84 protein-coding genes and 1 riboswitch (2 of these 85 running past the window's edge) are annotated in these 115,343 nt (G+C 50.1%); of the genes, 57 read left to right on the forward strand and 27 right to left on the reverse strand.

Going from position 1 to position 115,343, the window contains the following annotated elements:
• The 8 genes from HHL17_RS14470 to HHL17_RS14505 form a co-directional block, all read left to right on the forward strand.
• Positions 1–4,316 carry the 3' portion of an RHS repeat domain-containing protein gene (locus tag HHL17_RS14470; protein ID WP_169225406.1) on the forward strand. 4,039 nt of this gene lie to the left of the window's left edge, so only the last 4,316 of its 8,355 coding nucleotides appear in the window; the start codon falls outside the window, past its left edge; the stop codon is at positions 4,314–4,316.
• Positions 4,313–4,693 (forward strand): hypothetical protein, encoded by a 381-nt coding sequence (locus tag HHL17_RS14475; RefSeq protein ID WP_169225407.1) that lies wholly within the window; start codon positions 4,313–4,315, stop codon positions 4,691–4,693. The genes HHL17_RS14470 and HHL17_RS14475 overlap by 4 nt, the downstream gene beginning before the upstream one ends.
• 528 nt (positions 4,694–5,221) lie before the next feature.
• Complete coding sequence (locus tag HHL17_RS14480; RefSeq protein WP_169225408.1) at positions 5,222–5,791, forward strand: hypothetical protein; 570 nt, start codon at positions 5,222–5,224, stop codon at positions 5,789–5,791.
• A gap of 117 nt (positions 5,792–5,908) precedes the next feature.
• The gene (locus HHL17_RS14485) at positions 5,909–7,144 is read left to right on the forward strand and encodes a tail fiber domain-containing protein (protein WP_169225409.1); all 1,236 of its coding nucleotides are present in this window, start codon (positions 5,909–5,911) and stop codon (positions 7,142–7,144) included.
• A 716-nt stretch (positions 7,145–7,860) separates the two neighbouring features.
• Complete coding sequence (locus HHL17_RS14490; protein ID WP_169225410.1) at positions 7,861–9,459, forward strand: tail fiber domain-containing protein; 1,599 nt, start codon at positions 7,861–7,863, stop codon at positions 9,457–9,459.
• A gap of 23 nt (positions 9,460–9,482) precedes the next feature.
• On the forward strand, positions 9,483–11,228 hold the full coding sequence (locus tag HHL17_RS14495) for a tail fiber domain-containing protein (RefSeq protein WP_169225411.1): 1,746 nt from the start codon (positions 9,483–9,485) through the stop codon (positions 11,226–11,228).
• A gap of 22 nt (positions 11,229–11,250) precedes the next feature.
• Entirely contained in the window at positions 11,251–12,504 is a 1,254-nt protein-coding gene (locus HHL17_RS14500; protein ID WP_169225412.1) for a hypothetical protein, read from the forward strand.
• Entirely contained in the window at positions 12,470–14,188 is a 1,719-nt protein-coding gene (locus HHL17_RS14505; protein WP_169225413.1) for a tail fiber domain-containing protein, read from the forward strand. The genes HHL17_RS14500 and HHL17_RS14505 overlap by 35 nt, the downstream gene beginning before the upstream one ends.
• 39 nt (positions 14,189–14,227) lie before the next feature.
• Here HHL17_RS14505 and HHL17_RS14510 read toward each other — a convergent pair whose 3' ends face one another.
• On the reverse strand, positions 14,228–14,704 hold the full coding sequence (locus HHL17_RS14510) for a group II truncated hemoglobin (RefSeq protein ID WP_169225414.1): 477 nt from the start codon (positions 14,702–14,704) through the stop codon (positions 14,228–14,230).
• Between the two features lie 81 nt (positions 14,705–14,785).
• Here HHL17_RS14510 and HHL17_RS14515 point away from each other — a divergent pair, with 81 nt between their 5' ends.
• A complete protein-coding gene (locus HHL17_RS14515; RefSeq protein WP_169225415.1) occupies positions 14,786–15,151 on the forward strand; it encodes a winged helix-turn-helix transcriptional regulator in 366 nt (121 codons plus the stop codon).
• 4 nt (positions 15,152–15,155) lie between these two features.
• Here the strand turns inward: HHL17_RS14515 and HHL17_RS14520 are convergent, their stop codons facing one another.
• Positions 15,156–15,761, reverse strand: coding sequence for a hypothetical protein (locus HHL17_RS14520; protein WP_169225416.1), 606 nt, complete (start codon positions 15,759–15,761; stop codon positions 15,156–15,158).
• 147 nt (positions 15,762–15,908) lie between these two features.
• On the opposite strand from HHL17_RS14520, the gene HHL17_RS14525 reads away from it, so the two are divergent.
• Positions 15,909–18,671: a glycoside hydrolase family 78 protein gene (locus HHL17_RS14525; protein ID WP_169225417.1), complete on the forward strand. Its 2,763-nt coding sequence runs from the start codon at positions 15,909–15,911 to the stop codon at positions 18,669–18,671.
• Positions 18,672–18,789: 118 nt separating this feature from the next.
• On the opposite strand, the gene HHL17_RS14530 is transcribed toward HHL17_RS14525, so the two are convergent.
• Entirely contained in the window at positions 18,790–19,563 is a 774-nt protein-coding gene (locus HHL17_RS14530) for a DUF3658 domain-containing protein (RefSeq protein WP_169225418.1), read from the reverse strand.
• 98 nt (positions 19,564–19,661) lie between these two features.
• Here HHL17_RS14530 and HHL17_RS14535 point away from each other — a divergent pair, with 98 nt between their 5' ends.
• The 13 genes from HHL17_RS14535 (at position 19,662) to HHL17_RS14595 (ending at position 34,978) form a co-directional block, all read left to right on the forward strand.
• A complete protein-coding gene (locus HHL17_RS14535) occupies positions 19,662–19,994 on the forward strand; it encodes an ArsR/SmtB family transcription factor (protein ID WP_169225419.1) in 333 nt (110 codons plus the stop codon).
• Between the two features lie 20 nt (positions 19,995–20,014).
• Positions 20,015–20,476: an SRPBCC family protein gene (locus HHL17_RS14540; RefSeq protein ID WP_169225420.1), complete on the forward strand. Its 462-nt coding sequence runs from the start codon at positions 20,015–20,017 to the stop codon at positions 20,474–20,476.
• Between the two features lie 55 nt (positions 20,477–20,531).
• Positions 20,532–21,128 (forward strand): hypothetical protein, encoded by a 597-nt coding sequence (locus tag HHL17_RS14545; protein ID WP_169225421.1) that lies wholly within the window; start codon positions 20,532–20,534, stop codon positions 21,126–21,128.
• 67 nt (positions 21,129–21,195) lie between these two features.
• A complete protein-coding gene (locus HHL17_RS14550) occupies positions 21,196–21,774 on the forward strand; it encodes a TlpA family protein disulfide reductase (protein ID WP_169225422.1) in 579 nt (192 codons plus the stop codon).
• A 94-nt stretch (positions 21,775–21,868) separates the two neighbouring features.
• On the forward strand, positions 21,869–22,507 hold the full coding sequence (locus tag HHL17_RS14555) for a GntR family transcriptional regulator (protein WP_169225423.1): 639 nt from the start codon (positions 21,869–21,871) through the stop codon (positions 22,505–22,507).
• A 373-nt stretch (positions 22,508–22,880) separates the two neighbouring features.
• Positions 22,881–25,955, forward strand: a complete 3,075-nt coding sequence (locus HHL17_RS14560) for a SusC/RagA family TonB-linked outer membrane protein (RefSeq protein WP_169225424.1) — start codon at positions 22,881–22,883, stop codon at positions 25,953–25,955.
• A gap of 18 nt (positions 25,956–25,973) precedes the next feature.
• A complete protein-coding gene (locus HHL17_RS14565; RefSeq protein ID WP_169225425.1) occupies positions 25,974–27,440 on the forward strand; it encodes a RagB/SusD family nutrient uptake outer membrane protein in 1,467 nt (488 codons plus the stop codon).
• An 82-nt stretch (positions 27,441–27,522) separates the two neighbouring features.
• Positions 27,523–28,728, forward strand: a complete 1,206-nt coding sequence (locus HHL17_RS14570) for a glycosyl hydrolase family 28-related protein (protein WP_169225426.1) — start codon at positions 27,523–27,525, stop codon at positions 28,726–28,728.
• 37 nt (positions 28,729–28,765) lie between these two features.
• Entirely contained in the window at positions 28,766–30,088 is a 1,323-nt protein-coding gene (locus tag HHL17_RS14575) for an aspartate aminotransferase family protein (RefSeq protein ID WP_169225427.1), read from the forward strand.
• Positions 30,085–31,263 (forward strand): galactonate dehydratase, encoded by a 1,179-nt coding sequence (gene dgoD, locus HHL17_RS14580; RefSeq protein ID WP_169225428.1) that lies wholly within the window; start codon positions 30,085–30,087, stop codon positions 31,261–31,263. Before HHL17_RS14575 ends, dgoD begins: the two co-directional genes overlap by 4 nt.
• Positions 31,264–31,274: 11 nt before the next feature.
• Positions 31,275–32,039, forward strand: coding sequence for an SDR family NAD(P)-dependent oxidoreductase (locus HHL17_RS14585; RefSeq protein ID WP_169225429.1), 765 nt, complete (start codon positions 31,275–31,277; stop codon positions 32,037–32,039).
• A 12-nt stretch (positions 32,040–32,051) separates the two neighbouring features.
• Positions 32,052–33,410, forward strand: coding sequence for a hypothetical protein (locus tag HHL17_RS14590; protein ID WP_169225430.1), 1,359 nt, complete (start codon positions 32,052–32,054; stop codon positions 33,408–33,410).
• Positions 33,407–34,978 (forward strand): SLC5 family protein, encoded by a 1,572-nt coding sequence (locus HHL17_RS14595; RefSeq protein WP_240975288.1) that lies wholly within the window; start codon positions 33,407–33,409, stop codon positions 34,976–34,978. The genes HHL17_RS14590 and HHL17_RS14595 overlap by 4 nt, the downstream gene beginning before the upstream one ends.
• Before the next feature lie 120 nt (positions 34,979–35,098).
• Here the strand turns inward: HHL17_RS14595 and HHL17_RS14600 are convergent, their stop codons facing one another.
• From HHL17_RS14600 to HHL17_RS14615, 4 genes are read right to left on the reverse strand one after another with little or no spacing between them, the layout of a single operon-like run.
• The gene (locus HHL17_RS14600; RefSeq protein ID WP_169225431.1) at positions 35,099–36,184 is read right to left on the reverse strand and encodes a LacI family DNA-binding transcriptional regulator; all 1,086 of its coding nucleotides are present in this window, start codon (positions 36,182–36,184) and stop codon (positions 35,099–35,101) included.
• A 44-nt stretch (positions 36,185–36,228) separates the two neighbouring features.
• The gene (locus HHL17_RS14605; protein ID WP_169225432.1) at positions 36,229–37,593 is read right to left on the reverse strand and encodes a putative oxidoreductase C-terminal domain-containing protein; all 1,365 of its coding nucleotides are present in this window, start codon (positions 37,591–37,593) and stop codon (positions 36,229–36,231) included.
• A gap of 4 nt (positions 37,594–37,597) precedes the next feature.
• Positions 37,598–39,148 (reverse strand): PQQ-dependent sugar dehydrogenase, encoded by a 1,551-nt coding sequence (locus HHL17_RS14610; RefSeq protein WP_169225433.1) that lies wholly within the window; start codon positions 39,146–39,148, stop codon positions 37,598–37,600.
• A gap of 21 nt (positions 39,149–39,169) precedes the next feature.
• Positions 39,170–40,435 (reverse strand): Nramp family divalent metal transporter, encoded by a 1,266-nt coding sequence (locus HHL17_RS14615; RefSeq protein WP_240975296.1) that lies wholly within the window; start codon positions 40,433–40,435, stop codon positions 39,170–39,172.
• Between the two features lie 326 nt (positions 40,436–40,761).
• Here HHL17_RS14615 and HHL17_RS14620 point away from each other — a divergent pair, with 326 nt between their 5' ends.
• The 9 genes from HHL17_RS14620 to HHL17_RS14660 all read left to right on the forward strand — a co-directional run bounded on the left by HHL17_RS14620 (position 40,762) and on the right by HHL17_RS14660 (position 51,159).
• Entirely contained in the window at positions 40,762–41,388 is a 627-nt protein-coding gene (locus tag HHL17_RS14620) for a hypothetical protein (protein WP_169225434.1), read from the forward strand.
• A gap of 730 nt (positions 41,389–42,118) precedes the next feature.
• The gene (locus HHL17_RS14625) at positions 42,119–43,132 is read left to right on the forward strand and encodes a Gfo/Idh/MocA family protein (RefSeq protein ID WP_169225435.1); all 1,014 of its coding nucleotides are present in this window, start codon (positions 42,119–42,121) and stop codon (positions 43,130–43,132) included.
• A gap of 34 nt (positions 43,133–43,166) precedes the next feature.
• Positions 43,167–44,507 carry a Gfo/Idh/MocA family oxidoreductase gene (locus HHL17_RS14630; RefSeq protein WP_169225436.1) on the forward strand — a complete coding sequence of 447 codons (1,341 nt, stop codon included), beginning with the start codon at positions 43,167–43,169 and terminating at the stop codon, positions 44,505–44,507.
• A gap of 17 nt (positions 44,508–44,524) precedes the next feature.
• A complete protein-coding gene (locus HHL17_RS14635) occupies positions 44,525–45,901 on the forward strand; it encodes a sugar MFS transporter (RefSeq protein ID WP_169225437.1) in 1,377 nt (458 codons plus the stop codon).
• The gene (gene nagA, locus HHL17_RS14640) at positions 45,882–47,063 is read left to right on the forward strand and encodes an N-acetylglucosamine-6-phosphate deacetylase (protein WP_169225438.1); all 1,182 of its coding nucleotides are present in this window, start codon (positions 45,882–45,884) and stop codon (positions 47,061–47,063) included. Before HHL17_RS14635 ends, nagA begins: the two co-directional genes overlap by 20 nt.
• A gap of 21 nt (positions 47,064–47,084) precedes the next feature.
• Positions 47,085–47,879, forward strand: a complete 795-nt coding sequence (locus tag HHL17_RS14645; protein WP_169225439.1) for a glucosamine-6-phosphate deaminase — start codon at positions 47,085–47,087, stop codon at positions 47,877–47,879.
• The gene (locus HHL17_RS14650) at positions 47,876–48,895 is read left to right on the forward strand and encodes an NAD-dependent epimerase/dehydratase family protein (protein ID WP_169225440.1); all 1,020 of its coding nucleotides are present in this window, start codon (positions 47,876–47,878) and stop codon (positions 48,893–48,895) included. Before HHL17_RS14645 ends, HHL17_RS14650 begins: the two co-directional genes overlap by 4 nt.
• Before the next feature lie 28 nt (positions 48,896–48,923).
• A complete protein-coding gene (locus HHL17_RS14655; protein WP_169225441.1) occupies positions 48,924–49,979 on the forward strand; it encodes a dihydrodipicolinate synthase family protein in 1,056 nt (351 codons plus the stop codon).
• Positions 49,972–51,159 (forward strand): M20 metallopeptidase family protein, encoded by a 1,188-nt coding sequence (locus HHL17_RS14660; protein ID WP_169225442.1) that lies wholly within the window; start codon positions 49,972–49,974, stop codon positions 51,157–51,159. Before HHL17_RS14655 ends, HHL17_RS14660 begins: the two co-directional genes overlap by 8 nt.
• A gap of 4 nt (positions 51,160–51,163) precedes the next feature.
• Here the strand turns inward: HHL17_RS14660 and HHL17_RS14665 are convergent, their stop codons facing one another.
• Entirely contained in the window at positions 51,164–52,756 is a 1,593-nt protein-coding gene (locus HHL17_RS14665) for an ABC-F family ATP-binding cassette domain-containing protein (protein ID WP_169225443.1), read from the reverse strand.
• A 236-nt stretch (positions 52,757–52,992) separates the two neighbouring features.
• A complete protein-coding gene (locus HHL17_RS14670) occupies positions 52,993–54,192 on the reverse strand; it encodes a sensor histidine kinase (RefSeq protein WP_169225444.1) in 1,200 nt (399 codons plus the stop codon).
• Positions 54,193–54,463: 271 nt separating this feature from the next.
• Here HHL17_RS14670 and HHL17_RS14675 point away from each other — a divergent pair, with 271 nt between their 5' ends.
• The 3 genes from HHL17_RS14675 (at position 54,464) to HHL17_RS14685 (ending at position 60,516) form a co-directional block, all read left to right on the forward strand.
• On the forward strand, positions 54,464–55,675 hold the full coding sequence (locus tag HHL17_RS14675) for an MDR family MFS transporter (protein WP_169225445.1): 1,212 nt from the start codon (positions 54,464–54,466) through the stop codon (positions 55,673–55,675).
• 72 nt (positions 55,676–55,747) lie between these two features.
• The gene (locus HHL17_RS14680; RefSeq protein WP_169225446.1) at positions 55,748–59,944 is read left to right on the forward strand and encodes a PAS domain S-box protein; all 4,197 of its coding nucleotides are present in this window, start codon (positions 55,748–55,750) and stop codon (positions 59,942–59,944) included.
• A gap of 98 nt (positions 59,945–60,042) precedes the next feature.
• Complete coding sequence (locus HHL17_RS14685; RefSeq protein WP_169225447.1) at positions 60,043–60,516, forward strand: inorganic diphosphatase; 474 nt, start codon at positions 60,043–60,045, stop codon at positions 60,514–60,516.
• A 132-nt stretch (positions 60,517–60,648) separates the two neighbouring features.
• Here the strand turns inward: HHL17_RS14685 and HHL17_RS14690 are convergent, their stop codons facing one another.
• The 7 genes from HHL17_RS14690 to HHL17_RS14720 all read right to left on the reverse strand — a co-directional run bounded on the left by HHL17_RS14690 (position 60,649) and on the right by HHL17_RS14720 (position 72,625).
• The gene (locus HHL17_RS14690) at positions 60,649–61,056 is read right to left on the reverse strand and encodes a response regulator (RefSeq protein ID WP_169225448.1); all 408 of its coding nucleotides are present in this window, start codon (positions 61,054–61,056) and stop codon (positions 60,649–60,651) included.
• Positions 61,057–61,331: 275 nt separating this feature from the next.
• On the reverse strand, positions 61,332–63,545 hold the full coding sequence (locus HHL17_RS14695) for a glycosyl hydrolase family 8 (protein ID WP_169225449.1): 2,214 nt from the start codon (positions 63,543–63,545) through the stop codon (positions 61,332–61,334).
• Between the two features lie 702 nt (positions 63,546–64,247).
• The gene (locus tag HHL17_RS14700) at positions 64,248–65,195 is read right to left on the reverse strand and encodes an endo-beta-N-acetylglucosaminidase H (RefSeq protein ID WP_206155990.1); all 948 of its coding nucleotides are present in this window, start codon (positions 65,193–65,195) and stop codon (positions 64,248–64,250) included.
• A 239-nt stretch (positions 65,196–65,434) separates the two neighbouring features.
• Entirely contained in the window at positions 65,435–67,072 is a 1,638-nt protein-coding gene (locus HHL17_RS14705; protein ID WP_169225450.1) for a SusD/RagB family nutrient-binding outer membrane lipoprotein, read from the reverse strand.
• Between the two features lie 28 nt (positions 67,073–67,100).
• Positions 67,101–70,379 carry a SusC/RagA family TonB-linked outer membrane protein gene (locus tag HHL17_RS14710; RefSeq protein ID WP_169225451.1) on the reverse strand — a complete coding sequence of 1,093 codons (3,279 nt, stop codon included), beginning with the start codon at positions 70,377–70,379 and terminating at the stop codon, positions 67,101–67,103.
• Positions 70,380–70,716: 337 nt separating this feature from the next.
• Positions 70,717–71,913, reverse strand: coding sequence for a FecR family protein (locus HHL17_RS14715; protein WP_169225452.1), 1,197 nt, complete (start codon positions 71,911–71,913; stop codon positions 70,717–70,719).
• A gap of 142 nt (positions 71,914–72,055) precedes the next feature.
• Entirely contained in the window at positions 72,056–72,625 is a 570-nt protein-coding gene (locus HHL17_RS14720; RefSeq protein WP_169225453.1) for an RNA polymerase sigma factor, read from the reverse strand.
• Between the two features lie 146 nt (positions 72,626–72,771).
• Between HHL17_RS14720 and HHL17_RS14725 the strand changes: the two genes are divergently transcribed.
• The 4 genes from HHL17_RS14725 to HHL17_RS14740 all read left to right on the forward strand — a co-directional run bounded on the left by HHL17_RS14725 (position 72,772) and on the right by HHL17_RS14740 (position 75,559).
• Positions 72,772–73,317, forward strand: coding sequence for a hypothetical protein (locus HHL17_RS14725; protein ID WP_169225454.1), 546 nt, complete (start codon positions 72,772–72,774; stop codon positions 73,315–73,317).
• A complete protein-coding gene (locus tag HHL17_RS14730) occupies positions 73,314–74,315 on the forward strand; it encodes an HAD family hydrolase (protein ID WP_169225455.1) in 1,002 nt (333 codons plus the stop codon). The genes HHL17_RS14725 and HHL17_RS14730 overlap by 4 nt, the downstream gene beginning before the upstream one ends.
• Before the next feature lie 82 nt (positions 74,316–74,397).
• On the forward strand, positions 74,398–75,192 hold the full coding sequence (locus tag HHL17_RS14735; protein WP_169225456.1) for a HipA family kinase: 795 nt from the start codon (positions 74,398–74,400) through the stop codon (positions 75,190–75,192).
• Complete coding sequence (locus HHL17_RS14740) at positions 75,170–75,559, forward strand: DUF3037 domain-containing protein (protein WP_169225457.1); 390 nt, start codon at positions 75,170–75,172, stop codon at positions 75,557–75,559. Before HHL17_RS14735 ends, HHL17_RS14740 begins: the two co-directional genes overlap by 23 nt.
• A gap of 57 nt (positions 75,560–75,616) precedes the next feature.
• Here HHL17_RS14740 and HHL17_RS33380 read toward each other — a convergent pair whose 3' ends face one another.
• The 6 genes from HHL17_RS33380 to HHL17_RS14770 all read right to left on the reverse strand — a co-directional run bounded on the left by HHL17_RS33380 (position 75,617) and on the right by HHL17_RS14770 (position 85,758).
• Positions 75,617–77,431 carry a TlpA disulfide reductase family protein gene (locus tag HHL17_RS33380; protein WP_206155991.1) on the reverse strand — a complete coding sequence of 605 codons (1,815 nt, stop codon included), beginning with the start codon at positions 77,429–77,431 and terminating at the stop codon, positions 75,617–75,619.
• Entirely contained in the window at positions 77,431–78,819 is a 1,389-nt protein-coding gene (locus HHL17_RS14750) for a RagB/SusD family nutrient uptake outer membrane protein (RefSeq protein WP_169225458.1), read from the reverse strand. Before HHL17_RS14750 ends, HHL17_RS33380 begins: the two co-directional genes overlap by 1 nt.
• 14 nt (positions 78,820–78,833) lie before the next feature.
• On the reverse strand, positions 78,834–82,028 hold the full coding sequence (locus HHL17_RS14755; protein ID WP_169225459.1) for a TonB-dependent receptor: 3,195 nt from the start codon (positions 82,026–82,028) through the stop codon (positions 78,834–78,836).
• 265 nt (positions 82,029–82,293) lie between these two features.
• Entirely contained in the window at positions 82,294–83,490 is a 1,197-nt protein-coding gene (locus tag HHL17_RS14760; protein ID WP_169225460.1) for a FecR family protein, read from the reverse strand.
• A gap of 109 nt (positions 83,491–83,599) precedes the next feature.
• Entirely contained in the window at positions 83,600–85,126 is a 1,527-nt protein-coding gene (locus HHL17_RS14765) for a DUF6630 family protein (RefSeq protein ID WP_169225461.1), read from the reverse strand.
• Positions 85,127–85,131: 5 nt separating this feature from the next.
• Positions 85,132–85,758 carry an RNA polymerase sigma factor gene (locus HHL17_RS14770; protein ID WP_169225462.1) on the reverse strand — a complete coding sequence of 209 codons (627 nt, stop codon included), beginning with the start codon at positions 85,756–85,758 and terminating at the stop codon, positions 85,132–85,134.
• Between the two features lie 116 nt (positions 85,759–85,874).
• Between HHL17_RS14770 and HHL17_RS14775 the strand changes: the two genes are divergently transcribed.
• The 11 genes from HHL17_RS14775 to HHL17_RS14820 all read left to right on the forward strand — a co-directional run bounded on the left by HHL17_RS14775 (position 85,875) and on the right by HHL17_RS14820 (position 104,440).
• Complete coding sequence (locus HHL17_RS14775; RefSeq protein WP_169225463.1) at positions 85,875–86,591, forward strand: SGNH/GDSL hydrolase family protein; 717 nt, start codon at positions 85,875–85,877, stop codon at positions 86,589–86,591.
• A 275-nt stretch (positions 86,592–86,866) separates the two neighbouring features.
• Positions 86,867–86,992 carry a hypothetical protein gene (locus tag HHL17_RS33725; RefSeq protein WP_262889050.1) on the forward strand — a complete coding sequence of 42 codons (126 nt, stop codon included), beginning with the start codon at positions 86,867–86,869 and terminating at the stop codon, positions 86,990–86,992.
• An 83-nt stretch (positions 86,993–87,075) separates the two neighbouring features.
• Positions 87,076–90,156, forward strand: coding sequence for a SusC/RagA family TonB-linked outer membrane protein (locus tag HHL17_RS14780; protein ID WP_169225464.1), 3,081 nt, complete (start codon positions 87,076–87,078; stop codon positions 90,154–90,156).
• Between the two features lie 3 nt (positions 90,157–90,159).
• Positions 90,160–91,854 carry a RagB/SusD family nutrient uptake outer membrane protein gene (locus HHL17_RS14785; RefSeq protein ID WP_169225465.1) on the forward strand — a complete coding sequence of 565 codons (1,695 nt, stop codon included), beginning with the start codon at positions 90,160–90,162 and terminating at the stop codon, positions 91,852–91,854.
• A 155-nt stretch (positions 91,855–92,009) separates the two neighbouring features.
• Complete coding sequence (locus HHL17_RS14790; RefSeq protein ID WP_169225466.1) at positions 92,010–93,731, forward strand: FAD-dependent oxidoreductase; 1,722 nt, start codon at positions 92,010–92,012, stop codon at positions 93,729–93,731.
• A 185-nt stretch (positions 93,732–93,916) separates the two neighbouring features.
• Positions 93,917–94,510, forward strand: coding sequence for an RNA polymerase sigma factor (locus HHL17_RS14795; protein WP_169225467.1), 594 nt, complete (start codon positions 93,917–93,919; stop codon positions 94,508–94,510).
• A gap of 69 nt (positions 94,511–94,579) precedes the next feature.
• Positions 94,580–95,743: a FecR family protein gene (locus HHL17_RS33575; RefSeq protein ID WP_169225468.1), complete on the forward strand. Its 1,164-nt coding sequence runs from the start codon at positions 94,580–94,582 to the stop codon at positions 95,741–95,743.
• A gap of 313 nt (positions 95,744–96,056) precedes the next feature.
• Positions 96,057–99,314: a TonB-dependent receptor gene (locus HHL17_RS14805; protein WP_169225469.1), complete on the forward strand. Its 3,258-nt coding sequence runs from the start codon at positions 96,057–96,059 to the stop codon at positions 99,312–99,314.
• An 18-nt stretch (positions 99,315–99,332) separates the two neighbouring features.
• Positions 99,333–100,919: a RagB/SusD family nutrient uptake outer membrane protein gene (locus tag HHL17_RS14810; protein ID WP_169225470.1), complete on the forward strand. Its 1,587-nt coding sequence runs from the start codon at positions 99,333–99,335 to the stop codon at positions 100,917–100,919.
• 5 nt (positions 100,920–100,924) lie between these two features.
• Complete coding sequence (locus tag HHL17_RS14815) at positions 100,925–102,985, forward strand: glycoside hydrolase family 2 protein (protein WP_240975299.1); 2,061 nt, start codon at positions 100,925–100,927, stop codon at positions 102,983–102,985.
• Between the two features lie 12 nt (positions 102,986–102,997).
• The gene (locus HHL17_RS14820) at positions 102,998–104,440 is read left to right on the forward strand and encodes an alpha-L-fucosidase (protein ID WP_169225471.1); all 1,443 of its coding nucleotides are present in this window, start codon (positions 102,998–103,000) and stop codon (positions 104,438–104,440) included.
• Positions 104,441–104,591: 151 nt separating this feature from the next.
• Here HHL17_RS14820 and HHL17_RS14825 read toward each other — a convergent pair whose 3' ends face one another.
• The 3 genes from HHL17_RS14825 to HHL17_RS14835 form a co-directional block, all read right to left on the reverse strand.
• Positions 104,592–105,587, reverse strand: coding sequence for a S1C family serine protease (locus HHL17_RS14825; RefSeq protein ID WP_169225996.1), 996 nt, complete (start codon positions 105,585–105,587; stop codon positions 104,592–104,594).
• 100 nt (positions 105,588–105,687) lie between these two features.
• Positions 105,688–106,092: a VOC family protein gene (locus tag HHL17_RS14830; protein ID WP_169225472.1), complete on the reverse strand. Its 405-nt coding sequence runs from the start codon at positions 106,090–106,092 to the stop codon at positions 105,688–105,690.
• Between the two features lie 363 nt (positions 106,093–106,455).
• Complete coding sequence (locus HHL17_RS14835; protein ID WP_169225473.1) at positions 106,456–107,112, reverse strand: NAD(P)-dependent oxidoreductase; 657 nt, start codon at positions 107,110–107,112, stop codon at positions 106,456–106,458.
• A 164-nt stretch (positions 107,113–107,276) separates the two neighbouring features.
• On the opposite strand from HHL17_RS14835, the gene HHL17_RS14840 reads away from it, so the two are divergent.
• Positions 107,277–107,912, forward strand: a complete 636-nt coding sequence (locus HHL17_RS14840; RefSeq protein ID WP_169225474.1) for a 4'-phosphopantetheinyl transferase family protein — start codon at positions 107,277–107,279, stop codon at positions 107,910–107,912.
• 46 nt (positions 107,913–107,958) lie between these two features.
• Here the strand turns inward: HHL17_RS14840 and HHL17_RS33730 are convergent, their stop codons facing one another.
• Both HHL17_RS33730 and HHL17_RS14845 read right to left on the reverse strand, forming a co-directional pair.
• Entirely contained in the window at positions 107,959–108,087 is a 129-nt protein-coding gene (locus HHL17_RS33730) for a hypothetical protein (protein WP_262889051.1), read from the reverse strand.
• Entirely contained in the window at positions 108,071–111,214 is a 3,144-nt protein-coding gene (locus HHL17_RS14845; protein ID WP_169225475.1) for a lantibiotic dehydratase, read from the reverse strand. The genes HHL17_RS33730 and HHL17_RS14845 overlap by 17 nt, the downstream gene beginning before the upstream one ends.
• Before the next feature lie 281 nt (positions 111,215–111,495).
• Between HHL17_RS14845 and HHL17_RS14850 the strand changes: the two genes are divergently transcribed.
• The 6 genes from HHL17_RS14850 to HHL17_RS14875 form a co-directional block, all read left to right on the forward strand.
• On the forward strand, positions 111,496–111,651 hold the full coding sequence (locus HHL17_RS14850) for a class I lanthipeptide (protein ID WP_169225476.1): 156 nt from the start codon (positions 111,496–111,498) through the stop codon (positions 111,649–111,651).
• A gap of 18 nt (positions 111,652–111,669) precedes the next feature.
• The gene (locus HHL17_RS14855; protein WP_169225477.1) at positions 111,670–111,843 is read left to right on the forward strand and encodes a hypothetical protein; all 174 of its coding nucleotides are present in this window, start codon (positions 111,670–111,672) and stop codon (positions 111,841–111,843) included.
• A 30-nt stretch (positions 111,844–111,873) separates the two neighbouring features.
• Positions 111,874–112,032, forward strand: coding sequence for a hypothetical protein (locus HHL17_RS14860; RefSeq protein WP_169225478.1), 159 nt, complete (start codon positions 111,874–111,876; stop codon positions 112,030–112,032).
• Between the two features lie 132 nt (positions 112,033–112,164).
• Positions 112,165–113,385, forward strand: coding sequence for a lanthionine synthetase C family protein (locus tag HHL17_RS14865; protein ID WP_169225479.1), 1,221 nt, complete (start codon positions 112,165–112,167; stop codon positions 113,383–113,385).
• A 127-nt stretch (positions 113,386–113,512) separates the two neighbouring features.
• Positions 113,513–114,145, forward strand: a complete 633-nt coding sequence (locus tag HHL17_RS14870; RefSeq protein WP_169225480.1) for a response regulator — start codon at positions 113,513–113,515, stop codon at positions 114,143–114,145.
• Positions 114,146–114,162: 17 nt separating this feature from the next.
• Positions 114,163–114,366, forward strand: a riboswitch (cobalamin riboswitch).
• Between the two features lie 126 nt (positions 114,367–114,492).
• Positions 114,493–115,343, forward strand: partial view of a TonB-dependent receptor gene (locus HHL17_RS14875; RefSeq protein ID WP_169225481.1) — the 5' end (the start) only. The gene runs 1,165 nt beyond the window's last position; the window shows 851 of its 2,016 coding nt (coding positions 1–851); the start codon lies at positions 114,493–114,495; the stop codon falls past the right edge of the window.

The following is a 115,343-nucleotide window of genomic DNA, read 5'->3' on the forward strand; positions in this document are numbered from 1 at the left end:
GTTATGATAATGGTGCGATGCTGGTGGTAAAAGTAGATGGCAGCGGTGATGTACTGTGGAATAAGGTTATAGACTTTGGTGTGAATCATGGTAGTGAGGGTAAGGACGTGCTGGAGACAACAGAAGGCCATTACGCCTTAGCTGGTCTTCGTCGTACCGGTACCGCAGCCACCGACTGGGTGACCGGCGTGCTGACCAATACCGGAGAGCTGCGCTGGATGAAACAGACCGGTTCTACGCAAGCGCGTAAGAATATCAGTCTGACTGAAAAGAATAATACCCTGATTGCGGCCAGTTCCATCATGGAAGGCGCCGATTATGATGCGGTAATATTAAAGATCAATAAAGAAGATGGCCAGCTGATAGGCTCCCAACAATATGACATTGAAGGCAAAGCCAATACCACCGGTAACATCCTGAAAACGGTTGATGGCTATAAAGTAGCCGTGATGAATGGTTCCAACAGCGTACTGATGGACATCGCGGAAAATGGTAGTGTGACTGCTGCGAAGCAGTTACCGGTACCGGCGACTGGTCAGACAGATGCCGATTCCTGGACGATCGCTGCTACCACCGATGGTGGTGTGGTGGCAGCGCATGCCAATACAGATGCTTACTGGTATAAGTTTGGCGCCGGCAATAACCTGGAATGGAACCGCCGCAGTGTGATCAACGGACAAACTGAACAGGTGCGTCGCGTGGTGCAACATCCAGACGGAACCTATGCTGCTGCCGGCGAATCACAGGCTGCTAAAAATCATGGTCTGTTGATGCGTGCTAATAAAGACGGTCGCACCGGTTGTAATGATGCTACTGATAATATTACGATCACCGATGTAAAAGGATCTGCTGTCGTTAAAACGCCGGCAGCGCAAACAACGGTGAGTATCAATACGAGCTATATCAGCACGGTAGCGTTGAGAGGTTTATTGACTACTCCGATCATAACAGCACAGGGTTGTCCTGGCATCGATAGCTGTTTTGTTGTCTACGACGGTCCGATGCTTTGTGGCAATGCTACCGGTGGTTATGAAGAAGTGGAGGTACCTGAAATCACGGCCTGCTCTGACAGCACGATTATCTCGGAGACCAAAGGCATGGAGTTGTATTTTATTTATCGTGATTCCATCCGTAATGATTTTGATACATCTTATATCAGTACCGTGCTGGCGGCTGACAAGCTGGAACAGTTCTCCGTGACGCATGTCTCTTCGGAATATCAGCATACACTGTATTACTACGACCAGGCAGGTAATCTGGTAAAAACCGTGCCTCCTGCGGGGGCAAGGGTTAGCCGTTCTAAAAGCTGGACAGACAGCGTAGCAGTAGCCAGAAGAAATGGCGAGTCACTGACCCCGAAACATGAACTGGCTACCGAATACCGATACAATACATTAAATCAGGTAGTGTCCCAACATAGTCCTGATGGAGGAACCAGTCACTTCTGGTATGACCGTCTGGGCAGGCTGGCAGTCTCTCAGAACCAGCAACAGGCGCTTACTAACTCATACAGCTACACGCTTTATGACGGTTTGGGCCGTATTACAGAAGTAGGAGAGCTGCGCAGCAGCACGCCGATGAATGACGTCACCAGCAGGAATACTGTGGATCTGGCACAATGGGTACTGGGTGCCGGTAGTAACCGCTCACAGATCACCCGTACGGTGTATGATCAGGCTTATGCCGGTGATGGACCTATCTTACAGGCTACCAACTTACGCAACCGCGTATCCTGGAGTGCCGTATATAACAGTATCAATGATACCTTGCCGGCTGGACAGGCTTCTGCCGGCTTCTACAGTTACGATATTCACGGCAACGTACGTACGCTGGTGCAGGAATACAACAGTGGTGCTGGTAATGACGGTAATCGCTTCAAACGGATTGATTACGGTTATGACCTGATCAGCGGTAAGGTAAATACTGTCAGCTACCAGCGTGGTATGCCGGATGCCTTCTACCATCGTTACTCCTATGATGCAGAAAATCGTCTGACCGATGTAGAGACCAGCCGTGACAGTGTGTATTGGGAAAAAGATGCGAGATATCAATATTATAAACATGGGCCACTGGCAAGGACAGTAATCGGCCAACAGCAGGTGCAGGGGCTGGATTATGCCTATACGCTGCAGGGGTGGCTGAAAGGTGTGAACAGCACTGCGCTGACCTCCATCTTCGATATGGGGCATGATGGAGCCACAAACGGTATCACAGCCCGGGATGCTTTTGGATTCTCTCTGCATTATTTCGGCGATAGTGATTATAAGCCACTGGATGCCGGCGTAAAACCATTCGCTTCTGCCGGTAGCGGCCTTCCGGGCTTATATAATGGTAATATCGCAGGTATGAGCGTGAACCTGCCTAAAGCAGGAGTGCCGTTGTTCTATACTTATAGCTACGATGTACTGAACCGCCTGAAAGAAATGAAGGCGGCACATAATCTGGATGCAGCTACCAATACATGGTCACCGATAGCTGTGGATGACTTCGGAGAGAAAATTACCTACGACCCCAACGGTAATATACTTACGTATAACCGTAATGGTAATAAGACCTGGGCAGGTAAGCCGCTGGATATGGACAAGTTGACCTATGCCTACAAGCCGGGTACAAACCGTCTGCGGCATATTAAAGATGCGGTGGGTAAAGATCAGTATGATATCGATATTGATGATCAGAGGGATGACAACTATGCTTATGATAGTATAGGGAATTTGGTCCGTGACAATCAGGCTGGGATCTCTGTTAAGTGGAATGTTTACGGTAAAATCAGCGAAATTACGAAGGATGACGGTATAAATATCTATTACACCTACGATGTAAAGGGTAATCGTATCAGTAAGAGGGTGGGAGACCGTCTTATCCGATATATTCGGGATGCCACTGGGAATGTGATGAGTGTGTATGAATCTGGTAATCCGGCGGTGAATAATGGCCGTCTGACTCAGATAGAGGCACATTTGTATGGCAGTAGCCGTTTGGGTATCAGTGACTTTGCTACACTGGTAGATAACCCGGAAGCCCCAACGTTAGTTCGGTTAGGTACACTGGGATCAGGAACTTTTACTACATTTATGAGAGGTAACAAGTTCTTTGAGTTGGGTAACCATCTGGGTAACGTACTGGCTACTGTTGGTGACGGAAAACAGCCTATTGCAGGTTCTGAAGGACTGATCGATCATTATGAGGCAAACCTGGTCTCTGCGCAAGATTACTATCCGTTTGGAATGATGATGAGTGGGAGAAAATGGAGTGCAGGAGGAGGCTATCGTTATGGATTTAATGGTCAGGAAAAGTCTGATGAGATTAAAGGAGAAGGAAATAGCTATACTGCTGAATTTTGGGAGTATGATCCGAGATCAGGACGAAGATGGAATACAGATGCTGTCTACAAGCATAGTCCATATGAAGCCTTTGGCGCTAACCCTATAGTTAATTCGGATCCCTCCGGCTTGGATACAATTAATTTTAATAGGAATGTAACTACTTATTATCCAAGTGATGGTGGTAGTCCAAAGGGTTCTTCTGCATTTAATATTTCTATTACACCTGGTTCCGGGAAAGACGTATTTCGGTATAATCTAACGAATACTGTTATTAGTGGGAAAAGCAGTTCGACAACGACAAAAAGTACAATCCTTCACCCCGAAAATAGTGAGAGTGCAGCAGGTGCAACTCGGGGCAGGAATTTGTATTTTGATGGATTGATGACAACCGACAGGAAGAATTACGATTGGGAGACTGTGGGGAAAATTATGTATGCAAGCACTGAGTTTGCAGCGTATATGAGAAAGAGAAATCCCCAGGCAAGTGACTGGCTGGCTAAATCGTCTGGCATTGAGGTAATGGAAGGAGTGCTTCCTGTGTTAGTGCAGAGTGGGATGGGAAGTTGGATTGGGTTTCGATATGCTCCTATATCAGAAACTAATCCCGGTTGGATGGAAGGTGCTCACACTTTTGGGGCAGATGAGATTACCAAAAGGAATGCCGCTAATTTGGTGCCAGAGCCTGGGCTTACCCAAGTCTTGTTACATGGATTTCCTCTTGGTTTTGAGAGTGCGGAAATCCCCAATGCGAAAGAGTTAGCAAGGACACTTTTGTCATTGGGTGTTCCGAGGGGAACGAAGATTCGACTCATTTCGTGCTGGACTGGATTCTTGGATGAAGGGGCGGCATATCAATTGTCCAGGTATATGAAATCTCCGGTTTTAGCACCCGAGAATAGGGTACTGGTGTTACCAGGGGGAGGGTATCTTATAGATCAAGGAGGCGCTTGGCGCATGTTTTTTAACAAAACAGTTGAAACGATAAAATGAAATTAGTCGGATTTATTAAAGAAATTGATTTTTTCCCGTGGGCGAAGCCCTTAGAGGAATATATGATGGACATTAACCCATCGGAGTTGATTGATCAGATAACTGTTTATCTGGAAAAAGGAAAGTTAGTAATTGGATGGATGGGTTACTATATTGATTTGGAAACGAAAGAACATATAGCTCCTCATGCCTATTATACTGATGGGATTTGGGTCTGGCCGTCATATTATCCTTACTATATAAGGAAGTATTCGAGGTTTGCGATAGATAAAGAGTTTTTAAAGTATTTGCAAGATAGAAAGTTTGAAGAATCTGTAATGGATTTTAATGAACTTGAGCTGCAAAAGGAATTCATCGAAAAAATTAAATCGCGGTAACTCAGGAATATTATATCTACGGCTAAAGAGAAAGTTGTAAGGCTCTGTTATTTTTATCTGTTTTTCTATGAGGAAGAGCTGGATTCTGGTGTTTGTTCGTCATGCGGAGAACCGCGGATCCTCAAAAATCCATTGGTGAACGTATATTTTGAATGTAATACTTACACGGATCATTTTCTGGAGTATAGCTACTATGCTTTGATGTAAATTTGATGAATGGCTGGCGACCTATAAAGAGATATTAATGAAACCTATTTTTCTGTTTGTCTCAGCGATACTAACCACTTGCTCGTTATTCGCGCAGAAGAGCTATAATGTAGCGGATACGCTGAGTCAGATAAAGCTCCTGCATGCGGACGCCGTGGTGGCGTATGATTTCATCGCCGGATCAAAAGCAACATTTAGTACGAAACAAACACTACAATGTTTCTTTCTATGATTACGGAAGTAAACATTTGACAAGAATGATTAAAAAATTAGGACTTAAAATAGACGATGGCATCTAATGCCAATAACATTACTTATACCATGAAAACTTTATTTTTCTCTATTACCATTGTTTTGTTTTCATTCTTTGCCTCCGCGCAGCAGATCTATCAAATCCGCGCTGACAGCGTCCGCATTTACAACATCTGCGATACGGCTGAACTGATCATCGAAAACCGTACGCAGGGAACACAAGGTTTCCTGTACAACAAAGGCGCGGGCCGGACGGAGTTCCGTCGGGTACGACTAGAGAAAATCGGCGATTCAAAAATTGCTATCACCGGACAAGATACCATCGATCTGCGTACTTTGTCGGGGATCGGTGGTATTGAGAGCATCTTCCGTCAGGGAGATGATATTATCTACGTTAAAAACGGGCAGCAGTTCAACGTGTATGCGCCGGTACCGGGGTTCGTTAATGTGCCGAACGCCGGTGCCTCCGGACCAGCTGAATTTGTCAATGGCCGTGTAGTGGGATTTGATGCGTATGATTCTCCCGATATGCCGCTGATATCTGATCAGGTGCTGACGAATCCGACGACGGAAAGAAAATACTACTCCGGTCACACCGTGTTACTCAATGGGCGAGGATATCAGATGGCGGTGAACTGAGATGGCGAGGAAACCGGCGCCAAGGGGGTATTTATCAGAAATAAAGATGATACCACACCCGGATGGGGTGCCTGGAGGGAATTGTTGTTTAAGGACTATGCTGATCGTAAATATGCCATGAAGAATGAGGTGGCGGATAGCTATATCAAAAATGGCAGTGCGCTTCAGCCGGCGACTTTCAATATCCAGGGCAAGGGTAATATTGCCAATGATTATGTTTTTGATAATAGTGCGTATGCTGCCGGTAACCTTGAATTGAGATCCGTCAATAACCCGGGGATAGGCTTTCACCGGCCAGGCGTATGGGGATGGTCGTTGTATTCTGATGGAGGAATGAACCTTAGAGGGCGTAATAGTGACGGCCGGGATGTTACCTTCTGGAATTCGGCAAATGCGCCGCGACCATTAGCACAGCGCGATTTTCGCCTGTATAAGGATGATGGAACCAGCGCGGATGTTTTTGGACAGGGAACTACGTTTTGTTATGCTGCCGGCTCTCCATATAATGGTCCCCTGTTATCTTTTGGAGGGTTGGATGGAGGATATGATTGCCAGATCAACGCGGAATATTACGATGGTAAGACCATAGCTTTCCGCGTGCGGAATGGAGATAAACAAACCTGGAATCCGTGGTTGCGGTTGATACATGAAGGAAATGTCGCCACCAAAGGAAGTGATGTGGTGCTTAAAACTGAAGCCAATGGTTATCTGGGCGTAGAAAACTGGGTACGGGTAGGGCAACAAACAGGTTTATATACCGCACAGGGCAGCCATTTTTTTCCCAATACAGCGTTTAGCTGGGCCATTCGTCCCGAGCATGGTGCCACGAGTATCTGGCTGGAATTACAAAACGAGGCCGGGAATAATATAGGTGGATTTTACGGCGACATGTATGGTAACATGGGAATTGTCAACGCGGGCGCCAACGGATGGCGCATTAAAACGGACGTGTCAGGCAATGCCTATGTAACCGGTCAGGTGCAGGCAACCTCCTTTTTTCAGACCTCACTGAGAAGTCTGAAAAAAGACATGCAGCCGTTACCGTATGCCGCACTGCCGGTGCTGATGAAAGCACAGGTACGGTCCTTTAAATTCAAAGCCGACAGCACGGGAAAAACGAATGTTGGTTTTATCGCGGATGAAGTACCAGATGAAATATCTATACCAGGCAGAGGAGGAGTGGATCAGGCCAGTACGGTAGGGTTGTTGGTGAAGTCAACGCAGGAACTGAATACAGCACAAACAGATCTGAAACTACAGGTGAAGGAATTGCAACAACAACTGCAGGACATGCAACAACAACTGAAACAACAGCAGGTATTAATCGAACAATTACTACAAAAGAAATCCTGATAAATATTGTATTTTGTTATTGTTGTTACTCGTCTTCCTGGTACATGATCACGATGCTCGTGGATAGCTAGAGGCCGCCAGCATAGCGGTCATGCCGGATATTCAGCAGGTTTGTCAAATCCCGGCCGACAGTTTCCGTGTCTATAATACCTACGACACCGAGGAAATGATGCTGGACAGGTAAAAAAATATTGATTTTAAATCGTCAAATGCCAGCTTACCACCGGGATAGGTAAAGGATTCCTAAAGGATAGGTAAAGGATACTACAATGATCTCTCTGCGGCAACCTGTGGATCAATCAGTTATAGAGATATGAAAATAGGTAATATGTCCAATTCCGATGGTATTTTCACTCACTTTTTAATACCGAAAAGAGTTGGCTACGCACACGGATCAACACTTCATATACCAGGTCTCCAGAGGAATAAGCTGAAACAGTAGTCGGCATTCATTAACCAATTTAATATAAATGAAACCCCAATTATCATTTGTTTTTGATATATTGTGGCGAATTACCTATGAAACGCATTGTGTTATGATTGTTGTTACCCGTCCTCTCATGCAATATGCCTATGGACACCTACGAGCCGCCGGTATGGCGACTAATCAGATATTCATAAAGTATTTGCTGTGATAAACAAAATTACCAGGAGTGACGGTTCCGGTATAACCTATACGTACATTGTCCCGGACTATTAATGAAAGTACCTATACCATGAGAGTGTTTTTGTCATTTTTTGTTGCCATTGTATTATTAACCACTGCGGGTCATGCGCAGCAAATTTATCAGATTCGGGCCGATAGTGTCCGTATCTACAATGTGTGCGATACCGCGGAGTTGATCATCGAGAACCGTACGCAGGGCACACAGGGTTTTCTGTTTAACAAGGGCGCCGGTAGAACAGAGTTTCGCAGGATACGACTGGAAAAAATCGGTGATTCACGGATTGCCGTTACCGGGCAGGATACACTGGACCTGAGTACTTTGCCTGGTATCGGTGGCGTAGAGTCTATCTTCCGCAACGGAGATAGCATCATCTATATAAAAAAAGGCCAACAGTATAGCATATACGCTCCATTGTCGAATGAAACGCTACGCAGCATAACAGACAGAGGTTCTTCTCTCATTAGGAATATTGAGTTTCAATCGCTGCGGAGTGATTCTACCAATGGTTTATACTGGGGTTATAACTCTGACCTTTGGAAAATATTTGTTGAATCATTCGGTGATGCTCCTGCAGGGAACCTGATTTTTGAATCCGGAGATAATATGGATGAAGGGTGGATATTTCGCTGCTGGGATTATAAAACGCCTCTTCAAAAAACAGATGTGTTATCATTGGCCAGCAACCGTTTCAACTATCTGGGCAAACCAGTTTGGCACGGTGGGAATCTCAACCGGCCGATGGGGCAGCATTATTATAGCCTTCCAACATCTGATGGAATGAATGCCGATTATTTTGCTCAGGGAACAACGTTTGCTTATGGTGGCAGCGCTCCATATAATGGCCCTTTGCTGTCTTTTGGTGGCTTAAACGGAGGGTATGATTGTCAAATCAACGCGGATTATGGTATGGGTGAAGCGATTTCCTTCCGTGTGCGAAATGGGGATAAACATGTCTGGAGTGCGTGGAGACGGTTCATTCATGATGGGGAGGTGGCTACCAAGGGCGCAAACACCATTATTAAAACAGAACCCAGTGGTTATCTCGGCGTCGAAAACTGGATACGCGTGGCAGACAACACTGGTCTTTACACACCCACTAAAAGGTACCTGTACAATGGTGGACCCAACAATTGGGTTGTCCGTGCGGCGGAAGGCACGTCGGATGCTGTATGGCTTGCTTTGCAGACGGGAGACGGTGCTGAGCGGGGAAGCTTTTATGCAAACAGCAGCAACGAAATTGGTTTTACTAATGCGGGTACCGGTACCTGGCGCCTGAGGACTGACGCTGCTGGTAATACCTATGCCACCGGTCAAGTACAAGCAACCTCCTTCTTTCAAACTTCATTAAGAAGCCTCAAAAAAGACATACAGCCGTTGCCGTATGCTGCACTGCCGGTAATTAAAAAAATGCAAGTGCGGTCTTTTCGTTTTAAGGCAGATAGTACTGGTAAAGTAAATGTTGGTTTTATCGCTGATGAGGTGCCTGAAGAAATATCCATTCCGGGTAAAGGCGCTGTGGATCAGGCAAGCACAATTGGACTGCTGGTGAAATCCGTTCAGGAGCTGAGTGCGCAGAATGAAGCATTACAACAAAAAGTGGCCCGACTGGAGGCTTTGGTCCAACAATTACTGAACGAAAAGAAATAGTTGAATATCCCTAATCTGTGTCTATGAAGAGGTTATTATTGTTTTGCCTGTTATCGGTGGGAAGTACGGCAGCGCTCCATGCGCAACAGATTTACCAGATACGGGCCGACAGTGTCCGCATCTATAATGTATGCGATACCGCAGAACTGATCATCGAGAACCGCACCCAACATACGAATGGCTTCCTGTATAATAAAGGTAACGGGCGTACGGAATTCAGGAAAGTGCGGCTGGAAAAGATTGGCGATACACAGATCGCTATAACGGGACAGGATACACTGGACCTGAATACACTGCCGGGGATTGCCGGTGTTGATACTATTTACCGGGAAGGGGACAATATTGTCTACCGGAAGCGGGGAAAGCTGACTTCGGTGTATGCACCGGTCTCCTACTTTTATTCTATTCCCCAAGATGGCGTCTATGGACCTGACGCCTTCAGTTCCTGGAAAGTAGTGGGCTTCGGTGCCTATGATTCGCCGGATATGCCTTTGACGTCGGAGCAGTCAACCGGTACCGGGCCATCTACACGAAATTATTATGTGGGTCATGTCGTGTTGCAGGGTGCTCAGGGCTACCAGATGGCGGTCAACTGGGATGCTGAAGATCTGGGCGTCAGAGGAGCTTTTATCCGAGGAAAAGATGATAACCGGCAGATATGGAGTCCCTGGCGGGAACTGGTTTTTAAAGATTATGTAGATAATAACAATAAATACATCAAAAACCAACGCAGTGTTGGCCAATCAGGCGGGTTTTGGGTGGCGGATTATGGATTGGTAGGTGCCACTAATGGTGTTGGGTCGGTGGCGTTATTTCCGGGGCTCAGCTCCGAAGCTGGTTATATCTCTTTCTATTCACCCGCTGCGAAACGAGTAGGATATGTGGGTGGAAAGCCGGATAGAATGTACTACAACGCAGAAATCGGCATGCATAACTTTGCCCAGCAAATTGAATGTGACCAAATAGGGCGCTTTAAAGGCTGGTTTAACACCGGTGGTGGTAAGGCTACGGAGATAGGTGTCTATGGAGACGGGTCATATATACAGGGATATGATCGCACGGCGCAGACCTACATCCCTACCTATCTTTTGGGTAGCGAGATTAGGCTGGGGACCAGGTCTGCTCAGGAACAAAAACTGGTCGAGTTTAGATCAAACAACAACTATTTTAATTACGGAAGCTGGATCGTAGATGGACAGGTTAATCAGTGGTCTGGCTTGAATTTTTCTTATGCTCCCAAAGTACCGTCTCTGCTGTTTGACAATGGAAATCACGGAGGATTTTATCAGCAGACTACCCAAAAATGGATCTTGTTATGGAATGATAATACTGAAACCTGGACGACTAATGGTAATGCTTTATGGCATGCAGGTAATCTCAATCCTCAGGTCACAGCTGTCGCTAACAGCGCCGCCTTGCGCGATGCCAACGGCAACCTCACCGCCACAGGCTTTTTCCAAAGCTCTAAAGCTGCGCTGAAGAAAGATATCCGCCCCTTCACGGAAAACGCCCTGTCTCTGTTGAATAAGGTAACCATTCAGCAGTTTGTGTATAAAGATGATAAAGAGGAAAATGTGCGGATAGGCATCATCGCAGACAGCACCGACTGGCATTTCTCGACAAAAAAACATGATCGTTTCGATACCAACAGTTCATTGGCGGTTACTATGAAAGCTGTCCAGGAGCTGAGTGAACAAAATAAAGCATTACAGCAGGAGGTGACCGAACTGAAAGCGTTGGTTAAACAACTACTGGAAGAAAAAAAATAATTTAATACCCAAAAAGATATCTATGAAAAAACTATGGTTGTTACTATTACTGTCAACAGGATACATGACTACTTTGCATGCGCAGCAAGTTTATCAAATCCGGGCGGACAGTGTCCGTATCTATAATGTCTGTGATACAGCGGAATTAATTCTCGAAAACCGTACCCAGGACACATTAGGTTTTTTGTTCAACAAGGGTAAGGGGCGCACCGAATTCCGGCGGCTACGGTTTAATGATGTAGGTAATGGAAAAATATCTTTCGGTAATCAGGATACGCTGGATTTTCGCTTTTTCTTGGGGGGTAATTTTATACAAAATCAGTATGGCACTGCCCAAAATGCAGGTTATTGGGTAAAAGGACCGGGGCGCGTTGACAGCACTTTTATGGTGAGCAGATATAAGAACAATATATCAGAAGATAGCTTACTGAGTACCAATACACAGGGAGAATTAAAGCTGGTCCATAAAAATACGCTTACTAATATTTATAACTCAAACGGGACATTAACGGGGCAGCGGATAGTTAATCTGGCAGGTAACTACCTTAGTTTTTTAGGTGGCGGAGGTCTTGTGATAGGGAATAGTTCCAGCGATTGGGCAATTGCAGGGTACAATTATAAGCTTATCACTACGGGACCCGTGTCGGTAAAAAATACTGTTGCTGTAAGGAGCACTTCCGATGATAATGCTCTTTTTGGTGTATCCTATCTTGGAACAAATGTATCACTTAGCCCGTTTTCTGGAAATAGCCCGACAAGCATGAGTTTCGGATACGCAAACCAGGGAATAATGATGACGCAGAACGGTAGTACCTGGGTAGGTGATTTTGGCAATTATTACCCCAACAGTACGCTATCCCTGGGAGGTAAAGTATTAGTGCTAAATTTAAGAAATTCAGTAAATGATGATAGTGTAGTTACTACTAACACTGGGGGATTATTGAAAATGAGATACATGCCAATAAAAGGCCCTGGCGTTTCCTTTAACACTAACATCATTACAGGTAATTATACGGTGTCAAATAATGATTACACGGTTATTAACCGGGCCACTTCCGGGAATCCGGCGGTTACCCTGCCCAGCGCTTCACAAAACAAGGGACGGACTTTGATCTTGTTCGATGATTCGGCCAACCGAATGACATGGAGCCCGGCCGTTTATTCCTATACAGGCGGCACCGGTTATACAAGTTTTAATGATGCCGCTTTGTCTGCATACAGAAAAATAACTATACAGAGTGATGGCTCCAACTGGTTTATTATGTCAGCATTTTAAGCTGCCGGTAAGCATTGGTTGGGCAATTGCCGGAAGAGAAGAAATAATTGAATATCCCCAATATCTATCTATGAAAAGATTATGGTTGTTGTTATTATTATTTGCAGGATGGACTACCACACTCCGCGCGCAGCAGACTTACCAGATCCGGGCCGATAGTGTACGTATATACAGTGCCTGCGATACCGCTGAATTGATTATTGAAAACCACACGCAGCGTGTTCCGGGTTTTTTGTTTAATAAAGGAAACGGTCGTACGGAGTTCAGAAAACTGCAACTAAAAACGCTTGGGGCCAACTTATTGTCCATCATCGGACAGGATACGGTGGATTTGAGCCCATGGGGAGATACCCGTTATGATCTGGCGAATACCAATTATTGGAAGATTCCGGATAGAGTGACAGCACCATTTGAGCAATGGCCTATGCATAAAGTGATAGGATACGACCAATATGCTGGCGTAGATATGCCTTATTTATCCAATCAGGCGTTTCAGTCTATCGGTGCAAATACCTACTATAACGGCTTGGTAGTCCGTACCGGTTCCACCGGCTTTGATATGGCAGTCAACTGGGACGGAGAACTGATGGGACCCAACGGTGTCTTCTTTCGGGTAAAAGATGATACCAAGCCGCATTGGAGCAATTGGAGGGAAGTGTTATTCAAAGACTATGCGGACACATTCTTTATCCGCAATCAGAAAACAGCCCCACAAGTTGCGCATTTATGGATAAATGGCGCTGCTAAAATCGGAGATAGTATCGTATTGGCTAAATACAAAAATAATGCGGCAGGTGATAGCGTATTGACAACGGATGCCGCCGGGAATTTAAAGTTGAAACTGGCAGGCAGTGGTAGTGACATTTACACGGCAGATGGTGCATTGACAGCCGATAGAACGGTAAATACGGGCGTGCGTTCTTTGCTTTTTAAGGGAGTCAATGGGACTACTGACTCCTCTTATCTGTTTTTTCGTTCAAATGTGGTGAAATTGGGCTCATTAAACGACCCTACAGCTGGGGGAGGGATTTCTGAACTGGGAACAGATAAGTATAGTGGTGTTGGGATGAGATGGTTAAGAGAAGATACAATCGCTTACACGCTGGCGAACAAATATGGCGTAGGGACTTATTTTGTGAAAGGTATGTATGCCTTCATTAATAATGTAACTGCCAATGCAGTTTACCTTGGCTTTTCGAAGGTAAGGGACGATACCAATGGACCAGCAATAAATTTAAGTTTGGTGCTTGATAGCTCCAGAATTGCATATGTGACGTCAAATTCAAGCACAAGGGTTACATACGATACGCTCTTTTATGTAACCAAATATGGCGATGCCAAAATAAACGGAACCTTAGAAGTCACCGGCCTTTACCAGTCTTCCCAACGCAAGCTGAAAAAAGACATTGAGCCATTTAATAGATCCGCGCTGGATATCATTAATAAAGCCTCGGTACAGACATTTAAATACAAAGCGGATAAAAACGGCGTAACCCATATCGGCTTCATCGCAGAAGACGCACCGGAAGAGATGGTGGCTCCTCAGCGTATCGGGGTAGATCAGGCCAATACGATGGCCCTATTGGTAAAAGCCGTGCAGGAGATGAACCAGAAAGTAGAAAGTCTGCAGCAGGAAGTAACAACCTTGAAGAAAGAGTTAGCTGATCTGAAGAAAGGAAAATAAAAAAAAGAAACGGGCTATATGGCCCGTTTCTCAGTTATATCAAGGTATATATGGTCCACCTGGTTCACCCCATCCCCATTTTGGCATAGGCTGTTCCTTATCCATTTCCAGCTTGTCCTCCTGTGAATTGATCACCGCGATGCGCGTGCCCCATTCGAGGTAACCTACAAAGGCGGATCGGAATTCCGGATCTGCTGGCAGATTCAGCTCATCAGCTGTTTCCAGCAACAGTGCTACCCATCTTTTACGGTGTTGTTCGGTCAGGTGTTTGCCCAAGTGTTTGTGTACCATGTGATAATGAGAACCTTCGCTATCGCTGTAAGTTTTCGGGCCGCCAAATACCTCGGCGATAAAATGAGCCACATGTTGCTGGTGTTCCGGGCTCATGTGTTTGAAAATAGGCTCCAGTAAAGGGTCTTTCAGCACTTTTTTGTAGAAGGTGTCTGTCAGTTTTTCAAACACGGGCATGCCACCGGCCCATTCGTATAAGGTGGGAATTTTTTTATCGTTTGTCATCTTGTTAATTTAGTGAAAATTGCTTTCAAATGTATGCAAGCTGGGTATCCGGAGCAATAACTTACCAAAAAGTAGGGAACAATGATAACACTCAACGATAAAACATATACCTGTCCGGTGGACGTCACACTTGGATTCATCGGTGGCAAATGGAAATTGCTGATATTGTCACATCTGCACTGGCAGGAGCAAAGCAGCTATACCAAATTGCGGGAGAACCTGCCTGGGGTATCGGAAAAAATGCTCAGTCAACAACTGAAAGAGCTGGAAAGGGATTTACTGGTGACTAAAAACATTACGTCCCGGAAGCCTTACCGTGTTCATTATACCTTGTCCGAAGAAGGGAAATCACTTGCACCGCTATACGAATTTATGAGTGGATGGGGCGTGGGGTACCTGAAGAAACATGGCGTAGATTATATTCAGGACCAGCATTTGTATAAATAACTGTTTAACCTTCAATGATGCCTTTCACCAGACCGCTCCATTGAGCTTTCGACAAGCCCAGGATAGCACTTATGCCGGTGAATAGATTCCTGATTTTATCCAGCAGTCTCCGTACCCCGGTATTGGGAATTTCATTCCTGCCATATACACTGGCTTTTACCTCTAATCCGTTTTTCTCTACAATAAAGGAACTGGTGGCGTAACGTTTAAAGAAGTGTGCTGTTTCCCTGTCTGCGGAATGAGGCAACGGTAACGGGCGTACGCGTATACCGGTATATGCATCTTCCTGACTGCGGATCTGTTCTATTTGTACCCAGTCGAAACCCTGTCCGGTATGAGTGCCAGGTCCGGGGAGACTGATACGGATATAATCTCCCTGATGGGCGAAACGGTCCACTGCTTCCCCGTTTGTATTAACAAGCTGAAACCGGGCGCGGAGTGGCCTGTTGAACAGTTGCCACTGATTTACGTCGAGCAACCTGCGCCGTGATGCTTCATACAAGGCAATGGACGCTTCATTATTGGCTGCACGCTTGCCATAGCTGGTATTGGACTGCCCTCCCCAATGCTGCTCCGGAATGAGACCGCTTGTTGCTAATGATGGATGCATAATTCTACAGATTGTAACCAGGGAAAAGTCCCCAACAATTGTGCCCCTGTATGTTGTTTTTAGCCGTCTCAGCATGGGACAGGATAGTTGCCCGGGGTATTTGCCCTAATTTACCTACCGTATTATTGCATGATAAAATTCCGCGTTATGCCAGAGAAGCTATTGATCGTATTGTTATTGTTTATTACGGTGGCCTGTACCGCACAAACCGGCCAAACGACGTTAGACCGTCTGCGTTGTGAATACCGTGAAAACCCGTTAGGCATTGATGCCACCGCGCCCCGTCTGAGCTGGGAGATCACCAGTAACAAACGCAACCTGATGCAACAGGCCTATCAGATTATGGTGGCTTCCTCCCTGGCCGACCTGAAAGCAGGTAAAGCAGACCTCTGGAATTCCGGTAAAATCAGTTCAGACCAGTCCCTTGGCGTGGTATACGCCGGTAAACCGCCGGGCACCGGTGATGCCTGTTTCTGGAAAGTGAAAGTATGGACCAGTGACGGAAAGGAATCTGCCTGGAGCACGCCGGCATCGTGGTCAATGGGGCTGCTGCGGCCGTCTGACTGGCAGGCGGTATGGATAGGCATGGACAGTGCTTTCGCCGGAGACCGGCCCACGGATACCTTTACCCGTTTGTCGGCAAGGTACCTGAGAAAAGATTTCCGTCTCCCTAAAAAAGTAAAAAAAGCAACCGCCTATATTAGTGGGGTAGGATTGTATGAGCTGTATCTCAATGGTACTAAAACCGGTAAAGACGTGTTAGCTCCCGGTCCTACAGAATATAATAAACGTACATTTTACAACACTTACGATGTCACTTCACAACTGCAACAGGGGGATAACGCTATCGGCGCTATCCTCGGCAATGGACGTTATTTCTCCATGAGAGGCAATGGTTCAGGGTTACCACCGATTACTAATTTCGGTTATCCTAAAATGATCTGTCAGGTGAATGTGATTTATGAAGATGGCTCTACAGAGAAAATTGTTACGGATAACAGTTGGAAAGTAACTGCCGCCGGCCCGGTAGGCACCAATAATGAATATGACGGTGAAGAATATGATGCCACCAAAGAAATGCCGGGATGGAGCAAACCTGGTTTCAATGCTGCTTCCTGGCTGCCGGTCCAATTGGTCTCAAGGCCGGGTGAGCTGCTGGTGGCGCAGATGAACAACAATATTCGTGTAATGGACACCGTGAGGGCGCTGCATGTAAAAGAGGTGAAGCCTGGTGTGTTTATCTACGATATGGGCCAGAACTTCGTGGGGTGGGTACGGTTGAAAGTGAAAGGTCCGCGTGGAACACAGGTCGTGTTGCGGTTTGCAGAAAGGTTGAAGGACGACGGTACCTTGTATATGGCGAACCTGCGCTCCGCGAAGGTAACGGACAAGTATACACTGAATGGAAAAGGTACAGAAGATTGGGAACCTCGTTTTACGTACCATGGTTTCCGTTATGTGGAGGTGACCGGTTATCCCGGAAAGCCCGACCTTGGGGCTGTTGAGGGCAGGGTGGTGTATGATGACATGGCCACCACCGGTCATTTTGAAACGTCCAATGATGTGATCAATCAGATTTACAAAAATGCTTACCGGGGAATCCGGGGCAACTATCGCGGTATGCCTACTGATTGCCCGCAACGTGATGAGCGCATGGGATGGCTGGGTGACCGTGCCGTTGGCGCCAGAGGGGAGAGCTTTATTTTTGGCAATCACCTGTTGTACGCCAAATGGTTGCAGGATATCGAAGATGCGCAAACACCCGAAGGCAGCGTGCCTGACGTAGCGCCATCCTACTGGCGCATGTACTCCGATAACATGACCTGGCCTGCCGCTTACCTGATCATCGCCAACCTAATGTATGAACAATATGGTGACGATCAACCTATTCGCCGTCACTACGCCTCCATGAAAAAGTGGATGGCCTACATGAAGGACAAATACATGAAGGATGATATCCTGACCAAAGATACTTACGGCGACTGGTGTATGCCGCCTGAATCCCCTGAGCTGATCCATTCCAAAGACCCGGCCCGCAAGACGGCAGGAGATTTCCTCGGAACGTCCTTCTATTATCATCTGTTGACCCTGATGGAAAGTTTTGCCAGCATTACCGGTAACACTGCGGATGTGACAACATTCAAAAACCTCGAAGAAAAAGTGAAGACAGCTTTTAACAAGAAGTTTTTGAATGAAGAAGGTGGTTATTATGCCAACAATACACCCACTGCCAATATCTTCTCGCTGGCTTATCAGCTGGCCCCGGAAGACCGGCGCAAACAGGTGTTCCAGCATATTGCGGATAAAACGCTCAACGATTACAAAGGTCATATCAGCACTGGTCTGGTAGGCGCGGAATGGCTTATGCGCACACTCACCAGCTATGGCAGAGGTGATATTGCCTACAAACTGGCGACAAATACGACCTATCCCAGTTGGGGATATATGGCGAAAGAAGGCGCCACCACCATCTGGGAGCTGTGGAATGGTAACACGGCCGATCCTGCCATGAACTCCGGTAATCATGTGATGCTATTGGGCGATCTGGTGGTGTGGTATTATCAAAATCTCGGCGCTATCCAGCCAAACCCTGCAGCCCCGGGATTTAAAAATATCATTATGAAACCATTGGTAGTGGGTGATCTGAAAAAGGTAGATGCTTCCTATCATTCAGGTTACGGTTTGATACGCAGCAACTGGGAGAAAATAGACCAATCTTTTAAATGGCGTGTAAGCATTCCCGTTAATACCAGGGCTACTGTTTATGTGCCGTCAAAAGAGGCTAAAAATATCAAGGAAGGAGGTAAGCCCATCGGAGACAACAAGGATGTGAAATTCTTAAGGATGGAAGATGGTTATGCCGTGTATGAAATTCCTTCGGGGAACTATGATATACAAGATGATTTCTGATGCTCCTGATGCGAGGAGATAAGAGCGGTGAATGTTGTCCCCATTGGTTTGTTGCCAGTGGGGCATTTTTTATTATGGGTTAATGCGTAATGCGTCTTCCCATTTTAGTCTGCCGCGCTTACTTTTTGGCAAGTTTTACCCGAAAGTCTCTCATGGAAGTGCGTGGCGCATCTGCTACTACCTGCCCGGTGACGATCAGGTGCTCCAGCCTGGAGCTGATGAATGCATCATCGAGGTTATTACGCCGATCACTAAATCCCATTACTTGTCCGATTACTCTGGCAGCAGGCTTCCAGCGGTTGCTGCATCGCGCCAGGACCTCGTGGTCATGTGCCGAAAGGTCCAAAAACTGTAGCATGCCGTGTTCGTCGCATTCCCTGAGCTGTTCCGGGCGTGATACGATGTTTTCATATTCACGGGCCAGTGTGTTGCGTTCTGCGATGCTCAGCGATACTGCCTGGTTAATCAGCGGCGCCAGTTGATCGGCGGAATAAAAGATAAGGCTGTACAAGTCATGTATGGGCGGGACTTTCACCAGTATAACGTTAACGGGTACATTTTCCAGCCAGTGGCAGGCCATTCTGGTGAAAACATAGTCATCTCCATCGCCGGCGGCCCATATGATCAGCCTGTCTACCGGTTTATCAAGTAAGCGGGCCTTTAACTGCAGCCAGGGCGCAAATGCATCAGGTCCACCATCTGACCAGTTGGTACCTTTCTTTACGTAGTTGAGGCTCCGCAGAAATTCTTTTCTTATCAAGCCGTCGTTCAGGGGGCCGGTGCCGGGAATATCGTTGATAGCGTAAGTTTCGCCGGTCAGCAGCTGTTCCTTTATGGCTTGATAAAGCGTGCCGGCAGCGGGGAGGGATGCGGTAAGATGTAAGTCTGACATAAAATGAATATAAGTAAATCTGTCTGTCGCATTTTTTTATTTTTTTGTAACCAATCGGTTACTTATATTTGTAACTGAACGGTTACAAATTAAATTTTATGCGCAGAGATGTTTTTCAGGCGATAGCAGACCCTACGAGAAGGGAGATTATTCATCTGTTGGCTGACAGGTCGTTGAGCCTGAACATGGTGGCTGATCATTTTGATATCAGCCGTCCGGCGATTTCCAAACATGTTAAGATATTGACAGAGTGCGGGCTTATTATTATCCAGCAGCAGGGGAGGGAGCGTCATTGCAAGGCTAATCTGCATCAACTGAAAGAGGTATCGGAATGGGTGGAGAATTACCGCCGGTTCTGGAACAGGAAACTGGATGCACTGGAAGCTTTCCTGGAAGAAGATGGTAAGAAGAAAAAGAAAAAAAATAAATAATCACCCATAAATCATGTTTTATGAAAAATCAACCGCTGGTCGTTGAACGGTTACTGAATGCACCTGTTAATCAGGTTTGGGAAGCATTGACAGTGAAAGAAAAGATGAAAGTATGGTACTTTGAGGTATCAGATTTTAAACCGGAAGTAGGGTTTGCGTTTAGTTTTGTTGCTGCGGACCAGGGTGTTAAGTACATCCATCATTGTGTGGTGACAGCTGTGGTGCCGGACAGAAAACTGTCATACTCCTGGAAGTATGAAGATTACGAAGGCGAATCCTTGCTGACATTTGAATTGGAGCCGGAAGGAGATAAGACGAGGCTGATATTAACACACGAAGGACTGGAGACTTTCCCGCAGCATCTGAAATCCTTTACCAGGGAAAGCTTCACCGGTGGCTGGAATTACTTTATCAACAATGCGCTGCCGAAGTACCTGGACCCGGAGTTTGTACCGGAGCCTGCGAGTGAAACACGGTGCTAGGATGGAAGTTCCCTGCTACGAACAGTTTTCGGGCTGAAGGACTTACATTTGAAGTATGAAGCAACAAATTTTAGATAAGATAGAAAAGCTGGGTGGCAACATTCAACGGGCGAATGGTGCCACCCTTCCGGAAATATGGCAGGGAATCACTTTCAGTCATCCGCTTTGGACTAAAGACTGGGAAGGATATGGACTTGATAAATTTTATGAGGAACATCAGGCCTTGTACACAACCAGCCAGGATACTTTCTATGACAACCTGCTGGCGCATTATTTCTCTGACCATGAAATACCTTACGGACAGGATTTCTTCCGTTCCTGGCTGTTTACCCCGTTTAAAGTTGGCTCCCACGATGATGGCGAGTTAGACGGGCTCGTTGAAGAAGAGGAAATCAGGGAAGTTGTCAAAGGCGCTGAGCTGGACTTCATGTGTATTTTCTCTTCCTACGGTTTTCCCGATCACTATTTTGTATGTTTGACCGATCCCAACCCGGAGAATCCGATTGTTTATAGTACAGATCACGAAGTCTATTTTCAGGAGATCGATAACCGCGGAACGCTGGAAGATTTCCTGGAAAGATATATGACCAAAGACGAGTTTTTGCAGGTGGCCAAAAAGCATATCGAATCCAGTTTAAGCTCCCTCTCATAAACCACCTTTATCCGATACCTTAACCCTGGGGAATCGGGATGCCCGGGATTTTATTATCTTGCCCCTTATGGGTCGATTTTCTTTATCCAATATTATTTACACCCTGCTGTTAGCTGGGCTACTGGCAATTCTGTTCATCCCTGGAGGGAAGGTATGGTTCATGCAGCAGCTGATGAAAGTGGGTTTGTTGCAGCCGTCAGTACCAAAAACAAATGAAGATGCCTGGCCAGCGCCGGAGATGCTTTTCCGCGATGCTGCGGGTGCGCCGGTGGCATTGTCTTCCCTGAAGGGCAAAGTGGTGTTTATCAATTTCTGGGCTACCTGGTGCCCGCCGTGCAGGGCGGAGATGCCTTCCGTGGACCGCTTGTACCGCCAATGGAAAGATAACCCTGGTGCCATGTTCCTGATCGTGGATGCCGACAGTCAGCCGGATAAGGCTGCTGCCTTTATGCGTGATAATGGTTATCAGTTGCCCGTAGCCTTTCTGGCCGGAAATGTACCCCAAAATGTATACAACGGCACGCTGCCTACCACACTCATCATCGATAAGGCGGGCCGGATCGTGTTCCGGGAAACCGGCGCGGCAGATTATAGCAGCCGCCGCATGGAACAATATATTCAACAGTTACTGGCTGAAAAGCAATAGTTTTTGTAAATTTTGGGTATGGTAACCGCTGAAACGGTATAGCTATCCCAAAATTGTTTACTTTTGAATAAATATTTCGTTTACAATATTTACTATGAAAACAGATTCATTAGCCAATAAAGTGTATGTAGAGCTGCGTCGTAAGATTCTTTCCAATCAGCTGGTACCAGGTATGCGCCTGAAAGAAGACGTATGGGCCAAGAAGACAGAGGTGAGCCGTATGGCCGTGCGGGAAGCGCTGACAAGGCTGCTGGGCGAGAACCTGGTGGTATTCGGAGAGAAGGGTGGTTACTTTGTGAAGTCCATGACGGCCGAAGATATCCGCCAGATCCGGGAGCTGCGCGAGCTGCTGGAGCTGGGCGCCATCCGGATGGCCATCCACAAGATAGGCAAGGCTGATATTACAGCACTGGAAAAGATCTGTGACGACTTTACCAATATGGTGAAAAACGGCTACATGGGCGGCGCCTGTGAAGCAGACATGAAATTCCACGAAACCCTGATCTCCCTTGCAGGTAACACCAAGCTGATGGAAATATACCAGTCCAGCAATATCCCCCTGTTTCATATGAAGCTGGGCAAAATGCTGGTGCAGATGGATGACTATGAACAGACGGACGAAGAGCACCGCGCTATCCTCCATGCCCTGAAAAATAAGGACGTTAAAAAGGCGGAAGATGCACTGGTAAAGCATTTGCTGCGTGGAGAAGTGACCACCCTGGAAGTAGAATAACCCCTTCCTTTTTTATTGTATCTCCCGGATTTTCCCCCTCCTCATATTTTTTCGCAAATATTTTTTTGTTTACAAAATTTGAATATATTTGTAAACAGAGTGGCGAACAACTGACCGTTCCCGGCCGGTACTAAAGCTAACGTTATGTGAAACTCGCGGGCAGTGCCAACGCAACGTGTAACCGTGCCCGTATTATCAACCTGTAATGCCGACATGTGTTCTTTCATTTAGGACAGTGAACGGTTAATAAAATAAAACGCGAAAAACTCATCCTGCGCTGAAATCTATATCCGGCGGATGACATGTCAACAGCAACCGGTGCATGGCTATCCATGCGCACGGGATTATCTAACCATTTTATCTAACCAGCATTATGAAAGGAACACACCTTTACCTATTTGCAACCCTGCTGGCGCTCGTCGCAGGTCTTTGCAAGCCACAAAAGCTGATAGCACAGGAGGTCAGGGAAATCAAAGGGACAGTGCTCGACAGCGCTACCCAGGCTGCTCTTCCGGGTGTTACGGTGTTTATCAAAGGCACGCAAACCGGCGCTTCTACCAACGCGGAAGGCCACTTTACCATCCGTGCCGCCAGTGGCGATGTGCTCATCTTCTCCTACATCGGTTATGATAAAAAAGAAACAGCCATCGGCAACCGCAATAATGTATTTGTCTCCCTGGCGCCCAGTAAAACCACACTGAATGAAACAGTGGTCATCGGTTATGGTGCGGTAAAGAAAAGTTCCGTGACCGCCTCTGTGGCCAAAGTGGAAAACAAAATACTCGATCAGGTACCTGCCGGTCGCCCGGAAGCTGCGCTGGTAGGCCGTATGGCAGGGGTGAATATCTCCCAGTCACGCGGTCAGGCAGGATCTGCTCCCACCATTCGTATCCGTGGCATCGGCTCTATCAGTGCGGGCAATGATCCGCTGATCGTGATAGACGGTATCCCCGGTGGCAACCTCGGTATGATCAATATGAACGACGTACAGTCTGTGGAAGTGCTGAAAGACGCGTCCTCCGCGGCGATCTATGGTTCGCGTGCAGCCGGTGGCGTTATCCTCGTCACCATGAAAAAAGGCGTAGCCGGTAAACCCAAGTTTAACTTCAACGGCTACGCGGGCCTGGGTAAAGCGATCGTACACAACGACTGGCTCACCGGCGATGAATACTACAACTACGCGGTTAAATATCAGAACCGTGAATATGCCTGGGTAGGCGGAGACGTTAGCCTGCCGGTATGGGGCGATGCCAGAAGGCCTGCTGCCTACCAGGTGAGCGATGTGCTGAAAACGGGCCACACCGTATGGCAGGACGCTGTCATGCGCACAGCGCCCATCCAGAGCTACAACATTTCCGCCAGCGGTGGTACGGATAAAGCGACCTACTATGTGGCGGCTACCTATAAAGATGAACAAGGCTCCATGGTTAACACCTGGTTTAAAACCTACGGCCTCAGGGCCAATGTAGACGTACAGGCCAGCAAAGTGGTGAGCGTAGGTTTTATGCTCAATCCTACCTATTCCAAACGCCGCTACAACCCTTCTGAGATACCTAACTATTCCAAATATCCTTCTTTTGTAGATGTACAGCGCCCTAACGGCACCTATCCCAATGCGCGCGAATACTGGGGCGCTGTAGTAACCGGACAGGTAAACCCTATGGCTACCCTGCAGGGTTCCGAATATTATGGCAGCAGCATCAGCAATATCGGGGAAGCCTATCTGAAACTGAACCTCGCCAAAGGCCTGAGCTTCCGCTCTTCTGTAGGTACCACCATGGACTTCAGTAACCGCGACGAGTTCCAGGCTTCCTGGGCTACCAGCGCCGCGAAAAACTCCGGTACCGATATCACCAGCACTAATATCAATGTGCTCAATGAAAACGTGTTGAGCTACAATACCACGTTCAAAGGCGGGCACGATCTGTCTGCCATCGCGGGTGCTTCCTATCAACGCAACGACAGCAAGTCGGTGAACCTCTACGCAGTGGCCGGCAGCTATAATAACGATATCGTACACACGATGGGCAACGCTACACTGGCACCCAATAGTAATACGCTCAAAAGCAAATGGGGCCTTATTTCCTACTTCACCCGTGTGAACTATGGTTATAAAGATAAATACCTGCTGTCTGCTTCCATCCGTACAGATGCCAGTTCCCGCTTCGGTCCGGATAACCGTTGGGGTTATTTCCCCTCGGTGTCCGCTGCCTGGCGTGTGAAGCAGGAAAGTTTCCTGAAAGACTTCAAACCCATCAGCGATCTGAAAGTAAGAGCCAGCTGGGGTGTGACGGGTAACTTCAACATCGGTGATTTCCAATACCTCGGCCTGATGGGCAATACCTTCTATTCTCCCGGCAACGTGGTGACCAAAGGTCAGGCGGCCATCAGCTATGGCAACAGCCAGCTGGGCTGGGAAAAAACCAAAGGCCTCGACTTGGGTGCTGAGTTGTCTGTACTGGATAACCGTATCAGCATAGTATTTGACTACTACGATAAACGGACCACCGATCTGCTGTACAGCATGCCGGTGCCGGCCACTACAGGTTTCGCTAACACCATGACCAACATCGGGGAGATACGCAACCGCGGGATAGAGTTTGAAGTGAACTCCCGTAACATCGTCGGTAAATTCAACTGGCAGACATCTTTCAACTATTCCCGTAACCGGAATACGGTAGAAGACCTGGGTGGTGTGAACAACGTGGTCATTGCAGACCCTTCTTCTAATATGAACTGGATACTACGTGTAGGCGAACCGATGTTCTCTTACTATGGGTATAAGATCAATGGTATTTATAAGGATGCCGCTGACGTGGCGGCCAATCCGGGTATCGCGGGCTCCCGTCCCGGTAACCCTAAATTTGAAGACACCGATGGTAATAAAAAGATTGATGCCAACGACAAACAGCTACTGGGCAATTTCCAGCCCAAAGCTATCCTTGGAATGGTGAACAATTTCTCTTACAACAATTTTGATCTGAGTATTGCCATGCAGGCTTCGCTCGGCGCTAAAATGTACAACTACGAAAACCAGTTCTACCAGGGCGCTCTGCTGGGCGCGATGCGCCGCTCCCTGGTGGAAAACCAGTGGTTGTCACCATCTGATCCGGGCAACGGTAAAGTGCCGGCCAGCGCACTCAATACATTGGGATTCCAGACTATGTCTGACGCTTATATAGAAGACGCCTCCTTCCTTGCCATTCGTAACGTAAACCTCGGGTATACCCTGCCTGAAGCGCTGGTCCGCAAACTGCGGGTAACCAACTTCAGGGTATACCTTTCTGCCAGCAACCTGTTCATCTTCACCAAAAAAGAATTTCATGGATATAACCCTGAAGGTTATACGAAGGGAGAGGTGAATGGTGTTGCCAGCATGCCGGGCGCCAACTACGGAGCAGAACCTATCAGCCGCATCTATGCGTTGGGATTCAATTTTAACTTCTAACAGACAAAAGCGTATTCCATGAAAAAGAACAAACTATATATACCGGTCTTACTACTGGCGCTTGCCGGCAGCAGCTGTACCAACAGCCTGCTGAATATGACGCCGGATTCTTCCCTGACCACCAACAACTTCTATAAAACGTCCAATGATATGGACCAGGCGGTCATTGGTATCTACAGTGGTATGCAGGACCGTAAACCGAAAGATTATCTGCTGATGGAGATGCCCGGTGATAACCTGTACATGGGTACCGCCATGCCCGGTGTGAATGATCTTGACTATCTGACTGTAAACCCTGAAAATACCGCTGTGGCGGACTTCTGGGAGAAGAGTTTTTATGGTATCGGTCGCGCTAACGCCGTGCTGGAAAACATAGACCGGCCTACCGATTATGCCTCCGGTAAAAAAGAGCAGTTCACCGGTGAAGCTAAATTTATGCGTGCCCTCTTTTATTTTGACCTGGTGAGATTGTTTGGCGGTGTGCCGATGGTGACCAAAACACCTAGTATCAGCGAAGCGAAGAATATGCCGCGGGAATCGGCCGACAAAATATATGAGTTGATCATTGCTGACCTGAAAGCAGCGATTGACCTGTTGCCTGCACCAGCCACTGCTGTCAGGGGCCGTGCCAGCAAAGGTGCTGCCACTGGCCTTCTTGGTAAAGTATATGTATACAGGAAAGACTGGGCCAACGCTAAAATTTACCTGGAGAAAGCCATCCGCGATTTTGGTTACCAGTTAGAGCCCAGCTTCGCTACCTTATGGAGCCTGGCTTCAGAAGACAACAAAGAGATTATTCTCGCGATCAAATATACCGATGGCTCCAACGGGCACTCGCTGGGCATCGATTATGCACCTATTGGCGGTATCGCCGGTGTGGTGGGTTCGGGCAACCAGTATGCTTTTCCTTCCTGGAGCCTGAACAAAAAATATATCGCTGGCGACAGCCGCAAAGCATCCACTATTTCGGACTACGTGGTGAAAGCCACTTCTCCCAATGATCCACCGGCATGGGGCCCCTACGTGAAAAAGTACGCCACCAAATTCACCGGGGCCACTTCCGGTCAGGACCTGCCTGTGCTGCGGCTGGCCGACGTGATCCTGCTGTACGCCGAAACCCTGTACAACAGCGGTGATAAAAGCAATGCATTGATACAGCTGAATGCGGTCAGGGAAAGAGCTTTTGGTGATGCCACCCACGATTATACCGCTGCGGATATTACGAATCCTGATAGCTTCCTGGATATCCTGTTGCTCGAAAGACAACTGGAACTGGCCTACGAAAATGAACGCTGGCCCGACCTGGTACGTACCGGCCGTTTCATGACCGTAATGACCAGCGAAGAAAGGGATTATAATCCGGCGACCAGCACCGCCACCAAAGTGACGCTGGCGCCCAAAGCCACCATGGCAGTATTCCCGGTGCCACAGCGCCAGATCGATCAGTATGCGCCTGGTGTACTGAAACAAAACGAAGGATATTAATTGCATCAGAAACCAATCATACGCTTAACAGTACGGGATGTTATACCAAAAAGGAATCGTTAGACGGATAATACTCATCAGCATGGTGATGCTCTGTGGTATAATGTCCCATGCTCAGCATGTGACCAGCGTGCGCGCTCATGGTGCCCTGGCGGATGGTAAAACAGACGACAGCAGAGCTTTTCAACGAGCAATTGTACAGGCCCAAAAGAACGGTACCCGCAAAATATTCGTTCCAAAGGGGCACTATTTGATCGCGCGGCCTATTAAACTGCCTTCCTATTTTACGCTGGAAGCAAGCCCGGATGCCTACATCGAACTGAATCCCTCCTGTAATCAGTACCTGTTGCAAAACGAAGACCTGGTTAACGGCAACGCACATATTAAAGTGACCGGCGGTAAATGGAACGGCAACGGCTGGACACAGACGCGCACCATTCGCAGTACGGTGGACAGCTCCGATTTTTGTTTCGGTATGCTGTTCTATAAAGTGCGCCAGCTGGAAGTGGGGAATTTGCAGATAGACAGTACCCGCAGCTGGGGCATCGCGTATATGGAATGTGATACCGTGCATATACATGATATCCGTTTTCAGCAAAATCCGTTTAAAGACGCGCAGCAGACCAGTGCGCTCATGCAGAATGGCGACGGTGTCACCGGCGGTGGCAATCATGTGCTCATCGAAAATATCTCCGGTTTCACCAACGATGACCTGGTCGCCTTTGCGGCTGGCGGCGCATCTTTCCAGGGAAAGATGTCTCCTTTCCCGGCGGTGGATTACCACAACGTGACCGTCAGAAACATTGCCCCTGAAAATATTTACGATTCCATTCCTGCTCTGAAGGCAGTCGCTTTTTACACGTTTGAGAACCGGAAAGTGAGTGACATCACCATTGAAAAGGTGCATGGCAACACGGCCATGGCGTCCGTGCTGTTTTACAGCCTCTTCGGCAAAACAGGTTATTTCTCTAACGTCACTATCAGGGACGTGTCGGGCGCCAATGTGTATGGCCGTTTTACACAGCAGCAATTGCCTACGGTATACGGCATTATCAGCGTTAAACAATCGGTGATAGACCGGCTGGATATCAGCCATGTCAGCCGGGAGGAGGACTGGTATGCCAATCCGCAGTTTTTATTCGACGAAAATACAGTTATCGATTCTCTCAATATAAACCAGGTAGACATCCGGCACCGGCATATACAGGGCAACCTGCTATGGCAATCGACCGGTGCGGTCATTAAAAACAGCCGTATCAACGGGGTGTCCATCCAGAACAGGGAATAGGTGAGATTTTACATAAAATTTTAACAGCATCGCTATTATGAACGCATGGCCCAAATCATCCTCGCTTTTAAAGAGCAATGAACAATGGATACCCGGTGGCGTGGTATCTCTGAACCGTAAGTCAGACCCCAATATTTGTTTTGTCAGCGGGCAAGGCAGCCGGGTCACCGACCTGGAAGGAAACGAATACATCGACTACCAGGCTGGTTTTGCCGCCTCGTTTCTGGGACATAACGACCCCGACGTAAATAAGGCAGTACGTGCCGCGCTGGACAATGCCACGCTGCTAATGGGCGCAGGTCCCACCAACCTCGAAGGAGAGTTTGCGCAGCTTTTCTGCGACAGCGTTCCTTCCGCAGAAAGCATCGAAATCACCACTACCGGTTCTGAAGCTACCTATCACGCTATTCGTATAGCCCGTGCCGTTACTGGTAAAAATCATATCATCGTGATGCAGGGCGGATATAATGGCTGGCACAACGATGTGGCCTGCAATGTGATCAGCAGCCTCGCTGATGTGGGAGAGCGGGTGAGCCCCGGTGAGTATCCGTTCGATTCTCTCTCCGCCGGTATTCCGGACAGCCATTCTGAACTGGTACATGTGATCAACTATAACGATATCGCTTCTGTGGAGTATATCCTGCAACGTTATCCCGTGGCGGGCATTTTGCTGGAACCTATCTTACAGAACATCGGCGTGGTGAAACCACTGCCCGGGTACCTGGAGGCATTGCGCCGCCTGGCTGATGAACATGGCTTCCTGCTGATTTTCGATGAAGTGAAAACAGGCTTCCGCCATGCGTTGGGTGGTTATCAGCAGTTGTGCGGCGTAACGCCGGACCTGAGCACCTTCGGTAAAGCCGTGGCCAACGGCTATCCTGTGGGAGTGATCGCCGGCAGGAAAAAATACATGGATTACTTTATTCATCCCGATAAAAGCAAAAAAGTGCTGATAGCAGGCACTTTCAACGCACATCCGCTGACAACGGCGGCAGCCATCGCCACGGTACGGAAACTGGCTTCTGCTGAGTTTAAAGTGTATGATCATGTGAATGGACTCGGGCAGATGCTGGAAGACGGTTTAAAGGATATTTTCAGTACTTCCGGCCGGCCTTTCCATATTGCCCGTCAGGGTTCCGCTTTTTGTGTGTATTTTATGGACCATAGTCCGGTGGATTATCATGACATATTGAAACACCATGATTTTGCGTTTGATAAATCATACCGTCTGAAGCTGATTGAAAAAGGAATTTTTAATTTCCCGTTACCGATCAAACAGGGCAGTATCTCTTACGCCCATTCGACCAAAGACATTGAAGAAACATTAGAGAAAACCAAATCAATATTGTCAGCGCTATGAAGATAACGGCGATAGAAACACAGGTTTGTCACGCGCGGATGCGTAACTGGATCTTTATCAAAATCGTTACAGACCAGCCCGGCCTGTGGGGCTGGGGCGAAGCCACGCTGGAATGGCATACCAGGGCAGTAGTAGGCGCTGTGGAGGATATCAGCCAGCTGCTGATAGGAGAAGACCCGCGGCGTATTGAATACCTGTGGCAGATGATGTACCGTCAGCATTTCTGGCATGGCAACGGTATTGTTCGGGGCACGGCTATCAGCGGTATCGATATTGCGCTCTGGGACATCCTGGGAAAAATACACGGCGTGCCCTGTCACGAATTGTGGGGTGGCCGCGTAAGGGATTATATCCGCCTGTATTGCCACCTGGGGGGTGGCAAGATGGAGGACTTTTACGAGACCCGTCCGGATGATGCGGCCCGTTTCGGTGAACTGGCATCACGTGCGGTGGAAGACGGTTTTACCGCCTTTAAATCGATGGCGGTGCCCGAAACCATGCCGCTGGAAGGGTTGAAGCCTATCCGCTATGCAGAGGCCTGTGTACGCGCCATGCGGGATGCCGTAGGGGAGGACATCGATATCATGGTGGACTGTCATGCCCGTCCCAGCCCGCTGATGGGACTTCAATTCGCTAAAGCGCTGGAGCCATATGGTTTGTATTTCTTCGAAGAGCCTTGCTGGCCGGAAACGATGGAAGACATTGCCCGGATACAGCGTGCGGTGAAAACGCCGATCGCCAGCGGTGAAAGGCTGGTAGGTGTACATGCTTTCCGGGACATGCTGGAGAAGCGTGCCGTAAGCGTGATTCAACCGGACATTACCCACTGTGGCGGATTGAGTGAAGTGCGGAGAATAGCGGCCCTGGCGGAAGCTTACCGCGTAGCCGTGGCGCCGCATAATCCACAAGGACCGGTGAGTACTGCCGCTTCTATTGAGCTGGGTTTCGCCACCCCTTCCTATGCCATCTGTGAAAGTGTACACAACGATGTGCCATGGCGGGAAGAAGTGGTGAGTGAAGGATTTACGGTAGAGAAAAAAGGACGGATCGTGAAACCCAATCACCGTCCGGGTTTGGGAATAGAGATCAATGAAGACGCTGTAAAGAAACATCCTTTCCAACAGGAGGTATTACAGCGTACGTTTTATAAAGATGGCAGTGTCGGTGACTGGTAAAACAGCAGTTTATGGAAAAACTATTGGAAAAGAAGACAGTCCTGATCAGTGGCGCCCTTGGCGACATTGGCAGGGCTGTGGCCCTTGCGTTTGCAGCGCAGGGGGCCGGCGTAGCGCTGGGTGACATACAGCCCGAAGCGGCAGCGCAGCCATTGCTGCATGAACTGGCGTCGATGGGCGCACCCTGTCACTATGCACAGGTGGACGTGTCCGACGCAGTGGCGGTTGACCGCTGGCTACAAGCCGCGGAGGCAGCATTGGGACTGGTGAGTATGGTAGTCGCCAATGCTGCTACTGTCACGATATCGGGCCTTTATCAGATCACGGCGGAGCAGTGGAGCAAAGAGCTGCGGGTGAACCTGGACGGTGCTTTTCATGTGGCGCGTGCTGTAACAGCCCGTATGCTGGAACAGCGTGTAACCGGCAGCGTAGTATTCGCCGGCAGTTGGGCGGCGGAAGTGGCGCACAGCCATATCCCCGCGTATTCCGTATCCAAAGCCGGCCTGCGCATGTTATCCAAATGTATGGCGCTGGAGCTGGCGCCGCATGGCATTATGGTCAACGAGATCGCGCCGGGTTACGTAGATGCGGGGCTTAGCCGCGTAGTATGGGAGCAGGCGCCTGAACAGAAAGAACACGCACGCCTGAAAACGCCCGTACGGCAGCTGATCACACCGCAGCAGGTGGCCCGTGAAGTGGTGCGCCTCTGCGATCCGGAAAACAGGCATATCACCGGCAGCGTGCTGCTGATGGACGGAGGCTTGTCTCTCTTGTAATAAACCAACCACATGACGAACTACCACGGGATCATAGGCATCGCAAGAGCTGATATCACGCCGCCGGTGGGCATCTTCGCCCGTAACTGGGGCGCTGCCACACATGATGTGGCAGCGGGAGTACATATGCCGCTGACCCTTACCTGCATTACTTTTCAGACAGATAAAAACGCACTGCCGCTGGTACTCTTCTCCGCCGATCTGGGATGGTGGAAGAGCGCTGCCGATGAAAGAAATTTACGGCATGGCATCCTGAAAGCCTTGTCATTGCCGGAAGAACGGTTGATGTTCTGTTTGACCCATACCCACGCAGGCCCCAGCACCTTCAGTGAAGATGCTGGTAAGCCTGGTGGTCATCTGATAATTCCTTTCCTGCAACAGTTGCAGGAAACAGCTGTCCATGCTGCCCGTGAAGCGATGGCCACTGCTCAACCAGCTACGCTTACCTGGCAATACGGCCGGTGCAACCTGGCGGTAAACCGCGATTTTCCCGAACCTGGTGGAAACAGGCTGGTGGTAGGTTACAATCCCGCCGCCGCCGCAGATGATACCGTGCTGACTGGCCGCATCACGAACGCAGATGGTCGTATTATGGGGACTATTGTAAACTATGCCTGTCACCCTACTACGCTGGCATGGGAGAACCAATTGCTGTCGCCCGATTACATTGGCGGCATGCGCGGCGTGGTGGAACCGGCTACCGGCGCTCCCTGCCTGTTTTTGCAGGGCGCTTCCGGGGAACTGTCGCCCGCAGAGCAGTACAGCGGTGATACTTCGCTGGCCGACGGTTACGGCCGTCAATTGGGATTTGCCGTATTGTCCACGCTCGAAGGTATGTTGCCTCCCGATACGGAACTCACATTCACCGGTGTGGTGGAATCCGGCGCTTCCCTTGCCATCTGGAAGAAATCACCTGCGCCCGCAGACACCACCCTGATGGCAGAGATGACAACTGTGGAGATGGTATTGAAGCCGATGCCTTCCCTTTCGGAAATAGAAGCTGCCTGGGCCACGTGTGAAGACCATGTGGTGAAAGAACGGTTATGGCGGCAACGTGGTATCCGTAAAACGGTAGGAGAGGGTACTGTGGCCAATATGCCCTTATGGATATGGAGACTGGGCAACACGATACTGGCAGGCCAGCCGAATGAAGCGTATTCTGGCTTTCAGCTGGAATTGCGCCGGGAGCTGGCGCCGGCAGCGGTGGCTGTTATGAACATCGTAAATGGTTATGCTGGTTATCTGCCGCCGTCAGCATCGTTTAACCATCAAAGTTATGCGGTATGGCAAACGCCTTTTGAGAAAGGCTCGCTGGAGCAACTGATACGCTCCGCCACTACTATTTCACAACGAATGATCCGAACCGCATGAACCTGAACCTTACTTTGCTTGATGCTGTTATTTTCGGCGCCTATATCCTCGGCGTTATCGGCCTGGGTATTTATGCTTCCCGGAAGGCGCAGCAGACTAAACGTGATTATTTTCTCGCAGGCGACAAACTGCCCTGGTGGATGATCGGCGGCAGCATCATTGCTGCCAATATCAGCAGCCATCACCTGGTAGGCGCTATGGGCATGGCTTACAGCCGAGGCTTTGTCGCTATCGCCATGGAATGGGGCGCCATCCTGATGGGATTTAACGCGCTGCTATGGATATTCCTGCCTTTTTATATCCGCAACGGTTTTTATACCGTGCCGGAATTTCTGGAAAAACGTTTCGGTACGGCCGCCAGGGCCACTTATGCTGGCCTGATCCTGTTGACCTACGTGCTGGTGGAAATCAGTGCGGTATTGTATCTGGGTGCATTATCACTACACTCGCTGCTGGGCATCTCTGTCATGCCCTGTGTGGTGATACTGGCTGTCATCACCGGTATATACACCATCGCAGGTGGATTGCGCGCGGTGATATACACCGAGATGTTGCAGTTGGTCGTACTGGTGATGGGTGGCATTGCGCTTACTATCGCCACGGTAAATGCCGCTGGTGGCATGAGTGCGGTTACAGATACGATGAAGGACTGGGACCTTATCCTGCCGGCCAACGATCCCGATTTTCCGTGGACGATGTATCTCGGTGGGGTACTTTGTATCAGTGTGTTTTATTGTGCTACGAACCAGTTCATCGTGCAACGGGTACTGGCGGCTAAGAATGAATGGCATGCCCGCATGGGCGTGGTGTTTGGCGATTACCTGAAGTTCCTGGTGCCTTTGATCATTACCGTACCAGCGCTGGTAGCGCCCAGGCTTTTCCCGGACCTGGAAAAGCCGGACCTGTTGTTTCCCACGCTGGTGGAGAAGTTGTTGCCTACGGGGCTCGTTGGGTTGGTCATGGCCGGACTTATCGCAGCGGTGATGTCGCATCTTTCCGGTGCTATCAATTCCTGCACCACCATCCTGACGGTAGATATTTACCTGCCTTACTTCCGTAAGAAAGCTACCGACATAGAGGCAGTACGTTTTGGCCGGTGGGCCGGCGCGGTGATCATCGTGATTGGTATCCTGTGCACAGGGCTGTTCCTGACGCAATCCAAAAAACCGGTGTTCCTGTACCTGATGAATGCCTATGGGTTGTTTACACCCGGCATTGCAGCGATGTTCCTGCTGGGCATTCTTTGGAAACGTACGACGCATGCAGGTGCGCTGGCAGCGGGCATTCTGACTATTCCGATGTCTATCGCCATGGAGATCGTTTTCCCGGCGATGCCTTTCTTTAACCGCACCGGTATTGTTTTCTGGACCTGCGTAGTGCTGTGCATCGTCGTAAGTCTGCTCACGAAACCGGTACCTGAAGCACAACTGAAAGGACTGATCTGGAACCGCGAAAGCCTGAAACTGCCTCCCGATCTGTTACTGCAGTCACGGGGCATACGCAACCCTACTTTGTGGTGGGCGCTGATAACAGGCGTGGTGTTGTATTTCTATATCGTGTATGCTTAACTATGATGGCCATGATTATTGCTGATGCTCCTGATTTACGGAGATCGAAGTGGAGATCGACATAAAAATAAAAAACACCCCTTGTTTTTTGTCTGTTCTAATCTCCGCTAATCAGGAGCATCAGCAATAATCATGATCATCACAGTTATAGAAAGCATGATTCTCTTTGGTGATAATATCAATTGGCATAAAATGCGTTTTCTCTACCGGTACTTTCATCACGAGGTGCTGGTAGAGCGCCATAATACCGCGATAGCCCTGTTCCTGCGGCTGTTGGCAAATGAGAAAGTCAATGTGGCCCTGATCGAGGCGTGACACATTTTCTTTGGTGAAGTCATAGCCAATGAGCAGGATGTCTTTATCGATTCCCTTTTTTTCGAGATAACGGGAAACGGCGGCTACCCTGGAATTGGTGACGAAAATAGCGCGTACGTCTGCATGTTGTTGCAGTGCTTTCGAGAGTTCTTTTTCAATAGATGCCTGATCGGTTTGACGGATATCTTTTTTGACAATGGGGCGTTTGGTGTCCTGGAAGTAAGCGCGTAAACCCTCTTCCTTACGGAGCAGGTGGTGATGGTCTTCTATCTCGTGGGAGATATTGAGTACCAGTACCCGCGCATTACGGGGAGTACAATAGCGGATTAGTTGCCCGGCCTGATAGCCGCTGCGGAACAGGTCCGGGCCGATGTAACAAAGGCTTTCCTGTTGCGGGATATCAGAGTTGATAAAAACATACGGAATATTGAGTTCCTTACAGGAACGGATAAACGCAACGGATTCTTCGATGAAGGAGGGGGCCAGCAGGATACCGTCCACCGGATTTTTAAGTACCTGTTTGGTGACTTTTCCAAAAGATTTCCGGTCGTTGAGATCAAAGTAGAACGGTTCTACTTTAACGCCGAACTGTTTGATTTCTTCTTCTGCTTTCTGGATGCCGGCTACCGGAAGTGTCCAGAAGTCAGTTTCCTGGGAGGACACTTTCGGCAGTACGGTCGCCAGCCGGAGTATATGGCGTGATGCCAGCCGTCTGGCCAGTATATTGGGCTGATAGTTCAGTTCCCGTATGATGGCTTCTATTTTACTTTTTGTTTTTGGGGAGACACCGGGCCTGTTATGGATAACTCTGTCCACGGTGGCGATGGCCACATTGGCCCTCCGTGCGATCTCCTTGACACCGAAGGGCTGTTCGGCCGCTTTTTTCTTCATATCGGTTGATGATTATAATTTCCCAAATATACTACAATGCCGGGTTACTGTTTTTTCGCCAGTGCCAGCGCCTGTGTGGTGGTGTAGTATTTGGCCAGCATATTGGGCACTTCCCAGGCCGGCATGTTATTGTTCCGGACATATTCGAGGAACTGCTGCATCACTTTACCGAAAAGCGCCTCATGCTTTTTGGCCAGCGCTTCGGGGATGACTATTTCCCAGCCTTTGTCATTGGCTTTCAGCGAGAGGCCCGGATATTTTTGGGCCAGCATGGTAATATGGTCTGCAACCGTTTTCGCATAGGCGGTATCGTGATGATGGGCTGACTCAATATACAGCACTGGCTTGTACTGTTGTTCCGCTCCCTGCCGGATCACCAGTGATGCTTTGGTGCCGCGTAACAGCGAATAGTGCGTGTCGCCGGTGCCTTCCGGCGCCTGGTAGTTCCAGGTAACGGATATATTGGCATGTATACCTTTGATGGTATAGTCAAAGGCGCCGTTGGCGTAAACATGCAGCACGTTGTCTTTATCTACATTTTTCGCCAGGTAAGAAGGAAAACCCGTTTGCCCCGTAATGTCTGTGTATTGCTGCAAACTCATGGTGGTGGCCCAGCGGCGGGCGCTGTCCATCTGTATGTCTTGATGGAAGTCGATGATCTGTCCGGGGAAGCAGGTCCATTGCACGAGGTCTACCAGGTGGGTAGTGACGTCTGCAATGCCTTCACCCTGTTGTGTTTCATCCATATACCACGCGGGGCGTACCATCGTTTTGCCGGCAACCAGTTTCTTAAAATGGTGGACACTGTTTTTCACAACGGCAGGATTGTCTACAGTGCCGGTTTCCAGCGTACCAAAGACTTCGGACACTTGTGCCAGCTCGCGTTGCAGCGTGTTCCTGATTTCATATCGTTCGGTCATGATATCATAGAGCTGCACTTTTTTTCCCGCTGCTTCGCGGAAGGACGCCTGCAGGGAGTCGAAGCCCGCAGCGTCGATGGCCATGGGCTTGTCTGCCAGCACATGTTGACCGGCATTGACAGCGCGGCGGATGTAAGTGGCTTTGAGCCGGTTGTTGCCAGCGATCACCACAATATTTCCGGCTGGCTGTTGCAGCATTTTCTCCAGGTAATCAGGGCCGGTATATACGTCAGTAGCCCAGTGCACGGGAGGATCTGTCTGTTGGTTGAACCGTTCGATGTTGGCGAGGTATTGTTTTACTTCAGGCCCTTCGGGTGCAAATACACGGATAGTGGAATCTATGCCGGGGTACATTTGTTGTTGTACCAGTGAAGCATGGAAGTGCCCGGGATCTAACGCGATCAGTTGCATAGATGATTGTTTTTGTCGGGTGGTGCCGCATGACAGCAATGCTGCTGTCATGCCGGCAAATATAATCTTTTGCTTCATGGTGTCAGGGTTGTCTTTCTTTGGTGATGGCAGTAACGCCAATGCTGTCGGCATGGTTGCCCCAGCTGTTACGGATATACGTAGTGATGGCGGCGATCTCTTCGTCTTTCAGGAAGTTGAAGGCCGGCATCTGTTCGCCATAGGCGCTGTTTTTGCTTTTGGTATCGCCGGTGCGGCCGCGCAGGATGGTTTGTACCAGTGGTGAGGCTTTGCCGGTGACGAACGGATTACCCGCCAGGGGAGGGAAGGAGGCCGGTACCCCTTTGCCGTCGGGCTTGTGGCAGGCTTCGCAGTAGTTTTTATACAGCGTGGCGCCGCTGATGGCGGCAGCGGGTACCGTCGCCGGTTGAGCGGTTTCCCGTGTAGCCGTGGCCGGTACTGGCTGACCAGGTTTCAGCGCTGCGATGCGCAGGATACGGTCATCATGCGGTAACGGAAAACCTTTGCCAGGGTTCCAGTCGCGGTTACTGGTGGCGATGTACACATCGCCGTCCGGAGAAACGCAGAGATCACGAAGGCGACCGTACTTGCCGGCAAACAGGATTTCTTCGGCGGTAACGGCGTCCTGTGCGTCATTCAGGTGTATCACATGCAGGCTGGCCGCTTTGAGCGTGCCCAGCAACAGGCTGTTTTTCCATTCAGGGATTTTATCGGAATGGTAATAGTCGATGCCGGCAGGCGCGATGGTAGGCGTCCACGCTTTGAGTGGCGCGATGAAAGGAAAAGAATCGGCATGGGCTTTTTCATCCGGCCGGTCTGCATATCCTTCGATGCGCGCCCAGCCATAGTAGCCACCTTTCCCGATGCGATTCAGTTCATCGTCGGTAGCATCACCATGTTCGGAGGCGAAGAGCTGTCCTTTGCTGGTGAATACCAGTCCCTGTATGTTGCGGTGCCCTCTTGACCACATGTAGTTGCCGGGGTAAGGATTGTCGGCGGGCACGGTGCCGTCTATATTAAGACGCAACACTTTACCATTGAGTGATGCGGTGTCCGGCGCATTCTGGTCACGGGCTGCATCGCCTGTGGAGAGCAGTACTTTACCATCGGGTGAAATAGCTACCCTCGAACCATTATGACCGGTGTTGCCGGGAAGTTCGAGCAGCAACAAAGGGTCTTTTAGTGTATCTGCAGTATAGGTATAGCGTACCAACCGGGACACGATGGAAGAATCTTTATTGAGATGTGTGTAATCTATAAACACATATGGTTTGTCTTTGTCAGGATGAATGGCCATGCCCAGCAGGCCGAGCGTGCGTTGGCGATATACATCCGGAATAGTGAGCAGCAGTTTTTTGACGCCGGTATGGGGATCGACTTTGCTGATAGTGCCGCTTTGTTCGGTGAACCAGATCTGGTTGTCAGGCCCCCAGGCTATTTCCCAGGGCACGTTGAGATCGGAGGCGATGGTGCTGATGCCAAGTGTGGTTTTATCCAGTTGCAGCGTAGCTTCGACAGGCTGATTAAAGTCCGCCGTTGATTTATGCCGGAGCAGCCAATAAGTGCCGGCCGCCACTATCACGACAATCAAAATGAGAATACCGGTACGTTTCATACGTGGTAACGGGTGGTTGGTTTAAGAAAAGAACAGGGTGATGGCATTGCTGACAGCCAGCAGTAACATGACAATCAGTCCTACTGCACCTGCGATGTTGGTAAAAGTATTGTTTTTCATCTTGCCCATAATGCTGGCGTCATTCGCCACCAGGTATAGGGCAATACCGATAAAGGGTACAATGAAGATCGTAACAGCTTGTGCCAGGACGATCAGTTCCAGCGGCAGTTTGCCAAAAGTGATAGCCACGCCTGCACCGATGAGCATGATCACGGCGATGAATGTACGGACCATGCGGGAGCTGAGCTGACCGCCGTATCCCAGCGCATCTCCGAGCAATGTGCCGCCCAGGGCAGCGTTGCCGAGCAAAGAGGAAAAGGACGCACCGAAGAGACCGACGAGAAAAAGCGCGGAGGCAGCGTTGCCAAACACGGGTTCCAGTGCGATGGCCATATCGGTGGCAGTGGTGATTTTAATGCCGGCAGGATGTAATACCGTAGCCGCGCAGATCATCACTGTGGCGCTCATGAAGCCGAGTATCAGCATGCCGGGCAAGGTTTCTTTGCCGGTCTGCGCCACATCCGGACGGATGCGCTTACGCTCCTGTACGAGATAGGATTGGTAGATAGCGCCGACTATCGAAAAGCAGGAAGCCATAAACGCGATGACCAGTTTCTGGGAGCCGGCAGGTACGGATGGGACGAACCCGGACGCGACGCCCGCAACAGGCGGGTGGGAGAGCACCATCGTTACAATAAAGGCAAACAACATCATAATGATGAGTGCGATCATAATTTTCTCCAGCATCTTGTAAAAAGCGCGGAAAAACAAGATGCTGATGCCAGCTACATTACAGGCGATGATCCAGATCGTTTTATTGGTATGGGTGGCTTCTGCCAGCGTAATACCCGCGCCGATGGAATTGCCTGCCTGAAAGGATGCGGTGACGAGGAACACGCCCACGCCTATACCGATACGTCCGGGACGACCCCACTTACGGCTGATGGTGCTGAGTAGTGATTCGTTGGTAGCAATGCCTACCCGGGCTGCCATAGTAGTGAAAATGATCATGAAGAAAATGGCCACCGCCACAATCCATAACAGGAAAAAGCCATAGCTGGCGCCCATGATGGAGGCGATGGTCACCTTGCTGGGACCGAATACCAGCGCGGCTGTGATCAACCCTGGTCCGAGGGACTGTAACCATGCCTTGTATTGACTGCTTTTTGGTGCGCTGCCTTTTTCGGTAACGGGCGCTTTTTCCATTGTTGATCCGGTAGATGACATCAGGTTGATTTTTTATGTTTTTCGGATGAGTTGCTGGTATTGGTTGTAAGAGGAGTAGAATCCCCTGTAGTATTGATTTTGGATGAAGTCCGGCTATTTTCCGGGTACGTTACCGAAAGATAGGCACAATCTTCGGGAAAGAAAAGATTTTTTTCATGCAGGTATCAAAAAATGTAAAGAAAATGATACTTTTAGCGGGTAACCCTTCAGTGAAGGCATGAATAATACAGACTTGCCCGCTGATTTAATCTATATTTAAAATGAAAAATGTCCTGTATCTTTTGTTGTGTGTATTGATGTTATCATGTCAACAGAATAATTTTGATTTGTCAACCCTCTCCTTACCGGCTGATACCAGTATGATCAGTCAATATCATTTGAAAAAAGAACTGGAGGTAAAGGAATGTATCGCATACCAGTCGAAGCTGCCGGACCTGCTGCGGCTGTATGGCCAATCTTTTTCAGGCAGCATGGGCCAGGAGAACGATGAGGGCTTTGGCTTCTCCAACTACGTCTCCCTTTTCATAACACCGGAAAACAACAAGATAGGCGCTTATGCTCTCCACACAGAAACAAAAGATAAAACAGCTGTTTTAGACAAACTCGTGAATGAGAAAATGGGCAAAACAGACTATTACTACCGGAGCAAAGAGTTCACCCATCAGGTATGGTATAAAGACGGCTCCTATTATTTTCTCACGACCAATAGCTCGGTGGTAGATTTAGGTCAGAAAACCACCACCGGTGATTTGACCGTCATCAATGAGAAAAGCCCGGTCTTCCTGGATTGGTTTACTTCCGGCGCCGGTTTCTCCTACTATGGCGAGTACCTGAAGGAAAAGAAGAAGCCCGAACATCAGGGGAAAAGTTATTCCTACAAAGATTTTATAAAAGAGGAAAGGGAGAAAGGTACTTTCATGGGTACCGCCTATTTTGATGACTACGTTCAATAAAAATACATAACCGGATATTGGTCCGGTTTAATATCATAACTCGGGTCAGGAATGGCTAATTTGTATTACCATTCGCGCGGTACGTTTCCCGTTGGGGTTCCCCATTTGGGATCCCCGTTCGCATTTCCCATTTACGTTTCCCATTCGCGTTCCCCGGGCTGAAAGCCCGGGGCTAAGATGTTACTCAGGCATGTATCACTGAAAATCATTTTTTGTGGAATGATTCCTGTTGTCTGTAAATCACGCAAAGAACTGTATCCTTTCTACGAAAATGCTATGCAACAACCTTTAATAATAGGCTCTCTGTGTTACACGCCTGTATAAGATCTTAGCCCCGGGCTTTCAGCCCGGGGAACGCGAATGGGAAACAAAACGCGATCAATCACCCTGCGAAAACCAAAACGTGATCAATCTCCCGGGAAACAAAACGTGATCATTCCGGGCATATCCCTTGATTATCTCGTATTCCCAATCCCTGTGGAACACCGCTCCATCATCTCTCCAAAATCTCCCTGAAAAAATACCCCCAAAACCATTCTCTCATAAAAAAACATTGTGTGTTCTCAAAAAAAGAACTATTTTTCGGGTACGTACCCGGAAAATGAAATTTTATACTTCCGGCGGCGCAGCGATCAACTGAAATTTTGAATAACAGGCCAACTGTTAATACTATATAGGACATTCATCAACTCGTCCGGATCAATTAAAAAGCAACCGTAAAAATTCCAACATGAAAAGCAGTCGCCGCATTTTTATCCGCAATACCGCGCTGGCAGGCATAGGAACAGGACTACTGGGGAGTCTCCGGCCGCTCTATGGCAGGAGCCCTGTACAACAAACGAACGGGATACGCATCGGTATCATTGGACTGGACACCTCCCATGCCATCGCCTTTACCAAGAGTTTCAATAATCCGGTGACGGTTCCCGGACTGGAAGGCATGCGGGTGGTGGCAGCCTTGCCGCAGACAAGCCCTGATATCGAACTGAATAAAAAAAGACTACCGGGTTATATAGAACAGGTGAAAGCGATGGGCGTGGAGATCGTTGATTCTATGCAGGCGCTGCTTGATAAGTCCGATGTGATATTGGTGGAATCCAACGATGGCCGCCCGCACCTGGCACAGGCCATACCTGCAATAAAGGCCGGTAAAAAAGTATTTATCGACAAGCCGTTGGCCGCATCCCTGGCCGATGGTATCGCCATTGTAAAAGCAGCAAAAAAATATAACGCACCTGTATTTTCTTCTTCTGCATTACGTTTCATGGACAGCGTGAAACAAGTGAAGCAGGGCGCTATCGGAAAAGTAACCGGCGCCGATACTTTCAGTCCGGCTGCACTGGAAAAAACACATCCCGATCTTTTCTGGTACGGCATCCATGGCGTGGAAACACTCTTTGCTGTGATGGGCAGCGGTTGCAAAACGGTGACGCGTTTTAACACGCCCGGCAGCGATGTGGTAGTGGGACAGTGGGCTGATGACCGCATTGGTACTTTCAGGGGTACCCGCAATAGTCCCGATGATTTCGGCGGCCGCGTTTTCGGCGAAAAAGGAAACCTGCTGCTCGGCCCCTTTAAAGGCTATGAAGCATTGCTTCAAGAGATCGCCACTTTTTTCCGTACAGGCACGGCGCCGGTAAAACCGGAAGAAACACTGGAGATACTGGCCTTTATGGAAGCTGCGGAAGAGAGCAAACGCAAAGGCGGTAAACCCGTGGCACTGCCAAACGTATCCAATATATAAACCTGTAATTCCAATACCAAAAATCTGATAGCTTATGAAGGCGTCCCGTAGAGACTTCCTGAAAAAAACAACGAAAGGCACGGCCGCGATCATGCTGGGCAGCATGTTGCCCGGTATCAGCGCCGCCAGTTATGCCCGTATCCTGGGCGCCAACGACAGGGTGAGGGTAGGCATGATGGGCGTGAACTCCCGCGGATTGGCGCTGGCTAACAACTACGCCCGTCAACAGAACTGTGAGGTGGTATCTGTATCTGATGTGGATACCCGCGCGGCGGCTAAATGTATTGAAAGTGTATTTAAGATCACCCAAAAGAAACCAAAGGATGTTCCGGATTTCCGGAAAGCGCTGGAAAATAAAAACATGGACGCCCTGGTGGTGGCCGCACCAGACCACTGGCACGCGCCGGCGGCTATTCTCGCGGCCAAGGCAGGTAAACATGTATACCTCGAAAAACCCTGCAGCCATAACCCACACGAAGGGGAGCTGTTGGTAAAGGTAGCGGATAAATATAAGAGCATCATTCAGATGGGCAACCAGCGCCGCTCCTGGCCTAATGTGGAAGCAGCCATCAGAGAAGTGCACCAGGGTACTATCGGCCGTGTCTATTTCGCCAAAGGCTGGTATACCAATAACCGCGAGTCCATCGGCCGGGGCAGGGAAATAGCCGTGCCGGAATGGCTCAATTATGACCTGTGGCAGGGACCTGCTCCACGCCGCGCACTGAAAGACAACCTGATACATTATAACTGGCACTGGTTCTGGAACTGGGGGACCGGAGAAGCGCTGAACAACGGCACGCATATGATAGACCTGATGCGGTGGGGCCTCGGGGTAGACTATCCCAGCCGCGTTACCTCTGCGGGGGGCCGTTACCGTTACTCCGATGATTGGGAAACGCCGGACACACAGGTGATCACGCTGGAATTTCCCAACAATACCAGCATGACCTGGGAAGGCCGCAGCTGCAACGGTCGCACGGTGGAAGGTAATTCTGTAGGCGTTATCTTCTACGGCGAAAAAGGTTCACTGGTAATTGACGGTAACGCCTATACGATTTACGACCTGGACAATAAAGTGGTGAAGGAAGTAAAGAACCAGGCCATCATCGATCCACGCAACCTGATGAACCCGGCTGAAAGCCTCGATGCGCTGCATATCCAGAATTTCTTTGAAGGCATCCGCATCGGCACTAAACTCAATGCGGATATCCTGGGGGGGTATCAGAGCACATTGTTGTGCCAGCTGGGCAACATCTCGCTTCGTTCCGGTAACGCACTGCATATTGATGCCAGCAATGGTCATATCCTGAACGACGCGAAAGCCCAACAACTCTGGAAACGCGAGTACGAGAAAGGGTGGGAGCCCACTTTGTAATCAGTAATTCGTAACGTATGAAAAACACTGACCGGGTTGATCCGGGGCAGCTGAGCCGCAGAGATACGTTTATCTCCATCCTCATTATCGGGATGCTGTTTTTTATCTTCGGCTTTGTCACCTGGGTCAACGCTATTCTGATACCGTACTTTAAGATTGCCTGTGAGCTGACGAACTTCCAGTCTTACCTCGTGGCTTTCGCTTTCTACATTTCCTATTTTATCATGTCTGTGCCTTCTTCTTACCTGCTGAAAGTAGTGGGTTTCAAGAAGGGCATTATGATGGGGTTCTGGACCATGGCGCTGGGCGCGGCCATTTTCATCCCTGCCGCCTTCACGCGCACCTATGAAGTGTTTCTGCTGGGACTGTTCACCATCGGGTTGGGACTGGCAGTATTGCAAACGGCAGCTAATCCATATATCACCATTTTAGGGCCGAAGGAAAGCGCCGCGCAACGTATCAGTATCATGGGCATCTGCAACAAAGGCGCGGGTATTATTGCCCCACTGATTTTTGCGGCGGTGATCCTGAAACCGACTGACAGCACGCTGTTTGCGCAATTGCAGCATATGACCGGCGCTGTGAAGGAAGCCGCGTTGGATGAGTTGATCCGCCGGGTGATCACGCCGTACAGTATTGTCGCCATCGTATTGTTTTTTTTAGGACTGCTGGTGCGCTATTCTCCATTACCTGATATCGACACAGAGAAAGAAGAAGGGGACGTAGCGGTGGCCAATGCCGGTAAAAAGAACATCTTCGGTTTCCCGCACCTGATACTCGGTGCTGTGGCTATCTTTCTGCATGTGGGCACACAGGTGGTAGCAATTGATACGATTATTGGTTATGCTACTTCTATGCACATTCCGTTGATGGAAGCTAAAACATTCCCGTCCTATACGTTGTTTGTGACCATCTGTGGTTATCTGCTGGGGATTGTCACTATTCCGAAGTTGCTTAGCCAGGTGAATGCCTTGCGTATCTGTACGTTACTGGGCGCGCTGTTCACTATCGGGATTATTTATATGAGAGGCGAAGTAAGACTGTTGGGCCATACCGTTGATATGTCGATCTGGTTTGTAGTGTTACTGGGATTTGCCAATTCGCTGGTGTGGGCAGGTATCTGGCCGCTGGCGCTGGACGGGCTGGGGCGGTTTACCAAGCTCGGTGGCTCGCTGATGATCATGGGACTGAGCGGTAACGCCATGCTGCCACCGTTGTACGGTTATTTCGCTGACCATTATGATGTGCGCCATGCTTACTGGGTATTGTTTCCCTGTTACCTGTACCTGATATTTTACGCTTTCTACGGGCATAAGATCAGGCATTGGACGCCTGTGGCGCGGCCGTTGAAAGTTTACCCTGAAAAAGAATTACATGGAACAGAGAAAGTATAAGATTGTCAATGGCCATATTATCACGCCTTACCGGATTATCCGTAACGGCACCCTTATTACGGAAGGGGGGCGTATCCTCGCGGTGAGTGACCATGATGTGGAGATGCCCGATGCTACTATCATAGACGCGGGAGGCCAGTATGTGTCGCCGGGTTTTGTGGACCTGCATGTACATGGTGGCGGTGGCCACGATTTCATGGATGGTACAGTCGAAGCATTTCTGGCGGTGGCCAATAAACACCGGGAGTTTGGCACTACTTCCATTGTGCCTACCACGCTGAGCAGCGATAAGGCCAGTTTGTTGAAAGCAATCGAAGTATATGAAGCAGCACACAAACATAATACAGCAGGGGCACGTTTCGCGGGGCTTCACCTGGAAGGGCCGTATGTGGCTATGAACCAGCGGGGGGCACAGGACCCGAAATACATCCGTAACCCGGATGCTGCGGAGTATATGGAAGTACTGGCGTCGTCCAACGTGGTAACACGCTGGAGCGCGGCGCCGGAGCTGCCGGGGGCGCTGCCCTTCGGCCGGTACCTGCGGTCCAAAGGCATCCTGGCTGCCGCAGCACATACGGACGCGATTTATGAAGAGATGCTGGAAGCTTACGAGAACGGCTATACGCATATTACGCATATGTACTCGGCCATGTCAGGAGTGACGCGGCGTAATGCTTTCCGTTACGCGGGGGTTATTGAAGCCGCCTATCTGATCGATGAAATGACGGTGGAGATCATTGCTGACGGCGTACATCTGCCGGCGCCCTTGTTAAAACTGGTGTACAAAATAAAAGGCCCTGGAAAGACAGCCCTCATTACCGACGCGATGCGTGCAGCCGGCATGGGGCCGGGGGAAAGTATTCTCGGTGGACTGGACAACGGTATCCCCGTGATTGTAGAAGATGGTGTGGCGAAACTGCCGGACCGCAGCTCTTTTGCCGGCAGTGTGGCAACAGCTGACCAGCTGGTGCGCACGATGGTGGACCTGGCGGAAGTGCCGCTGGTGGAAGCCGTACGCATGGCTACCGCTACACCCGCGGCCATTGCTGGTATCGCTGGCCGTAAGGGAGCGCTGGTGGAAGGTAAGGATGCCGATATTATTTTCTTTGACGAACAAATCAGGGTAAGTAAGGTCTTTATCGAAGGAGAAACCGGTATCTAACCCTATAGTATATACGTTTTTATGACTTCTTTTTTTACAGATAAACTACAGGTGCAGGTATATCCTGCCCGTGCAGCTATGGGAACGGCGGCAGCAGAACAAGCCGCAGCAGCCATTGTCCGTTTGCTAACAGAACAACCGGTAGTCAACATCATTTTTGCAGCAGCACCTTCGCAGCAGGAGTTTCTCGAAGCATTGGTTACACAACCAGACATCGACTGGCAACGGGTCAATGCTTTTCACATGGACGAATATGTAGGCCTGCCGGCCGATGCCCCACAGGGTTTTGGCAATTTTCTGCGGGAACGTATTTTTTCGAAAGCGCCGTTCCGGGAAGTGTTTTATCTCAACGGTCAGGCTGCGGACCCGGTGGCGGAATGCCGGCGCTACGCTGCCTTGCTGGAACAATATCCGACGGATATCGTGAACATGGGCATCGGTGAAAACGCGCACATCGCCTTCAATGATCCGCATGTGGCTGATTTTAATGATCCGGTGCTGGTGAAGGTAGTGGACCTTGATGAGGCCTGCCGCCGGCAACAGGTGAATGACGGCTGCTTTGCGGCGATAGAGGAAGTTCCGCGTTATGCGCTCACGCTGACGGTTCCTGCGTTGATGCGTGGCCGTTATCTCTTCTGCATGGTGCCCGGCGAAAAGAAAGCCACTGCGGTGCAACATACCGTGCAGGGGCCTATCCGGGAAGATTATCCTTCGTCTGTTTTGCGCACCCATCACGCGGCCATCCTCTATCTCGACAGGGACAGTGCCGGCCAAATCGATCTATCATCTTTCAACATAAAACCAACCATCATATGACAGGTAACATACAGGCAACAGTAGACGCGCTGCTGCAGCCATCAGACGAGCTGGTGGCGGCCATGGCGGCGCTGGAAGGCGATATCCTCCTTCTTGGAGTAGGCGGTAAAATTGGTCCCAGCCTGGCGAAGCTGGCCAAACAGGCCATCGATAAGTCGGGTGTGCCCCGCAGGGTAATCGGCGTGTCCCGGCTGACAGAACCGGGCTTAAAGGAACAACTGGAGCAGGACGGTATAGAAACCATTGCGGCCGATCTGTTGAATGAAGATGACCTCGCCGCACTGCCGGACGTTAAAAACGTATTGTACCTCGCCGGTACCAAATTCGGCACCACCGGCAAAGAAGCCTTTACCTGGGCTATGAACGCTTACCTGCCCGGAAGAGTGGCGGAAAAATACCGCCATTCCCGCATCGTGGTGTATTCTACCGGTAACGTATATCCGCTGACGCCCGTGCTGGACGGTGGCGCAGATGAATCAATGGCGCCCGCGCCGGTAGGGGAGTACGGCCAGTCATGCCTCGGCAGGGAGCGTGTATTTCAGCATTTCTCCAACAAATACAATACGCCCGTGCTGGTATACCGGTTGAACTACGCCAATGACCTGCAATACGGCGTACTACTGGAAATAGCCAAATCGGTGCGCGACGAAAAGCCGATCGATCTGCGCATGGGCCATGTGAACGTGATCTGGCAGGGTGATGCCAATGAAATGGCTTTACGTGCGTTCGCCCATTGTGCTGCACCGGCGAAGCTGCTGAACATCACCGGCCCGGAAACGGCGCCGGTACGCTGGATCGCAAAAGAATTCGGTAAACTGCTCGGGAAAGAGCCCATTCTTGTGAATGAAGAACAATCCACCGCTTTGCTGAGCAATGCGGCGGAGAGCTTCCGAATGTTCGGTTACCCGAAAGTATCCCTGAAAGAAATGATCGGGCTTACGGCAGCATGGCTGCAACAAGGTGGCCGTACCATCTCCAAGGCCACACACTTCCAGGAAAGGGAAGGGCAGTTTTAATCTTCATCATCCTTACAATCAACCAATCATGATACCGGATTTATTATACAGCGGTACTGTTATCCCGGCGCACCCGCTGGCGCTGGACCCGTACAGGCAGCTCGACGAACGCCGTCAGCGCCGGCTCACCCGTTATTATATCGCCAGTGGTGCGGGCGGTGTGGCTGTGGGCGTACATACTACCCAATTTGCCATCCGCAATCCCCGGGTGGGATTGTATGAGACCGTGCTCCGGCTGGCTGCGGAAGAAATAGACGCCGCGCAACTGGCACGTCCTTTTATCAAAGTGGCCGGTCTTTGCGGTCCCACAGCACAAGCGGCTGATGAAGCCAGGACCGCACTGAAGTATGGTTACCATCTGGGTTTATTAAGTTTAGGTGGTTTAAATCATTTGTCGGAGGGTGAACTGATAGCCCATGTGCGGACCGTATCGGAAATCATACCTGTTTTTGGCTTCTACCTGCAGCCCTCCGTGGGCGGCCGTATCCTGAGTTATCGTTTCTGGGAGCAGCTGGTGGAGATCCCCGGTGTGAAGGCCATCAAAACGGCGCCGTTCAACCGCTACCAGACCCTCGATGTGGTAAGGGCGGTCTGTCATTCTTCGCGTTGTAATGATATTGCCCTGTATACGGGTAACGATGACAATATTGTAGCAGACCTGCTAACGGTGTATCGCTTTACAGTCAACGGTCGCGAGGTGACGAAACGTTTTGCCGGCGGACTGCTGGGGCATTGGTCCGTTTGGACCAGCCAGGTGGTGCCGCTCTTCGATCGCATAAAAAAGTGTATCATTGAGGATTATTCGGGCGCAGGAAAACTGTTGACGGAAGGTATAGCGGTCACCGATATGAATGCGGCGCTGTTTGATCCTTCCAACGCTTTCCACGGTTCTATCGCTGGTATCCATGAGGTACTGCGGCGACAGGGACTTTTGGAAGGTATCTGGTGCCTGGATGAAGCTGAAACTTTATCCCCGGGACAGCTGGAAGAAATTGACCGTGTGGCGGCCGCTTATCCGCAGCTGACAGACGACGGTTTCGTAAAAGCTTTCCTTGAAAAGGAAAAAAATATCGTCAATGCTTAAAGAAAAAATCCGGCAGCTGGCCGGCCATATTCAGGAAGAAACGATCGCCAACCGGCGCTATTTGCATGCGCACCCTGAACTGTCGTACAGGGAGGTGAATACGGCTGCCTTTATCGCCGGCAAACTGAAGGACCTGGGTATTTCGTTTGAACCGATGGCCAATACCGGCCTGGTAGCCCTGTTGCAGGGCAATAAGCCGGGAAACGGCCAGGTGGTGGCGCTGCGGGCGGATATTGACGCCCTGCCCATCCGGGAACTGAACGATGTGCCTTATAAATCCAAACATGACGGTGTGATGCATGCCTGTGGCCACGACGTACATACGTCATCGTTATTGGGCACCGCCACTATCCTCAGCAGGATGAAAGATGATTTTGCGGGTACCGTGAAACTCATTTTCCAGCCGGCGGAAGAGTTGATCCCCGGCGGCGCCAGCATGATGATCAAAGAAGGCGTATTGGAAAATCCGCGTCCGCATCATGTGCTGGGGCAACATACCATGCCTGAACTGCCTGCCGGTAAAGTGGGTTTCAGAGGTGGCCGTTACATGGCCAGCAATGACGAGATTTTTATCACGGTAAAAGGTAAAGGCGGTCATGGCGCGATGCCACACCTGGGCATAGACCCGGTGGTGGTGGCCTGCCATATCGTGATTGCCCTGCAGCAGATCGTAAGTCGCCGGGTGAACCCGTTGCTGCCGTCTGTGCTTTCTTTCGGCAAGATGCTGGCCAATGGCGCTACCAACGTTATCCCGGATGAAGTGCGGCTGGAAGGTACTTTCCGCTCGCTCGATGAAAAGTGGAGAAGGGAAGCGCATACCAAAATCAAAAGGATGGCCGTCTCTATCGCTGAAGGCATGGAGGCTACCTGCGATATTGAAATACATCAGGGATACCCGGTGTTGATCAACAATGAAAAATTAACCGACATTACCCGCACCTATGCGGAAGAATTCCTCGGTGCGGATAATGTGGTGGACCTGGATATCTGGATGGCGGCGGAAGATTTCGCTTATTACTCCCAACAGGCGGATGCCTGTTTTTACCGCCTCGGTGTACGAAATGAGGCCCGCGGCATAGTGTCTGGCCTGCACACCGCCACTTTTGATGCCGATGAACATGCGCTGGAAACCGGCGCGGGCCTGATGGCTTACCTCGCCCTGAAAACACTGGGCAATTAAGAAATTATAACTGCAATGTTTCCGTGACGCCCGTTTCTTCCAGGAAGCGGGCGTCGTGCGATACGACGACCAGCGTACCCTGGTAGGCGGCGAATATCTGTGTCAGCATCTGGATGTTGGTCAGGTCCAGGTTGTTGGTAGGTTCGTCCAGGATGATCATGTCGGGCGACTGGCTCCGGAGCGTCATACAACACAGCGCCAGCCGGAGTGTTTCCCCACCGCTTAGCGCGCTGCAGGATTTGTCCCAGTCATCGGGGCCAAAGAGAAACCTGACTAGCATGGTGTTGAGTTTTCCTTCATCCACTTTGATGTCATTGTTGGCGGCGGCCTGTTGCCGGACCGTTTTGCTGCGGTCTATACTGCTGTAGTCCTGGTCCAGCACGAGGCTGCTGAATGGTGCTACGTATAGGCGTCCCTGTTGGGACGGCAGTTGCCCGGTGATGAGTTTGATGAGCGTTGATTTACCGCTGCCGTTATTCCCGGCAATCGCCAGCCGGTCGCCACTTTTGATGATAAAATCAAGTGGTTGCGGCCATAAGGGTGTACCATCGGCATAAGCGTAATTGAGCGCTTCTGCCTGTACCAGTATTTTGCCTTTATGGCCGGGAGGCGTGGCAAAATGCCCTTTCATAATACGTGCCACCTGGTCGTTGGCAGAAGCTGCGTCCAGCGTAGCTTGCAGGCCTGCTACTTTTTCTGCATGCACCTCTTGTGTGCGGGCAGTGGTTTTGGCGGCCTGGTCCCTGCGGCCGTTCATCAGGATTTTCGGAATATTCCCTTCGGCGCGGCTTTTGTTTCCGCGTGAATTTTCGCGCTGCTGCCTTTCGGCAGCCTGCTGTTGCGCTGCCCGCGCCTCTTTCAGGGATTTCTCTGCATGGGCGATCTGTTGTTGCAGTGCGGCCGTCTCCTCAGCTTTTTTCTTTTCGTAGAAAGCATAGTTGCCGCCATACACCTGTAAACGTGCGTTGGACAGCTCCCAGATGGGGCTGCACAGTTCCAGCAGCTGCCGGTCGTGGCTCACGATCAGCAAGGATTTGCTGTTGCGCGTCACCCAATCGTATAGCTGTGACCGTGCGGCTTTGTCGAGGTGATTGGTAGGCTCGTCCAGCAGGATGGCCGCAGGCGCGGTGAGATCGCTGCCGGCGAGGAACGCCCTTGTCTTTTCACCACCACTGAGTTGCGAGAAGGGCGCTGTCAGCGGGATGTGGGCGATATCCCAACGGGCAAACAGTTGTTCGCAGCGCTCCATAATATCCCAATCGTCGCCGAGGGCGTCGAAATGGGCTTCCTGCGTATCACCGGCGAGGATGGACTGGAGCGCATGTATCCTGGCATCGATGCCCAGTACCTGGGCCACGGTGCGGTCGTTGAACTGTCCGAAGTGCTGCGGCACATAATATAACGGTGCGCTCCGCACAATCGTTCCGCTTTGCGGCGCCAGTTGGCCTGCCAGTATCTTCAGCAGGGTAGACTTGCCGGCGCCGTTGTCGCCGGTGATAGCGGCATGTTCGTTTTTGTCCAGTGTGAAATGCAGATCATCAAATAATACCCTGTTGGGCGGCAGTTGAAAATGGAGGTGTTGTGCGGTGAGTAGCATGCGTTTCGTTTGTTGTGTAAACATTAAGGTTCCGGGCGGCTGTGTGTGCTACTTGTTTCATGGGTTTAAATTTAGATACGAAAATAATCACCGGTAGGTACCGTGCGATTTGTTTAAATCAGAAAATAAATAATATGATGAAATGCTTGCTAGACGCAAGGTTCCGGAGCGGAACAGAAGATTATATGTGTGTGGGTAATTCTCACATGATGGGGCAAAGATACAATTTTCCCGGATCAGGCCAAAGGAAATGACAGAAAAAACGAACAGCCCTTGTCTGGATTGTTCTGGAACCATATGCGGCCATGCTGGGCTGCCGTGTATTCGCTGCAGAGATACAGCCCCAGCCCGATGCCTTTTTCATTGCCGGTGCCGAAGGTAGAGCGGGCCTTCAGGGAAAAGATTTCCGGAACCCGTTTGGGGTCTATGCCGGTACCGGTATCACGGATCATGATCAGGCACTGCTGGTTTTCCTGGTGGGCCTCCAGTGTGATCTGGCCGCCGGGAGCGGTGAACTTGATGGCGTTGCCCACCAGGTTGCGGATGATCAGCTGCAGCATGTTGAGGTCGGCCATGGCCGTGAGGTTTTTATCAATGTCTGTGGTGAGGTGCAACCGTTTATTGGTGATAAAAGTAGTGTGTATGTCCAGCACCGGCATGGCGGCTTTATAAACATTCACCGGCGCCAGATGTACGGTGAGCCCCTGCAACTGGCTCTTGGACCACAGCAGCATGTTGTACAGCATGTCCTGCGTATTGTTGACCATCAGCAACAGCTCTGCTTCCAGCTGTAACTTTTGCTCAGGCGGCAGCTGGATGTCTTTCATTAATTCAAGATAAGATTGTATGGAGGCCATCGGGCTGCGCAGGTCGTGGGAGATGATGGAAAACAGTTTGTTCTTTTCTGTATTCAGCACTTCCAGCACCCTGGTCTTTTCTTCCCTTTGTTGTTTCTCGCGGTTATACGCATTTTTCAGGTAGATGGTACCAAAGAAGATCACCAGCACGCTGGTGAGATAGGTAGCGGAGAGGTCCACTATTTTCGACTCACGGTCCGCGTACATATTAGGCACCAGCTCCGGGCGATAGTACTCGATAAGAATAATGGCTGCCACCAGCAGCAGGTTGAAGATCAGCCATACTACGTACTGCCCGCGGGGCGCCACGATCATCACCAGGAAGAAGGTGAGGGTAAAGGTCATCAGGCTGGCACCGGAAATACCAGAGCTGACGAAATATATCCAGGCAAACAATAAATTGACCAGTACTACGGTGATGGCTATACTGAGCGCGGAACGGTTTTTAAAACGGGAAAGGTAATACAGGCCTGCTAATGCCAATAGCAGCAACCCGAATATGATCCCGGTCATTTTGAGGCCGGTGAAATAATTGAAAGGGGCCTGTACAACGCTTACCACCATGGCAAGCAGGCACATAGAGTTAAAAATGCGATTTTCCAGGGTTACTTGTTCTGGTGGGCCAACAAGGTATAATAGTTTCTCTCGCAGTTGCTTTGTAAAGTCAATTCTCATAGATGATGGCATGTGGCAAAGCTAAAAATAAATAGCAGGATAGAATTGGTCTACCTCAAATCTCCAAACTGGACTAATTAAAAATAGCAGCATAATGTGAAATTTACAATACTAAAAAGCGTACCATATTTTTAAAAGGGTTCAGCGAATCACTTAAAGAAACTAAGAAAGGAGAATGTTATCGAAGATTACGCAGACCTACCGGTCCTCATTTAGTGGACTGAGCAGGGAGACCTGGCTACTGAGCCTGGTGATATTGATTAACCGTACGGGGACCATGGTGGCGCCGTTTCTGAGTATTTATCTCACGAAGAGCCTGCACCGCGACATTGCCGACGCCGGCCTTATTATTACCTTGTTTGGGGTAGGCGCTGTACTGGGATCGCTGGCCAGCGGTTACTTTATTGATAAACTGGGTTTCCGGGCCGTTCAGATTTTTACTTCCATTGCCGGTGGTATGTTGTTCATCACCTTTGGCTATATCTCGAATTTTTCCGTCCTCTGTGGGATGACGGTCGTACTGAGTTTTGTGGCAGAAGCCTTCCGGCCTGCCAACGGGGCTGCTATTGCTGCCTATTCCAAACCGGAGAACCTGACCCGTTCCTATTCGCTCAACCGTTTTGCGATGAACCTTGGCTGGGCGCTTGGCAGTTCTATCGGCGGTATTCTCGCAGCCATCAACTATCACCTGTTGTTCTGGGTAGAAGGTGGTGTGTATATGCTGGTGGGCCTGTTGATCACCTTTTTATTGCCGGCTTACAAAGGAACGCCGCGCACAGCTGCTGTCAAAAATATTCCCCGGGAACTACCCATCTGGAAAGATCCTTTCCTGTTCCGTTTCCTGATCTGGGTGACGATATACACGGCCTCCTTCGGTCTTATTTTCCGCCTTGTGCCGATCTACTGGAAAAACGACTGGCATATGAATGAATCGTTGATAGGGTTGTTGCTGGGCGTAAATGGTGTTATCATCGCCTTGTTTGAAATGGTGCTGGTAAGACGCTGGGAGAACCGTAAATCATCGCTGTACTATATTGTAGGCGGTGTGGTGGTAACAGCCATTGGTTACCTGTTCTTCCTGGTGCCACCTGTGGTACCGGTCATATTTGCTTTCCTGGGTGTTGTGTTTTTTACTGTCGGGGAGATGATGGCGTTTCCTTTTATCAACGCGGTGATCATGGGCCGCTCCAACGATACCAACAGAGGGCGTTATGCGGCAGCATATGCATTGACCTGGTCGGTGGCGCAGGTGATAGGACCGGGTGGCGGCGCGCTGGTAGCGGAACGTTGGGGCTTTGTGATGTTGTGGTCCATACTGGTCGTTGTTTGTATCATCTGTGCGGTGGGGTTGTGGCGTTTGTCCCTGAAAAAGGCCGTGGCAGCTTGATCCATAACCATTTCGTGTGAGGGGCACCATTTAAATCCTTATATTTATAGCGGATTTAAACGAATATCGCCAATGGCCATTGTTGATACAGTTAATGCGGACAGATATCCTTTTCTTGCCGGTGGTGGTGAAACCGGCGCCCTGATCCGTAACTATCCCTGGGAACAAACATCGATTGGTGCGGTTGACAAATGGCCACAAAGCTTGAAAACCTGTTTGAGGATCATCCTCACTTCCAGTCAGCCCATGTTTGTATGGTGGGGCCCCGAACTGCTCAATTTTTACAATGATGCTTACCGCGCCATTGTTGGCGGCAAACATCCGGCGTGCCTCGGCCAGCCGGCTCGTACGGTATGGTCGGAGATATGGGACCAGATCGCGCCCCGCGTGGAACAATGCCTTACCAATAATGAAGGTACCTACGACGAAGCGCTGTTGCTGATCATGGAGCGCAACGGTTATCCGGAAGAAACCTACTACACTTTTTCGTATAGCCCTATTCCCGGTGATAATGGGCTGCCCGAAGGCATCCTGTGCGCCAACACCGACGATACGGACCGTATCGTATCTGCCCGCCAGATGCGTACACTGAAAGACCTCGCGCGGTTTAATCTCAACAGTAAACGGATACAGGACGTCTATACCAACAGTCTCCTGGCTTTACAGGAGAACCGGTATGATTTCCCTTTTGCTTTTTTTTATACGATAGACCAGGACATTCATCACCTGAAAGGCTATACGGTCAATGATCTGCCCGGGAATATATTTCCCCGTGAGACCAGTAGTGCAGATGAAACATTGTTCTGGCCACTGGCTGATACCCTTCGGCTCAACAGGCCCGTGCTGGTGGAACACCTGCGCAGCAAAGCCGGGCGGCTGCCTGCCGGTGAATGGAAACTGCCGCCGGACCAGGCGTTGGTAGTGCCTGTACTGCATAACAACTCCGGGGCGCCATACGGGCTGCTGGTCATCGGCCTGAACCCTCACCGGCAGCTCGACGAAAAGTACCAGGCTTTTTTTCAACTGGTGGCCGATCATATTGGTGCCGCCATCGCCAGTACCAGGGCTTATGAGGAAGAGCAGCAGCGCGTTAACTCCCTGATGGAGATAGACCGGGCCAAAACCATTTTCTTCAGTAACATCAGCCATGAATTCAGAACGCCGCTGTCCCTCATGCTGGGACCGCTGGAAGATATGCTGGGCCGGGCAGATCAGCTGCCAGCTGGTGTGACGGAAGAATTGCAGCTGGCGCAGCGTAACACCCGGCGCCTGCTGAAACTGGTTAATTCCCTGCTGGATTTTTCCAGTATCGAAGCCGGCAGGATGCAGGCCAGTTACGCTCCTGTGGACATAGTGGCGCTCACCCGTGATCTTGTCAGCAACTTTGAACCTGCCATCAGCAAAGCCGGCGTTACACTTGTAACAGACTATGAGCATCCTTCGCAGCCTGTGTATGTGGACAGCGACATGTGGGAGAAGATCGTACTGAACCTCGTTTCCAATGCTTTTAAATATACGCTGGAAGGAAAGATCAGCGTCAGCTTGCGGGAGTATGCCGATCATGTGGAGTTGATCGTAGAAGATACGGGCGTGGGTATTCCACCGCAGGAGCTGCCGCATCTTTTTGAACGTTTTCACCGGGTGTACAATAGAAACGGCCGTAGCCAGGAAGGGACCGGAATTGGCCTTTCGCTGGTCAATGAGCTGGTGAAGCTCCATGGTGGCGCTATAGAGGTCAGCAGCCGGGAAGGCGAGGGGACAATATTTACTATCAGTATACCAGTAGGCCATGCTCATCTGCCGGAAGATAAAGTCACACACCATACCGGCTCTGCCAGTTCAGACAGCCGGCATGCCTTTGTGGAAGAGGCTTCCCGCTGGGATGACCCTGTCCTTCAGCAAACGCAACATCAGCAGGATGGGAAGCCCTACATCCTGTTGGCCGATGACAATGCAGATATGCGGGAGTACATCCGGAAGCTGCTTGGTGACCGCTACGAAGTTGTCACCGTCAGAGATGGCGCTGCCGCACTGGAGGCTGTTGCGCGCCGCCTGCCCGACCTGGTGATCAGTGATGTAATGATGCCGCTGATAGATGGTTTTGCGCTGGTGAAACTATTGAAACAAAACCCGGCCACCATGCACCTGCCGGTACTGCTCTTGTCGGCCAGGGCCGGCGAAGAAGCGACCGTGGAAGGGCTGGCAGCCGGTGCTGATGATTATCTGGCCAAACCTTTTTCCTCCAGGGAACTGATGTCCCGGGTAGATGCCAATGTCAATACAGCAAAAGCCAGGAACTATGTGGCCAGCCAGTTGCGCGACCTGTTCCGGCAGGCGCCCACAGCCATTTTGTTGTTGCATGGGCCGGACCATATCGTGGAACTGGCCAACAGCCGTTATCTCGAAACGGTGGGCATGGAAGAAAACGAAATGGTGGGTAAATCGCTGCTGGAAATTGTACCGGCGTTGCATAACAACGGATACCGGGAAATACTGGACAAAGTGTTGCATACCGGTGAGCCCTATGAAGGCAACGCGCAGGAATTAACGTTTATCCGTCAGCGTAATCACATCAAACAATATTTTAATTATGTGCTGCACCCCGTGCGGGACTACAACGGTGGTATTACCGGCATCATGATGGTGGCGGTAGAGGTGACTGAACAGGTATATGCCTTGCGAAGAGCGGAAAACAGTGAACGGTACTATCGCCATCTCTTACAGGGGCTGCCTGCCGCCATTTACACTTGCGACGCGGATGGCCGCATCCTCTGGTATAATGAAGCGGCAGTGTCTTTATGGGGGCGTAAGCCCGTTATCGGCAAGGATATGTGGTGTGGTTCCTGGAAAATTTTTAATATCGATGGCGTTACGCCTGTTCCGCTGGACACCTGTCCGATGGCTATCGCATTGCAGACAGGTGAAACGATCCGCGATACAGAGATTATCGTGGAGAGGCCGGATGGCACCCGCAGGCATGTGCAGCCATACCCGGACCCTATCCTTGATGAACAGGGACGTATAACCGGTGCCGTTAATATGCTGATTGATATTACCGAACTAAGGGCCGCACAAATACATATGGCCCGGCTGGCCGCTATCGTGCAAGGCTCTGACGATGCTATCATCAGTAAAACGCTCGATGGTATCATCACCACCTGGAACCCCGGTGCGGAGAAACTCTTTGGTTATACCAGTGAAGAAGCTATCGGGCAATCGATCCTGCTACTGATACCGGAAGACCGTACGCAGGAAGAGCAGGCAATCGTGGACCGGTTGAGAAAGGGGATCGTGGTTGATCACTTTGAAACCAAACGCAGGACAAAAGATGGCCGCCTGCTGGACATCTCCCTGACAGTATCTCCGCTGAGAGATGCGCAGGGGCGTATTATAGGGGCATCTAAAATAGCCCGCGATATCACTGAACAGAAAAAACTGTTCTCCGCCCTTCAGGAAAGTGAAGCACGTTATATGCAGGTGGCGCAGGAAATGGAGATGATTGTAGCGCAACGTACGTTGGAGTTGACAGAAGCCAATTATTACCTGGAACGGTCCAACAAGGAACTGGAACAGTTTGCGTTTGTGACCAGCCATGACTTGCAGGAGCCGCTGCGTAAAATCCATACGTTCGCCGGACTGCTTAGTGACTCCACACAGGGTATGCTCAGCGATACCGGCAAATTGTATGTTGAAAAGATGATGATCAGCGCCCGGCGCATGTCGCAGCTGATACATGATCTGCTGAACTTCTCCCGCCTCAACCGTGCCGATGATCCGTTTGTGGCCACCGATCTCAATGAGGTGATGATACATGTGCTCAATGATTTTGAAGTGATGGTGGGGCAGAAAAAAGCTTCGGTGACCATTGACCTGCTGCCGGTCATACCGGCTGTGCCGTTGCAGATGAACCAGTTGTTGTACAACCTGCTCGGCAATGCACTGAAGTTCACCTCGGAAGACCGTGACCCGGAAATCCACGTCAGCGCGCGATTGCTGACACCGGAGGACTTTGCCGTTTATCCTGAACTGGATATCAACCGCAGTTATTATGAGATCTCTGTAAAAGATAACGGTATCGGTTTTAGCCAGGTGTATGAGGACAAAATCTTTCAGATTTTCCAGCGTCTCAACAACCGCACCGCTTATGAAGGTACCGGCATTGGACTGGCGTTGTGCAACAAGATCGCCATCAACCACAAGGGTTGTATCCGTGCATTGGGCATTCCCGGCGAGGGTGCCGTTTTTAACGTTGTTTTACCTGCCATGTAAATAATTAACCCAGCCTCCTTCGATTGGTACTTTTTTTGATCGATGCAGCTGTCCGCCTATTTATCTCTTTTATCGTTGACCAGGTTAATTGCGTATTCATGATTATAAAAGAGCTGCATGTGGTGATTGAAACACCCAAAGGGAGCAGTGAAAAATATGATTTCGATCCGGCATCGCGTTTCTTTGTACTGAGCGAGGCATTGCCTGCCGGCATGATGTTCCCGTTTGACATGGGTTTTATTCCCGGCACCAGAGCGGAAGACGGAAACCCGCTGAATGTGATGGTATTGTCTGAATTCAAAACTTTTACCGGCTGTATGATTAAATGCCGGTTAATCGGCGCTATTAAGGCTGTCGTATATGAACCTGATGGTGCGCAGGTACGGATGGACCGGTATATTGCGGTGCCGTTTTTGTCAAGGGTGTATAAGGAGCTGGACGTGGTGCCGGATAAACTGGTGCGGGAATTGGAGAGTTTCTTTGTCGCTTACCACACACTGGAAGGCAGGCTGTTCAAGCCAGCCGGCTACCTGGATGCGGCCCCTGCATATGAGCAGATAAAATTCGTCTGATATGGATATCGCTGATGTGGCTTCTTGGTCTGATGGAAAGTCTCAGGCTGGAGACAAAACAGGACGCACTGGAAAAGATAGAGGAGGCGTATATGGAAACAAACGGGAGGATCAGTTTCCTGCTGAAGAAGGTTATTTAAAACACCTGTGCCATCTTTCTTCCAGCACATCTTTCAAAATACGGCAAAGGGCATCAAAAGAATCCGGTTTGGTGAGGAACATGCGGGCGCCCAGCGCCATGGATTCCTGTACATCTTCCACCATATCGGAAGTACTGAGTATCACCACTTTGGTGATGCTTCTGTGAATGAGTTTCCCCAATTCCTGCAAACATTCCTTGCCGTTCATCATCGGCATGTTCATATCCAGAAATATATAATCCGGATTGACAATCTTTTTAGTGAAAAGCATATCAATAGCCTGGATACCGCTTTCGCAGTAATGGGTCTCCACATCGGGCGAGACTTTTTTGATGGCTTCACTGAAGAAAATCCTGTCATCAGCGTCATCATCGATGACCAGGACGGTGTGTGGCTTCATATAAGATGGTTAAATCAGGTTTACAAATGAAAAATTACAATCTAAATTTCTCAGTTTGATGTTTTCAAAGGTTTATAAATATCGGTCAATAAAAAGTTAAAATCAAATAATAATATAAGTAATATATTGTTGTGGCAGCTAAAGTGCATTGGAGTTTATAGGCGGGTTAATAAGGAATCCTGATGTGCTCAAAAGATGATCCTGGTCACCATAAAATTTGATTATTGGACCATTTTATTATTTAAAAATGGCCCAATAATCAAATATCAAAATGGTTATTGTTCTTTCACAATTCTTTTAACAGCGATGTTATTTTCCTGTACCAGTTTGATAATATACACACCGCCTGGCTGCCGGCCGCCACGGAAAGTGGCCTGGTGGGTGCCGGCTGACTGTTGCCCGTTGACCAGCACCGCTACCGGCTGACCAGCGAGGTTGTATACGATCAGGCTGGCAACACCTGCTTTGTCGAGTGTATAGGTAACATGCAGGTCTTCCCGGAAGGGAACAGGGTAGGCGTCCACGTTAAGCTTACCTGCTTTTGAAGGTGCATCATTAACCGGGTTGAACATCGCAGCGGAAGTAGCTGCCAGTGCTGCCTGTGTTTTAACTTTCACTTCAGTATAGCTGTTCCACGCATTGACATCATTGCCATGTCCTGCAATTCGTACATACTTGGCCGTTACAGCGGTGAAGTTGAAGGATTCAAAGGCTGTGGAAGTGCCGCTGCTTAGTTTGTTGGCCGCTACGGTGGTCCAGCTGGTACCATTGCTGCTGACGAGGATATCGAATTTGGCTTTGCGGGCATCGCCTTTATAGAAGGCGATGTCTACACCGGTAACGGTTTGTGCGCTGCCAAGGCAGAATTGTATATACTGTTCACCGCTGGCAGACCAGCGTGTGTTAAGATCATTGTCCAATACATTGGCGGCCACGTTGCCATCGTCGCCGCTGGCTTCTACCGGGTTGCAGCCGGGTGTGGCGGCTACCGTGATATTAACTGTGGCGGAGGTGGTAGCGCTGTTGCCGTTATCAGTGGCTTTGGCAGTAAGGGCGTAGTTACCTGCGGCTACATTGTTCCAGGTGTAGGAGTAGGGGCTGGTAGTGTCTTCGCCCAGTTTGGTGCTGCCGTTGAAGAACTCTACTTTTTTCACGGTGCCATCGCTGTCAGCTGCGTCGGCATTGATGGTTACGCTGGCCGGCGCCGTATAGGCGGTATTGTTAGCCGGTGCGGTGATGCTAACAGTAGGTGGCTGGTTAACAGGGCCGGAGTTACCGGGTATCCACCAGTTACCGGAGATAAAGAGTTGGCAAAGCAGGCCGTAGGAGTCGCTGTAATAGCCGCTTTTGGCCGACTTCAGCCAGTTCCAGCCTGCGTTGAGGAAAGCCTGGTTGTTGCTGCTGACAACAGAGGCGGCCACAAAAGGCCCGATGAATACTGCTTCCTGACCGGTACCGCGATTGCTGCCGTTCAGTTTGTACCCGTCTACGATAGCAGTAGGATTATTGTTTGTTTTGGTTTTCACCCAGTTGACCAGTTTGTTGGTAATGGTCAGGGCGTTGCTGTTGCCATGCATAGCGTAGTCCATCACGATGCGGAGCGGTACGCGGCAGGCGTTGTAGTTGTATTCATTGGTTTCCGTGTATTCACCGAGGAAATCTGTAGGGCATGGCTCAGGAGGGTTTTTCACCACGAAGTCGGAGATAAGGCCGGTGTTGGGCGTGTAGGTGGCGGAGAACTGTGAGTATACACTATAGAGGTTGTTGATCACGTTGATCCAGGTGACGTCGCCGGTTTCCTGATAGAAGGCGCGCAAGTGGTCCATCATCCAGTCAGACGGGCGGGTGTCGTACGTGGATTTGGAGTCAGAGTCGCTAAGACTGAGGCGTTTGTTGGTGGTCACGTAGCTGACCTTCAGGCCATTGTTGATCATGTCTTTGGCTTCCGCGAGATAGTTGATGGTACCGCCGGAGCCCCATTGATAGTGAGCAAGGATTAGTGCATAGGCAATATCGATGTCGCCATCGGTGGCGGAACCAAAATGCCCCTGCGCACTGGCGGCATCGGCCACTACCCAGCCCATCAGCTTGGGGTTGGCGGAGCTGTGGTAGGCCCGGGCAGTTTTGAACAAGCCATTAAAAATAGTTTGGGCGTTGGGGTCATGGCCGGCCATCAGGGCCACGATAACCATCCCATATCCTTGTCCTTCTGAAGAGCCCAGTGGCTTATAGCCATCCGGGTTACCAGTAATTTCGCCTTTTACATAGTAGCCGCCCGGCAAGGAAGAAAGGTTGTTCTTCAGATAGGCGCCTTTCCAGTAATCATAGTAGCTGGCCACGCTGGCGTTCATGGCAGCCTGGGTAACGTTGTTGGGCTTGATACAGTTGGGATAGCTGATGGCTTGCGGGAAAGGCTTGTTCTGAGCCTGCACGCATAAACCGGCAACGTTCAACAGACCGGCCAACAAAAACAATAAATGTTTGGTCATAAGGGTTTGTTTTAGGGGTGAATTATTGAAGAAAAGATTTGGTTGCTACATCGTTGTTTCCGTTTGTTAAAAGTATCCGGGCACAGTGGTCTCTGTCAGGCTGCAGGTTTTCCCGGGTTTCAATTACATCGTCTCCGTTTCGGTACAGTGGGTTGTCGTCTGGTTTCAGGCGCTGCGTAGTCTCCGTTTCGTTATCGTTTCCACATTGGGACCATGTGTATTTTCAGGCAATTACAGGCAATACATCAGTACAGTTGTTTCCGTTTTATCATAGTTTCCGCGCTGGTATAGTGTTGTTTCATATCGTTGTAGGTAGCTGTATTACCTGGTGTCTCCGTTTCGCACGTTTTGTTGCTCCGCTACAGTGGGTCTTCGTTGGGTTTGCCGGTCTTGTGCTGTGGTCTTTGTTGATGCTTACAGGTGTTGCTGTAGTGCAATCGTTTCCATAAATGGTTATCTTTTTCCGTGCTATGGTCCCGTCTACAGGCAATCTGACTGAATCAATCGATTGCACTATAGTGTTAAAATAAGTGATTTTTTTTGAATTTGTCAAGTGAAAGAGAGAAATAATAAGGCGTTCCAATAAATGAGGTTGATAATGATGGGATTATGCGGAAAATTTTTTTATGCAACAACCGGAATAAAATAGGGCTGACCAATAATGGTCAGCCCGTTCAGCAAGACAGTTTGTAAACAGGGGCATCAGGGCGTATAGGTTACGCTGCTGCCATAAAGGATGTTGGATACACCGGAGAAATACACATGTTTATCGGTGCTGGTAAGATTATACCACAGGTACACGCCATAACCATTGTTTTTGGTTTGCGTGGCCAGTGAATTGGCAGTACTCTGACTGGTGGCCATAATATCCACTGCAGCAGGGCCCAGATTGGATTTGGGCAGACCGGCCACATTGGGCACGGAATACGAGCCGTAGATGGCATTCCAGCTGTAGTTGACAAAATCACCTGCCTTTTTTCCACCCCAGGAGAGACGGGAAGCTGCCGGACCGTAGTAATAAAACGATATGATCTTGGTCGGGATCAGTTTCCGCAGCTCATCGAGGAGCATCACAAAAGAGCTGTCATTGGGTTGTGGCAGGCCATTGTTGCCATAGTCGGCATATTCATCGTCGAAATCAATACCATCCAGGCCATAGTAGTTGGCCGTATCGGCCAACTGCTGGGCGAATGCTTTGGCAGCTGCGCGGCTGGTGAAATTACAGAAGCCTGCGCCCTGATGGTTTCCAAGGATAGATAATAATACTTTCATGCCCTTGTTTTGCAACGGTACGATCTGTGTGGCTTTGTTGACCAGTACGTTGGTCACGTTCGGGTTGTTGTACAACACGGCTTTACCGGTACTGGTGTTGTAGTTGATGTTCGCTGCAAAAATGATGGCAATGTCAAACAGTTGTTGCCCGCCGGTGGTAAGGGTATACTTGCCGGTGTTGAGCAGACTGTTGCTGTTGACTTCTACATAGCAGACAGATTTACCACCTGCTTTAGTAACGGTTTCCACCTTGGGTTCAGTTTTGGTTTGCTGATTGTCGGGTACGGCTCCGTCTTTTTTACAGGAGGCCATGAACAGAAGGGTTGAACAGGAGGTCAGCATCAGCATGGATGACCATACGCGGAATTGTTTTTTCATACGTAAATTTTAACGGTGATTGATATGATGATAACTGATGCTCCTGATGAGCAGTGAGCTGCGCGGATCATAAACGGGATTGGCACGGAACATAATACCGGCGCAAAGCAGAAAATGCTTTTTTGTATGATGGCGCGTTGCTCATCAGGAGCATCAAATTTTTAGATTGTACGATGATGATTACATCATGACCAAACTACACTGTTATCCTGCAATATCATTACCACGTCACTATCACGTCATCGTTTGTCCCACCAGAGCGGGGTGCCGCCGTTATCTTCCGGCTTGCTGAGTAAACCGATGGCTTTAGTGACAGCTGCATTGTTGGTGTTGTATTCATTCTGCGGGAAGGGGAGCCTTCTTACCTGCAGGGTGGAACTGATTGTACCACCACTGTTGTTGTTAACTACCGGGAACAGTTTAGGATACCCTGTACGACGGAACTCTGTCCATGCTTCCTGTCCTTCGGGGAACATAGCCAGCCATTTCTGGGTGCTGATACGTTCCTGTTTTTCTGCCAGGCTGGCGCTTTCCACCCACTTCACGGTAACATGTGTAAGCGTGTCGGCATTGTTCTGTGCATTTTTCGGGTCTACATATTTGTCTGGTGTATTCACGCTGTTGTTGATGTAATTAGCATCCGCTGCATGCCATTGATCGAGGGAGGTGTTGATACCCTGTTCATACAGTGTTTGTACGGTGCCGCCGGCATTAGCAAAATTGTTCAATGCTGCTTCTGCGCGGAGGAAGTACACTTCTGCGGCGGTCATCAGCTGCACCGGCGTGTTGAGGGTAAACGCGTCGTCATCTACGTAGTTGAGGGCGGAATAACCCACATAATCGCTTTTGGCGTTGGAACTGGTGATGCTGCCCAGGCGGATACCGATGTATTGCGCAGGGATCGCTGCGTCGGTCGACTTGGACATGTATTTACTGAGGCGTGGGTCTTTGTAGCCTGTGAGATAAGATTGCAGAGACGCGTTAATCTGGATGTCGTTCCAGTTCTTGGCAATAAATACCAGCGGATTCGTATAGCCTGCGCCGGGAATTCTCACCGTCATGTTGCCATCGTTGCTGGTGATCACGCCACCCTTGGCAGGGTTCAGGGCTTTCTCTGCTTCGGCTTTGGCGAGCGCCGGATCAACTTTGATAACGTGCATGGCTAAACGCAACCGTAGAGAGTTGCTGAACTGCAACCATTTGGTAAAGTTGGAATTGTATACCAGGTCAAAGTCACCGAATTTAAATGGCAGTGTTTTACCGCTGGCGATAAAGTCACGGAGTGTGGTGTTGGCAGTGTCCAGCTCTTTGAAGAAGCGGGCGTATACGTCCTGCTGGCTGTCATACTCGATGCTGGTTTTGCTGGTACCGGCCTTGCTATAGGGGATAGGGCCATAAACGTCGGTCACACGGCTCATGGCGGTCACCTGTACGATCTGCGCCACGGCCCATACAGCCGGGAAGTCTTTAGGGATGTTGGACTGGCGCAGTTTGGCCAATTGCCCCATTACGCTCAGGTAACCTGCTTTAAAGGTCTCACCGTTCCAGCCGGTCATCATAAAATAGCTCAGGTTGTTCCTGCCGCCATTAAAAGGAGTGGCGGAAGCAAAGTAGCCGGAGAAGCAGTCAGCGTTCAGATTTTGTTGTAACTGGAAAGAGTTGGGGTCACCGCCGCCGGAGAAGTTGTAAATAGCCATGGTAGCAGTCTTCAGATAACTGAGGTTATAGAAGTCTGCTTCCAGCATGCCGTTGGGAATGCCGGTGTTATCGGTATTATACAATTCAAAGTTTTTGGTGCAGGCGCTCATAGCCAGCAGCAGTCCTGCTGCGATGGCCGGGAGACGGTATTTACCGGAAAATATATTGATACGTTTCATGTTTTCAGTTTTACGGTGGAAGCATAGATTAGAAAGTGGCGTTCAGCGTCAGACCGTAGTTACGGGTGGCTGGCGGCATGAAGATGTCTACACCAGACAGGCCGTTGGCGGTGGACATGGTCAGTTCCGGATCATATGGCGCTTTTTTGTGGAAGTAGATCAGGTTACGGCCGGTGAGGGAGAAACGCAGCGTTTTCATCCAGCTGTTTTTTACCGGAACGGTGTAACCGAGTGACAGCTCACGGAGCCTTACCACGGTGGCGCTGTACATGTATTCACCGGACACTGCTTCACGGCCACCGATGGTACCATACCATTTCTGCGGATCTACGCTGGTAACAGCTTTCTGGTCGGGGCCAACACCGTTGATCGCTACGCCTCCTGCATCACGGGCATCACCGGTAACTTTAGATACGCCGTATTGGTCCATTACAGATTGGGTCACGGACATTACCTGGCCGCCAAACTTACCATCTATCAGGAAAGACAGGGTGAAATCGCCGTAAGAGAGATTGTTGTTCCAGCCCAGCTGCCATTTCGGATTGGCATTGCCCAGGTATACAAAGTCGCCGCCCTGTTTGATAGGAGAGCCTTTGTCATCGATTTTGATGCGGCCTTGTTCATCCCGTTGCAGCACGGTGCCATAAATATCACCGAAGGAACCGCCTACTTTGAACTTAGATACGAAGTTGGCGCCGGAAGCACCGCTCAGCACAAACTCAGGGTTGGTGGTTGCCAGTTCCACAATGCGGTTATCATTCACAGAATAGTTGATACCGGTATTCCACTGGAATTTACCACCGCGGAATACATCATAGCGGAACACTGCTTCGATACCCTTGTTCTGAATGTTACCGGCATTGAAGTAGAAGAGGTCATAGAAAGATGCCTGTGGCGATTGTATGCTAAGTGTTTGGTTATGGGTATTGGTTTTATAGTAAGTGATGTCTGCTGTCAGCCTGTTGTCCATAAAACGCCATTCCATACCAAATTCCAGTGACTTGGTTTTCTCCGGTTTCAGATCGGTGAAAGGCGCCTGAACGTTACTGATGGCACTACCCACGCCAAAAATATTATTGGCAGGATTGCTCTTGTATGGGTCAGGGGAGCTGCCTACTTCTGCATAGGAACCTCTTACTTTGAGGAAGCTGATGGCTTTAGGCATTTCCATCATTTGGCTCAGGATCAGGTTAAGGCCAACAGAAGGGTAGAAGTAGTTGTTGTTGGGCGTGTAAGAGAGGTTGGAAGCCCAGTCGTTACGGGTGGTGAAATCCAGATAAGCCATCTCTTTAAAGGAGAGGTTGGCACTACCGAAAAGGGACTGGTACTGTCCATGGTTTTCTGGCAGTGTTCCGGAATTGAGCGGGTTCATCGTGTTGAAATTCTGAATGTTGAACACGTTGGCGATTTTCAGCCCGTCTTGTCCGGAGTTGAATTTCACGCCGGTGGTTTTCAGATCACGCAGGGCGCCACCTACTACGCCGGTCAGACGGAAATCTTTGTTGATCGGAATATTGAAGTTCAGCAACAGGTCGCCATATTGCTGGGTGGTAGTGGCATTGTTGTAGTTATACACGCCATTGGCGGGTGCTAACACTTTATAGGTACCGGCATACATCTTTTGATCGTACACGTCATTTATACGGTCAACGCTTCCACGTGCCTGTACACTGAGCCAGGAATTGATTTCGTATTTCAGGCTGGCATTGAGCAACAGGCGGTTCCTGTTCAGGGAATTGGGATTGCGTTTGGTGATCCACCAGGGATTCTGCTGGATATCTTCCAGGTAGGCCCAGTTTTGAACAGGCAGGAAGTTACGGGATGGGTCGGGTATCGCAAACTGGTCTTTGAAAGGCCGGATGTCCTGACCGCGGGGGAAGAGATATAAGCCGGTCAGCGGATTTAAATACAGGCCGGAGAGTGGCGTGTTATCGATCTTCTGTGTTACATAGTTCACATCGGCTTCCGCGATGAGTTTATTATTGAGGAAATGACCTGTTTCCTTAAAGCTGATGTTGTTACGACCCAGTTTATTGCCGGGCTCAATACCGGTAGCGGCAGTATTGGCAAAAGAGAAATAAGTCTGCAGTTGTTCCGTGCCGGCAGACAGGCTGATGGCATTGGTGTATGTCTGACCGGTCTGGAAGAAGGACGACATATTGTTAGTTGCCGGGCTGTTGAGTTTTGCACCCCAGCTTTGCGGAGAGGTGGCGTTGGTTGCGCCGTAATTGTTCTGAAACTCAGGTTTGTAAGCTGCCTGGGCCAGGTTTGCACTGGAAGAAAAATTGATCTGCATCTTACCGGACTTACCACTTTTGGTAGTGATCATGATCACGCCATTGGCGCCCTGGCTACCATAAAGTGCTGCTGCAGAAGCGCCTTTGAGCACGGAGATGCTTTCAATATCTTCCGGGTTCATATTGGAGATGGGGTCGCCGCCGTCGTAGGCGTTGCTGCCGCCATAGGCGCTGGTAGGCTGACTGGTAAGGCTGTTGTTCATAGGTACCCCGTCAATCACATAGAGGGCCTGGTTGTTGCCAATGCCGGACTTGTTACCACGCAGTACCACTTTAGCGGAACCGCCTACGCCGGAAGCGCTGGGGGAGATAGAAAGACCAGCTACTTTACCGTTGAGGGTATTGATCAGGTTGGGATCTTTGGCTTTGGTGAGCTCTCCGCCGCTTACCTGTTGCATCGCATAGGTAATGGCTTTCTCCGAGCGTTTGATACCGAGGGCCGTTACCATGACACCGGTCAGCTGGGTATTGGAGGAGCTGAGCAGCACTGACAGGCTGGTATTGGTGCCCACCGTGATTTCTTTTGTTTCATAGCCTATGGAGCTGAATACCAGCACGTCTTTAGGTCCGGCCTGAATGGAGAAGCCGCCTTGCTCATTGGTAATAGTACCGCGGGTAGTGCCTTTCACCTGGATACTGATGTTAAACAATGGTTTACCATCAGCGCCCGTAACGGTGCCTTTGATGGGAGCCGCTTGTAACACCGTCTCGGGAATAGGTTTGGGGCTGATCACAATGATCTTGTTCACGATCGCATATTCCAAGGGCTTGCCTTTCAGGCATTTGTCGAGCACGTCTGTGAGCGGGGCGTTGCTGACGTTCATATTGACAGGGCCTGAGCCTTGCAGTAGCTTTTCATCATACACAAACTCATAACCGGTTTGTTTGCTGATGTTGTTGAACACGTCGTACAGGGCAAGTCTTTTACCTTTAAGCGTCACCGTTTGGGAAAACGATTTAGCACTGAGGTGAAGGGTGACAGCCAGTAGAAGGGTGGCAGTTAATTTCATAACCAACAGAAATTTTCGGAGCAAAGGCCGGTCTGACCGGCAGGCTTTGCCAGTAGTAAGTTGTTGCATACTTTTGTGTTCGTGGCTTTTAAAAAATCAGTTTCTAATCATCAAGTGAAATTGGGTAGCCATTATATTTTTTTATTTATTCATTTTTTTATTTAATGAGGATGCCTGGCATCCCTTAAATGGCCAAATGATCAAATAAAAAAATCTTTTCTACCGGGCCCTGACTGCAATCGGGGTCCGGTTTTTTCTACCATAATGGTTGATAGTTCATTACGTGTCCATAACATGAAATCTTTTAAACGTTACATAATTGTTACAGGTATAAGTGCTAGTGTGGCGTCACCGGTCTGGCGGTGATAGTACGCCCGTCCACTGTAAATTTTATGCGTTGGGTGGTTTCGAGGGCTTTGAGCAGGGCGGCTGCATCTTCCCGGCGGGAGATCACTCCCGTGAGGTCAATGTCAGACACGTTGCCGTCATAAGCTACCTCTATATCGTACCAGCGGGCAAGTTGCCGCATGATGGTGCGGATGTTGGTGTTACGGAAGCGGAACTTCCCTTCTTTCCAGGCGAGGGCCTGTTCTATATCGGCCGTACTGGTGGTGAAAGTGCCGCCATCGGGCTCAATACTGGCCTGGTAGCCGGGTTTGAGAAGGCTTTGCCGGGTACCGCGGGCCACCTTCACCGCGCCATCTACCAGGGTGGTACGGATAGCTTGTTCATCGGCGTAGGCCATCACATTGAAACTGGTGCCCAGTACGGTGACGGTCATTTCTTCCATGCCGGGTGTATTGACTTTTACCCGGAAAGGTTTGTTAGCCTGCTGGTTCACTTCAAAATACACTTCCCCCGTAATCTCTACCAGTCGCTCGTTTTCGGTGAATGCAGCCGGAAAACGGATACTGCTGGCGGCATTGAGCCATATTTTGCTGCCATCGGCCAGCGTGAGCTGGTATTGGCCTCCTCTTGGCGTGGCCACGGTATTGTACAACGGCTGTTTGTTGTCTCCATTGCCTTTATAGGTAAGCGCACCGTTCGTGTTGCTGATCTGCGTATTGCCCTGTACGGCCAATGCGCCGTTGCTGCTGCTGTCCAGCGTAATGGTGCTATTGTCGGCCAGTATAAGCATGGCTTTGTTGCTGCCAGGCGCCAGTGGACTAACTTTGACCGTGGTGCCCATGGGAGCTGCCACCTCGGGGCGGCGCACCAGGAATACGCCACTGGTAATAATACCCGCTGCCAGTACTGCTGCTGCGGCATACATCCAGCGTTTCCGGGTGTAATGCCCGCGTACTGGCTGTAAGGGCGCTGTTTGCAGCACTTGTTGCAATAAAGCGGCCTTCTCTGCTTCCGGCCATTCAGCTTCGGGAGCAGACCGGGTATACAGCGTATGCAGGATATCAGCCTTGATTTCCTCCTCAAAAGCACCATTGGCAACTGCCTCTTGCAATTGTGCCAGCTCATCCGGGTTCAGCGGCTGATGCTTGTATTTTTCCAGTAGTTGCCTGATTTCAGCGACGGTCATTATTGCGACTTTAGAAATGGTGACAGGGATAAAGACGAACGATGGAAACAAAAGGAGTATTCCCCCGGAGAAAATTTTTTCATTTTTTTATTTTTCCATTAGAAAGAGCGCCAGGCATCCTCTAAATGAGAAAATAAAAAAATTAAAAAATAAAAAAATTGTGGAGCTGTTGTTTGATGATAGACCGTAAAGACCGCAGGGCCAGTTGCAATTGTTTTTTGACGGTGTGTACGGAGATATTGAGCTGATGGGAGATTTCTTCATTGCTCAGTCCCTGTTTGCGGGCGAGATAGATTTTTTTGCGTGCCGGGGGCAACGAGTCGATAGCGTTATGCAGTATTTGCTGGTACTGGTGGTCCTGTACCACATGATCTGTGTCGTTGGCATAGCCGGGGTCCTGCATCCCGAGGTAGGCCATGGCCTTTTCTTTTACCAGCTGCTTGCGGAAGCTGTCATATATATGATTACGTGTCAGTATAAACAAATAGTCGGAAAAATCATCGATAGTGTCCAGCGTTTCCCGCTTTAACCATACCCTCATAAAGATCTCCTGTACAACTTCACTCGCGGCGGTACGGTCTTTCAGATATAGCATAGCGGCATTGAACACCTGTTGGCTGTAGGCGTTAAACATGCGCGTGTAGGCGGCCTCGTTACCAGCTGCTATCGCTGTCAGTTGCTCTCTTTCATCCGGGATAGATGACCTTGACAATATGTATCAGATTTTTTCTTCCGCCTAAATATAGGAAACTATTCGGAATCGGGGCCTTCCCGACCAGAGGCAAGGGCTAAACTATTTACCGCTGCCGGCTGTTCTTAAAACAGTCACTGTATTCATCACATTTTAAATGATTTTGTATGAAGACACTGAAGGCATTCCGGCTCTTTTTGCTGCTGTTTGCACTTCCTGCACTGTATGTGGCGGCACAGGACGAAGAGACCATCCTGAAAGCGGAAAGGATAAAAAAAGAAAACCTGCCACCGGAGATACTGGCGGATTTTCAGAAACGTTTCCCCAATGTCAGCCTGAACCAGATCATGAAGATCCCTACAGGGTTATATAAGAGAGACTGGCAGGTAGAAGAAGAGAATAAACCCAGTCTCCAGGACGAATATTATACCCTCAGCATGACCGGAGACAAGCTGGACATTGAAGCGTTGTATGATCGTAACGGGCACCTGATCAGGGCGCGGGAAAGAGCGATAGACGCGAAATTGCCGGAGAGCATCGGCATGTACCTGGCCGATCACTATCCCGGCTATAAAGTGGTAAAGGATAAAGTCCACCAGTTGATCTCCCCCAAAAAAATAAAAGCACAATGGGAAGTGATGGTGGTGAAAGACAACGATTTCAGACGACTGTTCTTTGATAAAGACGGCAAATTCGTTAAAGAAAGAAAATGAGCGCGTTATTAAGACACTTTATCAGGGACAACAGCTGGTGGCTGATCATAGCTGTCCAATTGCTGTCCCTGACAGCCCACGCACAGGGAGATCCCCTGCCTTCCTGGAATAGCAGCGCGGTAAAACAATCTATTATCCGTTTTGTGTCAACGATCACCAATGAACAATCTACACAATATGTCCCGCCGGAAGACCGCATTGCCACTTTTGACAATGATGGCACCCTGTGGGCGGAAAAACCGGTGATACAGGAACAATTCGTGGTCTTCCGGATCATCCAGCTGGTAAAACAAACTCCGGCGCTGCGCAACAAACAACCCTATAAAGCCATATTGGAGAAAAACCGGGCATACCTGAAGACCCTTGGCCGCAAAGGGTTGTTGGACCTGATGGACCTTACTCATACCGGTATGACGGAGACCGATTTCCATGATGCCGTGATGCGGTTTTTTGCCGTGGTAAAACATCCGGTGTTAGGAGTGCCGGTAGCGCAACTGGTATATCAGCCACAGCTGGAACTGCTGAATTACCTGCGTGACAACCAGTTCAAGATCTATATCTGTTCAGGAGGAACGGTAGAGTTTATCCGGGCCATCTCTCAAAAATATTATGGTATCCCCCCGGAACAGGTGATCGGCACTACCTTTCGATATGCTTATGTAGACAGTGCCGGGGTGAATGATATCATGCGCCTGAAAGGCCTCAATCCGTTGAACGATAAAAGGGAAAAACCGGTCAACATTCAATATTATATCGGTAAACGTCCTATCCTGGCTTGCGGCAACATCGGCGGCGGCGGGGATATCAGCATGCTCCGTTTCTGCCAGGGAAACAAATACCCGTCCCTGCAATTGCTGGTACATCATGATGACGGAGAAAGGGAATTTGAATATGAAGAAGATGACAACGAATCGCTGAATAACGCCCACCGCTATGGTTGGGGAGTGATCAGCATGAAGAACGACTGGCAGCATATCTTCGTTGGACCCACGCCCTGAAATGCCGTGCCATACCTGATTCTGAAAAAAATGACCTAATTTGGGCCGTCCTTACAGCAGGATGGAAACAGTTATGTCAGGTATGAACAATCATCAATATTCACTCAGGACCGTACAGGTAACCCGCTACGTGACCCCTTTGCGGGAAGGCGGTTCGCTGCCTGCACTTACAGAAGCCGATGACGGTTTCCTGTATGTGCTGAAGTTCAGAGGCGCCGGCCAGGGTGTAAAAGCGCTGATAGCAGAGTTGATCGGCGGGGAAGTGGCCCGGGTGCTGGGCCTCAAAGTGCCGGAAATCGTATTTGCCTCACTGGACCAGGATTATGGCCGCAACGAAGGCGACGAAGAAATACAAGACCTGCTAAAGTCCAGCGTGGGACTGAACCTGGCGTTGCACTACCTCTCCGGTTCCATCACCTACGATCCGGTGGTGACCACCATCGACGAAAACCTCGCTTCTAAAATTGTATGGCTCGATTGTCTGCTCACCAATGTGGACAGGACCGTGCGTAACACCAATATGCTGATGTGGAACCGGGAACTGTGGCTGATAGACCATGGCGCCTCCCTGTATTTCCATCATTCCTGGGACAATTGGGAAGAGCAGGCCACCAGGCCTTTTGCGAAAGTGAAAGACCATGTGTTGCTGCCGCAGGCCACACAGATCGCTGAAGTGGACAGCGCTTTCCGCGCCATCCTTACGCCGGAGAGTATCCGCGCTATTGTGGGCCTGGTGCCGGAAGAATGGCTTACCGGTCAGGAAGGTGTTTCCGCAGCGGAGAGACGCGAAGTATATGCACAGTTTTTAACCAGGAGGGTAGCCTCTTCCGAAATTTTTGTAAAAGAAGCAGTATATGCAAGATCAACACTTATATGAGTACGCCGTTATACGCGTAGTGCCACGGGTAGAGCGGGAAGAGTTTCTCAACGTAGGTGTCATGCTCTACTGTAAAAAACAGAAATTCCTGCAGATGCGTTATACGCTGGATGAATCCAGGCTGCGCGCTTTATGCCCGGCTATTGACATTACCGAACTGGCAGGGTATCTCTGTGCCATTGAAAAAATTTGCGCCGGCGGCCCACAAGGTGGTCCTATCGGTATGCTGGACCTGGCCTCCCGTTTCCGCTGGCTGACGGCCACCCGGAGTACCATTGTACAAACCTCCAGGACCCATGGCGGACTGTGCACAGATGCAGCTGCTACTTTGCAGCGCTTGTATGAACAACTGGTGTTGCTGCCGTAAAAGAAATGAAAAGCAGCTGGAAAATGGATGGGGTAACAGACAATGGCGTGATGGGCATTACAAAGAAGCTGACTCCACCAACTCCAGCTGCAGCTTCAGTTTAGCGGCAATCTCGGGGCCTTCAAAACCGATGTTGCTGAAACGGATATTGCCTTTGGTGTCTATGATGTAAGTTGCCGGAATAATATTGAAACGGAATTTTTCTCCTACGTCCGGATCGGTATTGTAATATACCGGGAAGGTATATTTTTTATGGCCGGACCATCCCTGTGCATCGGCGAGGGTGTTGCGGGCGCCGCTGTTGACCACCATGAAAACCACTTTGGGATTGTTTTTATAAGCCTCGTACAACTGTTGGAGATAGGGCATTTCCTGCATACACGGGCCGCACCAGGTGGCCCAGAAATCAATCAGTATAATTTTATCTTTTAGGGCGGCAGGTGATACCGGCTGGCCTTTCATGTCTACAAAGGATTGCAGCGAAGGGGCGGGCCGGCTGATCAGCTGGCGGCGTACTTTGTCGAGCAGTATTTTCTCCCGCAGCTGTTGCACGGTTTTCAGTTTTTCTTTGTTCCCTGTATGCGTATAGAAGAGGGTGGCGTTGTTGAGCGTCTCGTTGTCCGGGGAGATGGCGAGGGCGCTGTCTGTTTGTTGTGCCCCTTCGTGCAGGCGTGCCTGTTGGAGGTCTATTAATCCCAGCAGGGAAAGGAGATTAGCCTGTGCCTTCCGGGTTACGGCCTGGCGGGTGCTGTCACTTACAAAAGGGTAGATGTAGCCTGTTTCCGGAAAGTACCGGATGATACCGGCGGGGAAGCTGTCGGCCTGCGACAGTGCCAGCTTTGCATAGTAGCGGGCAGTGTCGGGCGCCAGCTGGTTAGTTTGCAGCGTGGTGGCCAGTTCTTTTAAGGTCTCGGCTGTCCAGGGATTGCGGCGTTGGGTAGCTACCTTACGGGCATGGTACAACGTTTTTTCGGTATGATGTTGCGCGGCATACAGTTGGAACAGCTGTTCATGCATACCCGTATAGGCGTTGGCGTTTTGTGGTGTTTCCTTTTGCAGGGCCTGTTCCAGCAGTTTTATCCGGGTGGCGGTATCTTTCTCTTTGCGGATGTTGGAGGCCAGTTGTTCTATGCCGGGTTCGCTGCCGGGAAAACGTTTCATCACTACTTGCCGGATGGAGTCTACCCTGGTATTTTCACCGATGATGAGATAGCCCATGGTCACTTTGTTGAGGTTCCCCGGATTGGAAGGGGCGCTGTTGAATTTCTGCGCGATCACCTGAAAGGCCTGCTGACGGAAGGTTTCCCGGGCTTTGGCATCGGGGGCGTGTTGCAGGTTGTATTGCAACAGGCGTACTTTCGCTTCATAGTTGCCGGGGTACAGGTCCAGCTCCTGTTGGTACAGGGAGGCCTGTTCTGCGGCGAGCCCGGGTGACTTGCCTCTTTGTGCAGACAGACTATAGGCTTTGTACAGCAGTCCGTTTTCCACCGGCTGGTGGCCGGTGTATACGGAGACTGCGTAGTGGCTGTCTGCTGCGGGCTTGTCGATGAGCTCACCGCTTTCCAGGTAAAAGGTAGCATAGGTGGCAAAACCTGCCAGGCGGAAGGAGGTCGTCCACTTGTGGCCCTGTCGGTGCAAGGATATTCTGGTCGCTACATCATAAAAGTTTGAGTAGGAGAATACCAGTGTGATACCGGATACGCTGTCAGGGATAACAGCAGCCGGTGACTGTGGATCGTAGGTCACCGTGACAAGATCGCCGCGCTGCGGGTATTGCGGCGCGATGGTAACCCGTTGCTGTGACCGGGCGTTGGTGGCAACGCCGGTCAGCAGCATCAGGAACAATATGGCAAATGAAAAAGTACGCATCATTAGTATCCCGGGTTTTGAGTGAGGTTGGGATTGGTGCTGGTAGCGTCTACCGGGATGGGGTACAGGGTATCTGTATCCTGCCAGTTGGCGCCTTTGATGGGTTGCAGCACGGCGGAAGATTGTTTGGTCCGTTTCAGGTCAAACCAGCGGTGGCCCCATTCGGTGAACAGCTCGAGGTGTCTTTCTTTGGCCACGGCTTTCAGCAGGTCGTCTTTACTGAGCGTGTTGGATAATACGGGAATGCCTGCACGAACACGGATCGCGTCAATATCGGCACGGCCTTCATCCAGTTTGCCTTGCTGGATGCGGGCTTCAGCGCGGATGAGGTATTGTTCGGCGAGGCGCATCACCATGGAATATTCTGTTATTACGCCCAGGGTACCCACCCTGATTTTGTATTTAAACGGAAAATAGTAGGTCGCTCCGGTAGATGTTTTACGAAAGCCTGTCCAGTTGGTCAGTCGCAGATCGTTGGGTTCGAAGCGGCGGATAAAATTCAGGGTGTCCAGCCGGAAAACTGCAGTAGCTGTGGCATTGGCGGGAGCAGCGGTGAAGCCTTCCCAGGTATTGCGGCCACCAGCCACGTTCACGGGTTGCAGCTGGAAAATCGCTTCACCGCTGTTGGCGAGGAATACCTTGTTCAGGTCTTTCTGCAGGGAATATTTATTGTCTGCAATCACTTTTGAAGCAGTAGCTTCTGCCTGTGCCCATTGTTGGTTGTAGAGATAAACCCTTGCCAGCAGCGCATTGGCGGCAGCTTTGTTGGGCCGTACGCGTGTGCCGGTCGGATAGTCGTCGCCCATCAGGGATACGGCGTCGTTCAGGTCTTTGATGATGTTATCATAGACGGCGGCCCTTGTTGCGCGTGGTTTGAGACCATTCTCTTCGTAGTTGGTGGTCGTAATCAACGGTACATCACCATACATATTGACCAGGTAAAAATAGAAGAAGGAACGCATGAAATAAGACTCGCCCAACAATTGATTTTTAACATTGGGAGAAAGGCCGGTGGCTTTCTGTAGTCCTTCCAGACAGGCATTGGTGTGATAAATGAAACCATACTGATCGGCAAACATGCTCTTTACATACTGGCTGCTGGGTACCAGCCTGTTTTCCCGGAAAACGTCGTAGTTCTCGAACGCCGAGAAATAATACATTTCATCGGCCTGCATGGCAGACAGAAAGCTGAGCAGCACATTGGCAAACTGATAGTTGAAGCCGTTCATATCGGTGTATAAACCTGTTACGGCAGCGGTAGCAGTTTTATCGTCTGTGAACACCAGTTCGGATACCAGTTCGTTTTTCGGCAGGGGGGTGTCTACATATTTGTTACAAGCTACCGTTGTGGTGATGGCCAGTAAAGTGATATATATATAAATGCGTTTCATGTCAGTATATTTTATCAGAGTGACAACTGTAATCCTATGGTATATGTTTTCAACGGAGGCATCATTCTGCCTTGTGTTTCAGGATCATAACCTTCATACCCGGTGATCGTGAACAGGTTCTGTGCGAGGCCATAAATGCTGGCGCCAGCCAGTTTCCACTTTTGTACATATTTGGAAAGATCGTAGCGCAGGGAGAGGTTTTTCAACCGGATAAAGGAAGCATCGCCCCATTGTGCATTGGAGATGGCGAAGCTGCGGAAATTGGCCGCGCCGGAACCCACGGTGGCTTTAGGCGCGCCGGCATTGTCTCCGGCAGCTGTCCACCGGTCAAGCGCATACAAGCTCTGGTTGCTGGCGGAGCCGATATACGGAATGCCATAACCATAGTTGAAAGATGTACCTTCCTGTTTCACGAACTGGAAGAGGAACTGAAGGCTGATGCCCTTATAGGAGAAAGTGTTTTGCAGACCGCCGAAGAATTCCGGCAGTTTGTTGCCAAGGATGACAAAGTCATCTGGTTCTGATGGTGTGGTGGTGGTACCGCCTTTGGCTTTCTGGAAAAGGGCCAAACCGGTTTGCGGGTCGATGCCGGCAAACTGGAATCCTTTCTGAATGGTCAGTGGTTTACCTACTACCATCAGGTCTTTATAAGAAGAAGATTCAATGTTGGGGAATTCCTTCAGTTCATTTTTATTGATGGACATATTGACGGAAGTCCGCCAGGAGAAATCTTTCCGTTGGATGTTGATGGTGTTGACTTCAAACTCCCATCCGCTGTTGAGCACTTTCGCCGGGAAGTTGCGGGTGACGGAAGGGAATCCGGTCTGTGGAGACAGTTTATAGTCGAGCAACTGATTGTCCGAAACATTGTGATAATAATTGGTGGTGATCAGCAGGCGATCGTCGAAGAAGCCCAGCTCCAGGGCTGCTTCTTTCTTATGGCTTAATTCCCAGCGGTAGGCGGGGTTGGCCAGCCTGGAAGGGGTGAGCCCTGTTATACCGTCATAGGGGAAGGAGGTAGACGTCCAGCTGTCAAGGTATTTATAGTCGCCGATATTATCATTGCCGGAAGTGCCGATACTGGCGCGTAGTTTACCGAAGCTGAGTACGGATCCTTTTGGCATAAAGGATTCTTTACTGAAAATCCATGCGGCGCCTACTGCTCCGAAGTTACCGAATCGGTTGCCTGGTCCGAAGCGGGTGGAGCCATCGCGACGGAACGTGGCGTTGATCAGGTATTTTTCGTCCCAGTTATAATTCACTTTACCAAATACTGCATTATAACGGTAAAGGGCATACGTACTGGCTTTCGAGGTCAGTTTGGCCGCGGCATTCATATTTTCGAGCATCGCATCGCTGGAATAACCTTCGCCGATCACCCAGTTGCCTTTGCGGACGGCTTCCTGCCAGCTGCCGCCGACGAGCACCTGCAGGTCGCCTTTACCGATATGGGTGGTATAATCGATCTGCGGTTCAATGATATAGGTATTGGCTTGTGTATTGCCATAATTGGCCATACTGGTAGTGGTGGTGTTGGGGTTATTACTTTTCAGCGGTACCAGCTGCGTTTGTTGCATATCGCTGCGGGTATAGCCTACGTTGGCTTTCAGGTTCAGACCCGGTAGCAGGGTGTAGCGGATGTCTGTTTGTGCCACCAGGTTATTGGTACGGGTATTTGAGCTACGGAGCAGAAAAGCCATCGGGTTGAGGCCATCGGGCCTCCAGTAGTAGTTGCCGGTGGAATCATAGATTGGATAGTTAGGAACCATGTCGGTAAACCCGGTCAGGCTGGCGGCGATGGAATTATCACGCAGCGTGGAATAGTTAGCGACAGCGCCTATATGAAACCGGCCGTCTTTATTACTGTGGTCGATGCTGAAGCTGCCCGCACCTTTGGTGAAGCCGAGGTTGTTGGGCATGACGGTGGTTTCTTTGCGGAATGTGCCGCCCAGTCTGAACTGTGTCTGAGTATTACCACCGGACACGCTGCCTTGTGCTTCCGTAACATGACCAGTATTGCCGATCATCAGCTTTTGCCAGTCTGTGGTCTTCTGCTGGTCCCAGAGTGTGAGCTCGGGCGCCGTTTCTCTATCATAAGTTTTGTTATCGTTTTTAAATGCCTCTTTACGCATCTGTACATACTGCGGGGTAGAGAGCATATCTATCATGTTCACTACCTTGCTGGCGCCGGTATAAACATTGAACTCAGTCTTTGTTTTACCGGCTTTCCCGCGTTTGGTAGTAATGAGTACCACGCCATTAGCACCTCTGGACCCATAGATGGATGTTGCGTCTGCATCTTTCAATACATCGATCCGTTCTATGTCGGCTGGGTTAATGGATGCCAGGGGGCTTTGGTTGCCGTTGGCAGAAGTGAACTCATTGAGGGGGTCTGTGATGAAAGGCACGCCATCGACGATGAACAACGGCTGGTTGATTTTTAATACTGAATTCTGTCCTCTGATGCTCACGTTGAAAGCGGAGCCGGGTAATCCATTACTGGAGGTCACCAGTAACCCGGGCACATTGGCCTGGAGCGCAGACAACGGGTCCATTACGGGATTGGAAGCAATATCACTGGCTTTGATACTGCTGACAGAACCGGTATTGAATCTTTTGCTGGTAGTGCCATAAGCAATAACTACTGTCTCATTCAGTGCGTTAACAGCGGTCTGTAATACAACAGGAAGGTTAGTGCTGCTGCCTACCGTTATTTCTTTCGGTTCAAATCCTACATAGGTGATCACCAGTACATCGCCTGCATGGGCTTTGATGCTGAATTTACCTTCCGCATCCGTGATGGTGCCGGTACTGGTGCCTTTTACCTTGACTGTTACGCCCGGCAATGATACGCCTGCCGCGTCTTTCACGGTGCCGGTCACGGGTTCCTGTACTAACGGCGTGCTAACAGGCAGGTCACGCCGTTTAATGAAAACGGTTTTGTCTTTGATCGTATAATCCAGTGGCTGGCCTTTAAACACTTCCGCCAGGAAATCCTGCAGCGGCTGTTGTTGTGCCTGTACGCTTACCGGCCGGGTACTGGGTAGGAGCGCCCGGTCATAAAAGAACAGGTAGCCGGTCTGTTTTTTAACGGCGGTAAACACATTTTCCATGGAGATGTTGCGCGCAGAAAGCGACACTGTCTGCGCAGAAGCGCCGGCAGAAACCTTTAGTGTGGCCGCAATCAGTAACATCACTGTTAATCTCATTGTTAGTGCAATTTTGGTTGGTAAAGACCCCGGTATAGAAAGAGTCTTTGCATAAAGATTCAATTGCATAGATTTGCATTGTTTGGATGTAAATAATCAGTATTTAAGTCGTCAAGCTTAATACTGGCTGTCTTCGTCCGGACATTCACCGGGGGTGGGTCCAATCACCTCCGGTTTTTTTATGGGCGGGACTGCCGATCTTAGGTCAGTGGTGGTGCATATAGCTGATAGATGGCTGGTTTCGCTCGTTGTGAATCATGACAATTTATGGTTGTACAATAATGTTTCTTCCTTTCATATGAAAACGGATGCCTGTTGATTGCAGGCCTTCCAGTACGTCTTCCAGTGGCAGGTTACGTTGTATTTCGCCCTGGAAGGTGCGGACGGGGATGCTTCCCTCGTACACCGCATGTACATCGTACCATCTTTCCAGTTGCCGCATGATGGCGGGTATATCGGCATTATTAAAGTAGAATTCTCCGTTTTTCCAGGCGATAGCGGCGGAGGTATCTGTTGGGCTGACCCTGATGTTGCCGTTGGTGATCTGTGCCTGCTGGCCGGGTGCGAGGGTGCGGGAAGTGCTGCCGGTGTTGACTTTCACCGCGCCGCTCACCAGGGTGGTGCTGATGGTATTTTCGTTGGCATAGGCGCTGATGCAGAAGCTGGTGCCCAGTACGTCTACCGTGGTCTGGTCATTGATCCTGACCTGAAATGGATGGTTGGCTTTTGATGTTACTTCCAGGTAGGCTTCACCGGTGATGCTTACCTGCCTGTTGCCTTCACGGAAGGCGGTGGGGTAGGTGATGGAAGAAGCGGCATTAAGCCATACGGCGGTACCATCTGGGAGTATTACCCTGAACTGGCCGCCACGGGGAGTAGTCAGTGTATTCAGTGCCGGCGCTGCGTCCGGGTTTTGTATAGCATAGCGGAGTTGCCCATTCTGTTGATGGATGCTGGCGGCGCCCTGCGCAATCACCTGTTGGCCGGCGCTGTCCAGTTGTAGGGTGGAGCCATCGGCCAGTGTGAGTACGGCTTTGCTGGTGCCCGCCAGTACCGGCGCCTGTTCCTGCTGTTGGGCAATAGGGGCGGCAGGACGGGAACGTTGGGTGTACCAGGCGGTGCCGGCCAGCAAAACCACCGCTGCGGCGGCACTCCAGTGTCGCCAGTTCAGCCGGAAGGTTTTGCGTGGTGCACGTTCAAAGTTAGCATCGGTCAGGTGTTTGGCCCGAAAGGCCTCCCAGGCGGTATTGACATCGGGTTGGGAATAACGTTGGAGTTTGTCGGCCAACAAACGGGTGTCGTTCCATTGTTCCATAAAACGACGGTTCTCTGGTGTGGCATCCAGCCAGGCACGCAATTCTTCGGCTTCACCGGCGGTGAGCTGGTCTTGCTGGTGCCGGCTGATCAGGTAGGCGACCCGTTGTAAAAATGTATCTGCTTGTTGGCTGTCAGGTACTCCCAAAGTTGATGTTTTACTATAGAAACAACAACTTGTTAAGTTCGATGAAAGGAAAAAGCAAAAATTTTGAAATTTTTTTAAAATAAATATGTTCTCGTTTGAACATAAGCGTTTAAAACTCCACGGTTACATCCAGCGCCTCGGCCAGCAACTTCAGTTGCGGGATACTGGCCACCGGCATGCAGGCCAACAGGTAGTTGCCCATACCGGCGTTCACCCGTACGATCATAGCGCCATGTGGCTGCAGCTCTGCATTCACAAAATATATGTACGCTTCGCTCACCGGGTCTTCATCATAAGGTGGTGGCGTCTTAAAGTTGGTGTTCCAGTAAAGCTGGCCTATTTCATTCAGTTTGTGCACCTCTGCTGATACCGGTTTCTTGTAGGAAAGCTCCGCAATCAGTCCGTGTTCCAGCAGGCCGTCTAGCAGGGAAACGGGCAGAGTGGCGCCTGGCACTTCGTCCAGCCCGCGAAGCTCACTGTCTTCGGGGTAACGGCTATGGATATACGTGTATGGATATTCAGCAGCCAGCAGCACCCGTTGGAAGATAGCTGTGGCCACAGGGGTAAAATCATCGGTGTTATCGGTGGGATTAAACAGCCAGATCAGTTGCCACAGTTGCGCCTTGTCTATATCTCTTTTGTAATACTTGTTCCAGGCTGTTTTAGCGCTGACAACCGAACGGGCTTTGTTGAAGTAGCGAAACAGCTGTTGGCCCGTTGCTGAGGCGAAATCGGTGATCGCCTCAAACTCGTTTTCGGCGACTTCCTGATGAAAAGACAGTGGCTTGCCCGGCGCGGTAGAAATAAAAAAAGAATGCCCTTCTTCTTCATTCCTGATGTAGAGGGTATCCAGTTTCCAGTCTTCAGGCCTGTCACCGTATCGGCTGAAACGCAGCGTCCATGCCTTTTGCGTGACCGTCAGGAAGTAGAGCCCCGGCGCAAATAGCTTATTGTGCAGCAGCTGGTAAAATTCATCTGAAGAAATACTGGTTCGTACCAGGTCCTGTTTGAAAACGGGCTTCCCCTCCTGAATAAGCCGTATCAGGTCAGCATTGCCGGCAAAGAGGTAGCCATCCTTTAGCAATTGAGCGGCCATTTCCGGCAGCAGTACATCGTGCCAATCAGTATAATCCGGCGTGGCGATCTGCTCATCCGGCCCAAAGGTGACCGCATGTACCTGGCCCTGCACCGTTGTCTGATGATCGTCTTCTATCCATAGGTGGGCGTGCAGATCGCCTGCGATGGTCACTTCGCCGTGGTTGTAATAACCGATGAAGGTCTGCTGAACGGTGACATTGCCTTTGACATATATGGGAACGCAGCCGGCAATGAGGTTACGGCAGGTAAGGTTGCCATCTATCCACAGAAAACAGGCATATGTGTCCGGTTCATAATCGATGATGGAATTGTCTATCTGTAAGCTGCCCCGGAATATCATCCCGGCGATGTCCTGTTCTACATAGATATCATACAGGTCCAGTAGCTGATCGGTGTGTACATCTTCTTCGAAAATCAGCACTTTCAGCCCGGGAACATCTTCAGACAGGAATTCAAAATCATAGGAAAGACCGGCTGTCAGCCCTTGCCGGACAGCATCTTCCAGCGTCAGTGAAATGGGATTAACGTTCTCGAACATAGGTTTTATCCTTTATAGTCATAATAGCGTAACAACGTGAGATAAAGTGGCAACAACGGTAGCACCTGTTTTTTCAGCACGCTGCTGCGCAACAGTTTAATGGCACGCAGTTTCTGGGTCCGTACGGTATTGTAGGAGATATTAAGCGCGGTGGCAATCTCTTCGTTTTTGCGGCCTTCCAGGTAACCCATTTTGAATACCCGCCGGCATTGAGTAGGTAGTTGTTCAATGGCGGCATACAGGTGTTGCAGCAGCTCTGTTTCCGCCAGGAGCGGATCAAAGCCTGCGGGAAGGGGAGTTGTCTGGGCATCCTGGTGATACAGGAATTCCTGTTCCCGTTCGGTCAACCTGTTTTGTTGTTTCAGGTAATTCAGGCAGGCGTTGCGGGTGGAAATGAACAGAAAAGCTTTGATACTGGCGGTGCTTTGAAAGTCGCCCCGCTTGTCCCATAGTTTGGAAAAAGCTTCCTGCACAAGATCTTCCGCTGCATGGGTATGTGAAATGATGGAACCGGCAAAATAACACAGGGCTTTATAGTGCCAGTCGAACAGCTGCCGGAATACCTGTTGGTCTCCTGCCGCCAGTTGCGCTATAAATGCATCCTCTGTGTGCTTGTTATACTGATCACTCATCCCTGTGCCGCTGAAATAATTGAATCATAAAAATACTGAAAACAATGACGAATTACTAATCTAGTGGGGTATGGTGGTCCTGGTAATTCGGTTTTGTTTTTATTATCTTGGTCACCATGAATTACCGCTATTGGCTCTTATGCTGTCTGATGGCCTGTGTGGCCTGCACTTCGCGTCCTTATACCGTGATCAACAAAGGTGTTGGTGGCAACACGACTTCTGATCTGTTGGCGAGGGTGGAAAAAGACGTGATAGCGCTGAAGCCCGATCTGGTGGTGATGATGGCGGGGACCAATGATATGGTCAACTCCCAAAAACTGGTGCCCTATGCGCAGTACGCCATGCAATACCGGCAGTTGGTGCGGCGTATCCGGCAGGGTGGCGCGACGGTAGTACTGATGACTTCTCTGCCTGTAGACACCGGGTATCTTTTTCTGCGCCACCAGCGCGGGTTGTATGATGTGGCCCCTAACCGCAGAATAGACAGCGCCCGGGTTATTGTACAGGAAATTGCCGCTTCGGAGCAGGTGTATTGTCTCGATCTTCATCACCTTTTTGTCAGCCGCGGTGAGCCGGGCAGGACGGCCGCCTCCATGATGGTCAATGCTGCCAACATGGGCCGGGAGGATGGTGTGCATCCTACCGCTGCGGGTTACCGGTTTATGGCAGCGGAACTATATGCCTGGCTTAAAGCGCATCGCCTGTTGCGCCGGCATCACCGTATACTCTGTTTCGGTGACAGTATCACCTACGGCGCGTTTATGGATGGTGCAGGTACTGACAGCGGAGATACTTATCCCGCGGCATTAAAGCGGTTGTTAAATCATCATTAGGGAAAAGACCTGAGCGAGTCCGTGTGCTTTGTTAGCCATGGTGGCTGGTGGTATGAGCCAGTTTCCCTATACTTTTTATATCCCGCTATATCAACTTGATAAATTTAAAACCCCTTCCAGTCCGTGTTTTGATATTGTTTTTAAAAAAATTAATTAATTATAGGTTGATTATTTAAAAGAATTACTATTTTAGTTCCCGCCAAGGCATTTATTATAAAGTAGGCTTTTTACAGCCTTATATTTTATAAACGCAACCAAATTCTATACACGTTCTGATGAAACTAAAACTATCAGTCACCAGCTGTGGGCTGTTGCTATGCCTTGCTGCGTATGCCGGTCATGGCCATGACACCAGCTATCAACTATATGCGCGAACACTAAACCATCAACAACACCTGTAATTACTGTCTCCGGCTGCATGTGGGCCGGCTATGTCAACCATTCATCTTTAATCAAGCTATTTATCAATCAAAATTCGTTTTGTATGGGAAAATTTACCCGTCACTGGCGACTGAGCAGCTTTCTGCTCCTGCTCCTCGTCATCCTGCAACAGCCGTACGCCTTCGGGCAAAAAAGCTATCTGTTCAAAGGCAGTGTAAAAGATAAAGAAGGCACGCCGCTCATCGGCGTCAACGTGGCCATGAAAGGTACCACCAAAGGAGGCACTACCAACGCCAACGGCGATTTTCAATTTGCTGGTACAACGGAAACGGCTACACTCGTTTTTTCTTTCGTGGGGTATAAAACACAGGAGTTGGAAGCCAACAGCCAACGGGTGGTCAACATCTTCCTGGAACCGGCCAACAAACAAATAGGAGAAGTAGTGGTGGTAGGTTATGGCACCCAGAAAAAAGTAAACCTCACCGGCGCTGTTTCGGTTATTGAAGGCAAAACGATGACGACCCGCTCAGTAGCGTCAGCGTCCCTTGCCTTACAGGGCGCAGCCCCTGGTGTGACCGTCACCCAGCAGTCCGGCGTACCCGGCGGCGATGCAGGCACTATCCGCATCCGCGGCATCGGCTCCATCAACGCAGGCCAGAATCCGCTGGTGCTCATAGACAATATCGAAATGAGCCTCGATGCTATCGATCCTAACAACATCGCCAGCATCTCCGTGCTGAAAGACGCGGCAGCGGCGGCCATCTACGGCTCCCGTGCGGCCAACGGCGTTGTACTGGTCACCACCAAACGCGGTATCAATGGTGTCAGCGTGAGCTACAACGGTTACGTGGCCAAACAATCACCCACCAATCTACCTAAGAAAGTAGATGGGCTCGAACATATGAAACTGTGGGACATCGCACAGGTAAACGCAGGACTGCCGCCGGCTTTCACACAACAGATTGCTGATTATGAAAAACTGGGGCCGGATAATTTCGCCCGTTTTAATACCGACTGGAAAGACCTGATACTGGTGAACAACGGCATCATGCACAACCACAACCTGAGCCTGTCTGCCGGCAGCGAAAAAATCAAAGTATTCGGTTCCGGCGGATACCTGGACCAGAACGGTCTTACCGCCAATACCAATTTCAAACGCCTCGATCTGCGTTTTAATACAGATATTGCCATCACCAGCAAACTGTCTGCCGCTGCGGATGTGGTGGTAAACAGGACAGAACGCAACTGGCCCGGACAGTCATCGCCACAGGGCATTATCCGCGCAATGATAGGCTTGCCCGCCATTGCGCCCGGACAGTTCAATACCGGCGAATGGGGCGAAGGCTGGTCCAATATGAACCCCGCTGCACAAGCCAAAGACGGAGGCTGGGACAAACGTGTCACCGATTCCCGCATCCTCACCGGTACGCTTACCTACAAACCCATCAAAGGCATGGAGCTGCTGGCCAGCTATAGCTCTAATACCGCCAATGGACGCGCAAGACAGCTGACCAATCAATATAAAATTTATACACCGGACATCGCCAACAACAAACTGCTGTTTGCACGCAACTGGCCGGCCAACAATTCATTGATCGATAACAACACACAAACCACCCGTAACATATTCCGCTCCCAGGCAAGCTACAACTGGAACACAGGCCCGCATGGCTTCACCGTATTGGGCGGCTTCACCACCGAGTTGTTTAAAACCAGTTACGTCAACACACAACGTCAAAACCTTATCTCTCCTTCACTGCCATACCTGGATGCGGCAGATCCATTGGGACAGACCATATCAGGTGCGCAGAGTGAATATGCCATGGCATCTGCCTATTCCAGGATCAACTACAACTACAAAGAAAAATACCTGCTGGAACTCAATGGCCGCTTCGATGCATCGTCCCGCTTCCGGAAAGAAAACTGGTGGAAACTGTTCCCCTCTGTATCTGCCGGCTGGCGCATCTCTGAGGAGAACTTCTGGAAATCCATCAGTCATGTGATCAACAGTGCCAAGATCAGAGGTTCTTATGGTTCCCTTGGTAACCAGGACCTCGTGGTGAACGGGGTGGCCAATTATTACCCTACTTACGCCATGTATAGCACGGGTGGCTCTTTTGACTACTACTTCAACAACGTGGTGAATGGAGGCTATGGGCTGACAACCGCCGCCAATCCGTTCATCCGCTGGGAGACCTCCAAAATACTGGATGCCGGTATCGATTTCACTGCCCTCAATGATCACCTGACGGTAACAGCCGATTACTTCAAACGTAACATCACAGACATGTTGCAGCTGGATGGCGTGCCCACCTACGTGGGACTGGGCGCACCTTTCGTGAATATCGGCTCTATGCGCAACACCGGCTGGGAATTGGGTATCGGCTGGAAAGACCGTGCTGGTGAATTCACGTATTCCGTTCAGGCCAATCTGTCTGATGTAAAAAATGAAGTGGTAAGTCTGGGTAGTAAAGAATATATCAACGGTTCACTCATCATGCGTGAAGGTAATCCGCTGAATTCCTATTACGGCTATCAGGCACAGGGTTTCTTCCAGTCACAGGATGAAATTGACAAAGCGCCTTTTCATTTTGCCAATACCAAACCGGGTGATATCCGCTATGCCGATGTAAGCGGCCCTGATGGTAAACCGGATGGCAAAATCAATGCATACGACCGTGTAGTGTTGGGCAATTCGTTCCCGCGTTATGAATACAGCCTGTCTCTCAATGGCCAGTACAAAGGTTTTGACCTGAACATCTTTTTCCAGGGCGTAGGTAAACGGAACAACTATATGTCCGGCACCGGTGCGCAGCCTTTCTATTCCGCCAACTTCCAGGGCACCATCTTCGAGCATCAGAAAGATGCGTGGTCACCGGACAACACGGATGCTGCTTATCCAAGACTGACACCCAACAGTATCGCCAACAACTACGTTACCTCTTCTTTCTGGGTGCGTTCCGGCGCTTATCTGCGACTGAAAAACGTAGTGCTCGGCTATACGCTGCCCAAAACCGTGATCAGCAAAGCCAAGCTGCGCTCTGTGAGGATTTACGCCAGTGGACAGAACCTGCTGACCTGGGACAAATTCTTCCCTGGTTTCGATGTGGAACAAACGAATACCGCAGGGGAATTTTACCCGATCATGAGAACCTTCACTATCGGCCTTAACGCAAACTTCTAAGCCATGAGAAAACTTTTTTATAGCATCATCGGTTGCACTTTTTTCCTGACAGGCATGTCAGGGTGTAATAAATTCCTGGACAGGGCGCCGCTCAGCGCGCCGGCCACCGGTACTTTTTTGAACAACGAAAATGAGATCAACGTATCCCTGACAGCCGTATATGGTTCCATCAAATGGGAATTCGGGCTGGTGCCTTACCAGTCGGGCACCGATGGCTGGACAGACCTCGCCATCCTGCGTGCCAACGAATTGGGTGAAGGTACTTTCGATACGTACAATGGTCATCCGGCGGCTATCTGGTCATTTGCCTATACTACCATTCAGCGGGCCAATACGATGCTCGATGGTATGGTGAAAGCCAAGCCCAGTGTAGCTCCGGCCACTTACAGCCGCATGGAGGCAGAGGCGCGTGTGTTGCGTGCGTGGGCCTATTTTTACCTTACCGCTATGTTTGGTGATGCACCATTGATCACCAAACCCTTGCAGCCTAATGAATTTTACAATCAGAAACGCGCGCCCAAACAGGATGTGGTGAAGTTCATCTATACTGAATTAGATGAGGCGTCCCAGTCGCTCGACTGGATGCCCACTGTAAGAGGAAGAGTAAGCAAGTCTGTGGCCCTCGGCCTGAAAGCCCGTACGGCATTGTATAACAAAGACTACGCTGTTGCCGCCGATGCAGCCAAACAGGTAATAGACAAATCCGGTTTATCGCTTAATCCGCGTTACCAGGACCTGTTTACCCGCAGCGGCCAGAAGCCTAATGCCGGTAATGAGATCATGCTGGAAATCCTGTATACCGATGCCCTCGCGGGTTCTATCACCTACCTGCCGCTGGGCAATACTTCCCGCGCCGCAGGCGGTCAGTCGGGCCGTTTCCCGAACCAGCGCCTGGTTGACCAGTTTGAATGTACCGATGGTAAAAGGATTGATGAATCTCCCTTATATGACCCGCAACAGCCCTCCAAAAACAGGGACCTGCGCCTGAAATATACAGTGGCACTGCCGGGAGATACGCTTACCATGAACAACACCACGTTTGTGTATGACATCTATAAATCGTCTACCTCTTTTAAAAATGCTGATGGCAGCTGGTCAGTGAAAGGCAACGCTGATTATGACAATGCTTTCGGTCCGGCTAAAAGTGGGGTCGGTTATCTGTGGACGAAATACACCATGACCGATGAAAATGTGTTCCTTGCCAAAGTGAGCTTTATCCTGATGCGTTATGCAGAAGTACTGCTGACCTATGCCGAAGCCAAAATAGAGCAGGGGCAACTGGATGCAACTGTTACTGCCGCCATCAACAAAGTAAGGCTACGTGCCGGCCAGCCGCCGGTGCCCGCAGCCATCGAAACAGATCAGAACGAAATGCGGAAACTTATCCGCCGGGAACGTACCGTGGAATTTGCTGTGGAAGGTTTCCGCTGGCTCGATATCCGTCGCTGGGGTATCGCCGACCTGGTGATGCCGGGCAAAGTAGTGGGCATCGCTAAAAGTCCTGCTGCCATGCCGCCAGTGCCCAATTTCAAAAAGACAGCCGCGCATGACCTGAACAGCATCCCTGATTACACCGGACAACTGGATTTGCGTTATACCCGCGAAACCCGCTTCTGGACGCCGAAACTGATGCTGTTGCCCGTACCACAGGCAGAAAGGGACATTAACCCGGGACTGACGCAGAATGAAGGCTGGTAACTGTGATGGACATGATTGTTACTGATTGTCCTGATTCGTGAAGATGGGTGTTTGTTGATGATGTTTTGTTGATCTCTTGTAGAGATTATTAGAAAGATGATGAGGGAGATAGCTCAACAAATATCAAAATATCAAAATAGAAAAATGTCGAAATAATGAAACGGAGGAATTTTTTAGAGATGCTTGCGCTGAGTAGTGGCGCCGTTATCGCACAACCAGCGCTGGGATTGGCACAGGAGAAGAAACCGAAGGAAAGGGCAAAGGGGAAGGGAAATGCCAAACCGGAAACTATTACCGCCGACCTGGTGATTGCCGGTGGCGGACTGGGAGGTGTGTCTGCAGCACTCGCTGCGTTGCATAACCAGCAAACGGTGGTGCTCACAGAAGAGACAGACTGGATCGGTGGTCAGCTTACCCAGCAGGGCGTACCGCCGGATGAGCACCCGTGGATTGAGACCCATGGAGCGCCTGCCCGTTACCGTGAACTGAGAAACCGTATCCGTGAATACTATGTCCGCAATTATCCGCTCACAGCCGATGCCCGGCAACGGACGCACCTGAACCCGGGCGATGGCTCCGTGTCCAGGCTCTGTCACGAGCCCAGAGTGGCATTGGCCGTGATGTTGGACATGCTGACACCTTTTATCAGCAGCGGTAAACTGCTGCTGCTTACAGACACTAAAGTTGTGCGCGCGAATGTATCGGGCAACAAGGTATTGTCGCTCATCGCACAGGACCAGCGCCATCATCGGGAGTTGCTCTTACAGGGCAGCTACTTTGTTGATGCCACCGAAATGGGCGACCTGTTGCCTTTGACCGGCACCGAGTTTGTGACCGGTACAGAATCCAGGCAGGAAACGGGTGAACTGCACGCCCCGGAAAAAGGCAATCCGGAAAACAACCAGGCATTCACTGTTTGTTTTGCTTTAGACTATGTGCCTGGCGGCAACTTCGTCATTGAAAAGCCGGCGGAGTACGAGTTCTGGCGAAACCATGTGCCGGCGCTCACGCCCGCCTGGTCCGGTAAGCAACTGGACCTGCACTATTCTGATCCGCGGACGCTGAAGCCTAAATTGTTGGGCTTCCACCCCGAAGGCATCGCCACCGGCGATGCGCTGAATCTGTGGAACTACCGCCGTATTATCAACAAAGGCAACTTTGAGGCGGGGACCTATAGTGGTGATGTGACCATCGTTAACTGGCCACAGAATGATTATATGCTGGGGAACCTGATTGGCGCCAGCCCGGAGAAATTCCATCATCATGTGGAGCGGGCGAAACAACTCAACTTGTCGCTGATCTACTGGTTACAGACCGAAGCGCCCCGTCCTGATGGCGGCAAGGGATGGCCGGGTATCCGTTTGCGCAAAGACATCATGGGTACTGCCGACGGTATGGCCAAATACCCGTACATCCGGGAAGCGCGGCGTATTAAAGCGGTATTTACTGTCCTGGAAGAGCATGTAGGGGCTGAACAGCGCGCGCAGAAAAGCGGTCAGGCACAAAAAACTACCGCTGCCAGTTTCCACGACAGTGTGGGAGTAGGGTATTATCATATAGACCTGCATCCCAGTTGTGCCGGCGTTAATTACGTCGATTTTGGTTCTTTACCTTACCAGATTCCGCTGGGGGCCTTGTTACCTCAACGGATGGAGAACCTGTTGCCTGCCAATAAAAATATCGGTACCACCCATATCACCAATGGCTGTTACCGTCTTCATCCAACGGAATGGAGCATCGGAGAGGCGGTGGGCAACCTCGTGGCTTTTGCCCGCAGTAAAAACGTGACGCCGCGCCAGGTGCGGGAACAGGCTACATTACTGAAGGAGTTCCAGGATTATATCCGGGCCCGTGGCGTGGAGACGGCATGGCCGTGATATTTGGTTATTTATTTATTTGAGTATTTTGATATTGACCTTTCGTGTGTAAGGCTGCTTCTTGATAAGAGGCAGCCTTGCTTTTTTAAATAGCAGCGCCAACAAAACCCAATATCAAAATATCCAAATACCCAAATGATCAAATTGTTTTATCTTGTTTCCGGAAAGAAAAATCTGGAAGCACTGTGAAAATACACGAGGACAGGATACTTTTTTCGCGGATTGCAAGTGGGGATGAAGCAGCGTTTCGTATACTGTATCATCGTTATAATGCGGTGCTGTCCGTATCTGTACGGAAAATGCTCCGTTCCGAAGAAGCTGCCGCGGAAGTGCTCCAGGAAGTATTCCTGAAAGTATGGCAGCTGCGGCATACGCTGGATAGTATCGACAATCCGGCTGGCTGGATGTACACCATCGCCTCCAATTATTCCCTCTCTGCTCTCAGAAAAATTGCCCGTGAGAAGTACCGGGTAGAAGCCATCACCCATGATGATATAGAAGATAATGAAGATGTGACTGCCGGATTCCGGGTCAAGGAATTACAGTTGCATATACGGAATGCCATTGATCAATTGCCGGCTTCGCGCCGCGAGGTGTTCATCCTGAACACGCAGGAGGGCAAGTCCCGCCGGGAGATTGCCGAAGCGCTGGCTATTTCCGAGCATACCGTCAAAAACCAGCTTGTCACCGCCCGGAAGTTTATCCGGGAATATCTGGAAAAACATACCGGTGACTGTCTCCCCGTCTTCCTGATAGGGGTGTTGTTAAGAATTTTTTAATTTTTTTTCGAACGGCGTAGTACACCTTGATTTTTTGAGCGTCTGATTACGTAAAAGCGGGAGCCTACAGTGGAAGCAAAAGAGTATTACAGGTTTTTGTTGCAGCGGTATTGCGCTGGCATTGCCACACCGGCAGAGGAGGAGGAGTTGTTTGCCGAACTGGGGAAGCAGTCTGATGATGCGGAATGGGTGGCTATGCTTGATGAGCTGCATGCCTATACCGAAGCAGACCCGCAATACAATCCGGCGGAATATGAGCCGGTGTTGCAAAGTATTTTGCAGCAGGGGAGTACAGGCCGTGTCCGTCCAATACGCCGCATGCGCCGCTGGGTGGCAGCTGCAGCCGCAGCATTGTTGCTCACTGCTGCCGGCAGTTACTGGCTCCTGCATACGCGAAACTCATCGCCGGCAACGCCGGTGGTCGTGGCTGCTGATGTGCAGCCGGGTAAAAACGGGGCCGTGCTCACGCTGGCGAATGGTCAGCAGGTGGTGCTGGACAACCGCGATGATGGCCTGATCACCAGTGCACAGGGTACACAGGTGGTATTAAAAAACGGACAGGTGGAATATCAGCCATCCGGTACCGGCGCCCCTGTGAACAATACACTACATACCCCCAGGGGGCGCAAGTTCAGAATGCAGTTGCCCGACGGAACGCTGGTATGGCTCAATGCCGCCAGTGCCCTCACTTTCCCCACGGCCTTCACCGGTACGGAAAGAAAAGTGGAACTTACCGGCGAAGCCTATTTTGAAGTGACGAAAGGGAAAACGCCATTTGTAGTGGCGCTGAGCAATAAAACATCCATCACCGTGCTGGGAACACATTTTAATGTCAGCGCCTATACCGATGACCCGGGTATCAGCACCACGCTGCTGCAAGGGGCTGTCCGTGTGAATGTGCCGGCACATCCCAGTGTGCTGAAGCCTGGCCAGCAATTGTTGTTTGACAAAGGAGCAGGCACGGTGGCGCTGAATAACCACGTCGATACCGCCGCTGTAATGGCCTGGAAAAATGGCGTGCTGAATTTTCAGGATAAAAAATTAACCACGGTTGTCGCGATGATAGCGCGTTGGTATGATATAGATGTAACTTATGCCTCCACACCGCCTGACATTGCTTTTGTAGGCGAGATAGGCAGTGATGTGAATCTTTCGAGTGTATTAACTTTTTTAAAGGAATCCGGAGTCGCATTCCGGTTGGAGAACAGAACATTGATCATAGGGAAACAGTAAACAATCGAATCTAAATCTAAATCAACCAGTAATCGTGCCCGCTGGCGGGCCGTTATGGAAAAAACAGTGAACAACAATTTCAAATATCAATCTGATGTCTGCCTGTAATAGAAAACCGAAAGTGCTTCGACCCACTTCCGGCTGGATGGTTACAGTCATGCAAAAACGTTGAGTGTTCCAGAACACCATTTTTTACAAGCCAAACCGCTGCAAAGTTATGCAAAAAACTGCTCTTTGCAACCAGGCGTGCTATGCCCCTGTGCCAACAGGAAGCCGTGTCCGTCAAGGGTTGCCAACCAAAATGCTGTTAGTCATGAAGCTGACTTTTTTCTTTCTTACCGCTGTGATGTTGCAAGCCAGTGCTGCCGGATATGCCCAGCTGATCACCTGGTCCGGCCGGAATGTGCCAGTGGAAAAGATCTTCGGTGTCATCCGGCAACAATCCGGGTATACCATCGTTGCCAGCAGGGATGTGCTGCAGAAAGCACGCCCGGTGACCATCTCGGCGGAGAATATGCCGGTAACGGAATTCCTTGACCTGGTATTAAGGGATCAACCGCTGAAGTATGTGATCGAAAACAAATCCATCTTTATTTCTCCTAAAACAACCAACCACGCTGCCCCGTCCATCACCATGGAGGCGGCAGCACCGCTGGACATCAAAGGCAGGGTTATCGACGAAAGCGGTAACCCCCTGCCCGGCGTATCGGTGAGGGTGAAAGGTACCGCACAGGGTATCTCCACCGGCACCGACGGCGGGTTCGCGCTGCGCGTGCCCGCAGATGGCCCGGTGGTACTACAGTTCACCTACCTGGGCATGGTGCCACAGGAAGTGACCGTTTCAGCCAGCAGCTCCCTCAACATGATCATCACCATGAAAATGGCGGTGGAACAGCAGAATGAAGTGGTGGTAGTAGGATATGGCACCAAAAAAAGAAGTGATGTCACCGGTTCTATTTCTTCCGTACCTACCGAACGTCTTAAAAATCTGCCTGTGACCAACGTACTGCAGGCAGTACAGGGCTCTGCCGCTGGTATCAACATCGTGAACAATACCAGCAAACCGGGCAGCTCTCCTGCATTTTATCTCCGTGGCATGAAATCCATCAACGCCAGCAATGCACCACTGATTGTACTGGACGGCGTGCCTTTCGGCGGTACCTACAATGACATCAACCCCAATGATATCGCTGCCATCGATGTGCTGAAAGATGTTTCCGCTACGGCTATCTACGGTGCCCGTGGCGCTAACGGCGTGATCATGATCACTACCAAAAGAGGAAAGTCCGGTAAACCGGTGATCTCCTACAACGCTTATGCCGGCCCGGAATTTCAATCGAATGTAATGAAGAACATGAACGGGGAACAATACCGTACCAAGAACCATTGGTACAATATTCAGGCTGGCCGCCCTACGGCGCCCGACCTGCCTTACCTCTCCGAACAAACGAATTACGCCAACGGCGTACCGGAAGTGAACTGGCAGAAGGAAATCGGCCAGCAGGGTTACATCCAAAGCCATGAGCTGAGCCTCTCCGGTGGGACCGACAACGTAAAATACTATGTGTCCGGCACCTACCTCAAACAGGATGGTACCATTAAGGGGTTCCAGTTCAACCGTAGCAGCATCCGCGCCAATATAGACGCGAACGTTACTTCCTGGCTGAAAACAGGGCTGAACATGTTCCTCGTCAACAACAACAGCGACGGCGGTAAAGCCACCCTCTTCGATGCTAACTCTCTCAGCCCTTACGGTACGCTCTACAACGCGAAAGGCGATTATGAAGTGTATCCCATCGCGCCACAGACATTGTACCAAAGCCCGCTCGTGAACACCTACAACCCTGGCCTGAACCGCAACAAAAACATGTCCGCCAGCGGATATGCAGAAGTGGCGCCTGGTTTTGTGAAAGGCCTTAAATACCGCGTCAACGGCTCTTATGGCTACAGGCCCACGCGCACTGCCGATTACTTCGGCCGCAAAGCCGGCGACCAGTTGGGCTCTGCTGAGGTATACAATGAAGAAACCAAACAATGGATCGTAGAAAACCTGTTGACCTACGCGACCAATTTCAATAAACATGGTCTGGACTTCACCGCTCTGTACAGTGCGCAGCGCGATGAGCTGTTCTCCACCAGGCTCAAGGCCAATTCCTTCATCAACGATAATCTCGACTTCAACAACCTCACCGCCGGCCAGGTACAGAAAACAGAGTCGCGTTATACCAGCAGCAGCCTGTTGTCACAGATGTTCCGTGCTAACTACACTTACGACAGCCGTTACCTGGTGACAGCCACTATCCGCCGCGATGGTTTCTCCGGCTTCGGTCAGAATAATAAATACGGTGTGTTCCCCTCTGTAGCAGTAGGCTGGAATGTGCACAACGAAAAATTTATGGCCGCCACCGCACCGGTGATCTCGCAGCTGAAACTGCGTGCCTCTTATGGTAAATCCGGTAACCAGGCCATCGGCGCCTATCAGACGCTGACAAGGCTGAACACCGCCCAATATATTTACGACGGCATCACCACCATCGGCGTTGTTCCCGATGTTCTCGGTAATCCCAACCTCAAATGGGAAACTACCAAAGGCCTCAACGTAGGTATCGACTTCGCCCTCTGGAACAACCGCTTAAGCGGTACCATCGAAGCTTACAGCACCAACACCTACGATCTGTTGCTCAGCCGGAAAATACCAGCTATCAGCGGCTACACTTCCGTGTTCGACAACATCGGTAAAACAGCCAATAAAGGACTTGAAATATTACTCAACAGCCGTAACATACAGTCGGATAATTTCACCTGGCAAACATCTTTCAATATCTCTTTCAACAAAAACAAAGTGGTATCACTTTATGGAGATAACAAAGATGACATCACCAACAACCTGTTTATCGGTAAACCACTGTTAGGCATATACGATTATACCATGGTGGGTATCTGGCAGGAAGGAGAGGACATGAAAATAGACCCGGGCGCAAAACCAGGTTACATCAAGTTCCTGGACCGCGATGGCAACGGTAAAATCGACGCGGCTGACCGCTCTTACCTGGGCACACAATTGCCTAAATACATTGCCGGCCTCACGAACACATTTACCTATAAAAATTTGTCACTGAATATCTTTATCCAGGATGTACATGGACTGTTACGTCCAAACAGCTTCCTGGACAACCGCGACCAGGGCGGCACCGTGAACCTGCCTGCCGAAATTCCTTACTGGACTTCAGAAAATAAAATCAATACCAACCCGTCGCTGGTATATACCAATCCAAGAGGATATAAATATGCACAGGACCCTTCCTTTATCCGTATCAAAGACGTAACGCTGAGCTACACCTTCGATAAAAAAATGCTGGAGCGTTCTAAAATCGGTAACCTGATGATGTATGTAAGCGGCCGGAATCTGGGCACTTTCACCAAATGGAACGGCTGGGACCCTGAAACAGCGCCTTCCGGCCAGGTTTCCAATGCCACCAAGCTGAATAACGGCCAGGGAGGCGGACAACAAAGTTCCGACTTCTATCCGCTGTCAGCCACCATCGTGTTTGGCGTTAACATCAGTCTGTAATTTTAAACATGTAAGACCATGAAGAAATCATCTTATATATACGGTATCTTGCTGGCAGGCCTGGTTATCACCGGCGGCACATCCTGCAGCAAACATTTCCTCGATGAAGAACTGAAATCCCAATATGCACCGGACAACACGCTGGTGGATGAACTGGGCTTTGAAGCCGCCAGCACCGGTATGCAAAGCATCGTCCGTAATGACTACGGCAATATACAAGGGTTGCTGGCTACTTTTTATGTAGGCACAGACATGGCCATTACCGGCCAGCCTAATACGGTGCAGGCGCCCTACGAAGATTACCGCAACCTCAACTCGCAGACCGGCTCTTTGTCTAACATCTGGAACTGGAACTACCGCGTGATCAATGCGGCGAATAATATCATTGTCAGCGCTGATAACCCGAAAGCCACGCTCACGCCACAGCAGCGCGCTTTCTATAAAGCGGAGGCCGGCTTCTTCCGGGCATATGCCTACAACCAGCTGTCTATCCTCTTCGGCGGCGTGCCCATCGTCAAAGAACCGGTGACCGTGCCACGTACGGATTATACCCGTGCGTCCGAAGCAGCGGTGATAGATTTCATCATCAGCGACCTCACTTTCGCGGAAGCCAATCTGCCTGACCCGGCTAACGTGAAGAAACAGGGCCGTATCAATAAATTCGCTGCCTCCCAGCTGCTGGCAGAAGCACTGCTGCGCGCCAACAAACCCGCTGATGCGGAAGCTGCTGCCAAACGCGTGATCGACAGCAAATTCTTTACCCTCATCACCGCCCGCTACGGTACAAAAGCATCCCTGCCCGGTGATCCCTTCGCGGATATGTTTACCTATGGCAACATGCGCCGCAGCCAGGGCAATACGGAGGCGATCTGGGTAATAGAACAACAGTACAACATCCCCGGCGGTGGCAGCACCGAATTTGATCAGCGTCGCCGCGAATGGGGACCCTTCTATGTAAACGTGCAGGGCATGAAAGTATGTGACTCCCTCGGCGGCCGTGGTATCGGCAGGATCAGGCCTACCAACTGGTGGACATACGAACTGTATGAGAAAACCGATATGCGTAATTCTCCTTACAATGTCCGTCGTACTTATTATTACAACGATCCGGCTTTTGCCAAATACGGTCAACAGGTGTTCCCTACCGGTTTTGATACCATTCAGAACATGTACGCACATACGACGAAATGGTATGAATTCCAGCCACAGGATATACAGGGCGCACAGTCTTATAAAGACCGCATACAAATGCGCCTTGGCGAAACTTACCTGTTGTTAGCGGAAGCGCAACTGTTACAGGGCCGCAACGCTGACGCCGCGGCCAGTATCAACGTTGTCCGTGGTCGTGCCAAGGCGACACCGGTACAGCCTACAGAAGTAACCATGGACTACCTGCTCGATGAAAGAGCCCGTGAACTGACAGCAGAAGAGTTGAGAAGGCTCACTCTGATACGTACTAAAAAACTGGTGGAACGCGTACGTAAATACAATCCGAAAGTGGCGCCTACTATCGCTGATTTTAACATACACCTGCCCATCCCGCAGTCAGAGATTGATGTGAACAAAGATGCGGTGCTGACGCAGAACGACGGTTATCAGAAATAATTTTTATGAAGAAATTTTCACTGGCCGGTATGCTGTGTGTATCCCTGTTTTTACGGGGATACGCACAGGAAGGCCGCAACGTACTGCCTTTCAACGACGGCTGGTCTTTCCGTAAAGGCGCGCTGTCCACTGACAAAAATCAACCGGACACCGGTTGGATGAATGTAACGGTACCGCATACCTGGAATAATAAGGATATGCAGGAAGGCAAAAACTTCTATGCCGGCGAAGCCTGCTACCGCAAAGTGTTTACGGTAAGCCCGCAATGGAAAGGCAAGCGTTTGTTCCTGCGTTTTGAAGGCGTGGGATCTGTTGCCAGCCTGTATGTCAACAACCGGCTGATAGGGGAGCATAAAGGTTCCTATTCCGCATTCTGTTATGAGATCACGCACTCGGTGAAATACGGCGAAGAGAACACTTTTGTGGTGAAAGCCAATAACAGCGCCCGGGAAGATGTATTGCCCATCAATCATTTCCTGTTTGGCATCTTCGGCGGCATCTACCGGCCGGTAAGCCTCATCGTTACCAACGATATCAATATCACCACCACAGATTATGCGTCGCCGGGTATCTATATCCGTCAGGGTGATGTGAGCGCACAAAGGGCGGCGATCAACGTGACAGCCAAGATCGAAAACAAACAGTTGCATCATAAAGACATTACGGTGCAGACAGTGATCAAAGACCGTCAGGGTAAACAGGTGGCCGTCAACAGTAAAAAAGTAAATGTCAGTCCGCAGGGTATTAATATCATCCGGCAGGACCTGCTGGTGAACCAGCCGCATTTATGGAACGGCCAAAAAGATCCTTACCTGTACTCGCTCACTACTACGGTGATAGCCGATGGTAAAACGCTGGACGCCGTAACACAACCGCTGGGCATCCGTCGTTTTGAGGTAGTGCCGGGCAAAGGTTTTTTCCTGAACGGCCAGTCTTACGTGATGCATGGCGTTACCCGTCATCAGGAATGGCAGGACTATGGCAATGCGCTTTCCAACGCACAGCACAAAGCAGACCTCGACCTGATCAAGGAAATAGGCGCTACCGCTATCCGTTTTGCGCATTATCAGCAGGCAGAATACCTGTATTCTCAGTGTGATAGCATGGGGTTTGTAATATGGGCGGAAATACCTTTCGTTAATAATTCTTCCGGTAAGGAAGGTGATAACGCCAAACAACAGCTGACAGAACTGATCCGGCAGAACTTCAACCATCCGGCCATCTATGTATGGGGACTGCATAACGAAGTATATGCCAAAACGCCTGATGAACATGTGGCCGTGCTCACACGTCAGTTGAATGACCTGGCCAAAACAGAAGATCCTGACCGCTACACGACCGCAGTCAGTGGTTATGGTGAAATGGACCGGCCAGCCAATCTCGCGGCCGATATACAAGGTATGAACCGCTACTACGGCTGGTACGAAGGGAAGATAGAAGACATTGAAGGCTGGGTGAAAGGACTGGAACAAAAGTATCCGGACTATAAACTGATGCTCACAGAATATGGTGCCGATGGTAATATCAATCAACATACAGACACACTGTCCACCAACTTTAACCCGGTAAATGGGCAGTTCTTTCCTGAGACTTATCAGACGGCCACACACGTAAAACAATGGGCCGTCATTGAACAGCATCCTTATATTGCCGCTTCCTATTTGTGGAACACGTTTGAGTTTGCCGTGCCCATGTGGAACAGGGGAGGGGTGAATGCCCGTAACCTGAAGGGGTTGATCACGTACGACCGTAAACAGAAAAAAGATGCTTTCTTCTGGTACAAAGCCAACTGGAACCCGGAGCCGATGATCTATATTGCGGAGCGCCGCAATAATATCCGCAAGCAGGCGAAGGTGCAGGTGGAAGTGTTCAGCAATATGGAGAAGGTGTCCCTTTCCGTGAATAACGGTAAACCGTTGACCGGCAAGCAGGGAGCTAATAAGAGAGATGTTCTTTTTGAGAACGTTATCCTGCAACCCGGTGCTAATACCATCATTGCCACCGGTGTTCAGAACGGGAAGATATTGACAGACACGATCACCTGGCAACTACAGGTATCGGAATAAAATATGATCATCATGATGAATAAAATAATTACCGGCATACTGACCGCGGCCTGTTGCACTTTCATGATGCAGGCCACTGCACAGGAGCAGCAGCTGAAGAAAGATACCATCGCATTAATACATGGCGCGCACCGGATGGGTAACCGCACCGATGCTGATATGGCCCGCTGGCGGTCACTCCGCTTCGGACAGTTCATTCACTGGGGACTGTATGCCATCCCCGGAGGAGAATGGAATGGTAAGACTTACAATGGCGCCGCCGAATGGATCCGCTCGTGGAAAGAGATGCCGCATGAAGATTATGATAAATTGTACCGTCAGTTCAACCCGGTGAATTTTAATCCACAGCAATGGGCGGCACAGGCCAAAAGCATGGGCGCCAAATACATGATCATCACCACCAAACACCATGATGGGTTTTGTTTGTGGCCAAGCAAGTATTCAAAATATACCATCGCTTCTTCCCCATGGAAGAAGGATTTGCTGGGACCGATGATCGAGGCTTACAATAAAGCAGGCATTGATGTGCACCTGTATTTTTCCATCATCGACTGGAACCATCCGGACTATCGCGCATCGCTGAAGAATGCCGCCGATTCCGCCGCCGGTAAGCGTTTTCAGGTGTTTGTCAAAAATCAGTTGGCAGAACTGTTACAGCGTTATCCCACTATTAAAGGTTTCTGGTTTGATGGTACCTGGGACGATTCCTGGAAAAACGATGGTGCTTTCAGTGATGAACTGGAACAGTACCTGCAGTCGCTGCATCCCGGGCTGGTGATGGGCAGTCGTTTACGCGCAGATGAAAAAGGCGCCCGCCACTTTGACTCCAACGGCCGCCTGATGGGCGACTATGAGCAGGGCTGGGAGAGGAAACTGCCGGCAACAATAGATGATGTGCATGGCAACGACTGGGAAGCGGTGATGACCGTGCCGGAAAACCAATGGGGCTACCACGCCAAATGGGCCGGGCACGTCAAAACGGTCAATGAGATATTGGAGATGCTGGTGAAGAGTGTATCGCTTAATGGCAACTTTGTGCTCAATTTCGGCCCTAAAGCAGATGGCACCTACCGTACCGAAGAGCAACAACTGATGACCGGTATCGGGCAGTGGATGAAGGTGAATGGAGATGCTATTTACAACGGTACTTACGCCGGTTTTGAAAAACAGGACTGGGGATATTATATCCGTAAAGCAGGAACAGACAGCGTGTACATGGTTGTATTTAATATACCCGTCTCCGGTAGTCTGCGGGTGAAGCTGCCAGCGCGTACTTCACTGACCGGCGCGTCTGTGCTGCAAAGCAATGCTACCCTCACACCGGAGCTGATTGGTCGTAATGAATACTTCATTCATCTGCCAAACAAAACAACAGATTCCCCGGTGGTCATCTTGTTAAAAACAGTTACCGGAGAGAACAAAGAGAAAGGCAGTTTTGAAAAAGCAAAAACGTAGATATTTAGGGATTTTTTGATTTGCGATTTTTTGATTTCGCGAGATGATAAACGCGAATAAAAATTGATTAAAAAGAAGACCGAAGCGAATTTCGCTTCGGTCTTCTTTTTAATCAGACTATGAAATTGAAAAATCGTAAATTAAAAAATTCCTAAATATCATTAGGGCCTGGTGTAACCGTAATCGTTACTTTGTGTCCGCCGCGGAGCACATCCAGTGGCACTTTACGGCCGATTTGTTTTTCAGTAAGCAGCTGGTGCATATCGTCGACGGTGGCTACGGGGATGTTATCGAAGGCCACGATGATGTCGCCGGTGTGTAACTGGCTGTTATCGTAGTTGCCGTCCGGGACCGTTTCAATGATGTAGATGCCGCTTTGTATCGTGAGCTTATTGGCTGCAATCATGCGGGCGGTGAGTTTCACCGGTTGGGCGGCGATGCCGAGCAGGGCACGTCTTACTCTTCCGTGGAGGATGAGCTGACCGGCTATCTGGGCAGCCAGGTTGGACGAGATGGCGAAGCATAATCCTTGTGCCGCCGGAATCATGGCGGTGTTGACACCGATGATCTGACCGAGGGAGTTGACCAGTGGTCCGCCGCTGTTGCCCGGATTGAGTGCGGCATCTGTCTGGATGACGTTATCAATCAGCCTGCCGTTGCTGGCGCGGAGCGTGCGGCCCAATGCACTGACCACGCCGGCTGTAACGGTGTATTGCAGGCCCATGGGGTTACCGATGGCGATAGCGATCTGGCCTACCTGTAAGGCAGCTGAATCCGCGAAAGACAAAGCTTTCAGCCCGGTTTCATCGATTTTGAGCACAGCAATATCAGTAGAAGGGTCGGCGCCCTTTATTTCTGCGTTGACTTTTCTGCCGTCAACAAAAGAAACGCGGATGCTTTCTGCCTTTTCTATCACGTGATTATTAGTGATGATAAAGCCGTCAGAAGAAATGATGAAGCCCGATCCCGAGCCGCCCTGCATTTTTCTTTCCGGATTGCGTCTGTCGTTGACAGGACGTTGTACTTCAATGTGTACAACGGATTCGGCGACCGTGCCTACCACACCGGTAACCGTTTGAGAATATGCATCCAGTAAACCGGCATCGTTTACCGGATGATGTGCTAAGAAGGTGAGTGCATTTTCCATAATGGAACAGGCGCTCAAATATTTATCCAGAATGAATTTCCGCCTTTTTGGCAAAGCATGGCCGACCTTACTGCCAAAATAGGCAGGAGTACTGTCAACTTTACTGCTGACCGTTCTGTGAATAGAGGATCCAGTCGAAGCCGTATTTGTCTTTCAGCGCCGCGATCTTGCCTGCGAAAAAATCATGCACCGGCCTGGTCCGTTCTCCGCCGGCAGACAACTTTTCAAAAGCTTCCACCAGTTCCTCGCTTGTGTCGCAGGTGAGACTGATGCAGATATTGTTGCCCGAAGGATTTTCGCCCATATCGGAGGCGAGCAACAGCAGCGGCCCCTTGGTGATGCTGCCATGCAGCACGAGCTCCTGTTTATGGGCCGGCCAGTCCTTGGCCATAGGAGAATCCTTTACAGTTTGTAAAAACAAATCACCGCCCAGGCAGGATTGGTAAAACTTCATGGCTTCGGCACATTTGCCGTCAAAATTGAGGTACACGTTGATCTGTGACATACAATGGTTTTTTACAAAACTACTGCATGCGGCAGGATTGCGCCGGGGGGCGTTGCGACAATTTTAGGGGACATTACGACGGGGGCGGGGCTTCGGCTGTGGCGGAATGATGATCGCTAATTCCCAATCCCAGGGCTGAAGCCCTGGGCTACGATGTTGTTCAGGCTGTTTATCAGGAACAGCTTTCTTGTTACCTGCGAAATATAACGTAGTTGCAGGCTTTGGCACAGGGATTATAGATTGATCATCGTCGTGTAATATAACACATCCGTCTTATTTGGATTAACGCCTCTCAACGCCTGAATAACATCGTAGCCCAGGGCTTCAGCCCTGGGATTTAATAATGATGCCCCATTTTGTATTTTACGGCATCTCTATGGACGCTACAAAAGGCGCTTTTCGTATATACGTCCCATCCTCCAGCTGACTCGCCAGAAAAACGGCCAGGTCGCCCGCGCTGATGCTGGGAGCGGGGCAGTCCTGCAAGGACACTTTGAAGAGGCCGGCCCCGGAAGCCTGCTCCAGCAGTGGTATACGGACGAGCGTCCAGTCGGCCTCACTGCTGGTCAGCAATGTATATTCCTGTTGTTTGTCAGCGATGGTGTCGGGATATTGCTGCCGCATAAAGGCAGAAGCCTGCCTGCACCATTCGCTTTTATCATCTCCCGGAATATCTATACTCAAGCCGGTAACCACGATGTAACGTTTAAGATGGCATGTTGCCATTACGGTCAGTATATTCCCGGTGGCGCGGCTGAAATTGGGCGGTAAGGCGCTGCCTTGTGTGCTGATAACGGCGTCGCTGCCTTGTAGCCATGCTGCCACGGCAGCAGGGTCCAGCACATCGCCCCGGATGATGGATACGGCCGGTGATGGGGCAAGCAGCGATGGTTGTTGAGCGTAAAGTTTGTCCGGATGGCGGATGAGCAGCCTGAGTGTATATCCTTCGGATAAGAGATGCCTGATCAGGTATTGACCAGCTTTTCCAGTGCCGCCTACGACGGCTATTGTTTTCTTCATAAACTTGTTTTACAGGAAATAAAAACCATATACAAGACAACCTGAAAAGTGTCTTGTGTCTATAACCGGCTATGGGAGCGGTTATGCAGTAACGGTATTATTTTATGCAACAAGTTTGATGTTTTAAATATAGCCAAATCCGGGAAAAAATATATCTTCCGTTTATGGCTGTCTCGATTTATTATTCCGTTTTTGACACACCATTGCCAGAGCATCGATTTGAACGATTGTTAGCTGTATTGCCGGAACAGGCACGGCGGAAGGTGTTACGATTTTATCGCTGGGAGGATGCGCACGCCTCCCTTTTAGGCAAACATTTACTGTTGCATGCATTTGCGCAAATGGGCCGGCAGCAGGACCTGGAGGCGGTGTTGTATACACCGGCGGGCCGTCCGTACTGGATGGGCGGACCGGACTTCAATATTTCCCATTCCGGCAATATGGTGGTGTGTGCAGTGGATACCAGCGGCAGGGTAGGCATCGATATAGAGCAAAACGGGGGGATCGACTTCAGGGATTTCAGGGAACAGTTTACAGAAAACGAGTGGCAGCAGGTGGTTACTGCCCCTGACCCGGTGTGGCAATTCTATCAGTATTGGACCATGAAGGAAGCGGTGGCTAAAGCTAATGGGGTAGGTATTGTGGACCTGCCGGCAGTGCATATTCTTTCCAATAGCGCCGTGGAGTTGCAGGGCTTCACCTGGACGCTCACGCCACTGACCCTGCAGGACACCTATGCCGGACATCTGGCAACAGAAACAACCCCTGCGTTTATTTCCGTTGAAAAAATTACTTTCTGAATATAAAAAGAGTTGCGTTACCAGCCGTAACGCAACTCCGGATTGATTAGCAGTCAAATGTGCGTATCACCGTAGTAGTAGGACGGGCAACGCCAAAGGCATTCTTTTCAGTAGCTGTCAGTTTGGCCACTTTAATGGTTGTCAGCTTCATTTTTTTCTCATTTTTCTTTTTCATACTGTATCGATTTTATGTGATGAATAGAGCCGGTGGTAGTTTGCTGCTTCCGGATGGCGGACTGGGAAGCATAATACTTGCTCAGGAAGTGATAGAGCACCAGTTCCTGCTTACGTTGATTGGCGAGGAACAGGCGGTTGAGGAACATGTGTATATAACTGGGCAGCAGGGCTGCTTTTTCGGGGAGTGGTCCATGTTGATGCAGCAGCTGCCGTATTTTTTCTGAGCGCTGCCGGAAGAAGGTCACAGCTTCTTCAACGCCATTGCGCTCATCGTCGTGTGGGTTCAGGATACTTTGTACTTTCCGCATTTCCTTTCGGTATTTATCATTGAGCTGATGCAGTAATGTTTTTTCCCCGCCAAACTCCCGGAAAAAGCCCTGTTGTATTTTTTCCATGAAAGCGGTTTTATCATCCGGTGAATACCCGAAATCCTGTAGCAGCATATCCGTACCCCGCAGTGCCAGTTGCCAGCGGTAGTCTTCTCCTTGTTCTTCGTCGAGCAGCCCGGTTGTTTGTACCACAGCCTCGCTGTCATAACAGAAAATGGTTTCGCTGAACTCCATGGTGGTTTTGCCGTAACGTTCCGTTTCCCGTTCATACGTGTCCGTTTGTATGCGGTATATCAGCGCTTTGCCGGAAAAATCCTGTATGGCGGCGTAGAACCGCTCGAGTACTGTTTTCCAGAAGTCCGGTCGTGTGCCATGATGAAAACGGATGCGCAGGTGATGGTCCGGATCGGTGTAACGGATAAAGAACCATTTGTCGATGAGAGATGCTTCCATGAGTTGTTGTGCCAACGGCTGCAGGGTTTCTTTCAGGAAATCTTCCGCCGTGCGGGTGCCGCAGTATACTTTTAAGTACAACCATTCACTGCCGGGCATAAATTGTCGCTGCAGGGAAGATACCACCGGACGTGTGTCCGTTGCTGTTATGTCTTTTGGAACGGGAACGGTGTCATGTACGGGGATGATAAACTGATTGGTATGCCGGCCATCAGGACCTTCAATCCAGCAGTTTTCAGTGGTGCTGAGAAACTCCTGGATAGTGAGGGTGCCGCTTTTGCGCAGCTGCCGTAGAAGCAGCTGTAGGGCGGCTTCCTGGCTCGTGTCTATCAGCAGTTCGTTATCGCCTTCCACGATCACCACATGGGAGGGAAGTTGCCATTTGGTTTTGAAAGGTTGGAAAATAGCGAGCGAAGACTTTCCGCTGTCAAGGTCCGGAAGGTCTTTTTTATCGAGCTTCCAGGTGCATTTGGCCAGGATGATGTTACGATAGCGTACCCGCGGGAAGAATGTTTCGCCGCCGGGGAGTAACCAGTCCCAGCCGAGGTTGCCCAGGAAATCCTGGTATTGCAGTTCACAGAGAAATTTATACACCGGCAGGCCATTACGATAGTTATGCGCAGTACTCATCCGCGGTACAACGATCTTATTCAGTTTGCGGGACCGTAGTATAATGCGGCCTCGTTGTACGCTGATCATCAGATCTGACAGTGGCAGCTGATGATCTTCGGGTACCTGTGAGTTGGCGAGGTATACGATTTCATAATTGCGCAGCTGCGGGCGCATTAAAATATTGCCGGTACGGGCTTCCGGCAGGTGTACCACTTCCGCAAAGATTTTATCCGGTTCCTGTGCCGCTTCGCGGTCGAGGCAGGCTTTTACCTGTGCGGCAAGTTGTTCATCACCATGACAGAAACGTCCCAGCAGATTGGCGGCGGAGGGGCCGGCGCAACCATTCATTTCAAACAGGTAGTCACCGGCGTCAATGGAAGCTGCACTGGCGCCCAGCAGGCTGCCCATCAGGTACATGCTGTAAGGCAATATAGGCGTCTCTTTTTCCTGCAGCGCATCCAGGTCTGCGTCGGTGAGTAGTATTTCGGTGTGGTTGTCCTGCAGGCAACGGTACAGCTGTTGTTGCTGGAACCGCTGTAGCTTGCTGGTGGAGCGGCCCGTGGCTGTATCAGCGCCGGCAATCATGATATTATCGGCCAGCGGCGTATGATCGGTATGATGCCCCAGATGGCTGCCATAACCGATGCCTGCTTCCGGGTCAAGGGCAAGGGCAAGAGGGACCTCCTGTTCTTCATAGCGCCGGCTGAAAGCCTGGCTGAAATTTTCCAGGTCCGTATGTGGGCGGTGACGCATCAGTTTACGTAGCCGCTCCACCTGGGAGATAATATCGTTGACGACTGTACGACTCAGCGTATTTTGGACTGCTGTGACAAACAGATCAGTCTGAATAAGGTCTTTTTCGCTGGTATCGGGCACCAGCGATTTCACCAGCGAATGCACGAGGCGGTATTCCCCGATGCTGCTTTGCTGGTCCTGTAATAAGGACTGTATCTGGCCGAGAACGGATGGCCAGTCGCCGGTATGCTGTAATGTTGCAGCGCGCTCAAGAAAACGCTTGAAGAACTGTTCACCCGTAACGGTGGGTTCCAGTTCGCTGACCAGCAGCTGACTATGTAACAGTTCTTCCGTAAAATCGTCGGCATCTGCTTCGGTGATACCGGCAGCTTCATTAATAAGGCTATTGCGTATATCCTTCAGCGTAGCGCCATGGGCAGCCCTGTCCAGTACCGCATCGAGGTAATCGCTGGCGTTCACCGCTGTCAGGAAATAGTGGCGGAATTTGTTGGTCAGCTGATAGGCCGCATAACGGTAACGGCTACCTGATTTATATAAGGAGTTGTTAGGGTAGAAGCGTAATTGCTCCCGCACTTCGGGGATAGCAGTAAAGGCGGTGACCAGTTCTGCTACATAGTTCATATCGAGCCGGCTTTGTTTGATGTGCTGTTGATAAGGAAGAAGCCGGATGCCGGACCGCTCACTCACTGCGCCTGTAGCGCAGCCTGCAAACAATCCATAAGGTGTACTGCGGCTGCTCATCCGTAACAGATAACGGTACAGGGAATATACCATTTTATCATCTTCGTATCCCTGTTCCCATTTTTCCAGTTCCTGGTACAGTTCCGGTGAGGCGATGTAGATAGCTTCGCGAAGAAAAGGTTGTTGCAGCAGTTGCCGGATATGTTGGGCAAGATGTGGGTGGGCCAGGCTGCCGGTGGTATCTACCGGCAGAAGAGGTGTTCTGACAACGTAAAAATTTTCAGCCTTGATCATGGTTTTCAGTACGCGCTTAAGTCACTGAAGGTAGCGGAAACGGGTACGACAGGATATCCCGTAAAACCGGTAAATTTCATGTTTAAACAAATAAAATTTTAAAAATCACGTTTTTCCGTGAGCTATGGTTTCATGGTTTCTGCTTACATTTATCAGTATCCTGTAATCCGTAGAAAACCTGATTTAATCACCCTCAAAGTAGAATGTCTGTCCAAAATCCATTTATCTGTTTATCAATCATTCTTCTTTTATTTTTTATTTAAACCTATAAAAATTGTTTTATGAGAAAAACATTTGAGAAAAAGCTGGTACTCAACAAGATTAAAGTAGCTAAACTGAACGCTTCCCAACCGGGTAATGTTGATGTAAAAGCGCCAACTTACACAGGATGCAGCCTGATGGCCAAATGTACTCCTCCGTCAACTAAAAGTTGCTAACAATAAAAATGATAGCAGATGAAAAAGCAAGCTGAAAAAAAGCTTAGCTTAGGTAAGATCAAAGTGTCTGACCTGAGCCGGAACTTGCAGACCACGGAAGCAGACAACCGTTCTGCTGCCTGCAATTCCCACCCGCTCTCCTGTCTGAGCCAGGGTGCACCTATATGCAGTGTAGATTCCTGCCGGTATTAAACAAAACATTTGTTTTTAAAAACGATACTGATGAAAAAACAAACTGAAAAAAAACTTAGCTTAGGCAAGATCAGGGTATCTGACCTGAGCAAAAACATGCAGACTGTCGGTGTTGATAACCTGGCGGGTTCCCGCAAGTGCGTAAGCACAGGTGCTCCGATCTGCAGTGTAGACTCCTGCTTGTATTAAACGGAATTCACGGATTACAGATGCCCCGGGTTAAAGCCCGGGGCTATTATGTTTTAGGGTATGCATACAATCGCTGTTCACAACATTTTTTACTCAGGAATTTAGACCTGGGATCATTATATTTCAGGAACGATGGATTACATGGATTACAAAGACGACATGAACGCCGTGCTGGAAAATATCAGCCGGGAACTGGATAACTTTACTGCCAACGATAACAATGCCGGGCTTTTGGGAGGATATACCGGCTGTGCTTTGTTTTATGCCTATTATTATCAACATACTTCCCGTGATGAACATCTGGAGAAGGCTTTGTTTATTGTACAAAAGAGCATAGAGGCTTTATCGGAACAACCGCTGAACGGATCTTTCTGCGGAGGCGTGGCCGGTGTGGCCTGGTGTATACAACATCTTGCACAGATGGGATACATAGAGGACGATGACGTGGAAGACGCTTTCGGGGAGATAGACCTGATGGTAGCCGACTTTATGGAAGAATCTTTGCTCGCTGGCAAAAACGATTTTCTACACGAAGGCGTAGGAACGGCACTGTATTTCCTGGAACGCCCGATTGCGGTGGCCAGGCCGGTACTGGAGCGCTTCGTTGCTTACCTCGAACAATCGGCGCACCGGTTTCCGACAGGTATCACCTGGAAGGATATGTTCTCCTCACAGAGTGAACAGTATCAGCACCGCGATTTGTACAACCTGGGACTGGCCCATGGTGTGCCCGCTATCATCGCCATACTCGGACGGATATACGAAAAAGACATTGCCCGTGATAAAGTGCTTCACCTGATGGAAGGAAGTATCAGCTGGCTGATGTCCCATAAAAAAAGCCACGGCGGGGGAGGGGAGTCGCTCTATCCGGTATTGACAGATGCCTCCGGTATCCTGGTGGGCGACGCTCACAGTCGCCTCGGGTGGTGTTATGGTGACCTTGGCATTGCTGCGGCATTGCTGGGGGCCGGAAAACGCCTGCAGCGGGCAGATTACAACGAAGCAGCGCTCTCCATTTTGCATGATATTGCCCGGCATCGTGATACTCAAAACGGCGCAGTGCATGACGCCTGTATTTGCCACGGAAGTGCAGGTATTGCGCATGTATTGCAACAGGCCGCTATCGCCACCGGAGACCCTATCATAGAAAAAGCCGCTGAAAAATGGCTGCAAACAACGCTCAGTATGAGCACCTGGAAGGATGGGCCTGCCGGGTATAAATTCTTTCATCACCCCGGTTATCACAGCAGTTACAACGTACTCGAAGGTATTGCCGGCATCGGACTGTCACTATTGGGTTTCCTCCAGCCGGAAATAAGGCCGGGATGGAATAACAGCCTGCTGATTTCGTAAACTTTTCATGATACGTTTCACCTTTCTTTTTTTTATATATTACGGGTAGTAAATGAAATCTAAACAGACGGTTTACCCGGAGATGCCATGCCTAAGCATGCCAACGTTACAGCAAATATGAAAAACCATGATCAGATTATATTTTGTGGATGATCATCCATTGATATTAGAGGGACTTCGCGCTTTACTCAGCTATGAAAAAGATATAGAACTGACAGGGGAAACCAGAACAGGGGAGTCTTGCCTCAACTTCCTGTTGCACCACCAGGCGGACGTGGTATTACTCGACACCATGCTGCCCGATATTGCCGGGGCGGAATTATGCCACCTGATCAAAAAGAACCATCCCGATACGATGGTGCTCGGGCTCAGCTATCACAAAGACGGCCGCGGTATCCAGGATATGATGGACAGCGGCGCCAGCGGGTGCCTGATGAAAAATGCCGATAAAGAAGAGCTGCTCAAAGCCATTCATGATGTTTATAGCGGTCACACTTACCTCTCCGCTGTACTGGCTGCCGAGCTGGAAACCACTGCCGGCGCGGCCCGTACCCGGGAACTGCACATCACCAAAAGAGAAAAAGAAGTGCTGTGGCTGATCGCTAACGGGCATACGAACCACGAAATAGCCGAAAAGCTGTTTATCAGCAGCGATACGGTAGACAGCCATCGCCGTAACCTGCTGGGCAAACTGAAAGCCCGCAACACTGCCATGCTCATCAAATGCGCTATTGACAATAAGCTGTTGACAACTTTTTGAAGAAATGAATTAAAGCACTACCTTCGCACCGCAATGGTTTACCCCCGTCCGTTGCGGTGCGGGGTAATTAAAAGGGAACACGGGTGCAAATCCCGGACAGTCCCGCTGCTGTAAGTCTCCATAAACGCCAGGGCAACTGCCCGGCCACTGTTGAACATTCAATGGGAAGGCCGCCCTGAGCAGAGATAAGTCAGAATACCTGCCATGCATCAGTTTTTTTTTAAGCCTTCGTGGAATGAGGCTTGGAAATGAGTCATGCAGCAGAACTGATACCCTGCTATTATCTACCTTGATTTTATTTCCTGTTACGAAGGCCGTTGGATGAATTATCAAAACGGTGAATTAACATGCGTATCTCATTACTGAGGAGTGCCTTGTACATGGTGCTCGCAGGATGCCCTGTTGTGTCCCTCCAGGCACAGCAGCGATCCGACAGCACCCGGACCAAAGATCTGCGGGAAGTATCTGTCATTGCCCCCCGGGGCGGCAAAGAGATCGCACCCGGTCAGCAACTGAAAGGGGCGGAACTGCAAAGACTGAATTCCCAGTCTGTGGCGGATGCGCTGCGCTTCTTTTCGGGTATCCAGATAAAGGACTATGGCGGCATTGGTGGTCTCAAAACAGTGGATGTGCGCAGCATGGGCACCAACCATACCGGCGTGTTCTATGATGGGATTGAACTGGGCAACGCACAAAACGGCGTGGTAGACCTGGGCAAATTCTCGCTGGACAACATGGAAGAGATCACCCTCTACAACGGCCAGAGAAGCAGCATTTTCCAACCGGCAAAAGACTATGGTTCCTCAGGGTCTATCTATCTCACTACCCTCAAACCCCATTTCGAAGAAGGGGAAAAAAGACACTTGAGAGGAACGTTTAAGACCGGCTCTTTCGGCCTCGTCAACCCATCCATACTATGGCAGGAGAAAATCAGTAAACGAGTGGCAGCCTCTTTTAGCGGAGAATGGACCAACGCCAACGGCCGGTATAAATTCCGCTACCAGAAGAGAGATAAGGATAACAATGCCCTGGGGTATGATACTTTCGCCATCCGCAGGAACGGGGGTATCAATGCTTTCCGCCTCGAAGGCAGCCTGCATGGCGTCATGAATGGCGGGGAATGGAGCTCCAAAATCTACTTCTACGATTCAGAACGCGGTCTGCCTGGCACTATGGTCAATAACCGGTTCATACACGT

It is taken from the genome of Chitinophaga fulva, from assembly GCF_012927205.1.
GTDB lineage: Bacteria > Bacteroidota > Bacteroidia > Chitinophagales > Chitinophagaceae > Chitinophaga > Chitinophaga fulva.

Excerpts from the sequence above, each read along its gene's own strand:
- HHL17_RS14675 (WP_169225445.1), top strand. The coding sequence starts at position 54,464 with ATGTTATCGAAGATTACGCAGACCTACCGGTCCTCATTTAGTGGACTG.
- HHL17_RS14670 (WP_169225444.1), bottom strand. The coding sequence starts at position 54,192 with ATGTGCCTGCTTGCCATGGTGGTAAGCGTTGTACAGGCCCCTTTCAAT.
- HHL17_RS14495 (WP_169225411.1), top strand. The coding sequence starts at position 9,483 with ATGAAGAGGTTATTATTGTTTTGCCTGTTATCGGTGGGAAGTACGGCA.
- HHL17_RS14810 (WP_169225470.1), top strand. The coding sequence starts at position 99,333 with ATGAAGAAATCATCTTATATATACGGTATCTTGCTGGCAGGCCTGGTT.
- HHL17_RS14780 (WP_169225464.1), top strand. The coding sequence starts at position 87,076 with ATGGGAAAATTTACCCGTCACTGGCGACTGAGCAGCTTTCTGCTCCTG.
- HHL17_RS14815 (WP_240975299.1), top strand. The coding sequence starts at position 100,925 with ATGAAGAAATTTTCACTGGCCGGTATGCTGTGTGTATCCCTGTTTTTA.
- dgoD (WP_169225428.1), top strand. The coding sequence starts at position 30,085 with ATGAAGATAACGGCGATAGAAACACAGGTTTGTCACGCGCGGATGCGT.
- HHL17_RS14740 (WP_169225457.1), top strand. The coding sequence starts at position 75,170 with ATGCAAGATCAACACTTATATGAGTACGCCGTTATACGCGTAGTGCCA.
- HHL17_RS14850 (WP_169225476.1), top strand. The coding sequence starts at position 111,496 with ATGAGAAAAACATTTGAGAAAAAGCTGGTACTCAACAAGATTAAAGTA.
- HHL17_RS14730 (WP_169225455.1), top strand. The coding sequence starts at position 73,314 with ATGAGCGCGTTATTAAGACACTTTATCAGGGACAACAGCTGGTGGCTG.
- HHL17_RS14625 (WP_169225435.1), top strand. The coding sequence starts at position 42,119 with ATGAAAAGCAGTCGCCGCATTTTTATCCGCAATACCGCGCTGGCAGGC.
- HHL17_RS14505 (WP_169225413.1), top strand. The coding sequence starts at position 12,470 with ATGGCTCCAACTGGTTTATTATGTCAGCATTTTAAGCTGCCGGTAAGC.
- HHL17_RS14690 (WP_169225448.1), bottom strand. The coding sequence starts at position 61,056 with ATGAAGCCACACACCGTCCTGGTCATCGATGATGACGCTGATGACAGG.
- HHL17_RS14595 (WP_240975288.1), top strand. The coding sequence starts at position 33,407 with ATGAACCTGAACCTTACTTTGCTTGATGCTGTTATTTTCGGCGCCTAT.
- HHL17_RS14610 (WP_169225433.1), bottom strand. The coding sequence starts at position 39,148 with ATGAAACGTACCGGTATTCTCATTTTGATTGTCGTGATAGTGGCGGCC.
- HHL17_RS14765 (WP_169225461.1), bottom strand. The coding sequence starts at position 85,126 with ATGTTCGAGAACGTTAATCCCATTTCACTGACGCTGGAAGATGCTGTC.
- HHL17_RS14515 (WP_169225415.1), top strand. The coding sequence starts at position 14,786 with ATGATAACACTCAACGATAAAACATATACCTGTCCGGTGGACGTCACA.
- HHL17_RS14775 (WP_169225463.1), top strand. The coding sequence starts at position 85,875 with ATGAATTACCGCTATTGGCTCTTATGCTGTCTGATGGCCTGTGTGGCC.
- HHL17_RS14685 (WP_169225447.1), top strand. The coding sequence starts at position 60,043 with ATGATTATAAAAGAGCTGCATGTGGTGATTGAAACACCCAAAGGGAGC.
- HHL17_RS14525 (WP_169225417.1), top strand. The coding sequence starts at position 15,909 with ATGCCAGAGAAGCTATTGATCGTATTGTTATTGTTTATTACGGTGGCC.
- HHL17_RS14535 (WP_169225419.1), top strand. The coding sequence starts at position 19,662 with ATGCGCAGAGATGTTTTTCAGGCGATAGCAGACCCTACGAGAAGGGAG.
- HHL17_RS14845 (WP_169225475.1), bottom strand. The coding sequence starts at position 111,214 with ATGATCAAGGCTGAAAATTTTTACGTTGTCAGAACACCTCTTCTGCCG.
- HHL17_RS14695 (WP_169225449.1), bottom strand. The coding sequence starts at position 63,545 with ATGACCAAACATTTATTGTTTTTGTTGGCCGGTCTGTTGAACGTTGCC.
- HHL17_RS14590 (WP_169225430.1), top strand. The coding sequence starts at position 32,052 with ATGACGAACTACCACGGGATCATAGGCATCGCAAGAGCTGATATCACG.
- HHL17_RS14735 (WP_169225456.1), top strand. The coding sequence starts at position 74,398 with ATGAACAATCATCAATATTCACTCAGGACCGTACAGGTAACCCGCTAC.
- HHL17_RS33380 (WP_206155991.1), bottom strand. The coding sequence starts at position 77,431 with ATGATGCGTACTTTTTCATTTGCCATATTGTTCCTGATGCTGCTGACC.
- HHL17_RS14630 (WP_169225436.1), top strand. The coding sequence starts at position 43,167 with ATGAAGGCGTCCCGTAGAGACTTCCTGAAAAAAACAACGAAAGGCACG.
- HHL17_RS14715 (WP_169225452.1), bottom strand. The coding sequence starts at position 71,913 with ATGACCGTCGCTGAAATCAGGCAACTACTGGAAAAATACAAGCATCAG.
- HHL17_RS14700 (WP_206155990.1), bottom strand. The coding sequence starts at position 65,195 with ATGAAAAAACAATTCCGCGTATGGTCATCCATGCTGATGCTGACCTCC.
- HHL17_RS14520 (WP_169225416.1), bottom strand. The coding sequence starts at position 15,761 with ATGCATCCATCATTAGCAACAAGCGGTCTCATTCCGGAGCAGCATTGG.
- HHL17_RS14605 (WP_169225432.1), bottom strand. The coding sequence starts at position 37,593 with ATGAAGCAAAAGATTATATTTGCCGGCATGACAGCAGCATTGCTGTCA.
- HHL17_RS14615 (WP_240975296.1), bottom strand. The coding sequence starts at position 40,435 with ATGTCATCTACCGGATCAACAATGGAAAAAGCGCCCGTTACCGAAAAA.
- HHL17_RS14555 (WP_169225423.1), top strand. The coding sequence starts at position 21,869 with ATGAAAACAGATTCATTAGCCAATAAAGTGTATGTAGAGCTGCGTCGT.
- HHL17_RS14710 (WP_169225451.1), bottom strand. The coding sequence starts at position 70,379 with ATGAAATTAACTGCCACCCTTCTACTGGCTGTCACCCTTCACCTCAGT.
- HHL17_RS14840 (WP_169225474.1), top strand. The coding sequence starts at position 107,277 with ATGGCTGTCTCGATTTATTATTCCGTTTTTGACACACCATTGCCAGAG.
- HHL17_RS14650 (WP_169225440.1), top strand. The coding sequence starts at position 47,876 with ATGACAGGTAACATACAGGCAACAGTAGACGCGCTGCTGCAGCCATCA.
- HHL17_RS14755 (WP_169225459.1), bottom strand. The coding sequence starts at position 82,028 with ATGAGATTAACAGTGATGTTACTGATTGCGGCCACACTAAAGGTTTCT.
- HHL17_RS14660 (WP_169225442.1), top strand. The coding sequence starts at position 49,972 with ATGCTTAAAGAAAAAATCCGGCAGCTGGCCGGCCATATTCAGGAAGAA.
- HHL17_RS14550 (WP_169225422.1), top strand. The coding sequence starts at position 21,196 with ATGGGTCGATTTTCTTTATCCAATATTATTTACACCCTGCTGTTAGCT.
- HHL17_RS14600 (WP_169225431.1), bottom strand. The coding sequence starts at position 36,184 with ATGAAGAAAAAAGCGGCCGAACAGCCCTTCGGTGTCAAGGAGATCGCA.
- HHL17_RS14645 (WP_169225439.1), top strand. The coding sequence starts at position 47,085 with ATGACTTCTTTTTTTACAGATAAACTACAGGTGCAGGTATATCCTGCC.
- HHL17_RS14820 (WP_169225471.1), top strand. The coding sequence starts at position 102,998 with ATGATGAATAAAATAATTACCGGCATACTGACCGCGGCCTGTTGCACT.
- HHL17_RS14530 (WP_169225418.1), bottom strand. The coding sequence starts at position 19,563 with ATGTCAGACTTACATCTTACCGCATCCCTCCCCGCTGCCGGCACGCTT.
- HHL17_RS14560 (WP_169225424.1), top strand. The coding sequence starts at position 22,881 with ATGAAAGGAACACACCTTTACCTATTTGCAACCCTGCTGGCGCTCGTC.
- HHL17_RS14575 (WP_169225427.1), top strand. The coding sequence starts at position 28,766 with ATGAACGCATGGCCCAAATCATCCTCGCTTTTAAAGAGCAATGAACAA.
- HHL17_RS14750 (WP_169225458.1), bottom strand. The coding sequence starts at position 78,819 with ATGAAACGCATTTATATATATATCACTTTACTGGCCATCACCACAACG.
- HHL17_RS14680 (WP_169225446.1), top strand. The coding sequence starts at position 55,748 with ATGGCCATTGTTGATACAGTTAATGCGGACAGATATCCTTTTCTTGCC.
- HHL17_RS33730 (WP_262889051.1), bottom strand. The coding sequence starts at position 108,087 with ATGAAAAAGAAAAATGAGAAAAAAATGAAGCTGACAACCATTAAAGTG.
- HHL17_RS14540 (WP_169225420.1), top strand. The coding sequence starts at position 20,015 with ATGAAAAATCAACCGCTGGTCGTTGAACGGTTACTGAATGCACCTGTT.
- HHL17_RS14785 (WP_169225465.1), top strand. The coding sequence starts at position 90,160 with ATGAGAAAACTTTTTTATAGCATCATCGGTTGCACTTTTTTCCTGACA.
- HHL17_RS14665 (WP_169225443.1), bottom strand. The coding sequence starts at position 52,756 with ATGCTACTCACCGCACAACACCTCCATTTTCAACTGCCGCCCAACAGG.
- HHL17_RS14725 (WP_169225454.1), top strand. The coding sequence starts at position 72,772 with ATGAAGACACTGAAGGCATTCCGGCTCTTTTTGCTGCTGTTTGCACTT.
- HHL17_RS14485 (WP_169225409.1), top strand. The coding sequence starts at position 5,909 with ATGAAGAATGAGGTGGCGGATAGCTATATCAAAAATGGCAGTGCGCTT.
- HHL17_RS33725 (WP_262889050.1), top strand. The coding sequence starts at position 86,867 with ATGAAACTAAAACTATCAGTCACCAGCTGTGGGCTGTTGCTATGCCTT.
- HHL17_RS14705 (WP_169225450.1), bottom strand. The coding sequence starts at position 67,072 with ATGAAACGTATCAATATATTTTCCGGTAAATACCGTCTCCCGGCCATC.
- HHL17_RS14565 (WP_169225425.1), top strand. The coding sequence starts at position 25,974 with ATGAAAAAGAACAAACTATATATACCGGTCTTACTACTGGCGCTTGCC.
- HHL17_RS14500 (WP_169225412.1), top strand. The coding sequence starts at position 11,251 with ATGAAAAAACTATGGTTGTTACTATTACTGTCAACAGGATACATGACT.
- HHL17_RS14510 (WP_169225414.1), bottom strand. The coding sequence starts at position 14,704 with ATGACAAACGATAAAAAAATTCCCACCTTATACGAATGGGCCGGTGGC.
- HHL17_RS14490 (WP_169225410.1), top strand. The coding sequence starts at position 7,861 with ATGAGAGTGTTTTTGTCATTTTTTGTTGCCATTGTATTATTAACCACT.
- HHL17_RS14770 (WP_169225462.1), bottom strand. The coding sequence starts at position 85,758 with ATGAGTGATCAGTATAACAAGCACACAGAGGATGCATTTATAGCGCAA.
- HHL17_RS14860 (WP_169225478.1), top strand. The coding sequence starts at position 111,874 with ATGAAAAAACAAACTGAAAAAAAACTTAGCTTAGGCAAGATCAGGGTA.
- HHL17_RS14790 (WP_169225466.1), top strand. The coding sequence starts at position 92,010 with ATGAAACGGAGGAATTTTTTAGAGATGCTTGCGCTGAGTAGTGGCGCC.
- HHL17_RS14825 (WP_169225996.1), bottom strand. The coding sequence starts at position 105,587 with ATGGAAAATGCACTCACCTTCTTAGCACATCATCCGGTAAACGATGCC.
- HHL17_RS14870 (WP_169225480.1), top strand. The coding sequence starts at position 113,513 with ATGATCAGATTATATTTTGTGGATGATCATCCATTGATATTAGAGGGA.
- HHL17_RS14835 (WP_169225473.1), bottom strand. The coding sequence starts at position 107,112 with ATGAAGAAAACAATAGCCGTCGTAGGCGGCACTGGAAAAGCTGGTCAA.
- HHL17_RS14570 (WP_169225426.1), top strand. The coding sequence starts at position 27,523 with ATGGTGATGCTCTGTGGTATAATGTCCCATGCTCAGCATGTGACCAGC.
- HHL17_RS14855 (WP_169225477.1), top strand. The coding sequence starts at position 111,670 with ATGAAAAAGCAAGCTGAAAAAAAGCTTAGCTTAGGTAAGATCAAAGTG.
- HHL17_RS14635 (WP_169225437.1), top strand. The coding sequence starts at position 44,525 with ATGAAAAACACTGACCGGGTTGATCCGGGGCAGCTGAGCCGCAGAGAT.
- HHL17_RS14585 (WP_169225429.1), top strand. The coding sequence starts at position 31,275 with ATGGAAAAACTATTGGAAAAGAAGACAGTCCTGATCAGTGGCGCCCTT.
- HHL17_RS14865 (WP_169225479.1), top strand. The coding sequence starts at position 112,165 with ATGGATTACATGGATTACAAAGACGACATGAACGCCGTGCTGGAAAAT.
- nagA (WP_169225438.1), top strand. The coding sequence starts at position 45,882 with ATGGAACAGAGAAAGTATAAGATTGTCAATGGCCATATTATCACGCCT.
- HHL17_RS14655 (WP_169225441.1), top strand. The coding sequence starts at position 48,924 with ATGATACCGGATTTATTATACAGCGGTACTGTTATCCCGGCGCACCCG.
- HHL17_RS14545 (WP_169225421.1), top strand. The coding sequence starts at position 20,532 with ATGAAGCAACAAATTTTAGATAAGATAGAAAAGCTGGGTGGCAACATT.
- HHL17_RS14830 (WP_169225472.1), bottom strand. The coding sequence starts at position 106,092 with ATGTCACAGATCAACGTGTACCTCAATTTTGACGGCAAATGTGCCGAA.
- HHL17_RS14475 (WP_169225407.1), top strand. The coding sequence starts at position 4,313 with ATGAAATTAGTCGGATTTATTAAAGAAATTGATTTTTTCCCGTGGGCG.
- HHL17_RS14480 (WP_169225408.1), top strand. The coding sequence starts at position 5,222 with ATGAAAACTTTATTTTTCTCTATTACCATTGTTTTGTTTTCATTCTTT.
- HHL17_RS14805 (WP_169225469.1), top strand. The coding sequence starts at position 96,057 with ATGAAGCTGACTTTTTTCTTTCTTACCGCTGTGATGTTGCAAGCCAGT.